Below are 95,039 nucleotides of genomic sequence, written 5' to 3' on the forward strand. Positions count from 1 at the left end.
CAGCACCGCCGTCCTCGCAGCGATCGCCTCGTTCTTCGTCTTCGTCTTGCTTGGCATACATGCTCCTGGTCGTCATGCTATGCCTCGCACACAAAATTACCAGCACCGCCGTCCTCGCAGCGATCGCCTCGTTCTTCGTCTTCGTCTTGCTTGGCATACATGCTCCTGGTCGTCATGCTATGCCTCGCACACAAAATTACTGACAGGCTCTGCCGTCTTGTTGGTGCTGATCATGGCAGCAGGCCTCGTCGTCTACTTTTCCTTCGTCTTCGGTCGCACAGCGAAGATCAAGCTGGAAATCAGCAAAACAAAACAGCAGATCGAGATAGCTTCAGGCGATCAGGCCAAGTAGCCTCATGCTTGGCAACCCGAGCTATGCCGTGCGACAACATCTCGCGGTCAGCGTGCCGGCCAGCTTGCGCGAGTGACGCATAGGCCACAGGATGCAACAAGGAGTTGAATGGGGCCTGTGGATCGCAGGCATGGGCCTGCTAGTCGCCGCTGCCAAGTTTCTCGACGACTATCACATCAAAGCTGACACGAAGACGAAAACCAGAGATGCGCTCGTGCGCGCGTTCATTTTTCTTGACCGCCCGACAGTCCTCAACGTTCCTGCGGTCGCCTATCACTTCGTCGCGCTCCGATTGAGCCGACGCTTCGGTCCATTCGGATGGATACTCTTTTGGATCGGCTGCTACATCGCGGTTGTTGCTACGTTTTACCTTGGGCGGCGCGTACTGGAGCCGAATTGGGACTATCCGATTCCTCGCTACGCCATAACGTGGATCGATAGCGCCTACTGGGCTTGCTTCATGCTCTTCGCAGTAGGAACAGCCAGCGCAAGTTACTTTCTCGTCGTTTTTCTTACGAGACGGTGGAACAAATCCACGTCGCTGCTCGGACAAGGGTCGTTCATGCTTCTTGCGGTCGCACTCCTTCTGACTGCTGCTGCGACCACTCTCATTGGGTTCCTCGTGTTTGGCGCTCTAAACCCCGACTCCGGCCTGCCGGTCGTGGGAGGTTCAGGCGCAGCGCTCGGAAATCCGATCTTCCTTTTGATCCTTACCGTGCTGTGTCTCTGGCATTTGGTCTTCCTAAGCGCGGCGATGATTGCGCTAACGTTGTTTCGCGCCACATATTTACTTGCCCACAAGTCCATCTCCTCTGTAATCGATGCTGCCTCAGATCCAAAGATCTCTCCCTTTCAGTACCTTGCGACGATGCTCGCCCTTTTGGGGCTTGCTTTCAAAGTCGTCGAAGAGCTTCTGAAGTAAACGACAACCCGCCTTTTGCACGCAGTTATTTCCTGTCGAGCGTAATTCATTCATGGGCGGTCATTTCCATCCGCTACGGCTAGTGCAGACAACAATCGCCACTTCCACGTCCCCGTTTGGTTGGCGACCCGGAAGCTGCCCTTGACGAGTGTCTGCTGGTGGCCGAACGCGTCTGTTGCAGGCTGCGCACTATCTGGTTGCTTCGATGGCTGAAGCGAGTGCAGCACCAACTATGCGGCGGGTCTTGTACTCGTCGACAAAGTAGTTGATTCGATTCGCCAGGTGCTGCATAGAGAGCCAGCCCAGTCCGTGGTAGTCGAGAATCTCCCCATCGTTCAGCTTGATGAGGCACTCATAGCTCACCAAGGACGACTCGCAGGCAACAAGTATGTGGAGGCTGCCGTTCACGTCACGCAGCAAGTGCCACCGGCTGTCGTCGGTGTGATAGTCGGCTTTGGGCGGTTCGACAACTTTCACGTTCAACAGACTACCTGAAAGCGGTCACCCGCGAGAGACCGCAACTGGCCGTCCTGGACCGCTGGGCCCAGGCAAAGGAGCGGTCGCTCAGTGATGGTCATTCGCCGCCGTCGCGCTTGAGGCTCTGAGGGACTGGAAACAGATGCAAACCGTCCGTTGACCTTCGGCGCTCGAGCAGCCTCGCCGATCATTTGCCGACAATCGAGCACGCCGTCAATGTCGCCCGAACCTGCCATTCAGGTCGCTGCCTACGCGGGAGCGATTGTGTACTCGTCGTCGCCCGCTGCCACCGGCGTCGATCAGCCATGCGCGAAGAATCGGGCCAGTTCCTCGGCGGTCTGCCCTGGCCGTTCCTCCGGGAAGAAGTGCCCGCCCTGTACAGGGTGACCGCGGACGTCGTCGCACCACTGGCGCCAGAGTGCCAGCGGTCCTCCTTCGTCTTCGTACCAACTGCCGAGGCCGCCTTCGGCGCTCCACAGCGCAAGCACGGGGCAGGCGATTCGTCGACCTGCTGCCAAATCGGCTCGATCGTGTTCGCGGTCGATCGTGGCAGCGGCTCGATACTCTTCGCAGATGGCATGTGCATGGTCGGGGTTCGCGAGCGACTCAACATAGGCCGTACGCACGTTTGCAGGGAAGGTATTTCCCGGCGTGCCCCATTGGGTCAATGCGTTCTCAACGACGGCTGCCGCGGCCGCTTCAAGAATGCGCTCCGGCAATGGCGCCGGCTGCGCGAGCAACGACCAAGGCCAGAATGCCATGGCGAGTCGAGCATCTGCTCTGCTCCACGCAGTTTCGGTTGGTAGAACGTCGAGCACGGCGAGCATTTCTACATGTAGGACATGGTCCAGCGCCATCCGGTATGCGACACGGCCTCCGCGGTCGTGCCCTGCTACGGAGAATCGCCGAAATCCCAGCCGCTCCATGACGGTCACCATGTCCTGCGCCATGACACGCTTCGAATACGGCAAATGATCGGGGGACGAGACCGGGCATCCGCTGTCGCCATAGCCGCGAAGGTCGGGGCAAACCACCGTGAACCTCTCCTCGATAAACGGCAGCACGCTGCGCCACATGAGGCGCGTCTGCGGGAAGCCATGCAAGAGGAGAAGTGGTGGGCCGGAGCCTGACGCTTGCCCGGAGATGCTGGCCTCGCCGGTGGCGATCTGGAAGGTGTTCTGGACGGATCCCATGAGGCTTCCTGCTCCCGCGCCATGCGACAAGGCTGCGGTTATACCGGAAGCCAAGGTCCCGGACCGGGTTGATGAATCGCCCCGGATATCGAGGCATGCGGGCAGCGAGAGAATCACGGCCTGGACAGCCCGTCCCTTTCCCATACAGCTGGTCCCATCCGACTGCTCATGACCGACGCTCCCTACACGACCTTGCCGCAGTGGCCCAACGCTTATGCGCCCAGCGGCGCCAGCGCCACCCTGAAACTCCGCAACGAGGATTTCATCGTGACCGAACTGCCGCTGCAGCTGCCCTCCGGTGAGGGCGAGCACATCTGGCTGGACATCGAAAAGAACGGTGCCAACACCGCTTTCGTCGCCCAGCAGCTGGCCGAGGCCGCCGGCGTGCAGGAAAGGGACGTGGGCTATGCCGGCCTCAAGGACCGCCACGCCATCACCCGTCAATGGTTCAGCATCTACCTGCCGAAGGGCGAGACGCCCGACCTGGCCCGGCTTCAGCATCCGGAATTCAAGGTGCTGGGTCAGAGCCGCCACGTGAAAAAACTGCGCCCCGGTGATCTGAAGGGCAACCGATTCCGCATCGTGCTGCGTGACGTGACCGGCGACCGCGACGCCGTCGAGGCCAATCTGAAGGCTGTTGCATCACATGGCGCGCCCAACTACTTCGGCGCTCAACGTTTCGGCCACGACGGCGGCAACGTCGAGCAAGGCAGGGCCATGCTGGCGCGTGAAATCCGCGTGCGCAACCCGAAGAAGAAGGGCATCTACCTGTCGGCGGTGCGCTCCTTCGTCTTCAACGAAGTGCTGGCGCTGCGCATTCAGCAGGGACTCTGGGGCAAGACGCTGCCCGGTGACGTGATGGATGAGGCGGGCCGGCCCACCGGACCGCTCTGGGGACGGGGCCGCGTGATCGCCACCGATCAAGCGCAGGCCCTCGAAAATGGAGTGGCCGAACGCCACGCCACCTTGTGCGATGGCATGGAACACGCCGGCCTGGATCAGGAGCGCCGCGCCCTGGTGGCGAGCCCGGGGGACATGTCATGGGAATGGCCGCAAGCGGATCAACTGGTGCTCACGTTCTCTTTGCTCGCCGGGAATTACGCCACGTCCGTTCTGAACGAAATCCTCCGCACCACGGAGCCTGACCGGCACACGGAGAGCGAGCCTGCGGCGGTCGAATGACGGTGTCCCTCAACGGGGGTGATTCAGCCCGAACGAGGATCTGATCGCGGCGCGAGGCTTTCCTTCACCAGCGTCGCCAGCGCCCGCACCTGGTACTCGTTCGCGAGGCGCCGCACCCGGTCGGCGAACGGCCGGTAGCGCGCCTCGGCCTGCGCCAGGCGCTCGGCCTCGTCGCAGATCGCCGCCATGTTGCCGGCCAGCGTCAACCGGTGCAGTTCCTGCAGTTCATCGGCGGCCGGAATCGACTCCGGCGCCAACGGCTCGCCTTCCGCCGGCGCCGCCGCCGCATCGCCCTCCCCGTCGCGGTAGAGCCAGGTCAGGTCGAGCAGCTCGCCCATCTGCCGCAGCAGGCTCTCGCGGCGCACCGGCTTGGCCTCGAAGCCGTTGCCGCCGGACGCGACCCACTTCTGCCGGTCCTCGGCCGTCACGCTGGCCGAGATCGCGATGATCGGCACCTCTTTCAGGCTCGCGTCCGCGCGGATGAGCCGGGTGGCCTGCAGCCCGTCCATCACCGGCATCATCATGTCCATCAGGATCAGGTCCGGCCTCTTGGCCTGCGCCCGCGCGATCGCCGTCTGGCCGTTGTCCGCCTCGTCGATCTGGAAGCCGAGCAGCCGCAGCAGCCAGGCCAGCATCTCGCGGTTCTCGGCAATGTCGTCGACGATCAGCACGCTGCGCGGCGCGCCGGCATAGCCGATCGCGGTGCGCTCGACGCGCGCGGTGCCGGCCACCGTCTGCGGCACCTGCACCGCCAGCTCGAACCAGAACACGCTGCCCTCCTCGGGCACGCTGCGCACCAGGATGTCGCCGCCCATCATGCGCACCAGCTGCCGGCTGATCGACAGGCCCAGCCCGCTGCCGGCCACCCGGCGCGCCGCGTCATGCACCTGCGCGAACGGCTGGAACAGCCGCTGCAACTGCCCGGCGTCCATGCCGATGCCGGAATCGCAGACCTCGAAGCGCAGCCGGGCCCGGTCGTCTTCCACGCCGAGCAGGTGGACGATCAGCTGCACCTGTCCGTGATCGCTGAACTTGACGGCGTTGCCCAGCAGGTTCAGCAGCACCTGGCGCAGCCGCCGCTCGTCGATCTCCATCGCATCGGGCAGCTCGCCGTGGATCTCCAGCGCGAATTCCAGGTTCTTCTGCCGCGCCTTGATGCGGATCAGGTCGCCGATCATCCCGAAGAAGCTGGCCGGGTGGACCGGCGCCGTCACCAGGTCGAGCCGGCCGGCCTCGATCTTCGCGATGTCGAGGATGTCGTTGATCAGCATCAGCAGGTGCTCGCCGCTGCTCTGGATGGTCTTCAGCCCCGCCGCCTGCTGCTCGTCGAGCGTGTTGTCCAGCCGCAGGATCTGCGTGTAGCCGAGGATGCCGTTCAATGGCGTGCGCAGCTCGTGGCTCATGTTCGCAAGGAACGTGGTCTGCGCGCGCTGCGCCGCGATGGCCGCGTCGCGTGCCGCGGTGAGCTGCTGCTCGGCGGCGCGGCGCAGCGTCGCGTCGCGCACTACCAGCACGCGCAGCGCGCCCTCGCCGTCGGCCCCCTCCTGCACCGACATCCGGCTCACCGACACCTCGACCGGGAAACGCCGCTCGCCGTGCTGCCCCATCGCGCTGCGGGGCAAGGCCTGCTCCACGTCGAGCGGCGGGTCCAGGTCCGACAGCAGATCGCCGACCACCAGCCCGGCCGGCTGCGGTGCCGCCCGGCCGAACATGCGCTCGCCGGCCGGGTTGAGCTGCAGCACGCGCTCGCCGCGCACGACCAGGATGCCGTCGGCCGTGTGGTCGATGATGGCCGCGAGCCGCTGCTGCTCGATCTCGAGCGACGCCCGCGTCTGCGCCAGCTGCCGCCGGTCCTCGAGGAAGCGCTCGACCGCGCGCGCCATGCCGCCGATCTCGTCCTCGCCCTGCACCGGCACCGTCACCGGCCCGGTCATGCGCCCGTTCCCCGCCAGCGCCTGCGGGTGGTCGCTGCGCAGGTGCTGGCTCACCTCCTGCAGCCGGCCGATCACATGGTGGCCGAGGAAGACCCGCGCCACTGCGACCGCCGCCAGCACGCTGCCGATGAACAGCGCGAAGATCCAGCGCTGGTGGCGCTCGGATGCCTCGACCACCTGCTGCACCGCCTCGCGGTACGCGGTGGCCGACGCGGTCGACCAGGTGCCGGCCGCCGCCCCCATGGCCTGCGACTGCCGCCTGATCTCGTCGCGCAGCCCGGTGATCACCCGCTGCTGGCCGATCAGCTTGTCGCGCATCGCGAACAGCTCGCGCACGTCGGCCGCCAACCCCGGCTGCCGCGCCGCCGGGCCCATCAGCGCCGGCAACCGTGCGTTCAACGCCTCCAGCTCGTCGGGCCGGGTCGCGCCGCGCAGCTGGTACAGCAGCGCCAGCAGCGGCAACCGGTCGGGCGGGGCCGGCGCCTCGGGCCGGCCGAAGCGTTCTTCCATCAGCGCCCGCCAGCGCAGCTCGGTGTTCAGCGAATCCTCGCGCAGCTGCGTCGCGACGTTGGCCGAGTTGCGCAGCAGCTGGCTGGCCTGGTGCAGGTCGAGCACCACCAAGTCGCCATTGGTGGTGCTGATCTGCGTCACGATCGCATCGAAGTTGCGCAGGTGCGCTTCCATGCGCTCGAAGCTGCCGTGCAGCGCGATGCCGGTGTCGGCATGGATCAGCTGCGACGCATCGAGCGCGATGGTCGCGGTTTCGGCCACCAGGTCCTGCGCCAGCCGCACGCGCAGCAGGCGCTCCTCGGCCAGCTGCCGCGACGCGACGGCCACCTCGCGCACGGCGTACAGCGCAAAGATGCCGCCGGCCCCGAAGATCAGCGCCAGGCCGGCCAGCGCGAGCGCGAACTGCCGCCGAAGCGAGTGAGGCAACAGTTGGCGCCGCTTCACGGAGCAACCGTCCCGCGGGGTCAGCGTTTCCAGATCCGCTTGTAGGCGTCGCGGTAACCGTTGTCGGGGTCGTACAGCATGCGCGAGCCGCCTTCGCAGGCGATGTTCTCCGAGGTGACCAGGCGCGGCGGCGCGACGAAACCGCTGGTCGGCTGGTGCGCGAACAGCCGGTTCAGCTCGTCGACCGTCTGCCAGCCTTGCTGGTTCAGCGGATCGGCGGCAGTCGCGGTCTGGAACGACTTGGCCGCGATGCGCAGGAAGGCCGACGAGCTGCCGTCGCCGCCGGAGATCAGCCGCACGCCGGCGCCGGGCTGCTGCGCGGTGATCAGCGCCGGCACCATGTAGTCGAAGTAGATGTCGTTGACGGCCAGCGCATGCGTCAGGCGCTTGCCGTAGCGCTGCAGCAGCTGGGCGGTGACGGCGGCCATGCGCGAGCCGGTTTCTTCCATGCCGACGTCCAGCATCTCGAGCACCTGGCACTCCTTGCAGGCGCGCACCACCTCGGCCATCGCATGCGCCTTGGTCATCGCCATGCCGAGCTTGGAGTCGGTGAAGATCACCACGCCGGCCCGCCCGCCGGCGTCGATGATCGCCTTCGAGGCCGCCATGCGCGCGACCAGCAGCGGATCGCTGGTCACGTTGGTGCGCACCGGCGTGCCGGCGATCGGGCCGGGCCACGGGTTCGCATGCCAGCTGACCAGCACGATGCCGCGCCGCTCGAACGGCGTCAGGTCGTAGGGGCCGTAGCCCTTGGTCGACGAGCCTTCGAGCGTCAAACCGCCCATCAATGCGATGCCGTCGGGGTGGAAGGCCATCACCTCCTGCATGACCTTGTCGCGGTTGGCGACGATGCCGCCGAGGTCGAACACCTTGACGTTCCAGCCGATCGCAGCGGCCGCCTCGCGCAGGCCCAGCGAAGCCGCCAGCACGCCGCCGTTGCGCAGGTCCTCGATCACCATCGCGATGGACTTGCCGGGCTGCGCCGGCGGGCCGGCATCGACGCGGGGCTCGTCGCCGCAGCGCACCGCCGACGCGACCACCTGCTGCGCCTCGGCCAGCGGTGCTGCGGCCCGGGCTTTGCCGGCGAAGGGCGGTGTCGCGAGCGCCGCGGCGGCCACCATCGTCAGCATCAGGGCGCGCACGCTGGCGCGGACTTCGATCAGCGTTCGAATCCTCATGAGACACCTCCTGTCAAGGCAGTCCACCCCGGATCGCCGGCGCCGCGAGATATCGCCGCGCGTTCGACAAGTCGCTTATCGGCTCTCGGCAGACCCCGCACAAGAGGGTCTGTCCGAGGGTCAAAATGTCAGGGGGTGCCGGCCGGTGGTGGCCGCAGGCGCGCTCAGTCGTCGCGCTCGAGCCGCTTGCCCATGCTCATCACGTCGTCTTCGGAGAAGCCGAGGCTCTCGTAGAACGCGATCACCGCGGTGTTGCCGCGACGGATCTGCAGGTTGATCTTCGGGCAGCCGCGCTCGCGCAGCCGCAGCTCCGCCCAGTCGACCAGCGCGCGGCCGAGGCCGCCGCGCTGCAGCTGGGGCGCGACGGCGAGGTAGTTGATCCAGCCGCGGTGGCCGTCGTAGCCGGCCATCACGCTGCCGACCACGTCACCGTCGCACTCGGCCACCGCGAACAGCTCGGGCTGCTCGGCGAACTTGCGCGCGATGTCTTTCGACGGGTCGTTCCACGGCCGGGTCAGGCCGCAGGCCTGCCACAGCGCGATCACGGCCGGTTCGTCCTCGCGCCGGCACGGCCGGATCCGCCAACCCGGCATGTTCAGAGCTTGCCCGCCACCCAGCCCTGCACCGAGGCCAGCGCCTGCGGCAGCTGCGATGCATCGGTGCCGCCGGCCATCGCGATGTCGGCCTTGCCGCCGCCCTTGCCGCCGACCTGCTGCGCGACGAAGTTGACCAGCTCGCCGGCCTTGACCTTGCCGGTGCTGTCGGCGGTGACGCCGGCCGCCAGCTGCACCTTGTCGCCGTCGACCGCAGCCAGCACGATGACCGCCGTCTTCAGCTTGTCCTTCAGCTTGTCGAGCGTCTCGCGCAGCGTCTTCGCATCGGCACCTTCGAGGCGCGCGGCCAGCACCTTCAGCCCCTTCACGTCGATCGCCTGGCCGACCAGCTCATCGCCCTGCGACGAGGCCAGCCTGCCCTTCACGGCGCCCAGCTCCTTTTCGAGCGCGCGCACCTGGTCGAGCACCTGGGCCAGCCGCTGCGGTACCTCGGTCGGTGCGGCCTTCAGCGTGGCGGCGAGCTGGTGCACCGTGCCTTCGAGCGTCTGCAGGTAGCTGAGCGCATTGGCGCCGGTCACCGCCTCGATGCGGCGCACGCCGGCGGCCACGCCGCTCTCGCCGACCACCTTGAACAGGCCGATGTCGCCGGTGCGGTGCACGTGCGTGCCGCCACACAGCTCGCGGCTGCTGCCGATGTCGAGCACGCGCACGGTCTCGCCGTACTTCTCGCCGAACAGCATCATCGCGCCGGTCTTCTGCGCCGACTCGATGTCCATCACGCGCGCCTGCGTGGCCGCGTTGGCCAGGATCTCGTCGTTGACGCGACGCTCGATCTCGGCGATCTGCTGCGGCGTGACCGGCGCGTTGTGCGCGAAATCGAAGCGGGTCTTGTCGGCATCGACCAGCGAGCCCTTCTGCTGCACGTGCGTGCCCAGCACCTCGCGCAGCGCCTTGTGCATCAGGTGGGTGGCGCTGTGGTTGCGCACGGTGGCGGCGCGCAGCTTGCCGTCGACGCGCGCGGTGACGGTGTCGCCGACCGACAGCTTGCCCTGGCTCATCACGCCGTGGTGGCCGAACACGTCGGCCTTGATTTTCTGGGTGTCCTGCACGCCGAACAGCGCGCCCTCGGCACTCAGCGAGCCCTGGTCGCCGACCTGGCCGCCGCTCTCGGCGTAGAACGGCGTGACGCTGAGCACGACGATGCCGGTCTGGCCTTCGAGCAGTTGCTGCACCGGGCTGCCTTCCTGGTAGAGCGCAGCGACGATCGCCTTCTCTTCGAGGTGCTCGTAGCCGGTGAATTCGTGACCGGCGCCGGTGTACTCGACCGCGCGCGCCATCTTGAACTTGCCCGCCGCACGGCCGGCCGCCTTCTGCTGCTCCATCGCCGCGCCGAAACCGACCTCGTCGACCTCGACGTTGCGCTCGCGGCAGACGTCCTGCGTCAGGTCGAGCGGGAAGCCGTAGGTGTCGTGCAGCTTGAACGCAACGTCGCCGGGCAGCGTCTTCTGGCCGCCGGCCAGGGCGGCGTCGAGGATTTCCATGCCGTTGGCCAGCGTCTCGAAGAAGCGGACCTCCTCGGCCTTCAGCGTGTCGGTGATGTGCTGCTGGTCGGCGGCGAGCTTCGGGTAGGCCGCGCCCATCTCGTTGACCAGGTCGGCCACCAGCTTGTGGAAGAACGGCTTCTTCTGGCCGAGCTTGTAGCCGTGGCGGATGCCGCGGCGGATGATGCGGCGCTGCACGTAGCCGCGGCCCTCGTTGCTCGGGATCACGCCGTCGCTGACCAGGAAGGCGGTCGCGCGGATGTGGTCGGCGATCACGCGCAGGCTCTTGTTCGACAGGTCTTTTTCACCGGTCTCGCGCGACGCGGCGCGGATCAGGCGGTCGAACAGGTCGATCTCGTAGTTGCTGTGCACATGCTGCAGGATGGCCGCCAGGCGCTCCAGCCCCATGCCGGTGTCGACGCAGGGCGCGGGCAGCTTCTTGATGCTGCCGTCAGGCTGCATGTCGAACTGCATGAACACGTTGTTCCAGATCTCGATGTAGCGGTCGCCATCGGCATCGGGCGAGCCGGGCGGGCCGCCGGCGATGCCGGGACCGTGGTCGTAGAAGATCTCCGAGCACGGGCCGCAGGGGCCGGTGTCGGCCATCATCCAGAAGTTGTCGGAGGCGTACTTCGCGCCCTTGTTGTCGCCGATGCGCACCACGCGCTCGGGCGGCAGGCCGATCACCTTGGTCCAGATGTCGTAGGCCTCGTCGTCGTCGATGTAGACGGTGGCCCAGAGCTTGTCGGCCGGCAGCTTGTAGACCTTGGTCAGCAGTTCCCAGGCCAAGGTCAGCGCGTCGTGCTTGAAGTAGTCACCGAAGCTCCAGTTGCCCAGCATCTCGAAGAAGGTGTGGTGGCGCGCGGTGTAGCCGACGTTCTCAAGGTCGTTGTGCTTGCCGCCGGCCCGCAGGCAGGCCTGGACGGACGCGGCGCGCACGTAGGGGCGCTTGTCGCTGCCGAGGAACACGTCCTTGAACTGCACCATGCCCGAGTTGGTGAACATCAGCGTCGGGTCGTTGGCGGGCACCAGCGGGCTCGAGGCGACGATGGTGTGGCCCTTCGATTCGAAGAACTTCAGGAAGGTGTCGCGGATCTCGGAGGCTTTCATCCGGTTCTTTCTCGGTTGGCTGGGGCTGGCTCGGGGAACCGGCGATTATAGGAAAGGGGGCGTCGGTCGGGCGTTGGTGCGGAAAGGCGCGTGGGGGGAGGCTGTGGCGCGCCGTCGGGGGCGGTCTTCGCCCCTCTCGGGGCGAAGACTTCCCTGCGCTGGCTGGCTTCATGGCCCGTCGCCGAAACTCCCGCCACTCACTTCGTTCGTTGTGGTCAAACAGTCGGCGACAGTCAGATTACGAAGCGTGCTGCGCACGCGGGCCATGAAGCCAGCCAGCTCCGGCGCCCCCTCCTTATTGGCGTTCCACAGCCTCCCCCCACGCGCCTTTGTGCCACCGCCCTGACTTGGGGAGGTGACAAGCGAACAAGTGGGGGTTGATCCCCGGGTTGTCACCCGGGCTACGCGGCTTCCTGCAGCCGGATCTGCGCCGCGAGGAAACGATACAGGCGCTCGTCGTCGCTGAAGGCCACGTTGAAGCGCAGCCAGCCGGTCGGCCGCTGCTCGACCAGGAACAGCTGGCCCGGCCCGAGCATGATGCCGTCGCCCACCGCCTGCTGCGACAGCTCCGCGCCGTCGGGCAGGTCGGGATGGCGTGCCCACAGGTACATGCCCGCCTTCGGCTCGCCGAACAGTTCGAACCCCAGACCGGTGAGCCGCTGCGCGACCCGGCCGTGCGCGTCGGCCAGCCGGTCGCGCACCGACTTCAGGTGCTTGCGCCAGCGCCCTTCGGTCAGCGCGCCGAAGGCCAGCCGCTCGGTGATGTCAGACGAGGTCAGGCCGGACACCATCTTCAGCTGCGCCAGGTCGTCCAGCAGGTCGGGCCGCGCGACGACGTAGCCGACCCGGATGTTCGGCGAGATCGTCTTCGAGAAACTGCCGACGTAGACCACGCGGCGCAGCTGGTCGAGGCTGGCGAGCGACGGCCGCAGTTCCGGGTCCATGTCGGCGCAGATGTCGTTCTCGACCAGGGTCAGGTCGTTCGCCTCGGCCAGCTGCAGCAGCCGGTAGGCCTGCGCCAGCGGCGTCACCGAGCCGGTCGGGCTTTGCAGCCGCGGCTGCGTGAAGAAGACCTTCGGCCGGTGCTCGGCCAGCAGCGCCTCCAGCGCCGGCAGGTCGTAGCCGGCCGGCGTGCGCGGCACGCCGATCAGCCGCGCCCCCAGGAAGCGCAGCATGAACATCAGGTTGGGGTACCCAGGATCGTCCACCAGCACCGGATCGCCCGGCTTCAACAGGCGGCGCGCCACCAGGTCGAGCGCCTGGCTGGAACCCTGGGTCAGCAGCACCTGCTCGGCGCCGACCGCGATCTGGTGCTCGGCCAGCGATTCGGCCACCAGGATGCGCAGCGCCATGTGGCCGTGCGGCAGCCCGTAGCCGCCCAGTTCGGCGCCATCGGCCGCCATCTGGCGCAGGCTGCGCCGCACGCCTTCCTCGAACAGCCAGTCGTGCGGCAGCCAGCCGCAGCCGGGCTTCAGCGGCAGGTTGCGGTTCTCGAAGATCTGCTTCAGGTACCACTGCGCGTTGAAGCGCAGGTCGGCCACCGGCCTGGGCACCGGGACCGCCGCCGGTGCGTCGGTGGCGCGGCGCTTGACGAAGAAGCCGGCGTTGGCCCGCGTGGACAGCCAGCCCTGCGCCACCAGCCGGTCGTAGGCCTCGACCACGGTGAACACGCTGACGCCGTGCGACGCCGCGAAGGCCCGGATCGACGGCAGCTTGGCACCGGGCTTCAGCGACTGGTCCGCAATCATGCGGCGGAAGCCGTCGACGATCTGGCCGACCAGCGGCATCGGGGAGTTCGGATTCAGCGTGAACATCGGTGTCAACAGGCCCCAGGCGTTACTACTTCATCGTGCGCGGCGCACCGACTAGGGGCTTGCATGTACAGGCACCCGGCCCTGCACAGTACACCGAATCGCCGCACCGTCTGTACATGGCGGCGCGCGTTCGCGATGCCTACAGTCCGCCGATCGCATTTTCCGCCACCCCGAGGGACTGCCATGCAACGCGAAGCCCACCTGACCAATGCCGCCCTGATGGCCCGCCGCCACGCCGCGATCGCCCGCGGCGTCGGGCAGGCGCACCCCATCTTCGTCAGCCGCGGCCGCAATGCCGAGGTCTGGGACGTCGAAGGCCGGCGCTACATCGACTTCGCCGGCGGCATCGCGGTGCTGAACACCGGCCACGGCCACCCGGAGGTGATCGCCGCCGTCAAGGCGCAGCTCGACCAGTACACGCACACCTGCTTCCAGGTGCTGGCCTACGAGCCCTACGTCGAGCTGGCCGAGCGGCTGAACGCGCTCGCCCCCGGTGCGTTCGAGAAGAAATCGCTGTTCCTGACCACCGGCGCCGAGGCGGTCGAGAACGCCGTCAAGATCGCGCGCTCGTTCACCCGCCGCCCGGGCGTCATCGCCTTCACCGGCGGCTACCACGGCCGCACCATGCTGACGCTCGGCCTGACCGGCAAGGTCGCGCCCTACAAGACCGGCTTCGGGCCGTTCCCGGGCGAGACCTTCCACGCGCTGTTCCCGAATGCGCTGCACGGCATCAGCGTCGACGACGCGCTGCAATCGATCGAGACGATCTTCAAGAACGACATCGAGCCCGAGCGGGTGGCCGCCTTCATCGTCGAGCCGGTGCAGGGCGAAGGCGGCTTCCACGTCGCCCCCCACGATTTCATCACCCGGCTGAAGGCGCTGGCCGAGCGCCACGGCATCCTGCTGATCGCCGACGAGGTGCAGACCGGCGCCGGCCGCACCGGCACCTGGTTCGCGAGCGAGCAGTGGCCGGTGGCACCCGACCTGATCACCACCGCCAAGTCGATGGCCGGCGGCTTCCCGATCGCCGGCGTGGTCGGCCGCGCCGACGTGATGGACGCACCCGGCCCTGGCGGCCTGGGCGGCACCTATGCCGGCTCGCCCATCGGATGCGCCGCGGCGCTGGCAGTGCTGAAGGTGTTCGACGACGAGCAGCTGCTGCAGCGCAGCCGGCGGCTGGGCGAGCGGCTGACGGCCGGCCTCACGCGCATCGCGCAGCAGGTGCCGCAGGTGCGCGACGTGCGCGGGCTGGGGGCGATGGTGGCGATCGAGCTCTTCGACGACGGCGACCTCGCGAAGCCGGCCGCCGAGCTGACCCGCCGGGTGGTCGCCGAGGCGGCCCGGCGCGGGCTCATACTGCTGTCCTGCGGCACCCATGGCAACGTGATCCGCGTGCTGGTGCCGCTGACGGCCGAGGACGCGCTGGTCGACGAAGGCCTGCAGCTGCTGGCCGACAGTTTCGCCGCTTTGCGTTGAACGAGGTGCGCATGCCCGTGTTGTCCGAGCCCTCCCCCGCCCCGGCATCCCGGCCGGCGGCCGCCGTGCAGGGCGCGCCGGCCGAGCCGCTGGTGCGCTTTCGCGGCGTGCAGAAGACGTACGACGGCAGCCACCTGGTGGTGCGCCAGCTCGACCTGGACATCCGCCGCGGCGAGTTCCTGACGCTGCTCGGGCCGTCCGGCTCGGGCAAGACGACGACGCTGATGATGCTGGCCGGCTTCGAGTCGCCGACCGCCGGCGACATCCTGCTGGACGGCAAGCCGATCACGCGCACGCCGCCGCACAAGCGGCACTTCGGCATGGTGTTCCAGAACTACGCGCTGTTCCCGCACCTGACGGTCGGGCAGAACGTGGCCTATCCGCTGACGGTGCGCGGGCTGTCGCGCGACGAGCAGGCGCGCCGGGTCGCGAAGGCGCTGGACATGGTGCGGCTGAACGGCCTGGCCGACCGCGCCCCGGCGCAGCTCTCGGGCGGCCAGCAGCAGCGCGTCGCGCTGGCGCGGGCGCTGGTGTTCGAACCGCAGCTGGTGCTGATGGACGAGCCGCTGGGCGCGCTCGACAAGCAGCTGCGCGAGCACATGCAGATCGAGCTGAAGGAACTGCACCGCCAGCTCGGCATCACCTTCGTCTACGTGACCCACGACCAGGGCGAGGCGCTGACGATGAGCGACCGCGTGGCCGTCTTCAACGACGGCGAGGTGCAGATGCTGGCACCGGTCGAGGCCATGTACGAGGCGCCCGCGAACCGCTTCGTGGCCGGCTTCATCGGCGACAGCACCGTGGTCCGGGGCACCGTGCGGGCGGCCCCCGTCGACGCCGGCGGCGACCGCTGCGGCATGGTGCTGACCGACGGACGGGTGCTGACCGGCGTCAACGTCAACGACGCAGCGGTCGGCGCCGCGGTCGAGGCCTGCATCCGCCCGGAGCGCATCCTGCTGCACACGGCCGCACCGGCCGAGCGCGGCAACCTGCTGCAGGCGCGCATCGCCAGCGTCATCTACTACGGCGACCACTTGCGGCTGCTGTGCACGCTCGGCGAGGGCCAGGCCGCGGCGACGGTGAAGCTGCCGCTGTCCGGCGGCACGGCGCCGCAGGCCGGCGACGCCGCCTGGCTGGAGCTGCCGCCCGAGCACACCCGGATCTACACCGCCTGATTCCCTTCCCACCTCCCCACCCCCAGAGGACCCACGTCATGAAGAAGAGCATCCTGAGCATCGCGCTGGCCACCAGCCTGGCGCTGCCCGCCTTCGCGCAGCAGATCACCGTCGTCAACTTCGGCCGCGCGAACGCGAATGCGCAGAAGAAGGCCTACTACGAGCCCTTCGAGAAGACCGGCACCAAGGTCGTGCCGGTCGAATACAACGGCGAGCAGGCCAAGATCAAGGCCATGGTCGAGACGAAGAAGGTGAGCTGGGACGTGGTCGAGGTCGAATCGCCCGACGTGGCGCGCGGCTGCGACGAGGGGCTGTTCGAGAAGCTCGACTACAGCAAGCTGGGCGGCAAGGCCGACCTGCTGCCGGCGGCCGTCAGCGAGTGCGGCATCGGCATCTTCGTCTGGTCCACGGTGATGGCCTACAACGGCGACAAGCTGAAGGGCACGCCCACCAGCTGGGCCGATTTCTGGGACCTGAAGAAATTCCCGGGCAAGCGCGGCATGCGCAAGGGGGCGCGCTACAACCTCGAGTTCGCGCTGATGGCCGACGGCGTCAAGTCGGCCGACGTGTACAAGGTGCTGGCCACCAAGGACGGCGCCGAGCGTGCCTTCAAGAAGCTGACCGAGCTGAAGCCGAGCATCCAGTGGTGGGAAGCCGGCGCGCAGCCGCCGCAGTTCCTGGTGGCCGGCGACGTGGCGCTGACGACGGTCTACAACGGCCGCATCGACGCCGCCAACCGCGAAGGCAAGAACCTGAAGATCACCTGGACCGGCGGCATCTACGACCTGGACTACTGGGTGGTCCCGAAGGGCACGCCGAACAAGGACGCGGCGATGAAGTTCATCGCCTTCGCGAGCACGCCGCAGGCGCAGGCCGAGTACGCGAAGAACATCGCCTACGGCCCGACCAACACCAAGGCCCTCGCGCAGCTGGATGCCAAGGTGCTGGGCAACCTGCCGACTGCGCCGGCGAACTCGAAGGACGCGCTGCAGTTCAACCTGAAGTTCTGGGCCGACCAGGGCGAGGAACTGGAGAAGCGCTTCGCCTCGTGGGCGGCCCAGTGACGACCAGCGCGCTGGGACGGCAACTGGCGCGCGCCGACCGGCGGCGCAAGCTGCGGGCGTTCTCGCTCACCCTGCCGCTGCTGGCGTTCCTGGTGCTGACCTTCCTGGTGCCGATCGCCGCGCTGCTCAAGCGCGCGGTCGAGAACCCGGAGGTCGCGACCGCCCTGCCGCGCACCGTGGCGGCCCTGGCCGGCTGGGACCGCCAGGGCGTGCCGGCCCCCGAAGCCTTCGCCGCGCTGCTGGCCGACCTCGGCAGCCTGCCCGACAGCGCCGACGCCGGGGCCGTGGCCCGGCGGCTGAACACCGACGCCGCCGGCGCCCGCTCGCTGCTGATGGGCACCTACCGCGCCCTGCCGCTGGACGGTGCGACCGATGCCGCCGCGGCCCGGGCCCGCCTGCTCGCGCTGGACGAACGCTGGGCCGAGCCGCGCTACTGGCAGGCGATCGCGAAGAACGGCTCGCGCTGGACGCCCGACTACCTGCTGGCCGCCGTCGACCTGCGCCGCGACGCCGCCGGCCAGGTCGAGCGCGTGCCCGAGGACCAGCGCGCCTTCGCCCGCATCCTGGGCCGCACCTTCGCGATCAGCGCCGTCGTCACGCTGTGCTGCCTGCTGCTGGGCTATCCGCTCGCCTGGTGGCTGTCGACGCTGCCGGCGCGCCGCGCCAACGTGCTGATGATCCTGGTGCTGGTGCCGTTCTGGACCTCGATCCTGGTGCGCGTGGCCGCCTGGATCGTGCTGCTGCAGTCGCAGGGCCTGGTGAACCGCAGCCTGATGGGCCTGGGCCTGGTCGACGAGCCGCTGCCGCTGCTGTTCAATCGCCTGGGCGTCGTCATCGCGATGACCCACATCCTGCTGCCCTTCATGATCCTGCCGCTGTACAGCGTGATGAAGAGCGTACCCGCCACCTATGTGCGCGCCGCGGTGTCGCTGGGCAGCCCGCCGCTGGCCGCCTTCTTCCGCGTCTACGTGCCGCAGACCTTCCCCGGCGTCGGCGCCGGCGCGCTGCTGGTGTTCATCCTGTCGATCGGCTACTACGTGACGCCGGCCCTGCTGGGCGGTGCCGACGACCAGATGCTGAGCTACTACATCGCCCAGTACACCAACGTGAACATCAACTGGGGCATGGCCTGCGGGCTGGGGGCTTTGCTGCTGTCGGCAACGCTGGTTCTGTATGCCGTGTACCGTCGCATCGTCAAATCGGAATTGAGCCTGGGATGAAGCTCGCCCTGCCTGTGTTCCCCGCCTACGCCACGCCGCTCGACAAGGCCGGCTGGTGGGCCGTGCGCCTCGCCTGCGTCGGCGTGCTGGCCTTCCTGCTGTTGCCGATCCTGGTGATCATGCCGCTGTCGTTCAGCGACAGCTCCTTCCTCGCCTATCCGATCCCCGGCTGGTCGCTGAAGTGGTACCAGAACCTGTTCACCTCGCCCGAATGGGCACGCGCCGCGAAGAACAGCTTCATCGTCGCGCCGGCCGCGACGCTGATCGCCACCGTGCTGGGCACGCTGGCGGCGGTCGGCCTCGCACGCACCGACTTCCCGTTCAAGGGCCTGCTGATGAGCCTGCTGATCGCGCCGATGGTGGTGCCGATCGTCGTGGTCGGCGTCAGCACCTACCTGTTCTTCGCCAACGCCGGGCTGGCCGACAGCTACACCGCGCTGATCATCGTGCATGCCGCGCTCGGCGCGCCCTTCGTGCTGACCACCGTGCTGGCCACGCTGCAGGGCTTCAACAACAACCTGGTGCGCGCCAGCCTGAGCCTGGGCGAGAGCCCGCTGCGCACCTTCTTCCGCATCACGCTGCCGGTGATCGCGCCGGGCGTGATCTCCGGGGCCCTGTTCGCCTTCGCGACCTCGTTCGACGAGGTCGTGGTGACGCTGTTCCTCGCCGGCCCGGAACAGGTGACGCTGCCACGCCAGATGTTCACCGGCATCCGCGAGAACATCACGCCGACGATCGCCGCGGTGGCGACGCTGCTGATCCTCTTCACCACCGGCCTGCTGCTCGCGCTGGAGTGGCTGCGGGGGCGCAAGCGATGAAGGACCTGAACCAGCCGCTGGGCGGCAACGCGATGCCGCGCTTCGCCGGTCTCGCGACGATGATGCGGCTGCCGGCGGCCGGCTCGGCCCAGGGCCTGGACGCGGCCTTCATCGGCGTGCCGCTGGACATCGGCACCTCGAACCGCGCCGGCGCCCGCTTCGGGCCGCGGCAGATCCGCGCCGAATCGGCCCTGCTGCGGCCGTACAACATGGCGACCGGGGCCGCGCCCTTCGATGCGCTGCAGGTGGCCGACCTCGGCGACGTGCCGGTCAACACCTACTCGCTGGACAAATCCCTGCCGCTGATCACCGCGTTCTACGACGAGGTGCTGGCCGCCGGCTGCAAGCCGCTGACGCTGGGCGGCGACCACACCATCGCGCTGCCGATCCTGCGCGCGGTCGCGCGCCGGCACGGACCGGTCGCGCTGGTGCACGTCGACGCGCATGCCGACGTCAACGACGAGATGTTCGGCGAGCGCGTCGCCCACGGCACGCCGTTCCGCCGGGCGGTGGAAGAAGGCCTGCTGCAATGCGACAAGGTCTGGCAGATCGGCCTGCGCGGCACCGGCTATGCGGCCGACGATTTCGACTGGCCGCGCGCCCAGGGCTTCACCGTCGTGCAGGCGCACGAGGTCTGGTACCGCTCGCTCGCGCCGTTGATGGCCGAGGTGCGCGAACGCATCGGGCCGGCACAGCCGGTCTACATCAGCTTCGACATCGACGGCATCGACCCGTCGTTTGCCGGCGGCACCGGCACGCCCGAGGTCGGCGGCCTGAGCGTGCCGCAGGCGCTGGAGATCATCCGCGGCTGCCACGGGCTGAACGTGATCGGCGGCGACTTGGTCGAAGTCGCGCCACCGTACGACCCGTCCGGCAACACCGCATTGCTGGGCGCCAACCTCTTGTATGAAATGCTGTGCGTGCTGCCCGGTGTGCCGCGCCGTTGAACCGATGAAGGGACTGAGACGATGGACATGAAGACTTCTCCGCTGTCGACATTGAAGGACCCGGGCCTGCTGAAGACCGACGCGCTGATCGGCGGCGAATGGGTCGCCGGCAAGGCTCGCTTCGACGTCAACGACCCGGCCACCAGCCGGAAGCTGGTTGACGTGGCCAACCTCGGCGCCGCCGAGACGCAGGCCGCGGTGGCCGCCGCGAACCAGGCCTGGCCGGCCTGGCGCGGCAAGACTGCCAAGGAGCGCGCGGCGATCCTGATGAAGTGGTACCACCTGCTGATGGCGAATGCCGACGACCTGGCGCGCATCATGACCGCCGAGCAGGGCAAGCCGCTGGCCGAGGCGAAGGGCGAGGTCGGCTACGGCGCGAGCTTCATCGAATGGTTCGCCGAGGAATCGCGCCGCGTCTATGGCGAGACCGTGCCGACCACCGACAACGGCAAGCGCTACCTGGTGATCAAGCAGCCGGTCGGCGTGTGCGCGGCGATCACGCCGTGGAATTTCCCGATCGCGATGATCACGCGCAAGGTCGCGCCGGCGCTGGCCGCCGGCTGCCCGGTGGTGATCAAGCCGGCCGAGCAGACGCCGCTGTCGGCGCTGGCGGTGGCCGAGCTGGCGCAGCGCGCCGGCATGCCGCCGGGCGTGCTGAACGTCGTGACCGCCGATGGCGACAACTCGATCGCGGTGGGCAAGGTGCTGTGCGAGAGCGACCTGGTGCGCCACCTGTCGTTCACCGGCTCGACCGAGGTCGGCCGCATCCTGATGAAGCAGTGCGCACCCACCATCAAGAAGCTGTCGCTGGAGCTCGGCGGCAATGCGCCGTTCATCGTGTTCGACGACGCCGACCTCGACAGCGCGGTCGAAGGGGCGCTGGCCAGCAAGTACCGCAATGCCGGCCAGACCTGCGTCTGCGCGAACCGGCTGATCGTGCAGGACGGTGTGTACGACGCGTTCGTCGCGAAGCTGGCCGAGAAGACGAAGACGATCAAGGTCGGCAACGGCTTCGAGGCTGGCGTGACGCAAGGGCCGATGATCGACGACGCGGCGATCGAGAAGATCGAGCGGCATGTGGCCGATGCGACCGCGAAGGGCGCGACGCTGGTGACCGGCGGGCACCGCTTCGGCACCCGCTTCTTCGAGCCGACGGTGCTGTCGAACGCGACCTCCGAGATGCTGTGCGCGCGCGAGGAGACCTTCGGCCCGGTGGCGCCGGTGTTCCGCTTCACCACCGAGGCCGAGGCGATCGCGATGGCCAACGACACCGAGTTCGGGCTGGCCAGCTACTTCTACAGCCGCGACATCGGCCGCATCTTCCGCGTCGGCGAGGCGCTGGAGTACGGCATGGTCGGCATCAACACCGGGCTGATCTCGACCGCCGAAGTGCCGTTCGGCGGCGTGAAGCAGTCGGGGCTCGGGCGCGAGGGCTCGCACCACGGCATCGACGACTACGTCGAGGTGAAGTACCTGTGCCTGGGGGACATCCAGAAATAGGGCTGTCCAGAAATAGGGCCCTCAGTCGTTCGCCGCGCCCTGCGGCCCGTAGGCCCCCGCCAGCGCCGCGGCGGCCGCATGCCGCAGCAGGTCGTCGGGCTGCTGGCCGTCCTGCGGGAACTGTGCGACGCCGACATGCGCCTTCACGCCCACCGTGATGCCGGCCACGTTGAACGGATCGCGCAGCACGCGCACCAGCTTGTCGACGACGCGCTGCGCATCGGCCGGCGATTCGGTGGACGGCAGCAGCACCGCGAACACGTCGGTGCCGAGCGATGCCACCACGTCGCTGGCACGCACCCCGCCGCGCAGCCGCACCGCGACCTTGCGGCGCACCACGTTGGCCGACTCCAGCCCGTGCGCGGCCTCGATGGCCTGGAAGCCGTCCATGCGGAACACCAGCAGGCTGACCGGCGCCGGTTCGCGCTCGCGCAGCGCCAGCACCTGGCTCAGGTGCTCGATCAGCTGGATGCGGTTCGGCAGGCCGGTCGTCAGGTCGGTCGCATAGGCCTTGCGCGCCTCGCGCTCGCTGGCCTTGCGCGCGGCAGCCAGCCGCAGGCGCTGCGCGAGCGAGCCGAGGTCGGCGTGGAACACGATGTCCTGCACGCCCGCCTCGACCAGGCGATGCGCCTGCTCGTCGGCCAGCGCGGGCGCCAGCACCACCAGCGCCGCGTCGGCCGCGGCCACCGCGAGCGCCGGCCAGCCGAGCACCACGTCGGCCGCATCGGCGCCGAGCGTGAGCACGATCACCTCGGAATGGGCCTCGCGGACCTCCTGGCAGTCGAGGCCGCTGGCCGTGCGGACATCGAAACCGCCCCCCAGCCGGCTTTGCAGCACGGCGGACCCGATGTCGGCATCGGACGGCTGGGCGTCGATCCACAGCACGCGGCAAAGGGCTTGGTTCATCGAGCGTCGCCTCCGGACTTCGTTGAGCCGCAGTTTAGCGAGCGAGATCGCTTTCGTGCGAGTGGCCGCGGGCGCGCCGCGCTGGTGGGATGCGCGCGCCGCGGCCATCGCGGTCGCCTGCGCCGCCACGCTGTCGAGCAGCGCCAGAACCTGCACATCGTCGCCCGTCTCGAGCAGGTGGTCGACCCAGACGGTGAGGTGGCCGAGATCGGCGCTGATGTGCAGCGGACCGCCGCCGGCCGCGTCGCCGAGCACCACATCGGCCGGCGACATCGCGAGCAGGCTGTCGTCGTGCTCGGTGACCTCGCCCGGCAGCGCGGCGGCGATGGTCAGCAGGCCGTCCTCGCTGACCTCGATGAACATGCGGATGTCGCCTTCCAGCATGAACTCGCTGATCCGGCATTCGCCGGTCGCGGGGCGGTCCAGCCCCAGTTGCGCCAGCAAGCCCCTGCCAGCGATTTCGTCGTCCATGCCATCCACCACGGGGTTCCCTTCATCGCCGCCGTCGATGGCAGCCAAGCAGGGTACGCAGCAAACGCGGCCGGTTCGGGACCGGACGGATGGACTGCGACGCGCAGGAACGGGGTGGATGCGTGAAGCAATGCCAGGCGCAGCGCCCGCCGCCGGGGAAACGCCCGGCACAAGACATTTCATGAAAAGATCGCCAGAATCCCGCCGCCCTGCCGGCGCATCGACATCGGAACCCTCGAACGAATGAACACCGCACTTGCCCGAAACGACGAACCCTCGATCTTCGATGTCACGCGCACCGACGACACCCGCATCGGCGCCGTGCGTGCCCTGATCAGCCCGGCGTTGCTGCTGGAAGAGCAGCCGGCCCCGGACCGGGCGCTGGAGGTGGTGGCGCGCGCGCGGCAGGAGATCGGCGACGTGCTGCACGGCCGCGACGACCGGCTGCTGGTGGTGGTGGGCCCGTGCTCCATCCACGACCATGACCAGGCGATGGACTATGCCCGGCGGCTGTCGGCCGTGCGCGATGAACTGCGCGGCGACCTGCTCGTCGTCATGCGCGTCTACTTCGAGAAGCCGCGCACCACGGTCGGCTGGAAGGGCTACATCAACGACCCGCGCCTGGACGGCAGCTTCCACATGAACGAGGGCCTGCGCCTCGCCCGCCAATTGCTGCTGGACGTGAACGGCCTGGGCCTGCCGGCGGGCACCGAGTTCCTGGACCTGCTGTCCCCGCAATACATCTCGGACCTGATCGCCTGGGGCGCCATTGGCGCGCGCACCACCGAGAGCCAGAGCCACCGCCAGCTCGCGTCGGGGCTGTCGTGCCCGGTCGGCTTCAAGAACGGAACCGACGGCGGGATCAAGGTCGCGAGCGACGCCGTGCTGGCCGCGCGCTCGGCACACGCGTTCATGGGCATGACCAAGATGGGCATGGCGGCGATCTTCGAGACGCGCGGCAACGAGGATTGCCACGTCATCCTGCGCGGTGGCAAGGTCCCGAACTACGACGCGGCCTCCGTCAACGCGGCCTGCGAAGGCCTCGCGGCCTCGGGGTTGCGCGAGCAGGTCATGATCGACTTCTCGCACGCCAACTCCAGCAAGAAGTACGAGCGCCAGATCGACGTCGGCCGCGACGTGGCCGGCCAGATCGCCGGCGGCGATGCGCGGATCACCGGCGTGATGATCGAAAGCCACCTGCAGCCGGGCCGGCAGGACCTGCTGGAGGGCCAGACCAAGGCCGACCTCCGACCGGGCGTGTCGATCACCGATGCCTGCCTGGGCTGGACGCAGACGGAACCCCTGCTGCGCGAACTGGCCGCCGCAGTCCGCACCCGCCGGGAGCTGCCGCACCGGCCCGCCACGAACTGAACGGCCCGTCCATCGGGCGCCGGCAGGCCCGCGCAGCGGGCTCAGCCTGCAGCGTAGGCGTGGCGGACGTAATGGTTGTCGAACTCGCTCCGCTCGACCAGGACGAACCCGTGGCGCTGGTAGAACCGGTTCGACGCACTCTCTCGCAGCGCACCGACGTGAACCGGCTGGCCCGCGAGATCGGCTTCGGCGAACACCTGGGCCAGCACGGCCGCCCCGATGCCCAGGCCTTGATGCCGCGGGCTGACGTACAGGTGATCCAGCAGCAGGCCATGCACCTGCGGCTTGACGACGAAGAAGCCGGCCGTCTCGCCGCGCAGCAGGATGCGACGGGTGTGCCTCGGCGAGAACCCGGCCAGGAACCTGTCCCTCGCCCGCGCCGGGTCGAAGCGGCCGATTCGTTCGAGGCTTTCCCGCATCGCGTCGACCCGCAGTGAAGCCAGTGCCTGCGCATCGGCCTCGGTGGCTTCGCGGAACCTGATGTCCGCCATCGACCGGCGCGGTGTCGTCGCGCCGCCGTTCACGGGTGGCTCCTCTGCAGGATGCCGAACTCGACGGCGATCTCGCTCAGTGCAACGAACCCGGGGCTCGCCCCTGCGTCGTCCCGCGATGGCAGGTGAGCCAGGGCATGCGACAGCGCGAGCTCCCATTCGCCACGCGCCGACAGCGACCGGCAGGTGCGAAGAACGTCAGGCTTCAGCTGCGCCTGCACGGACTCGAGCGCGAGGGCCAGGCGCTGCTGCGGGTCGTAGTCGGGCCCCTCTGCAAAGCGGGCGACGACGCCGATGGCAGCCAGCGCGACGATCAGCGATCGTGCCGACGCCGCCGAAGGCAGCGACACCTCGGGGTACTGCCGTTCCAGCATGGCATCGGTGACCTTCCTGGCTTCCGCGAGGCCGAGGCCGCCATGCGCCTGGAGCACCGCGGTGCAACGGCCCGACGTTGCGCTCTTCTCGGCATGAAGCAATTCGACGATGTGCATGTTCCCAACGCTGCGACCAGGGACGATTGTCAAGGATGGACGGGCAAGGCGCCCGGCGCGTTGGCGGCCGCTTCATCCATCAGCCGGGCGACATCGGCCAGGAAGCGGTCCACCGCCAGTGGCTTGGTCCAGTACTCGTCGGCGCCGAGCTCGCGGGCGCGCGCGACTTCTTCCGGCATCGCGCTGGCAGACAGCGCCACCACGCGCAGGCGGCAGGTCGATGCGTCCGCCTTCACGCGGCGCAGGACTTCCAGCCCGTCGATGTCCGGCAACTGCATGTCCAGCAGCAGCAGGTCGGGCTGCAGGCTGCGCGCCAGCTCGAAGCCACTCGCGCCGTCATGCGCGCGCACGAAACGCAGGTCGGCCCAGCGGGCCAGGATCTGCTCGACGAGGAGCGCATTGACGTCGTTGTCCTCGACGTACAGCACCGTGCCCCGCGGCGCCACCGGCGCGGCCTGCGGCAGCGGACGTTCCGGCGCGCGCGGCACCGGCTCGACGCGCGGCAGCGACACGCTGACGCGCGTGCCGACACCGAGCCTGCTGTCGACGCCGATGTCGCCTTGCATCAGCCGCAGGAGCTGGCGGGTCAGCGCCAGGCCGATGCCGGTTCCTTCGATGGCCCCGCGCTCGCGCCCGAGCCGGTTGAACGGCTCGTACAGGTGGGACAACTGGTCCTGCGTCATCCCGAGCCCGGTGTCCTCGACCAGCAGGTGGACCCATTCGGTCTCCACGCGCAGCGAGACGTTCACGACCCCGCCCGGCCGGTTGTACTTCACCGCATTGGAAAGCAGGTTCAGGACGACCTGGCGCAGCCGCGTCGGATCGGCGCGCACCCCGACCGGCGCGCACTCGCCGTAGCCCGCCACCAGCGACACCGCCCGTCCGTCGGCGGCGCCGCGCGTCATCTGCATCGCTTCGTCGAGCACCGGCAGCAACGCGAGCGGCTCCGCCTGGACAGCGAGGTGGCCGGCCTCGATCCGCGACACGTCGAGCACGTCGTTGATGAGCGTCAGCAGGTGCCACCCTGCCTGTTGCAGCAGGTCGAGTTGCGTCAGCTCCTGCGGTGTGAGGCGCTGCTGCGCCCCCTGGCGCAACAGTTCGGCGAAGCCGAGCACGGCGTTCAGCGGCGTGCGCAGTTCGTGGCTCATGCGCGACAGGAATTCGGTCTTGGCGCGGCTCGCCGATTCGGCACGGGCCAGCGCCTCGCGCACCTGCTGGGCCTCGTGCAGGTCGGTGATGTCGAGGCTCATCACCAGCAGGCAGGCCTCGCCCATGTAGTCGATCGGCTCGGCGTTGAACAGCTCGTGGGTCGGCCGGGCATCGCCGCGGTGCACGCGCATCATGCGGTTGCGCACCCGGCCGTGGCTCTGCAGCTCACTGTAGAAGGCCTCGCGGTCCTCGTCGCTCAGCCGTGCCGCGAGTTCGACGGTCTGGCGCCCCAGCATCTGCTCGCGCGTCATGCCGATGGCGGCACAACAGGTGTCATTGGCCGCGAGCACGCGCCGCTGCGCGATGGAGAGGATCGTCGACGACACCGGCGCCGCATTGAACAGCAGCTGGAAGCGCTCGAGGCCGGCCTGGACCTCGCGCTGCGCCAGCTCGCGCTCGTGCTCGCGGTCGATCGCATCGAGCGCGAGCGAGATGTCGCCGACCAGCTTGTCGAGCAGCTGCATCAACGGCTCGTCGAAGAAGCCGGTATGGCCCGCCGCCAGCATCAGGACCCCGTCGACGCCGCCCCGGCGATGAAAGGGCAGCCATGCGAACGCATGCACGCCGTGCGCCACCGCCTGGTCGCGCCACGGCGCCGCCCGCGGGTCGTTCTGGTAGTCGTTGCTGGTGATCGGCCGGCCGCCGCGCAGCGCCTGCACCGTGTAGGAGCCCTGCGCCCGGGGCTCGCTGGTGTCCCACGGCTGCGGAATGCCGGCGAGGATCTCGGCCGCCGGCCCGGCCGTCGCGCTGCGGTGGGCGAAGACGCCGTCGAGCACGTACACGCAGGCGACGCGCGCATGGCCCGCTTCGACGCAGATCTGGCAGATCGCCTCGAACAGCCGGGGGCGGTCCTTGATGCGCGTGATCGCCTGGTTGGTCCGCGACAAGGCGTCGTAGAAATGCGCCATCCGCTGCATCAGCGCGTGCGCCGAACTGGAGCGCCTGTCTTCGCGCAGCAGGAGAGCCGCCGGCAGCGCCATCGCCAGGGCGAGCGTGGCCGGTCCGAGCGCGGTGCCCTGGATCAGTGCGGCGTCGGCTCCGGATCCGGCGGCGAAGCCCAGCCAGCCCGCGCTCGACAGCGCCGCGGCGGCCAGCAGCGCGTGGCCCGACCCGCGCTCGCGCCACGCTTGCACGGCGCAGAGCACGCCGAGCGACGCGTCGAGGCATGGAGCCGCCCAGCGTGCGAACGCCGCAGGGGTGAGCGCAAGGATGAGGGCCGGACCGATCAACGCCGCCTTCGTCGCACTGCGCTGGCCGAGGTAGTCGGCGATCGCCCACGCGATGAGCGCACGTGGCAGCAACACGAACTCCGTCGGCAGAGGCATCGGCCACCCCAGCGTGGTCGCGGCGGCCAGCGCAGATCCGGCTGCAGCCGGCAGCAACCACAGGTGGTGTTTGCGTCGCCAGATGACCCAAAGAAGCGCCGCGACGATGGCAAGCGCGATGGCGACGACTTCTGGCACTCCCGGCGGACGGTACATCGGAGTCCCCCATGACCGGGGCGATGGTAGAGGTCGCCGAGCGGCGTGTACAGCCGGACCGCGGGATCGGTGGAGCGGGTGAAGGGAATCGAACCCTCGTATGAAGCTTGGGAAGCTGCCGTTCTACCATTGAACTACACCCGCAGCGGGGCGGATTCTAGCGCGTGGTCGGGCACAATTCGGCCCCCTGCCTCCCGGCATGCTTGCCGAATTGCCATGACCGCCCCCACCGATCCCACCCTCCCGCCGCGCGGCATCAAGAGCTTCGTGCTGCGCGCCGGCCGCATGGGTCCGGGCCAGGTGCGCGCGATCGAGACGCTCGGCCCGCGCTACCTGGTGCCGTTCTCGCCGCAGCGCTTCGACCCGCAGGCCGCGTTCGGCCGCAGCGCGCCGCTGGTGCTGGAGATCGGCTTTGGCATGGGCGACGCCACCGCGGCGATCGCGCAGGCGCTGCCCGGCACCGACTTCCTCGGCGTCGAGGTGCACACGCCGGGCGTCGGTGCGCTGCTGAAGCAGATCGGCGAGAAGGAGCTCACGAACCTGCGCATCGTCCAGCACGACGCGGTCGAGGTGCTGGAGCAGATGGTGGCGCCCGGCTCACTGGCCGGCGTGCACGTGTTCTTTCCGGACCCGTGGCACAAGAAGAAGCACAACAAGCGCCGCCTGATCCAGGCGCCTTTCGTCGCGAAGCTCGCCGCGCACCTGGCGCCCGGCGGCTACCTGCATTGCGCGACCGATTGGCAACCCTATGCCGAGCAGATGCTGGAGGTGCTGTCGGCCGAGCCCATGCTGGCCAACACCGCCGAGGGCTACGCGCCGAAGCCGGCCTACCGGCCGCTGACCAAGTTCGAGAACCGCGGCCTGAAGCTAGGCCACGGGGTCTGGGACCTGGTGTTCACGAAGCGCTGATCAGCCCTGGGTCGGCGCCGACGCCGCGCGCGGCGGCACGAAGGGCCCGGGGTCGACGCAGGGTGCGGGCTTCTTCGCCGCGACACCCGACGCCGCCGGCCCGTAGCTCGGCGCCCGCTGCCCCGCCTTGCACTGCTGGAAATCCTGCAGCTTGCGCGCCCACGCGGCACGAGCCGCGCCCTCGTCCTCCGGCGTCGCGGCCCAGGCAGCGGCCGTGATCCAGGCCATCGCTGCGACAAGCATCCAGCGCATGCGCAATCCTCAGGTGGTCTTCGAGATCGAGATGGTCGGGAACTTCGACGAGAAGTCCTTGCTTCGCTGCGCGATCTTCGCCGCCATCTGGCGCGCGATCGCCTTGTAGAGCCCGGCGGTCTCGCCGTCGGGATCGCTGACCACCGTCGGCTTGCCCGAATCGACCTGCTCGCGGATGGCCAGCGCCAGCGGCAGCGCGCCGAGGTAGTCCATGCCGAACTCGGCCGCCATCTTCTTGCCGCCATCGGCGCCGAAGATGTGCTCCACGTGGCCGCAGTTGCTGCACACGTGCACCGCCATGTTCTCGACGATGCCCAGGATCGGCACGCCGACCTTCTCGAACATCTTGATGCCGCGGCGCGCGTCGATCAGCGCGATGTCCTGCGGCGTCGTGACGATCACCGCGCCGGTCAGCGGCACGCGCTGCGAGAGCGTCAGCTGGATGTCGCCGGTGCCGGGCGGCATGTCGACGATCAGGTAGTCGAGGTCGCCCCAGTTGGTCTGCCGCAGCAGCTGCTCCAAGGCCTGCGTGGCCATCGGGCCGCGCCAGACCATCGCGTTGTCGCGCTCGACCAGGAAGCCGATCGAGATCACCTCGACGCCGTGGTTGCGCATCGGCTCCATCGTCTTGCCGTCGGCGCTCTCCGGACGGCCTTCGAGGCCCATCATCATCGGCTGGCTCGGCCCGTAGATGTCGGCGTCGAGGATGCCGACCTTCGCGCCCTCGGCGGCCAGCGCCAGCGCCAGGTTGGCCGCGGTCGTGCTCTTGCCGACGCCGCCCTTGCCCGAGGCCACCGCGACGATGTTCTTCACGTTCGGCAGCAGCTGCACGCCGCGCTGCACCGCGTGGGCGGCAATGCGGGTGGCGATCTCGACGTCGACCTTGCCGACGCCCGGCAGCGTGCGCACCGCCTGCTGCAGGCTCTCGCGCAGCGCCGCGTGCAGGCTCTTCGCGGGATAGCCCAGCTCCAGCTCGAAGCTCACGTCGGCCCCCTGGATGCGCAGGTTCTTCACCTGGCGGCCGCCGACGACGTCCTTGCCTGTGAGCGGGTCGTTGACGGCTTGCAGAGCGGCCAGAACGGCGGATTCGGTGATGGTCATGGGTGACAGGCGGGTGGCGGCCGGCAGTCTAGCCCACACCCCTTCTCCCTCGGGCCAGCGCGCCTAGAATCGACCCTCCCCCGCCGACCCGGACGCCTCCGATGACCCGCAAGCTCTTCGTCACCACCGCCCTGCCGTACGCCAATGCGCCGTTCCACATCGGGCACATGATGGAGTACGTCCAGGCGGACATCTGGGTGCGGTTCCAGCGCATGGTCGGCAACGAGGTGCACTTCGTCTGCGCCGACGATGCCCACGGCGCGCCGATCATGATCGCCGCCGAAAAGGCCGGCAAGACGCCGCAGCAGTTCGTCGCCGAGATCGCGGCCGGCCGCAAGCAGTACCTCGACGGCTTCAGCATCGGCTTCGACAACTGGCACTCCACCGACGGCCCCGAGAACCACCAGCTCGCGCAGGAGATCTACCTCGCGCTGCGCAAGGAGGGCCTGATCGCCGAACGCACGATCGAGCAGTTCTTCGACCCCGTGAAGGCGATGTTCCTGCCCGACCGCTACATCAAGGGCGAGTGCCCGCGCTGCGGCACCAAGGACCAGTACGGCGACAGCTGCGAGAACTGCGGCGCCGTCTACGCCCCCACCGAACTGAAGAACCCGTACTCGGCGCTGAGCGGCGCCACGCCGGTGCTGAAGAGCAGCGCGCACTACTTCTTCCAGTTGTCGTCGCCGCGCTGCATCGAGTTCCTGAAGGACTGGACGCACACGCCCGGCCGCCTGCAACCCGAGGTGCTGAACAAGATCCGCGAGTGGTTCGCGGTCGACGAGCACGGCCACGGCGGCCTGGCCGACTGGGACATCAGCCGCGATGCGCCGTACTTCGGCATCCGCATCCCCGACACCGACGACAAGTACTTCTACGTCTGGCTCGACGCACCGGTCGGCTACCTCGCGTCGCTGAAGAACTACTTCGACAAGACCGGGCGCGACTTCGACGCGTTCTTCGCCGACCCGGCGGTCGAGCAGGTGCACTTCATCGGCAAGGACATCACCTACTTCCACACGCTGTTCTGGCCGGCGATGCTGCATTTCAGCGGCCGCAAGACGCCGGACCACGTCAACGTGCACGGCTTCATCACCGTCAACGGCGGCGAGAAGATGAGCAAGAGCCGCGGCACCGGCATCTCGCCGCTGAAGTACCTCGAGGTCGGGCTGAACCCCGAATGGCTGCGCTACTACATCGCCGCCAAGCTGAACGCGAAGGTCGAGGACATCGACTTCAACCCCGACGACTTCATCGCCCGCATCAACTCCGACCTGGTCGGCAAGTACATCAACATCGCGAGCCGCGCCGCCGGCTTCCTCAGCAAGCGCTTCGACGGACGGCTGTCGTCCGACCTGGGCGTCGAGGGCCGCTCGCTGCTCGACGGCCTGCGCAACCACCGCCGCGCGATCGAGGAGCTGTACGAGGAGCGCGAGTACGGCAAGGCGCTGCGCGAGGTGATGCTGCTGGCCGACCGGGTGAACGAATACGTCGACCAGAACAAGCCGTGGGACCTGGCCAAGAAGGCCGGGCAAGAGGCGGTGCTGCACGACGTGTGCAGCACCTGCATCGAGGCCTTCCGCGTGCTGACCATCTACCTGAAGCCGGTGCTGCCGACGCTGGCGGCGCAGGTCGAGGCCTTCCTGAAGCTCGAGCCGATGGTGTTCGCCGACGCGGCGCGCGCGATCGGCGGGCACACGATCGGCGACTACAAGCACCTGATGCAGCGCGTCGACCCGGCGCTGCTCGACAAGCTGCTCGAGCCGCCGGTGATCGAGCTGCCGCCGCCCGGTGGCGAGCCGCTCGCGCCCGAGATCAAGATCGACGATTTCGCGAAGGTCGACCTGCGCATCGCGAAGATCGTCGCCTGTGAAGCCGTCGACGGCAGCGACAAGCTGCTGCGGCTGACGCTCGATGTCGGCGAGGCGAAGACGCGCAACGTCTTCAGCGGCATCAAGTCGGCCTACAAGCCCAAGGACCTGGTCGGCAAGTACACCGTGATGGTGGCCAACCTGGCGCCGCGCAAGATGAAGTTCGGGCTCAGCGAAGGGATGGTGCTGGCGGCCTCGCATGCCGACGAGAAGGCGAACCCGGGCTTGTATGTGCTGGAACCGTGGCCGGGTGCGACGCCTGGGTTGCGGGTGAGGTGAGCACGGCTCGACGCCGCGTGGGCTCCCTCAGCGGCGGACGAGCGGCTTGCCGTTGGAAAGTGCGGTCTGCTTCAAGGCAGGATCCGTCGAGATGCGCCTGAACGCGTCCGCCAGGACCGGCCAGCCGGCTGACGCGAGGCCGGGCGGGCACCTCAGGGCGCCCGGCGCCGGTCGCAACCCCGCACGGCTCGCGAACACCACGCAGTTGCTGCGATCGTCGTCATGCACCACGAGCGGCTCGTGGCCGAAGCTGCGCCCGATGCGCTCCAGCCACACCGGCTGCTCGGCATGGTTGGCGTGCAGGTTGGCCGCCAGCACGCCGGTGGGCTGCAGCGCATCGGCGCAATCGTCGTAGAAGCGCTGCGAGCACAGCTGCCGCGGCAGGCCGTGGCGGTCGAAACCGTCGACCAGCAGGGCGTCGTAGCGCACCGCCGTTTCACTGACGAAACGCGCTCCGTCGACCAGCAGCACCGACAACCGGTCGTCGTCCGGCGGCAGGTGGAACCGATCGCGCAACGCAATCACCTGGGGGTTGATCTCGGCCACGTCGAGCCGCGTGCGGCGCAGGTGGCGGTGGCAGAACTTGGCAATCGAGCCGCCACCCAGCCCGATCATCGCAACGCGCCTGGGCGCCGCGACGAACATCAGGAAGCCCATCATCAGCTGCGTGTACTGCAGGTCCAGCGCATGCGGGTCCAGCAGGCGCATGCGGCTCTGGATCTCGGCATCGGAGAACTGCAGCACCTGCGCATCCAGCGTGGCACGCACCAGTGGCGGGCTGTCGTCGGCGGTCGGTGAATCGGGAGGGGCCATCGGGCGCCGTGGCAAAGTGGGCTTTTCCCCATCATAGGGGGGATGTTTCGGCGCCCCGGCCCCGCTATGCTGCCGCGAAACATTCAGTCACTCGATGAGGGAGAAGTTCCGTGAGTTTCCTGGACGACCTGAAGCGCCAGGCCGATGCGCTGAAGTCAAGGCAGACGATAGACACCGCCACGCTGGCCCGCAACGCTGCGCTGGTCGAAGCCGCCTGCAAGACCACCTGGCATTACTGGATGGACCTCGCGCAGCAGCTCAACGTGCTGCTGCCGACGGCGCCGGTGCGTTTTTCGCTCGACAAGGTGACCGCGCTCGAAGGCCTGAAACGCTGCGATTTCCGGGTCGACGCCCGGCGCAAGCAGCACCGCGGTCACGAGGTCTTCGACCATGTGGTGATCCATGCGCAGCAGACGAGCGGCCGCAAGCTCACGCTGAACAAGGACTTCCCACCCGAGATCGAGCGCCTGGAGTCCCGGCTGCGCCAGGCCGGCATCGCCGCTGAAACCGAATGGATCCGCCACCCCGACAACGGCCGGCTGGAGCAGGTGCGCTTCAGCTTCATCGCCGACGTGGTGCTGACGCTGCGGCTGCTGCCCGACCACGACGAAGGCAAGCTGGCTTTCCAGCTGATGAACCTGGACGGGCTGGAGACCGTAACGGCCACGTTTGCGGCCTTCCAGGTGACGTCGGCGCTGCTCGATCAGCTGGCGCGCGGGGTCGTCGGCGAGCCAAACGATTTCCTGAAGCTGGCCGAGAGCGTGCGCCGCGTGGAAGCCTGATCGGCGAGCCCGGCTAAAATCCGCCCTCCTCCCGCTCACCTGGCCCCGACCATGCCGCTCTTCTGGAAAGCCTACAAGTCCGACACCACCTCGTTCATCGAGGAGCTGAAGGCCAAGGACCCGACGCTGCCGGACCGGATGCTGCAGGGCCGCCAGCTGCTGTGGGACAAGCCGGTCGACCGCGACGCCCTGAAGGAGTCCCGCGAATCCCAGGTGCCGCAGCAGCCCTACGTCTACCAGACCGGGCACTGATCCGGGCCGGACCGCGACACCGAACGGATTCTCCCCGTGAGCGAAGACGCCCTGGCGCAGGCCGCGCCCGATGCGGCAGTGCCCCATGTGGTCGACCACGTCGCAGTGGCGCGCCTGTATGGCGAGCCGCTGTTCACGATGCCGACCGACCTGTACATCCCGCCGGATGCGCTGGAGGTCTTCCTCGAGGCCTTTGAAGGCCCGCTCGACTTGCTGCTCTACCTGATCCGCAAGCAGAACTTCAACATCCTCGACATCCCGCTGGCCAGCGTGACGCGCCAGTACCTGGCGTATGTCGAACAGATCCGCAAGACCAACCTCGAGCTCGCCAGCGAATACCTGCTGATGGCGGCGATGCTGATCGAGATCAAGTCGCGCATGCTGCTGCCGCCGAAGAAGGCCGCCGAGGGCCAGGAGCCCGAGGACCCGCGTGCCGAGCTGGTGCGCCGGCTGCTGGAGTACGAGCAGATCAAGCTGGCCGCGGCCGGGCTCGACCGGCTGCCGGTGCTGGGCCGCGACTTCCTGCGCGCGCAGGTGACCATCGAGCAGTCGCTGACGCCGCGTTTCCCGGACGTCGAGATCGACGAGCTGCGCGCCGCCTGGGCCGACATCCTGAAGCGCGCGAAGCTGAACCAGCACCACACGATCACCCGAGAGGAACTGAGCGTGCGCGAGCACATGAGCATCGTGCTGCGCGGGCTGCAGGGCCGGCGTTTCGCGATGTTCGAGGAGCTGTTCGACCTGACCCGCGGCCCGCAGGTGCTGGTGGTGACCTTCATCGCGATGCTGGAGCTGGCGCGCGAGCGCTTGCTGGAGATCACGCAGGCGGAAGCGTTTGCGCCGATCTACGTGCGGCTGGCGTACCAACCCGCCTGAGGTGCCGCCCCGAATTGGCCTGACCAATTTGGGGCTGCGGGGCGTTTAGACTGCGCCACCTTCACTGCCCGACCCCGCGCATGACGATCCACGAAGCCCCCGTCCACCTCGTGACCCGCGCCGCCCCCCAGGCCGCGCCGACCGACCGCTGGCAGGTGGCCGACATCGAGGCCTTGTTCGAGCTGCCGTTCACCGAGCTGATGTTCCGCGCGCAGACCGTGCACCGCGAACACTTCGACCCGGCCGAGGTGCAGCTGTCGACGCTGCTGTCGATCAAGACCGGCGGCTGTCCCGAAGACTGCAGCTACTGCCCGCAGGCCGCGCGCTACGACACCGGCGTCGAAGCCGGCAAGCTGATGGAGACCGAAGCGGTGCTCGACGCCGCGCGCCGTGCGCAGGAAGCCGGTGCGTCGCGCTTCTGCATGGGTGCCGCGTGGCGCGGCCCGAAAGACCGCGACATCGAGAAGGTGGCCGAGCTGGTCGCCGCGGTGAAGTCGCTGGGCCTCGAGACCTGCGCGACGCTCGGCATGCTGGAAGACGGCCATGCCGAGCAGCTGCAGAACGCCGGCCTCGACTACTACAACCACAACCTCGACACCGCGCCGGAGTTCTACGGCGACATCGTGCGCACCCGCCAGTACCAGGACCGCCTCGACACGCTGCAGCGCGTGCGCGGCGCCGGCGTCAAGGTGTGCGCCGGCGGCATCGTCGGCATGGGCGAGACGCGGGCGCAGCGCGCCGGCCTGATCGGCGCGCTGGCCAACCTCGACCCGTACCCGGAATCGGTGCCGATCAACAACCTGGTGCAGGTCGAAGGCACGCCGCTGCACGGCACGGCGCAGCTCGACCCGCTGGAGTTCGTGCGCACGATCGCGGTGGCGCGCATCACGATGCCGAAGGCCCGCGTGCGGCTGTCGGCCGGGCGCCAGGCGCTCGGCGAGGCGGTGCAGGCGCTGTGCTTCACGGCCGGCGCCAATTCGATCTTCTACGGCGACAAGCTGCTGACCACCGGCAACCCCGACGTGCAGGCCGACCGCGCGCTGCTCGACAAGCTGGGGATGCGGCCGGCATGAGCAGCCACCCGGTCCTCGACGCCGCGCCCGGCCGCAAGGCGATGACGCTGCACCGGTTGCGCGAGATGCACGCCGCGCGCGAGCCGATCGCGATGCTGACGTGCTACGACACCAGCTTTGCGCGGCTGCTCGATGCCGCCGGCGTCGACTGCCTGCTGGTCGGCGATTCGCTCGGCATGGTGCTGCAGGGCCAGCCGAGCACGCTGCCGGTCACGCTGGACGAGATGGCGTACCACACGCGCTGCGTCGCGCGCGGCAACCGCGGTGCGTGGCTGATCGGCGACCTGCCGTTCGGCAGCTACCAGCAGGGGCCGGCGCAGGCGCTGGCCAGCGCGACGGTGCTGATGCAGGCCGGCGCGCAGATGGTGAAGCTCGAAGGCGGCGGCTGGACGACCGAGACGGTGCGCTTCCTGGTGGAGCGCGGCATCCCGGTGTGTGCCCACCTGGGGCTGACGCCGCAATCGGTGCATGCGCTGGGCGGCTACCGCATCCAGGGCCGCAACGACGACGCCGCGGCCACGCTGCTGCGCCATGCGCGCGAGCTGGCCGATGCCGGTGCCGCGATGCTGGTGCTGGAGCTGATGCCGGCGGCGGTGGCGAAGCAGATCACCGATGCACTCGACATCCCGGTGATCGGCATCGGTGCCGGCGTGGCCTGCTCGGGCCAGGTGCTGGTGCTGCACGACATGCTCGGCATCACGCAGGGCAAGCTGCCGCGCTTCGTGCGCAACTTCATGGACGGCAGCGCGGCCATCGGCGACGCGATCACGCGCTATGTGGCCGACGTGAAGGCCCGCCGCTTCCCCGACGACACGCTCCACGGTTATTGACGCTTTCAGGTTGCTCAAGCGATGAAGACAGTCCACACGATCGCCGACCTGCGCGCGGCCCTCGGCACGCCCGGCGCGTGCGCCTTCGTGCCCACGATGGGCAACCTGCACGAGGGCCACCTGGCGCTGGTGCGGCATGCGAAGCGGCACGGGCTGCCGGTGGTGGCGAGCATCTTCGTGAACCGGCTGCAGTTCGCGCCGCATGAAGACTTCGACCGCTACCCGCGCACGCTGACACGCGACAGCGAACTGCTGCAGGGCGCCGGCTGCGACATCGTCTTCGCACCCGACGAGCGCGAGCTGTACCCGCAGCCGCAGAGCTTCAAGGTGGTGCCCGATGCGGCACTGGCCGACATCCTCGAAGGCCACTTCCGGCCGGGCTTCTTCACCGGCGTGTGCACGGTCGTGATGAAGCTGTTCGCCTGCGTGCAGCCGCGCGTCGCGGTGTTCGGCAAGAAGGACTACCAGCAGCTGATGGTGATCCGGCAGATGACGCGGCAGTTCGCGTTGCCGATCACGATCGAGGCGGGCGAGACGAGCCGGGCGGACGACGGGCTCGCGCTGTCGTCGCGCAATGGGTACCTGGGTGCGGCGGAGCGGGAAGAGGCGGTGGCCTTGTCACGCAGTTTGCGGGCGTTGGCGGAAGGTTTTGCGACAGGCGGCCAGCCGCTCGCGCAACTTGAGCTGGCCGCGATGTCGGCACTCGCCGCGCGCGGCTGGCAGCCGGACTACCTGACGGTGCGGCGGCGTGCCGACCTGCTGCCGCCCGGGAGCGGCGACAAGGCGGGCGCGCTGGTCGTGCTGGGCGCGGCCCGGCTGGGGCAGACACGGTTGATCGACAACCTGGAGTTCTGAGTTCGCCGAGCGCCTCGATCGATCATCGCGTATCGAATTCGATACCGAAGCGCATGGCAATGGCCCGACGCGCAAGATGCCGAACGCGCTCTGCCGTCAGCCTGAGACTTGCCAAGGCCGCCAGCGCGGCGAGGTTCCGCGACGGCGCACTCAGCAAGTTCGGGCTGCGAGTCAATCCCTTTGCATCGACGCCAAGGTCACGGCGTAGTGAAGGGCCTTCAGCGCTTGGTCGTACTTGCCCGGTGACGATTCGCGAAGAGCGTCGTGCGCATCCGAATCAAAGGTGCTCAGCGCGTTCGCCAACGACGCATCGAGCGTCGCTTGGTCTTCCTGAGACATCGTCGATCCGCTTTTCCCAATCTGCGCGGAGATGCGGTCGATGCTCTTGGAGATCACGTGGACGACTCCCTTTTCCGCGACCACATCGTCACGCCGACCCATCGCTTTCTTCTCGGCTTCGATGAAGTCAGTGCAATTCTCGAGAGCCTGGGTCCGATTGCTCTGCGAGGACTTCGTCGGGGCGCTTGTCGATGCTGTGTCTTGGGAGAATTTCGGAGCCTCGTGGGCAGGAACCGACGCGGGGGTGATGTTCTTCGCCTTGCGATACGACTTCACCGCATGCTCGTTGGCCTTCGTCGCGATGACTTTTGCTCGTGATTCCGAGAACAGCTTGACGACATGAATGTTGGCTGCGTACTTCGTCCGCTTGAAATCGGCTTGCCATTCGACCAACTTCGGCCGGGCCCATTTCGTGACTGCTGACTTGATACTCGATGCTGCTGCGTGCATTTCGACTCCGGTGTGTAGAGGTGAGACAACGCCGCTCTGCTGAGACTCACTCGTGGTGCGTCGCCTTGGGAGTCGGCCGACATCAGTAACCGAAATGGCACTGAGGTTCGCCCCGCGGCAGAGAAAGGAAGCTATGGATGCTGTCGCGTACCTTCGTACACCTCAGGCCCCCGCCGCCACCCACCCCACGATCCCCCCGATCACCCGCTCCCGGTTCACCTCCGCGGTGAAGGTGTGATCCGTGTCGTCGTGGTACTCCAGTTGCAGCCGGTCGCCGAACGGCACCTCGGGGAACGCGTCGATCAGCTGCTCGCGGTAGTTGTGGCTGTCTTCGCGCTCGCCCGTCAGCACCGCCAGGAAGCGGTTGCCGGAGCGGTGCGCCGCCGCGTAGGCGTTCGACAGGAAGGCCTTGGCCTCGGGCGAGTTCACGTCGGCCCGCGGGCCTTCGTCAGGCCCGTCCGCAGGCCCCGCCCCCCCCATGCGCTGCCCCAGCGCCTGCCACAGCGGGTGCTTGCCCCGCGCGATGTTCATCCAGCTGCTCAGCCGCGTCGCGCGCCGCGCATAGTGGTTCAGGTAGTAGCGCGGCGTGTGCGGGATCGACGGGTCCAGCAGCACCAGGCCCGTCACGCGCGCATCGCGGCCTGCATAGACCACCGCGTGGTCCGCGCCCGAGCACAGCCCGACCAGCACGAAGCGCCTGAAACCCCGCGCTGATTCCAGCGTGTCCAGCGCCTCCTTGATGTCGGCCAGGCTCGCGTCCAGCAGCCCGAGCCCGTCGTCGCGCGGCTCGCTGTCGCCGATGCCGGAGAGGTCGAAGCGCACCGCATCGATCCCCTGTTGCGACAAGCGCCGGCACAACTGCACCGTCATCCGGTTCGCACCGACGCGGTGGATGATTCCCGAGTTCAGCACCACCACCGCGGGCCGGTCCGGCGTTGCAGCCGTGCCGTCCACCGCCGGCGTCACGATGCCCACCAGCGCCTTGCGCGGCCCCATCAGCAGCACCTGTTCCGTCACGTTCACCATCGGTGTTCCCATCAGCTCCACCACTGCGCAATGCGCTGCAACACCTTCACCGGCACCGCGCCGGCCCCCGAATGGTGATCCTCCAGCCAGGCGGGCTGGCCCTCGACCTGCTCGACGGGCACGGCACCGATGACCTCGCCCGGCACCGACCGAACCACCAGCGTGCGTGCCGGCAACTCCGCATGCGGCAGCACCAGGCCTCGCAGCTCCGCCGCCATCGCCCCGCCCAGCGCGAAGCCCATCACCTCGTGCCCGCCGCCGTGCGCCGGGGGGCGCGCCGGCGCATCGGCCAGCAGTTCCTTCAGGTAGCCCTCGCCCAACACCACCGGGTCCCACAGCACCAGGCTGTCGACGTCCTTGCGCCGGCGCGCCGCGACGCCCGCGGCCAAGCTGCCGCCCAGCCGCAGCCCCACCAGCCCGACGCGCGCCGCATCGGTCGTGTCCTTCAGCTCGTCGATCGCCGTCTCGATGTCGGCCTGCCAACCGGCCAGGCTCGCGTCCAGCATCTCGCCGGCCGAATCGCCGGTGCCGAAAAAGTCGAAGCGCAGCACATGCACGCCGGCCTGGTTCAGCAGCGTCGCGAGCTGCTTCATCGCGCGGTGGGCACGCAAATATTCCTGGCCCCACGGCGGGCACAGCAGCACGGCCTTGCTGCCGCTGCCGGCCGCCGACGCCCGCGCCGGGCTGTAGACACCGAACAGCCGCCGTTGCCGGGTGCCGAAGAAGAAAGGATTCATGTGCTGGGCAGGTGATCTGAAACATGCGCGGCGCCCGCTGCCGCGATCTGGCGAAGGTTCTGGAAGAAGAGCACGCGTGGATCCATGCGCCAGCCGGTGCGCTGCTCCACCGCCAGCGCGACCCGCAGCGACAGCAGCGAATGCCCGCCCAGTTCGAAGAAGTTGTCCTCGGCGCCCACCCGCTCGATCTGCAGCGTCTGCTGCCACACATCGGCCAGCAGCCGCTCCAGGCCCGGGGCCGGCGGTTCATACGCCGCCACCGGCGCGGCGTTGCGGAACGGGTCCGGCAGCGCCGCCCGGTCGACCTTGCCGTTCGGCGTCAGCGGGATCGCATCGAGCGCGACCACCAGCGACGGCACCATGTAGTCCGGCAGCTCGCGCCGCAAATGGCGCCGCACCTCGCTGACGGTCAGGTCCTCGCCGGGCTGGTAGACGACGTAGGCCACCAGCCGCAGGTCGCCCGGCCCGGCCTCGCGCGCGATCACCACCGATTGCCGCACCGACTCATGACCCGCGAGCACCGATTCGATCTCGCCCAACTCGATGCGGAAGCCGCGGATCTTCACCTGGTGGTCGATGCGCCCCAGGTGCTCCAGCCGCCCCTGCGCGGTCCAGCGGCCGAGGTCGCCGGTGCGGTAGAGGCGCGCGCCGGGCTGCGTGGAGAACCGGTCGGCGACGAAGCGATCCGCCGTCAGCTCCGGCCGCCGGTGGTAGCCGGTCGCCACGCCCGCACCACCGATCCACAGCTCGCCCGGAATGCCGGCCGGCTGCAGCTCGCCGGCCCGGCTCAGCACATGCACCTGCGTGTTGTCGATCGGCCGGCCGATGGTGATCGGTGCGCCGCCGCCGGTGACGCGTTCGGCGGTCGACCAGATCGTCGTCTCGGTCGGCCCGTACAGGTTCCACAGTTCGCCGACGCGGGCCAGCAGCGCATCGGCCAGCTCGCGCGGCAACCCCTCGCCGCCGCACAGCGCGCGAAAGCCCGGGCCACCGGTCCAGCCGGCTTCGAGCAGCAGCCGCCAGGTGGCCGGCGTCGCCTGCAGCACCGTCGTGCCGCTGGCCGCCAGCGCCGCCGCCAGCGCGACACCATCGGCCGCCGTCTCGCGCGGCAGCAGCTCGACCCGCGCGCCCACCAGCCACGGCAGGTACAGCTCCAGCCCGGCGATGTCGAACGACACCGTGGTCACCGCGGCCAGCACATCGGCGGCCTGCAGCCCCGGCTCGCGGCGCATCGAATGCAGGAAGTTCGCGAGCGCGCCGTGCGGCACCACCACGCCCTTCGGCCGGCCGGTCGAGCCGGAGGTGTAGATCACGTAGGCCGGGTCGTCGGGCGCGGGCGCGCTCGCGAGGTTGTCCTCGCTGCCGGCGCCCAGCGCGACCGCATCGGCCAGCACGTCCAACAGCTGCACCCCCGGTGGCAGCGCGATGCCGTCGGCCGCATCGCCGCCGGCCACCAGCACCGTCGCGCCGCTGTCCTCCAGCATGTAGGCGAGCCGCTCGGCCGGGAAGCCCGGGTCCAGCGGCAGGTACGCGCCACCGGCCTTCTGCACGCCGAGCAAGGCCACCACCAGCGCGAGCGAGCGCTGCAGGCACACGCCGACCAGCTGGCCCGGGCCCACGCCCATCGCGCGCAGCCGGTTGGCCACGCGGTTCGCGCGCGCGTTCAGCGCCGCATAGGTGAGCGACGCGCCTTCATGGCGCACCGCCTCGGCCGTCGGGCTGCGCACGACCTGCGCCTCGAACAGGCGCGGGTAGACGTCGTTGGCATGCGCGGCCGCGGTGCCGTTCATCTCGACGAGCAGCCAGCGCTGCTCGTCGGCCGTCAGCATCGGCAGCGTCGCGAGCGGCGTGGCCGGTGCCAGCACCAGCGATTCGAGCAAGGCCCGGTAGTGCCCCGCCATGCGCCGGATCGTCGGCTCGTCGTACAGCTCGGTTGAGTATTCGAACAGCACGCTGCCGCTGACGGCCGCCTCGATGTACAGCCCCAGCTCGAACGGCGCCGCGGCGCGGTCGATCGCGACCGGCTCCCACTGCAGCCCCGGGAACTCGATGCTGCTCATCGGCGCGTTCTGCAGCGTGAACAGCACCTGCGCGAGCGGCGGCAGCGCCGGGCCGCGCAGCGGCCGCAGCTCTTCGACCAGCTTCGCGAACGGCAGCTCCTGGTGCGCATAGGCCTCCAGCGCGGTCGTGCGCACGTTCGCCAGCAGCTCGGAGAACGGCAGGTCGTCGCGGCAGGTGCTGCGCATCACCAGCGTGTTGATGAAACCGCCGACCAGTCCCTCGACCTCGCGCTGCTCGCGGTTGGCGATCGGCACCGCCACCGCGATGTCGGCCTGCCCGCTGTAGCGGTGCAGCAGCGTCACGTAGGCGGCGAACAAGGTCATGAACAGCGTGCAGCCGTGCGCGCGGCTGAAGGCCTCGAGCGACGCGATCAGCGCCGGCGGCAGCACGTCGGCATGCCAGGCGGCGCGGTCCGACAGGATGGTCGGGCGCGTGTGGTCGGTCGGCAGCAGCAGCGGCGCGACGCCGTCGAGCTGCCGCCGCCAGTAGCCGAGCTGCGCCTCCAGCACCTCGCCCTGGAAGCGCTCGCGCTGCCACACCGCGACGTCGCGGTACTGCACCGCCAGCGGCGGCCAGGCCGGTGCCGCGCCGCGGCGGAACGCCGCATAGGCCTCGGCCAGCTCGCGGCCCAGCACGCCGTATGACCACTGGTCGCCGGCGATGTGGTGCATCGCGAGCAGCAGCAGGTGCTCGTCGTCGGCGACCTGGGCCAGCAGCGTGCGGAAGACCGGGCCGTGGACCAGGTCGAAGTAGGCGCGCGCGGTGTCGGTGGCCAGCGCAATCGCCGCCTCCTCGGCCTGCCGGCCCTGCGCGCGCAGGTCGTGGAAGGGCAGCGCGACCGGCTGGTGAGGCTGCACCGTCTGCATCGGCCGGCCGTCGACCATCGCGAACGTCGTGCGCAGCGTCTCGTGGCGCTGCACCAGCGCATCGAGCGCCCGCTCCAGCGCGGCGCGGTCGAGCACGCCGTGCAGCCGCAGCGCGACCGGCATGTTGTAGGCCGAGCTCTCCGGCGCCAGCTCGTGCAGCAGCCACATGCGCTCCTGCGCGAACGACAGCGGCGTCGGGCCGTCGTCGGCCAGCCGCAGGATCGCCACGCTCGCCGCCGCCGGCGCGCGGCCGGCCTCGATCGCCTGCGCCAGCTCGTGCAGCACCGGCCGCTCGAACACCGTGCGCAGCACGAAGCCGCGGTCGAAGGCCTGCCGGATGCGCGCCGTCACCTGCGTCGCGAGCAGCGAGTGCCCGCCCAGTTCGAAGAAGTTGTCGTGGCGGCCGATCTCGGCATCGCCCAGCCCGAGCACGTCGCGCCAGATCGCCGCGAGGCCCGGTTCGACATCGCCCCGCGGCGGCTCGATGCGCCGAATGGCCGCCGCCGCCAGTCCTGCCGGCGCCGGCAGCGCCTGGCGGTCGACCTTGCCGTTGCCGGTCAGCGGCAGCGTCGGCAGCGCGACGAACGCGGCCGGCACCATGTAGTCGGGCAGCCGTTCGCGCAGCGCCTGCTTCAGCGCGTCGACCTCGGCGGTGCCGGCGACATACGCGACGAGCCGCTGGTCGCCCGGCACGTCCTCGCGTGCCAGCACCGCGCTCTCGCGCACGCCGGGCTGCTGCGCGAGCAGCGCCTCGATCTCGCCGAGCTCGATGCGGAAGCCGCGGATCTTCACCTGGTGGTCGATGCGGCCGAGGTACTCCAGCTCCAGCGCGCCATCGCCGGCACGCACCCGCCAGCGCGCCAGGTCGCCGCTGCGGTACAGCCGCTCGCCGGGGTGGAACGGGTCGTCGACGAAGCGCGCCGCCGTCAGCTCGGGCCGGTTCAGGTAGCCGAGCGCCAGGCCCGGCCCGCCCACATACATCTCGCCGGTCACGCCGACCGGCACCGGCTGCAGCAGCGCATCGAGCAGCCGCACGCGCAGGTCGGGAATCGGCACGCCGATCACGCTGCCGGCGCGCGCGTCGACATCGGCCCGCGCGATCGGCCGGTACGTCACATGCACGCAGGTCTCGGTGATGCCGTACATGTTGACGAGCCGCGGCTGCGCGTCGCCATGGCGCTCGAACCACGGCCGCAGTGCCTGCAGCTCCAGTGCCTCGCCGCCGAACACCACCTCGCGCAGCGCGGTCTGCCGCGGCGCGCCGCTGTCCACGTCGGCCTGCACCAGCTGGCGGAACGCCGACGGCGTCTGGTTCAGCACCGTGACGCGCTCGTCGTGCAGCAGCTGCAGGAAGGCCTCCGGCGAGCGGCTCACCGCCTGCGGCACGACCACCAGGCAACCGCCGTGCGCCAGCGCGCCCCACAGCTCCCAGACCGAGAAGTCGAACGCGACCGAGTGGAACAGCGTCCACACGTCCTGCGGGCCGAAGTGGAACCAGCCGGCGGTCGCGCTGAACAGCCGGTCGACCGCGCGGTGCGTCAGCAGCGTGCCCTTCGGCTGGCCGGTGGAGCCGGAGGTGTAGATCACGTAGACCAGGTCGTCGGCGCCGACCGCGCTCGCCGGGTTGCCGGCCGGCGCGTCGGCGAGCGTCGGGTCGTCGAGGCACAGCGTCGTGCCGGCGTGCCGCGGCAGTTGCGCGAGCAGCGCCGTCTGCGTCAGCATCACCGGCGCCTGTGCATCGCCGAGCATGAAGGCGACCCGCTCGGCCGGGTACGACAGGTCGATCGGCAGGTAGGCGCCGCCGGCCTTCACGATGCCGAGCAGGCCGACCACCAGCGCGATCGAGCGCTCGGCGCACAGCCCGACGCGCGTGCCCGCTGCGACGCCCAGCGCCTGCAGCCGGTGCGCCACCTGGTTCGCGCGGCGGTTCAGCTCGCCGTACGACATCGAGATGCCGTCGCAGCGCAGCGCGGTCGCGTCCGGGCTGCGGGCGGCATGGGCCTCGAAGCGATGGTGGATGGGCCGCACGTCGGCGGCCACCATGGCCACCGGCGGCAGCACCGCCGCACGCTCGGCGGCGTCGAGCAGCGGCAGCCGGCCGATCGGCATCGCCGGGTCGGCAACGATGCCGTCGAGCAGCACGCGGTAGTGCGCCCACAGCCGCGCGATCGTCGCGCGGTCGAACAGCACGGGGTTGTACTTGAACGCGCCCGACAGCGCATCGCTGCGGTCGATCAGGCCGAGCCCGAGGTCGAACTGGCCTTCCTGCTGCGCGATCGCATACGGCACGACGCGCCAGCCGGCGAAGTCGACCGGCACGTCGCTCGCACCGGCGACCAGCAGGTCGTTGAGCTCGCGGAACTGCTCGAAGCGCTGCAGCACGAACATCGTCTCGAACAGCGGCGAGCGGCTCGCATCGCGCACCGGCTGCAGGCGCTCGACCAGCAGCGACAGCGGGTACTCCTGCGCGTCCAGCGCTTCCAGCAGCGTGCCGCGCACCTGCTGCATCAGCTCGCGGAACGGCAGCCCGGCATGCACGCGCGAGCGCAGCGCCACCGGGTTCACGAAGTCGCCGATCACGCTCGCGAATTCGGGCTGCGTGCGGCCGAAGGTCGGCGTGCCGACGATCACGTCCTCGCAGCCGGTGTGGCGGAACAGCAGCGCCTTGAACGCGGCCAGCAGCAGCACGTACAGCGTCATGCCCTCGTCGCGTGCCAGCTGGTTCAGGCGCGCGGTGGTCGCTGCGTCGACATGGAAATCGAAGCTCGCGCCCTGCCCGCTGCGGCGCGGCGGGCGCGGCCGGTCGGGCGGCAATTCGACCTCGGCGCGCGGCGCGGCGAGCTGGCGCGTCCAGTACGCGGCGAGCTGCTCGCCCTGCGGGCCGGCCAGCATCGCGGCCTGCCAGTCGGTGTAGTCGGCGTACTGCAGCTCGACGCGCGGCAGCCCGGCCGGCGCGCCGCCGCCGGCTTCGACGAGCAGCGCGCGAAACTCTTCCAGCAGCATCAGCAGCGACCAGCCGTCGATCGCGATGTGGTGCATCGCGAGCAGCAGCACCTGGTCGTCGGCCGCGCGGCGGTACAGCGCGCTGCGCATCACCGGGCCGCGCGCCAGGTCGAACGGGCGGCGGGCGTCGGCGTCGATGCGCTGGCGCAGCGCGGCGTCGTTGACGCCGGCCGCGTCGTGCACCTCCAGCACCGCGGTACCGGCACCGGCGATGCGCTGGCGCGGCAGGCCGTCGATCACGTCGCAGGTGGTGCGCAGCACCGCATGCCGGTCGACCAAGGCCTGCAGCGCCTGGCGCAGCGCGGCCTCGTCCACCGGCGACAACACGCGCAGCGCGAACAGCACGTTGTAGGCCGCGCTGTCGGGTTGCTCCTGGTGCACGAACCACAGCGCCTGCTGCGGGTGCGACAGCGGCGCGATGCGCTGCTGCTGCGCCGCCTGCGCGCGCAGCGCGGCCAGCACCTCGTCGCGGCGCGCGCCGATCTGCGCGCGCTGCTCGGCCGACAGCGCGCCCTGCGGCGCCCGGAAGCGCAGCCGGCTGCCCTCGAACCACAGCAGCACGCCTTGCGCGGCCAGCGCGGACAACAGGTCGGTCACCGGAGTCACTTGAGTCACGTCGCAGGGGTCCTTTCCAGTGCGGATTGCCACAACCACAGCGCCAGCAGCGCGAGCGCGATCCACACCGCGCCGAGCAGGTCGCGGTGCGTGAACGCCTCGCCGGCGGCGCCCCATTCCACCAACGCCATGCACAGCAGGTGCACATGCAGCGTCGGCGCCACCTGCGCGACCGGCGCGCGTTCGCAGGCCCGGTCGAGCGCCCACAGCGCCAGCAGCCCGACGGTGCCGATGCCGGCGAGCAGCGCCGCGTCGTGCAGGTTGGGCATCACCCAGACGAAGGGCATCAGCGGCGTCAGCAGCGCGAACACGCCGAGCGCGGTGAAGAACAGGTTGGCCTGCACCGGCTCGTCGCGCAGCGCGCGCGTCATCACGACGTAGATGCTGAACGACAGCGCCATCACGAGCGGCAGCACCGCACCGGCCAGCGACCGCGGCAGCGCCGGCTCGGCCATCACCGCGGCCACGCCGCTGCCGATCGCCGCCACCGCCCACACCCAGCGCGGCACGCGCTCGCCCAGTGCCAGCCGCGCAAAGCCCAGGACCATCAGCGGCGCCACCCAGAACAGCGCCCACACCGTGCCGGGCCGGTCGCCGGCTGCGAGCGACAACGCGAAGCTGGCCGGCATCACCAGCATCAGCAGCGAGCGCGACAGCTGGAAACCGAGGCGCCGCGTGCGCCACAGCCGCGACGGCGCACGCCAGCCGACGAGCAGCCCCAGGCAGGCCAGGTGCACCGCATAGCGGCACCACACCACCTGCATCAGCGAATAGTGCAACTGCAGCCGCGCGCCGAACACGCCTTCGACGACCGCCCAGGCGAGCGCGAACAGCGCCAGCAGCAGCATCGCGCTGCGGCCCGGCGCACGCTGCGCGAGCGAGGCCACGGGGTGCAGCGGCGCGACGTCCATCGTCACGGCCTCGTCTCGTCGTCCAGCGGCACCGGGCCGGTCGCCGGTTCCAGCCGCATCGGCGCGCCGATCGGCGCGCGCGGTGCCGGCAGGTCGCGCGCGATCGCGGCGCGCCACAGCGCGAGCGCGATGCCCCCGACCATCAACAGCCCGAGCGCGATGCGCAGCGACGGCAGGTGCCCGCGCACCGCCAGCGACACCCCCGTCAGGCAGGCCACGTGCACATACAGCGCCGGCGCGATCCACGGCAGCGGCGCGCGGCGCAGCGCCTGCTCCAGCAGCCACAGCGCGGCAAAGCCGACGACGCCGAGCGCGGCGAACACCAGCGCGTCGTGCAGCGTGGGCGTCACCCACACGCCGGGCAGGAAGGGCAGCACGCCGACCAGCCCGCCGAGGCCGACCCAGAACAGGTTGGTCATCGCCGGCTCGTGGCGCAGCGAACGCGTCAACGCGAGGTAGCCGGCGAAGGCCAGCCCCATCAGCAAGGGCACGACCGAGGCCTGCAGCGTCGGCGGCCGCGCCGGCTCCAGCATCGCGACCGTCGCGCACAGCCCGGCGGCCGCGGCGACCCACAGCAGCAGCGGCGCCTTCGACAGCAGCCAGCCGCGCGCCAGCAGCAGCGCGAACACCGGCGCGACCCACAGCCCGGTCATCGCGAGGTGCGGCGACGCGCCCTGCAGCACCGCGACGCCGAACGACAGCGGGATCGCGAGCATCAGCAACGCTCGCACCAGCTGTGCCAGCGGACGGCCGGTGCGCCACAGCGGCGTCCCGCTTCGCCAGCCCCACACCGCGCCCATCAGCGCGAGCTGCAACGCGAAGCGGCAGCCTTCGATCTGCAGCACGTCGTAGCCGCCCTGCAGGCGGCTCGCGATCAACTCCAGCACGGCCCAGACTGCCGAGAACGCGAACGCGAACAGTAGCCCGGATGCCAATCCGGGTCGGCGTGACCGGGGACCCCGGATTGGCATCCGGGCTACGGGATCACTCACAGCGAGCCCTCCTCGAACACAGCCTGCGGTGCCGCATCGGACACGGCCAGCGGCAGATCCGCCAGCACCGACGCCGCCAGCGTCGCAATGCTCGGTCCCTTCAGCAGCGCCGCCACCGCGACCTTGGCCTTCAGCGCGGTCTGGATGCGGTTGCGCAGCTCCATCGCCATCAGCGAATCCATGCCCATCTCCATCAGCGAGCGCTGCGGATCCACCGGGTGCGAGGCCGGCAGCGCCAGCACGCGCACGATCTGCTCCGACAGGAAACCGACCAGCAGCGCGAGCCGGTCGTCCACCGGCGCCTGCGCCAGCTGCGCCAGGATGTCGACCTGCGCCGCGCCACCGGCCGGCGCCGCGGCCCGCACCGGCGCGTCCTGCACCAGCCTGCTGAAGAACGGCCCGAGGTTGCGCGGCAGCCGCGCGCGCACCAGCGGCATCGCAGCCATCTGCGGCGCGCGGGCCGATGCGAGCATCTGCTTCATCATCGCGACCCCTTCGTGCGGCGCGATCATCGCCAGCCCCATCGCGGCCCAGCGCCGGCGGTGCTGCTCGCCGATGCCGGCCGCCATGCCGACCTGCGACCAGCTGCCCCAGTCGATGCTCAGCGCATGCTGGCCGCGCGAGCGGCGCAGGTGGGCCAGCGCGTCGACGAACGAATTCGCCGCCGCATAGTTGCCCTGCCCCGGCGAGCCGAGCAGCGCGGCGCCCGACGAGAAGCCGATGAAGAAATCGAGCGCGAGGTTCGCGGTGAGCTCATGCAGGTTCCAGGTGCCGCGCACCTTCGGCGCCATCACCCGGGCGAAGCGCCGCATGTCCAGCTCGGCCAGCAGGCCGTCGTCGACCAGCCCGGCCGCGTGGATCACGCCGCGCAGCCGCGGCATCTGCGCCGCGATCTGCGTGACCAGGCGGGTCATCTGCCCGGTGTCGGCCACGTCGGCCTGCGCGACCAGCACCTGCACGCCGTCGGCCTGCAGCGCGTCGATCGCCGCCTGCGTCTCGGGCGACGGCGCACGCCGGCCGACCAGCACCAGGTGGCGCGCCCCCTCGGCCGCCAGCCACTGCGCGCTGACGAGGCCGAGGCCGCTCAGCCCGCCGCTGACCAGGTAGCTCGCATCCGGGCGCACCGGCGGCGTGCGGTGCTGCGTGATCACGACCTTGCCGACGTGGTGGCCCTGGCCCATGAAGCGGAAGGCGTCTTCGGCGCGCTCGATCGGGTAGAGCTTCTGCGGCAGCGGCTGCAGCACGCCGGTCGCGAAATCGGCCAGCAGCTCCTGCAGCATCTCGCGCACGAACTGCGGCCGCGCCGCGGCGATCTCGCCGAGGTACAGCGGGTGGTAGTGGCGGCCCGGGAATTCGTCGGCGACGCGCTCCGCGTCCCAGATGCCGGTCTTGCCGATCTCGACGAAATGCCCCCCCGGTTTCAGCAGCCCGAGGCTCGCCGGGATGAAATCGCCGGCCAGCGAGTTCAGCACGATGTCGACGCCTTCGCCCCCGGTGTCGCGGTCGACGTCGGCGACGAAGCCCAGCGAGCGTGAATCGGCCACATGCTGCACGCCGAGCCGCTGCGCGAGCGCGCGCTTGGCGGGCGTGCCGGCGGTGCCGAAGACCTCGGCGCCGGCCCGCTTCGCGAGCTGCGCGGCCGCCATGCCGACGCCGCCGGTCACCGCATGCAGCAGCACGCGGTCGCCCTTCTTCATGCCGGCCAGGTGCTTCAGCGCGTACTCGGCGGTCAGGAAGGTGACCGGAATCGTCGCCGCCTCGGCGAAGCTCATCTGCGGCGGCTTGCGCACCGTCAGCGACGCCGGCGCGAGCACCCAGGTCGCGAAGCTGCGGTCGACCATCGCGATCACCTCGTCGCCGACCTGCAGGTCATCGACGCCGGGACCGATGCCGGTGATCACGCCGGCGCATTCGTTGCCGAGCGGCCCCGGGTCGCCGGGGTACATGCCGAGCGCGTTCAGCACGTCGCGGAAGTTCAGCCCGGTCGCGACCACGCGGATCTCGACCTGGCCGGCGCCCGGGGCTTCGCGCGGCACCGGCTGCAGCGCCAGCTTGTCGAGCGAGCCGCGCTCGGTGATCTCGAGGCGCAGCGGCCGGTCGTCGGGGACGAACACGCCGGGCACCAGGCGGGCCGCGAGGCGCGTGCCGTCGCGCACTGCGATGCGGTCTTCGTCGTCGGCCTGCCACACGCTCGCGAACAGCAGCTCGGCCTCGTCGGTGCGCACCACCGGGTCGAGGTCGATGCGCACGCAGCGCGCGAGCGGGGCCTCGGACGCGATGACGCCGCCCAGCCCCCACACCGTCGCCTGCACCAGGTCCGGCACCGAACCCTGCACCGGCTGCGCGCCGCGCGTGACCAGCCAGCGCCGTGCGGTCGAATCGCCGAGCGCTTGCGCCGCGTGCAGCAGGTTGCCGAGCAGCAGCGCCTGCGCGGTCTCGATCGCCTCCAGCGCGTGCGCGACCGGCGGCACCAGCGCCCATAGCACGACCACGCCCTGCAACGGGCGGGGGTCGGCCTGCGCGGCCTCGTCGATCGCGCGGCGGATCTGCGCGCTGTCGGCCGCATCGACCTGCCAGCCTTCGGGCAAGGCCGCAAAACCGTCGCCGCGGTACAGCAGCGCGACGCCGGCGCCCTCGGCCTTCAGCCGCGTGGCAAGGCCGGCGCCGACGCCGGTGCGGTCGGCGAAGATCAGCCAGCGGCCGGCCGGCTCGGCGCGTGCGGAGGCCGTCGGCGCGGGCTGCCACTCGGTCTCGAACGCCCAATCCGGCGCCGTGCTCACCGCCGGCATGCCGGCCACCCGCTGCAGCGCCTCGTGCGTGATGCGGCGCAGCTCCAGCCCGGCCAGTTCGGCCAGCACCGCGCCGTCGTCGTCGTCGTCGAGCAGCGTCAGGTCGGCGCGCAGCACGTCGGCGTCGCGCCCGGCCGGCTCGACGCGCACCTGGCACCAGGCCTGCGAGACGCCGCCGCGGAACACGCGGTAGCCGGCCAGGCCGACCGGCACGCAGATGTCGTCGCTGGCCAGCGTGTCGTCGGCCCATGGCAGCCCGAGGCCGATCAGCTGCAGGCAGGCGTCGAGCAGTGCCGGGTGCAGCACCAGCCCGCCGGTCGGCAGCCCGGCCGGCAGCTGCACGCGGCCGAGCACCTGCCCACCGTCGCGCGAGATCGCGCCGATGCCGCGGAAGGCCGGCCCGTAGTGCGCGCCCTGGGCGGCCAGCTTGTCGTAGTACGGCGCGACCGGTTGCGACGCCGCACCGGCCAGCCGCCACGCCTCGGCGACCACCGGGGGCTCGCCGCGGCCGGGCACCAGCGTCGCGCTGGCATGCAGGCGCCAGTCGGCGTCCTCGGCAGCGCGGCTGAAGACCTGCACCGTCCGGGCATCCGCGCCGGCCGGCGTCACGATGACCTGCAGCGTCACGCCGCCCTGCTCCGGCAGCACCAGGCCTTCGCGGATCGCCAGGTCCTGCAGCCGCACGTCGTCGCCGCCGCTGACCTCGCGCGCGGCAGCCTGCATCAGCTCGAGGAAACCGGTGGCCGGGAACAGCGTGAAATCGAAGATGCGGTGGTCGGCCAGCCACGGTTGCGTGTCGAGGCCGATCGCGGCCTGGAAGATCGGCAGCGGGCTCGCCAGTGCGCCGCCGAGCAGTGCGTGCCGGGTTCGCGTCTCGGCGAGGGCCGGGCCCGCCGCGCCGCGCTGCGCCGCGGCGTCGAACTGCTGCCAGTAGTGTTCGCGCTGAAACGGATACGTCGGCAGCGTCGCGCGCGGCCGCGGCCCGTGCTGCACCGCGACCCAGTCCGGCCGCACGCCGCGCACGAACAGCTGGCCGAGGCTGTCGAGCATCGACAGCGCATCGTCGCGGCCCTTGCGCAGCGACGGGATCCACGCGCTGTCGGGCACCGCGCTGCCGCGCTGCGCCATGTTCAGCAGCGTCGGCTGGGGGCCGACCTCGATGAAGACGCGCAGCCCGTCGGCCTGCAGCGCGGCGATCGACTCGCCGAAGCGCACCGCATCGCGCACATGGCGACGCCAGTAGCCGGGCTGGCAGACCTCGTCGCCGGCCAGCCGGCCGCTGACGTTCGACGCGAGCACCAGCCGCGGCGGATGGAACGAGACCTGCGCCGCCACCGCCTCGAAGGCATCGAGCATCGGCTCCATCAGCGGCGAGTGGAACGCATGCGAGACCTTCAGCAGCTGCGACTCGATGCCGGCGACCGACAGCCGCTCCAGCGCCGCGTCGACCGCGTCGGTGCGGCCCGAGATCACGGTGTTCTGCGGGCCGTTCGCCGCGGCGACGGCCAGCACCGCCGCATCGCGCGCGATCGCGGCGCGCACGGTGGCCTCGTCGCTGAACACCGCGGCCATCGCACCGTTGCGCGGCAGCGCGCCCATCAGCCGGCCGCGTTCGACGATCAGCTTCAGGCCGTCGGCGAGGCTGAACACGCCGGCCACGCAGGCCGCGACGTACTCGCCGACGCTGTGGCCCATCACCGCGGTCGGCTTCACGCCCCACGATTGCCAGAGCTGCGCCAGCGCGTATTCGACGGCGAACAGCGCCGGCTGCGTGAACGCGGTGTCGTCGAGCCGTTCGGCGTCGTTCCAGATCACGTCGAGCAGGCTGCGGCCGAGCAGCGGCGCGGCGATGGCCTCGCACGCATCGAGCGCGGCGCGGAACGCCGGCTCGGAGTCGTACAGCCCACGGCCCATGCCGGCGTATTGCGCGCCCTGGCCGGTGAACAGGAAGGCGAGCTCGGGCACGGTGCCGCCGGCGGCCCGGCCGCGCGTGGTGCCGGCGCCGGGCGTGCCGGCGGTGAATTCGGCCAGGCTCGCCTTCAACGCGTCGGCGCTGCCGGCCACCACGGCGAGCCGCTCGACGAACGGCGAACGGCCGAGCGCGAGCGTCGCGGCGACCTGGTCCAGCGGCGCGTCGCCGGCCACCTCGGCGAGGCGGCGGGCGGCGGCGTCGAGGGCGGCGGGCGTCTGCGCGCTGAGCACGAACAGGTGAACGGCGCGTCCCTCCGTTCGCGCTGGAACGGGAGGGGCCGGGGCTTCTTCCAGCACCACATGCGCATTCGTCCCGCTGAAGCCGAACGAGCTGACGCTCGCGCGCCGCGGCTGCCCCGCGACCGCGGACCACGGCGTCGGCACCGTCGGCACCGTGATCGGCATCTCGTCCCATGCGATCAGGTGGTTGCGCTGCTTCAGGTGCAGGTGCGGCGGGATCGTGCGGTGCTGCAGCGCCATCGCGACCTTGATGACGCCGGCGACACCGGCCGCCGCTTCCAGGTGGCCGATGTTCGTCTTCACCGAACCGATCATCAGCGGCGTGCCGGCCGCGCGCTGGCCGTAGACCTGGTGCAGCGCCTTCACCTCGATCGGGTCGCCGAGCGGCGTGCCGGTGCCGTGCGCCTCGACATAGCCGATCTCGTCGGGCTTGACGCGTGCGTTCGCGAGCGCCGCACGGATCACCGCCTCCTGCGCGGTGCCGTTCGGCGCGGTCAGCCCGCTGCTGCGGCCGTCCTGGTTCAGCGCCGAGCCGCGCACCAGCGCGATCACGCGGTCGCCGTCGCGCTGCGCATCGGACAGCCGCTTCAGCACCAGCACGCCGCAGCCTTCGCCGCGCACATAGCCGTCGGCCGCGTCGTCGAAGGTCTTGCAGCGGCCGTCGAACGACATCATGCGGGCGCGCGAGGTCAGGATCGAGCCGTCGGCCGTCAGCGTCAGGTTCACGCCGCCGGCGAGCGCGAGGCTGGCCTCGCCGTTGCGCAGGCTTTGCACCGCCCAGTGGATCGCGACCAGCGACGACGAGCAGGCGGTGTCGATCGCGACGTTCGGCCCGTGCAGCCCGAGGAAGTACGACAGCCGCCCGGCCGCGACGCTGTGCGCGGTGCCCGACGGCGTGTAGGCGTCGCCGAAGCGCGAGCCGATGGCCTCGGACAGCTGGTTGGCATAGTCGTGCGTCGTGATGCCCATGTAGACGGCGGTGGGGCTGCCGGCCAGCGACGACGGCGCGATGCCGGCGTGTTCGAGCGACTCCCAGGTCACTTCCAGCAGCAGCCGCTGCTGCGGGTCGAGGCTGACCGCCTCGCGCGGCGAGATGCCGAAGAAGTGCGCATCGAAGCGGGCGACGTCCTTCACGAACCCGCCCCAGCGGGTGTAGCTCTTGCCGGGCACGTCGGGGTCGGCGTCGAAGCAGGCGTCGGCATCCCAGCGCTCTTTCGGCACCTCGGTGACGCCGTCGGTGCCGCTTTCGAGGAAACGCCAGAAGGCCTCGGGCGTGTCGCCGTCGCCGGGGAAGCGGCAGCCGATGCCGACGATCGCGATCGGCTCGTGGCGCGATTGCTCGGCGGCCTTCAGCTTCGCTTCGAGCTGGTCGATGGCCTGCAGCGAGCGTTTCAGCAGCGCGGCGTGGTCGGGGGTCTGCCGGGTGTCGGTCACGGGGTCTCCTGGGCGCCGATGCCGTCGAGGCGTCGCATCAGCTGCATCGCGAGTTCATCTTCGGACAGCGCGTCGAGGCTGTCCGCGGGTGGGGGCTCCGGCGCCGCAACGGCGGTCGCCGCCGCTTCGGCGAACTGCTCCGCGAACACCTCGTTCGCCAGGTGCTCGGTCAGCGCCGCCACCGACGGGTGGTCGAAGGTCACCGTCGCGGCCAGCGTGCGGCCGACGCTCTGGCCGAGCAGGTTGCGCAGTTCCACCGCCATCAGCGAATCGAGGCCGAGCTGGCGCAGCGGCTCGGTCACGTCCAGCTCGTCGGCACGCTGCACGCCCAGCACCTTCACCGTCAGCCGGCGCACCTCGTCGCGCAGAACGGTCTTTCGGCGGGCCGGCAGCGCGGCCGCCATGCGCTCGTGCAGCGACGGCACGGCCTGCACCGGGGTCGACGGCGCCTGGCCCGGCGCCGCCTCGGCCACCGCCAACTCGCTGAACAGCGGCGGCTCGGTGCCCGCGGCGCGCTGCTCGCGCAGGTGCGCCCAGTCGCTGGCCAGCACCGCGATCTGCGCGGTCTCGAACGGGCTGCGCGCGCCGTCGCGGCGCATCGCATGGTCGAGCGCGGCCAGGCCGTCGGCCGGCGCGATCGGCCGCAGCGAACCGGGCTGCTCCAGCCGGCGGTCGGCCGCGGCACCGATCTCGGCCCATGGCCCCCAGTTGATGCTGAGCGTCGGCAGCCCCTGCGCCTGGCGGTGCCATGCGAGCGCGTCCTCGAAAGCGTTCGCCGCCGCATGGTTGACCTGCCCCGGCGAGCCGGCCACCGACGCGCCGGACGAGAAGAACACCATGAAGTCGAGCTCGCCGCACAGCGTGTGCAGGTTCCAGCTGCCGAACACCTTCGGTCCCATCACGGTCTCGAAGCGCGGCCAGGTCTGGCCGGCGATCACGCCGTCGTCGAGCACGCCGGCCGCGTGGACCACGCCGGCCAGCGGCGCGCCCAGCCCGGCCAGCACGCGCTGCACGTCGTCGCGCCGGGCCACGTCGCCGAGCGCGAGCTGCACCTCGACACCCTGCGCCCGCAGCCGGTCGATCACGCGCTGGGCGCGCTCGTCGGCCGCGCGCCGGCCCATCAGCACCAGGTTGCGCGCGCCCTGGTCGGCCAGCCATTCGGCGACGCGCAGCCCGAGTCCGCGCAACCCACCGGTCACCAGGTAGCTGCGCGCCGCATCGATGGCCAGGCTGCCGTGCAGCGCATGCGCTTCGTGCCGCACCAGCCGCCGCACCAGCCGGCGGCTGCCGCGCAGCGCGAGCTGGTCTTCGCGCGACGCCGATTGCAGCTCGGCGACCAGCGCCGCCGCAGCGGTCGCCGCATCGGCCGCCGGATCGAGGTCGATGCGCGTGCACTGCAGCTCCGGGTGCTCGATCGCGACCACATGAGCCATGCCCCAGGCGGTCGCCTGCGCCGGGTTCGCGCCGTCGTGGCGGTGCGTCGCCTGCGCGCCGCGCGTCGCGATCCACAGCGCGGGCCGCGTCGCGCCCGGCTGGGCCGCCATCGTCTGCACCGTCTGCAGCAGCGTGCCGACGATGAATTGCTGGTCGCGGGCGACGTCGTCGGTCGACAACCCGGCGTGCGCGACGAGGTCGAGCGCCTGCAGTTGCACGACGCCGCGGCACGGCAGCGGGCTGCGCAGCGCCTGCAGCAAGGCATCGGCCGTCGGTGCCACCAGCTCCGGCAGCTCGCCGGCACGCCGCAGCTCGCTCATCAGCGCATCGGCGAAACCGGCCCGGTCGCCGAGCACCAGCCAACGCGACGGCTCCCGTTCGACCGCGTCCGCCGGCGCCTGCGCGACGAACACCGCCTGCTGTGCCAGCACCGGGTGCGTCGTCGCGCCCGGCAGCGGCGTCGGGTCCTGCAGGCCGTGCTGCGACAACAGCGCCGTCCAGCCCTCGCGCGGCATCAGCGCATAGCGGCGCCGCTGCGTGTCGGTGTAGGCCCACCAGCCGTCGAGCAGGCCGACCGTCAGGTCGCCGAAGCGCTGCGGCGTCGTGCCTTCGAGCAGCACCAGCACGCCGCCCGGCGCGAGCAATTGCCGCACGTGGCGCATCGTCACGTCGAGGTCGGGCGTCGCATGCAGCACGTTCGCGCCGAGCACCAGGTCGTAGCCGCCGGCCGCGAAGCCCTGCTCGGCGGGCGCGCGGCCGATGTCGAGCAGCGCGTAGCGCATGAAGCCGTGCGCCGCGAACTTCTCGCGGGCCCGGTTCAGGAACAGCGGCGACACGTCGGTGAAGGTGTACTCGAGGCGCGTGCCGCCCTGCGCCGGCAGCATCGGCAGCAGGTAGCCGGTCGTGCTGCCGGTGCCGGCGCCGATCTCCAGCACGCGCAGCGGCCGGCCGGCCGGCCACGCGGCCACCAGCGCGCCCACCGTCTCGGCGATCACGCTGTTGTAGGTCTTCGCCGGCGGCGAGTGGCGGTACAGCCGCTCGGTGTCGTCCAGCGACCCGCCGGGGAACAGCAGCGCAAGCGGGTCGACCCGGCCGCGCAGCACCGCGGCCAGCTCGCGGCCGCAGCGGCGCGTGATCACCAGCTCGGCATCGCCTTGCGGATGGCGCGCGAGCAGCTCGTCGGCCAGGTCCTCGGGGTCGGTGTCGTCCGGCGTGCGGCGCACGACGTAGGTGGCGCCGTCGCGCACCAGGAAGCCGTCTTCGGCCAGCATCGCCAGCATGCGCTGCACCAGCCGCGCATGCGCCGGCAGCGTGTCGAAGCGCTCGGGCGCGATCGCGGTGGCGGGCGCGAAGCCGCAGCCGAGCAGGCGCAACGCGCGCACGACGTAGGCCGACGCCAGCCGGTCGAGTCCGACCAGGAAATCGGCATAGGCCGCGAGGCCGTTCTGCGCGGCGATCGCATCGATGCGCGGCAGCACGCGGGCCGCGAGTTGCGCCGGGGCCAGCGGCTGCACCGCGGGCCGTTCGGCCTCGCGCCAGGCGATCTCGTGCAGCATCTGCTGCACACGCGGCGGCAGGCCGGCGCCGTCCGCCTCGGCCGCGCTGGCCGCTGGCGGCGTGGTCGACGCGAACGCCGGCCAGTAGCGCTCGCGCTGGAACGGGTAGCTCGGCAGCGCGACGCGGCGCGCGCCGCGGCCGGCGTCGAACGCCGCCCAGTCGATCTCGACGCCCTGCGCGAACAGTTGCCCAAGGCTGTCGAGCATCTGCGCCAGGTCGTCCTTGCCGCGCCGCAGCGACGGCAGCCAGGTGCCGCGCTCGGGCAGGCAGGCGCGGCCCAGGCCGAGCAGCGTCGGGTGCGGGCCGATCTCGACGAACAGCTCGCAGCCGCCGTCGGCCAGTGCCTGCATCGCCGGCGCGAACTGCACCGCGGCCATCACATGCTCGCGCCAGTAGCGGGCGGTCGCGATCTCGGCGCCGATCGGCCGGCCGGTGACGTTGGACACCAGGTCGATGCGCGGCGCGCTGTAGGCGATGCCCTCGGCGACCCGCTCGAACTCGTCGAGCATCGGCGCCATCAGCGGCGAATGGAAGGCGTGCGAGACCTTCAGCCGCGCGACGTCGAGGCCGGCCGCCTGCAGCTGCGTGGCGATCGCGTCGACCGCCATCGCGAGGCCGGAGATCACGATGTTGTCGGGGCCGTTGACCGCGGCGACCGAGACCTCGCGGCGCCACGGGGCCAGCAGGTCGGCGATGCGCGCTTCGCTCGCCATCACCGACAGCATCGCGCCGTTGCGCGGCAAGGCACCCATCAGGCGGCCGCGCCCGGCCACCAGCCGCAGCGCGTCGTCGAGGCTGAACACGCCGGCGATGCAGGCCGCGACCAGCTCGCCGACGCTGTGCCCCATCACCGCCTGCGGCTGCACGCCCCAGGACTGCCACAGCGTGGCCAGCGCGTATTCGACCGCGAACAGCGCCGGTTGCGTGTACGCGGTATCGTCGAGCGGCGCCCCTTCGCGGAACAGCACGTCGAGCAGCGGTATCGGCAGTTGCAAGCCCGCGGCGCAGCGATCGAGCGCGTCGCGGAACACCGGCTCGCCGTCGTACAGCCCGCGTGCCATGCCGATCGATTGCGAGCCCTGGCCGGTGAACAGGAACGCGAGCTTCGGCGCACGCGCCGGCGCGGTGCCGGCGGTGACGCCGGGGGCGTCGTCGCCGGCCAGCCAGGCCGACAAGCGCTCGCGCGCTTCGGCCGGCGTCGCAGCGCTGACGGCCACGCGCTGCGCGAAGCGGGCGCGGCCGGTGTTCGCGCTGAACGCCAGGTCGGCGAGCGATGCGTCATCGTTCAGCAGCGGCAGATGCTGCTGCACCAGCTCGCGCAGCGCGGCCGGCTGCTTTGCTGTCAAGGTCAAGAGCTGCATCGCTCGAGGGTCGCGGGCCGAGCGCCGGGCCGCTCCCAAGCCGGCCCGCGCTCCCCCTGGGGGAGTGGCCGGCGTATCCGCCGGACGAGGGGTCGTCATCGCCGCCATCACCAGGTGCACGTTGGTGCCGCTGAAGCCGAACGAGCTGACGCCGCCGATGCGCGGCGATCCCGCCTGTTCCGGCCACGGTGCGAGCGCGGTCGGCACGCGCACCGGCAGCTCGTCCCACGGGATGAACGGGTTCGGCTGCTGCAGGTGGATCTGCCCCGGCACCTGCGCCTGTTGCAGCGCCATCGCCATCTTGATCACCGCGGCGACGCCGGCCGCCGCCTCCAGGTGCCCGACGTTCGCCTTCACCGAGCCGAGCAGCAGCGGCGCATCGGCCGCGCGGCCCTCGCCCATCACCGCGCCGAGCGCCTGCACCTCGATCGGGTCGCCGAGCGAGGTGCCCGTGCCGTGCGCCTCGACGACACCGACCTCGGCCGGCAGCACGCGCGCATCGGCCAGCGCGTCGCGCAGCACCGCTTCCTGCGACGGGCCGTTCGGCGCGGTCAGCCCGTTGCTGCGGCCGTCCTGGTTCGCGGCCGAGCCGCGGATCAGCGCGATCACGGTGTCGCCGTCGGCCTGCGCATCGGCCAGCCGCTTCAGCACCAGCAGCCCGCAGCCTTCGCCGCGCACGAAGCCGTCGGCGCGCGCGTCGAAGGCCTTGCAGCGGCCGTCCGGCGCCATCATGTGCGAGCGCGACAGTGCGACCGTGATCTCCGGGCTCAGCACCAGGTTGACGCCGCCGGCCAGCGCCTGGTCGCACTCGCCGCGGCGCAGGCTGTGCACCGCCTGGTGGATCGCGACCATCGACGACGAGCACGCGGTGTCGACCGACACGCTCGGCCCGCGCGCGCCGAGCACGTACGACAAGCGTCCCGACGCGATGCTGTGTGCGATGCCCGACGCGGTGTAGGCGTCGTAGCTGTCGACACCGCCCTGGCGCAACAGCTGCCAGTAGTCGCCGGCCGACATCCCGACGAACACGCCGGTGCGGCTGCCCGCCACGCGCTCGGGGTTGATGCCGGCATGCTCCAGCGCCTGCCAGGCCACTTCGAGCAGCAGCCGCTGCTGCGGGTCCATGCTGAGCGCCTCGCGCGGCGAGACGCCGAAGAAATGCGCATCGAAGCCGTCGACCGGCCCGACGAAGCCGCCGAAGCGGGTGTTCATCGTGCCGGGGTGGTCGGGGTCGGGGTGGTACCAGTCGTCGATGGACCAGCGCTCGGCCGGCACCTCGGTGATCGCATCGACGCCATCGCGCACCAGCGCCCAGAATTTCTCCGGCGTGTCAACGCCGCCCGGGAAGCGGCAGCCGATGCCGACGATCGCGATCGGCTCGCGCGCGGCGCCTTCGAGTTCCTGCACGCGCTGCTGCAGCTCGTCGGCCAGCAGCGCGAGGCGCTTCGGCGAGAAATGGCTGATGCGTTCGAGGAAGTCGGACATTCAGGGCCTCTTCAATTTCTTCGCGAACATCGCTTCGACTTCTTCGTCGCTCATCTCGTCGAGCGTGCCGACCGCGTCGGCCGCCTTGGCCACCACCGCCGGCGCGGCCGGCACCACCAGCACGTCGAGGTACGCCGCCAACGCCTCCAGCGTCGGGTGGTCGAACACCAGCGTCGCCGGCAGGCTGCGCGCCAGGCCGAGCCCGGTGCCGAGCCGGTTGCGCAGCTCCACCGCCATCAGCGAATCGAGCCCGAGTTCGTTCAGCGGCTGCCGGGGGTCGATGGCCTGCGCGTTCGGCGCATCGACCACCCGCGCGACATGCTCGGCGACGAAGCCCAGCAGCCGCTCGCGCCGGCGCTGCGGCGTGGCCTGCTTCAGCTCGTCGATCAGCGCGGCACCGGCGGCCGGCGCGGGCTTCGCGCCGGCCGCCGGCTTCGTGCCCGGCTTCGGCGCGCCGCGCAGGTGTTCGACCAGGTGCGAGACGAACGGACCGGGCGTGCCACCGCTTGCCAGGAAGCGCTCCCAGCGCACCGGGAACACGCCGGCATGCGGCGCCTCGGCCCGCATCAGCTTCTCCAGCAGCTCCAGCCCGTGCGCCGGCGTGATCACGTCGATGCCGCGCGCAGCCACCCGCTGGTCGACCTGCCGATCCGCCGCCGCGCCGACCTCGCTCCAGGCGCCCCAGCCGATGCTCAAGCCCGGCAGCCCGAGCGCGCGGCGGTGCGCGGCCAGCGCATCCATGAACGCGTTCGCCGCCGCATGGTTGGCCTGGCCGGACGAGCCGAGCACCGAGGCCATCGACGAATACAGCACGAAGAAGTCGAGCGGCTCGCCGCGCGTCAGCACATGCAGCGCCCAGCTGCCGTCGAGCTTCGGCCCGAGCGGCCGCACGAAGCGCGACCAGTCCTGCTGCAGCAGCGCGCCGTCTTCGAGCACGCCGGCCGAATGGATCACGCCGCGCAGCGGCAGCCCGCCCTGCGCGATGCCGTCGAGCACCCGCGCCACCTCGTCGGCGCGCGACATGTCGGCCTGCAGCGCCTGCACCTGCGCGCCCTGCGCGCGCATCGCATCGAGCGTGGCCTGCGCCGCGGGCGACGCGGCGCGCCGGCCGACCAGCACCAGGTGGCGCGCGCCGCGCTCGACCAGCCGGCCGGCCGTCAGCAGCCCGAGGCCCGACAACCCGCCGGTCACCAGGTAGACGCCGCGGGGCGTCAGCGCCTGCAACGACGCCTGCAGCGCATCGTGCTGCGTCAGCACCACCTTGCCGGTGTGCCGCGCCTGCGCCATGAAGCGGAAGGCCTCGCCGCCGCGTTCCAGCGGGAAGGCGTGCAGCGGCAGCGGCTTCAACTCGCCGCGCTGCACCGCGGCCATCACGTCGGCGAACAGCGCCTGCGCGGCCGCCGGGTCCTGGGAGCGCTGCGCATTCAGGTCGATCGCGTGGTAGCGCCCCTGCGGGCGCAGCTCGCGGAACTGCGACGGGCTCCAGATGTCGCGCTTGCCGATCTCGAGGAAGCTGCCCTGCGCCGACAGGCTGCGCACGCTGGCCGGGATGAATTCGCCGGCCAGCGAGTTCAGCACCAGGTCGACGCCGCGGCCGCCGGTCAGGCGGGCGACCTCCGCCTCGAAATCGAGCGTGCGCGAGTTCATCACGTGGGCCACGCCCTGCGCCCGCAGCAGCGCGCGCTTGGCCTCGCTGCCGGCGGTCGCGAACACCGTCGCGCCGGCGCGCTGCGCGATCTGCACCGCCGCCATGCCGACGCCGCCGGCCGCGGCATGCACCAGCACCGTCATGCCGGCGCGGATGCCGCCCAGCACCTGCAGCGCATGCCAGGCCGTCATCAACGCGAACGGCAGCGTCGCGCCCTCCGCGTAGCCGATGCCGCGCGGCAACGGCGCGACGTGCTGCGCGCCGGTCGTCATGCAGCTCGCGAAGCAGGCCTCGCCGGTCGCGACCACCGCATCGCCGATCGCCAAACCCTGCACCCCCTCGCCGAGCGCGACGATCGTGCCGGCGCATTCGCCGCCCAGCGGTTCCGGATCGGCGCGCAGCGCGACGGCGTTCATGATGTCGCGGAAGTTCAGCCCGGCCGCGCGCACGCGGATCTCGACCTCGCCGGGGCCGGGCGCGCGGCGCGTCATCGGCACCAGCGGCATCTCGTCGAACACGCCGCTGGCGGCCTTCTCCAGCCGCACCGGCGCCGGGTCGGACGGCGCGGCGCTGCCGTGCACCAGCCGCGCGACGAAGGCCTGCTCGCCGCGCAGCGCGAGCTGCGGCTCGTCGCCGTCGGCGCAGATCGCCTGCCACAGCGCGGCGGCCGCATCGTGCGTGTCGTCGAGGTCGATGCGCGTCGTGCGCAGCTCCGGATGCTCCAGCGCGACGACCTTCGCGAAGCCCCACACCGGCGCCTGCAACGGGTTCGGTGCCTCGCCGTCGCGCACCGGCTGCGCGCCGCGCGTCGCGATCCACAGCCGCGGCGTCGTGCCGGCCGCGAACGACTGCGCGCCGAGCGCCTGCACCAGCGCCAGCAGCGAGCCGAGGCTCGCGCGCTGCGTGTCGACCAGCGACGCCGCGCTGCCGGCATCGGGCACCGCCAGTTCGAGCGCACCCAGGTGGACGATGCCGCGCAGGCTGCGGCCGGCCACGAGCGAAGCCATGTCGGCCCCGGCCTCGGCCACCAGCACCTCGTGCCCGGCCGCGCGCATCTGCACCGCCAGCGCATCGCCGACACCGGCGCGGTCGCCGACCAGCAGCCAGCTCGACGCCGGCAGCGCATCGACCGCCTGCACCGGTCGGCGCGCGGCCAGCAGCACCTCGCGCGAATTCGGCTGCGGCGCGTCGATCGCGGCAGCCTCGAAGCCGAGCTCGCCGAGCAGCGCGAGCCAGCGCTCGCGCGACAGCAGCGGGTACGCCGGCCGCAGCGCGGTGTCGGTGAAGCGCCACCAGCCGTCGGTCAGCCCGAAGGTGATGTCGATCCAGCGCTCCATGCCGGCCACCTCCAGCATCAGCAGCGTGCCGCCCGGCGCGAGCACCTGGCGGACCTGGCCGAGCGTGCGGCCGAGGTCGGCGGTCGCGTGGATCACGTTGGCCGCGATGACGATGTCGAAGTGCTGCCCGGCCAGCTGGGTCGCCAGCGAGCCTTCGAGGTCCAGCGGCTGGAAGCGCATGAACGGGTGCAGCCCGAAGCGCTCGCGGGCGCGGGCCACCATCAGCGGGCCGAGGTCGGTGAACAGGTAGTCGCAGCGGTCGGCCGGCAACATCGGCGCGACCCACGCGGTGCTGCCACCGGTGCCGCCACCCACCTCGAGGATGCGCAGCTTCTGCCCCGCCGGCAGCCGCGCGAGCGCGACGCGCACCGTCTCGCGCAGCAGCTGGTTGTAGGCCTTGGCCTCGGGGGCATCGCGGTACAGCGCCTCGGCCAGTTCGGCCGAGCCGTTCGGGAACAGCTGGTGCAGCGGATCGGCGCGGCCGGCCAGGATGTCGGCCAGCACCGCGCCGCAGTTCGCGGTGAGCAGGATGCGCGGGCGCGAGGCCGGGTGGCATTGCAGCAGCGGCGCGACGCGCTGGGCTGGGTCGGACACCGAATGCCAGTTCGCGACGGTGAAGCCACCACGGTCATCGCCACCGTCGGCGCGCAGCCAGCCGTCCTCGGCCAGGATCGCGAGCAGCCGCGGCAGCAGCCGGTGGTAGCGCGGCGCGAGCTTCAGGCGCCGCGCCAGTTCGTCGGCCTGCACGCGTTCGCCGGGCGCCGGCGACCAGCCGAGTTCGCCGAGCGCGCGCGCGATCCAGGCCGCGCTCAGCGCTTCGAGCGCGACGAAAGCCTGCTGGTAGTCGGCCAGGTCGTGCTCGCGCGACAGGTCGTCGAGCCGCGGCCCGGCCTGCGCGGCCAGCTCGGCCGGCGTCGGCAGCCAGCCGGCATCGGGCACCGGCTCCCACGCGATGCGGTAGACCGGCTCGCTCGCGGCCGCGGTCGCCGGTGCCGTGGCGGCGCGCAGCGCGATGCCATTCAGGGTTGCGACGGTGCCGTGGGTGTCGAACAGCACCAGCTCGGCCTTCAGCGTGTCGCCGCTGCCGCCGGGCGTGATGCGCACGTGGCTGCTCAAGCGGTCGCCAGACGCGCGGTGCACCGCGACGCGGCCGATCGCGAGCGGCAGGTACGCGCGGCCCGCGGCGGCCTGCGCCGGCAGCGCGGCGGCCATCACCTGCAGCGATGCGTCGAGCAGCGCCGGGTGCATCACGTAGTCGGCGCGGCCGGCCGCCGGCGGCAGCGCGATCTCGCCGAGCGCCTCGCCGTCGCGCCGCAAGAGGCGCTGCACGCCTTGCAACGCAGGGCCAAACGCCAGCTGGCGCGCGGCGAGGTTCGCGTAGTGGCTGCCGGCATCGATCGATTCGGTGCAGCGGGCATGGATCGCTTCCGCCGATTCATGCGACGGCGATGCGTCGATCGCCGCATAGCGGCCCTGCACGTGGGTGTGCCAGGCGTCGTCGGGCTCGCCGTCGCCGAGCGACAGGATCTCGAAGGTGTCGGCCTCGCTGTCGGCCCCGCTGTCGGCCCCGTGCCGCAGCAGCAGTTGCAGCGTGCGGGCTTCATCCGGTGCGAACACCAGCGGTTCCGAGATCACGACATCGGCCACCGCCCGCGCCGCGCCGGACACGATGCGGCTCGCGGCCAGCGCCATTTCCAGGAAGCCGGTGGCCGGCAGGATCACGCGGCCTTGCACCTGGTGGTCGGCCAGGTACGGCAGGTCGTCGCCGCGCAGCGTGGTCTCGAACTGCACGAGCTCGCGCAGCGGCGAGCGCAGCCGCGTGCCGAGCAGCGGGTGGCCGGTCGGCGTGCCGCTGCGCGCGGCCACCGGCGGGCGCGCCTGGAACCAGCAGCGCTCGCGGCGGAACGGGGTCGGCGGCAGTTCGGCGAGCCGGGCGCCGCTGGCCGACCAGACGGCGCGCCAGTCGAGCGGCGCGCCGGCCAGGAACAGCGCGGCCAGCGATTCGGCCAGCTGGTCGGCATCGACGCGGCCCTTGCGCAGCGTCGGCACGCGCACCGGCAGCTCGTCGACCAGGTCGGCGGCGAAATTCAGCAGCGTCGGGTGCGGGCCGACCTCGATGCAGACATCCGGCTTCAGCCCGGCCAGCGTGCGCAGGCCGTCGGCGAAGCGGACCGCCTCGCGCACATGGCGGCGCCAGTAGGCGGGTTGCGTGATCGCGCTGGCATCGGCGAGCTGGCCGGTGAGGTTGGACACCAGGCGCAGTTGCGGGCGCGCCATCGGGGTGGCGGCCGCGGCCGTCTCGAACGCATCGAGCACCGGAGCGACCAGCGGCGAATGGAAGGCATGCGAGACCGGCAGCTTCTGGCAGCGCACGCCGCGCGCGCCGAAGCGCTCGCAGACCGCGTCGACCGCGGCCGCGCTGCCGGAGATCACCGTCTGGGACGGTGCGTTGACGGCCGCGATCGACAGCTGCGCGGCGAACGGCGCGACCGCTTCGGCGACGTCGGCCTCGGCCGCGAAGACCGCCGCCATCGCGCCGCCGGCCGGCAGCGATTGCATCAGCCGGCCGCGCTCGGCGATCAGGGCCAGCGCCTGCGGCAGCGTCATCACGCCGGCCACGCAGGCCGCGGCGTACTCGCCGACCGAATGGCCGATCACGACATCGGGCGCGATGCCCCAGGCGGCCCAGAGTTTCGCGAGCGCGATCTCGACCGAGAACAGCGCCGGCTGGGTGTAGCGCGTCTCGTCGATCGCAGTGGTGTCGTCGAAGATCACGTCGAGCAGCGGCCGCGGCAGCACGCCGATGAGGGCCTGTGCGCACTCGTCGAGCGCAGCGCGGAACACCGGCTGCTGCGCGTAGAGCGCGCGCGCCATGCCGGCGTATTGCGCGCCCTGGCCGGTGAACAGGAAGGCGATGCGCGCCGGGTCGCGCCGGGTCACGCGGGCGGTCTGCACGCCGTCGGCCTCGCGGCCGTCGGCGAGCGCCAGCAGGCGTTCGCACAGCTCGGCAACCGAACGCGCCAGCACGGTGGCGCGCTGCGCGAAGCCCGCGCGGCTGACGGCGGCGGTGTAGCAGAGGTCGGGCAGCTCACTGTCGGGGCGGCCGGCCAGCGAGGTGGCGAAGCGGCGTGCGGTGTCGGCGAGCGAGGCTTCGTCGCGGGCGGACACGATGAACAGGTGAACGGCCCCACCCTCCGTTCGCCCTGAGCCTGTCGAAGGGTCGGGCTGAGCGGCATTCCGTTCGGGCTGAGCAGCACTCCATTGAGGCTGAGCAGCACTCCGTTCGGGCTGAGCTTGTCGAAGCCCTGGTGCCATGCGAGCCGGCCCTTCGACAGGCTCAGGGCGAACGGGGGGAGACGGCGCCTCTTCCACCACCACATGCGCATTCGTCCCGCTGAACCCGAACGAACTCACGCCCGCGATGCGCCGCCCGCCGATCGCCTCCCACGGCATCAGCGCGGTCGGCACCTTCAGCGGCTGGTCGCCCCACGCGATGTGCGGGCTCGGCGTCTTGAAGTGCAGGTGCGCCGGGATCTGCTGCCGCTGCAGCGACAGCACCAGCTTGATCAGCCCGGTGACGCCGGCTGCCGCTTCCAGGTGGCCGAGGTTGGTCTTCACCGAGCCGATCCACAGCGGCTGCGATGCGGCCCGTCCTTCGGAGAACACCGCGCCGAGCGCCTGCACCTCCAGCGGATCGCCGAGCTGCGTGCCGGTGCCGTGCGCCTCGACATACCCGACCTCGTGCGGCGCGATGCCGGCCCGCGCCAGCGCCTCGCGGATCACCGCCTGCTGCGCCGGGCCGTTCGGCGCGGTCAGCCCGCTGCTCGGGCCGTCCTGGTTGACCGCGCTGCCGCGCACCACCGCGAGGATGCGGTCGCCGTCGGCCTGCGCATCGCCGAGCCGCTTCAGCACCACCACGCCGCAGCCCTCGCCGCGCGCGAAGCCGTCGGCGGCCGCGTCGAAGGTCCTGCATTTGCCCTCCGGCGACAGCATGCGCGAATGCGACAGCGCGATGTACAGGTCCGGCGACAGGATCAGGTTCACGCCGCCGGCCAGCGCCATGCGGCAGTCGCGTGCCCGCAGCGCCTGGCAGGCCAGGTGCAGCGCGACCAGCGACGACGAGCAGGCGGTGTCGAGCGTGACGCTCGGCCCCTGCAGCCCGAGCAGGTACGACAGCCGGCCCGACGCGATGCTGTGCGCGATGCCCGATGCGAAGTGCGCATCGAGCAGCCCGCGGTCGCGCGTCTCCAGCTGCATCTGCGCATAGTCGTTGGCGCAGACGCCGACGTACACGCCGGTCGCTGAGCGCTCCAGCCGGTCGGGCGCCTGGCCGGCGTTCTCCAGCGCCTCCCAGGCGACTTCGAGCACCAGCCGCTGCTGCGGGTCCATGCCCTGCGCTTCGCGGCGGGTGATGCCGAAGAAGGCCGGATCGAAGCCGTCGACCGGGCCGAGGAAGCCGCCGCCGCGCGTCGCGATGCGGCCGGGCGCCTCGGGGTCGGGGTCGTACAGCGCGTCGACATCCCAGCGGTCGCGCGGCAGCGGGCCGGTCGCGTCGACGCCGTCGCGCATCAGCCGCCAGAAGCTGTCGCCATCGACGCCGCCGCCGGGCACGCGGCAGCCGAGCCCGATGATCGCGATCGGCTCGCGGGCCGCGCCTTCGAGCGCGGCGACCTTCGCCTGCGCCTGCTGCAACGCGAGGAACGCGCGCTGCAGCGGCGTCAGCGAGGGGGTGTCGGCGGCAGGACTGCTCAAGACCCCTCCAATCGGCTCATCAACAAGGTTTCGATCTCGGCATCGCTCATCGCCGCGACCGCCTCGACCGACGCATCCTGCGCCACCCCGGCCGGCGCGGTCTTGTCGGCCGCAACCGGTGCGGCCTTCGGCATCACGCGATCGAGCAGGTGCAGCGCCAGCGCGTCGATCGTCGGGTGGTCGAACATCAGCGTCGCCGGCAACGGCTTGTCGAGCCCGAGCCCGCTGCCGAGCTGGTTGCGCAGCTGCACCGCCATCAGCGAATCGAAGCCGATGTCCATCAGCCGGTCGGCGCGGCCGGGCGCCTCGGTGGCGTCGAGCCGCAGCACGCGCACGACGCGCTCGCGGACGAAGTCGCGCATCAGCTCGCTGCGCTCGCCGGCCATCGCGTCCTGCAAGCGCTGGCGGAAGGCCTGCGCGAGCTCGGCCGGTGCGGCGGCGGCGCGTTGCGGCGCGGCGTCCACCGCGGCATCGGCCGACACCGCCGCGCCCATCGCCTCGCCCGGCACGCGCGCGACGATCACATGCTGGCCCAGCGCCTCGGCCGGCGAACCGGCCGGCGGCCACGCACTCGCCTCGTCGAAGCCGGCCTCGCGCAAGGCCTCGATCCAGCGCGCCGGCGGCAGCAGCGGGTTGTCGCCGCGCAGGTCGTCGGCGAAGTGCTGCCAGCCTTCGATCAGCCCGGTCGTCATGTCGAACCACGGCAAGTGGGTCGTCGATTCGACCAGCACCAGCATGCCGCCCGGTGCGAGCAGTTCGCGCAGCCGCTTCAGCGCAGCGCGCAGGTCCTTGCTCGCATGCACCGCGTTGGCCGACACGATCGCGTCGACGCTGCCCGGCGCCCAGCCCTGCGACTGCGGATCGGCGTCCATGTCGAAGCGGCCGAAGCGCACGAACGGGTAGCCCGCGAAGCGCTCGCGGGCGCGGTCGAGGAACACGTCGGAGACATCGGTGAAGTGGTACTGCGCGCGCTCGGCCGGCAAGGCCGCCAGCACGGCCGAGCTGGTGCCGCCGGTGCCGGCGCCGACCTCCAGCACGCGCAGCGCGCGGCTCGCCGGCACGGTGGCGGCCAGCGTCTCGAACGCGGCGGCGGCGAGGCCGTTGATGTAGCGCATCGTCGCCGAGCGCTCGTACAGGTTCTCGGCGAGTTCGAACGAGCCGCCGGGGAACAGGGTCTCGAGCGGGCTCTCGCGGCCGAGCAGCACCGGCGCCACCAGCCCGCCGCAGTGGCGCACGTACGCGAGCAGCGGCTGGTTGTCGGCGAACAGGCGCTCGGCCTCGGCCCACAGCGCGGCCAGTGGCGGTGCGGCGAGCGCCTCGTCGGCGACGAAGGCATCGCCCGCGCGCCGCAGCGTGCCGGCGTCGGCCAGGCTGTCGAGCCAGCGCGACACCAGGTGCCGGTAGCTCGCGCCGATGCCGCTGCGCTGCATCAGGCCGTCGAGCGTGTGCGATTCGCCGGCCTGCAGGAACAACCCCGCTTCGCGCAGCGTGTGGGCGGCATGCGCGCTGGTGACGCGCGCCAGGCAGTCCCACTTCGCCGGGTACGACGCGGCATTCAGGTCGAGCGGGCCGCGTTCGGCCTGGCGCGACAGCGCAGCGCTGACGCGCGACCAGCGCTGTGCCGCATCGACCCCGGGCGCCGGGCCGTCACCGACGATGTCCATCCAGTGCCGCTTCGCGCGGAACGGGTAGGTCGGCAGCGCGACGCGGCGGCGGCGGTACGGCGCGTCGAAGGCAGCCCAGTTCACGTCGGCACCGGCCACGTAGAGGCGTTGCAGGCTCGCGAGCAGGTCGGTCCAGTCGGGGCGTTCGCGGTGCAGCGACGGCAGCCATTCGACCTCGGCCCCCGCGGCGCACTCGGCCCCCATCCCCAGCAGCACCGGGTGCGGCCCGACCTCGATGAAATGCGTGATGCCCTGCGCCAGCAGCCCTTGCAGCGCCTGCGCAAAACGCACCGGCTGGCGCATGTGCGTCAGCCAGTAGTCGACGCGGCCGATCTCGCCCGGGCCGGCCGGCGCACCGGTGACGTTCGAGACCAGCGCGATGCGCGGCTCGTGGAAGGCCACCGTCTCCAGCACGCTGCGATACGCCGGCAGCACCGGCTCGATCAGCGCCGAATGCGCCGCATGCGGCACGCGCAGCAGCTTGACGCGCACACCGGCCGCTTCGAGCCGCTGCGTCGCGGCATCGACCGCGTTGCGCGGGCCGCTGATCACGAAATGCTCGGGGCCGTTGTACGCGGCAATCGTCAGCGACGACGGGCCGTGCGCCAACTCGGCCTGCACGACGGCCTCGGGCGCGAACACCGCCGCCATCGCACCGTCGGCCGGCAGCTCGTGCGTCAGCCGGCCGCGCGCGATCACGAGCTTGATGCCGTCTTCCAGCGACAACAGCCCCGACACGCAGGCGGCCGCGTACTCGCCGAGGCTGTGGCCGAGCAGCGCGACCGGCTCGATGCCCCACGAGCGCCACAGCGCGGCCAGCGACACCTCGATCGCGAAGTTGACCGGCTGCGCCCACACCGTCTCGTTGATCGGCGAGCCGCTGCCGGCCGGCGTGAAGATCACGTCGAGCAGGCCGCGGTCCAGGTGCGACAGGTGCGGCCGCGCGGCGGCATCGCAGGCGTCCATCGCGGCACGGAACACCGGCGCGCTGTCGTACAGGTCGCGGCCCATGCCGGCGTACTGCCCGCCCTGGCCGGTGAACAGGAAGGCCACCTGCGGCCGCGCGGCACCTTCGACCTGGCCGCGGGCGATGGCAGGGTCGTCGCTGCCGGCCAGCAAGCCGGCCAGGCCGGCCCGCAGCTCGTCGAGGCTCGCGCCGGTCAATGCGACGCGGTGCGAGAAATGCGAGCGGCCGGTGTTCGCGCTGAAGCACAGGTCGGCGGCTTCGACGCTGTCGTCCTGCTGCAGCAGCCGCGCCTCGTGGCGGCGCGCGAGGGCCAGCAGCGCCGCATCGTCGCGGGCCGACAGCGCGAGCACATGGGCCGGACGGTCGATGGCACCAACGCCCCCGAACTCCGTTCGCGCTGAGCCTGTCGAAGGGTCGGGCTGAGCTTGTCGAAGCCCCAGTGCCGTGCGAGCAGGCCCTTCGACAGGCTCAGGGCGAACGGAATCGGGCGCAGCTTCGAGGATCACGTGCGCATTGGTCCCGCTGAACCCGAACGAGCTGACCCCCGCGAGCCGGCGGCCGTCGATCTCGGGCCAGTCGGTCGTCGTCGTCGGCACCTGCACCGGCCAGTTCCAGTCGATGTGCGGATTGCCCTGCGTGAAATGCAGGTGCGGCGGGATCTGCGCGCGCTGCAGCGACAGCACCACCTTGGCCACGCCGGCGAGGCCGGCCGCGGCCTCCAGGTGGCCGATGTTGGTCTTGACCGAGCCGACGCGCAGCGGCAGCGACGCATCGCGCCCGCGGCCGAGCACCGCCGACAGCGCGCCCAGCTCGATCGGGTCGCCGAGCGGCGTGCCGGTGCCGTGCGCTTCGACATACCCGATCTGGCGCGCCTGGACCTGGGCCGCGGCGAGCGCGGCGCTGATCACCGCTTCCTGCGCCGGGCCGTTCGGCGCCGTCAGCCCGCCGCTGCGGCCGTCCTGGTTCAGCGCGCTGCCGCGCACCACCGCCAGCACGCGGTCGCCGGCGGCCTGCGCATCGGCCAGCCGCTTCAGCACCAGCACCGCGCAGCCTTCGCCGCGCACATAGCCGTCGGCCGCGGCGTCGAAGGTCTTGCAGCGGCCGTCCGGCGCCATCATCCGGGCCTTCGAGAAGTTGATGTTCATCTCGGGCGTCAGGATCAGGTTGACCGCGCCGGCCAGCGCGATCTCGCATTCGTTCAGCCGCAGCCCCTGGCAGGCGAGGTGCAGCGCGACCAGCGACGACGAGCAGGCGGTGTCGACCGCGACCGCCGGCCCGTGCACGCCGAGGAAGTACGACAGCCGCCCCGACGCGACGCTGGCCGCATTGCCGGTCGCGAAGTACGGGTCGATCAGCTCGGGGTGCCGGTACAGCGCGCGGCCGTAGTCGTTGTTGCTGATGCCGAGGTAGACGCCGGTGCGCTCGCCGGCCGGCGTCGCGGCCAGTTCGCCGGGCGCGTGGCCGGCGTCTTCGAGCGCCTCCCAGGCCACTTCGAGCAGCAGCCGCTGCTGCGGGTCCATGCTGGCGGCCTCGCGCGGCGAGATGCCGAAGAACTCGGCATCGAAGCGGTCGACGCCGTCGATGAAGCCGCCGAAGCGCGTGGTCATCTTGCCGGGCGCGTCGGCGTCGGCGTCGTACAGCGCGTCGAGGTTCCAGCGCTCCGGCGGGATCGCGCCGATCGCGTCGGTGCCCGACCACAGCAGGTCGGCCAGGCCGGCCGCGTCGACCACGCCGCCCGGCAGGCGCAGGGCCATGCCGACGATCGCGATCGGCTCGTGCAGCGCGGCGTTCGAACGCGCGAGCTGCGCCTTCAGCTCGCGGATCTCGAGCAGCGCGCGCTTGACGGGGCTGAGCGCTTCGTCGCGCGGGTCGGTCATCGGGCATCTCCCAGTTCCTGCAACAGCAGCGCTTCGGCTTCTTCGTCGCTCAGGTCGTGCAAGGCGTCGGCCGGGGTGTCGGGCGCGGCGCCGGTGGCGGCCGCCGGCGCGGGCTCGTCGAGGCCGAGCAGGCGCATCAGGTGAGCGGTCAGTGCCGCGACGGTCGGGTAGTCGAACAGCAGCGTCGCCGACAGCGGCCGGCCGATCGAGCGGGTCAGCGCGTTGCGCAGCTCCACCGCCATCAGCGAATCGAGGCCGAGGTCTTTCAGCGGCGTCTTCGGATCGACCGGCGTCCCCGGCTCCAGGCCCAGCACCTGCAGCGCACGCTCGGTGAGGTGGGCCGCGAGCGCCGCGGCGCGCCGGCCGGAGGGCGTCGCCTGCAAGCGCGACAGCACCGAGGACTGCGCCGGCGATGCGTCGGCGGCGGCCGGCGCCGGGGTCGACGCACGCGGCAGCACGCCGTCGAAGAATGCCGCATCGACACCGGCCGGCAGCGTCGCGATGAAGCGCTGCCAGTCAATGGTCAGCACCGCGGCATGCACCGCGCCGTCGCGCAGCAGCTGTTCGAGCCGCTCGAAGCCGTGCGCCGGCTCGATCGGCAGCAGCCCGCGGTCGCGCCACGGGTCGTGGCCGGTGGCCGCGAGCTGCGTCGCCATGCCGCCTTGCGCCCACGGACCCCAGGCCACGCTCAAGGCCGGCAGGCCCTGCGCGCGGCGCATCTGCGCCAGGGCGTCGAGCTCGGCATTGGCCGCCGCATAGGCGCACTGGCCCGGCGCGCCGAGCAGCAGGCCGGCGGCCGAATACATCACGAAGAAGTCCAGCGGCAGCGTGCGCGTCAGCTCGTGCAGGTGCTGCGCGGCGCGCGCCTTGCCGTGCAGCACCGCGGCGCAGCGCGGCCACTGCTGGCGCAGCGCGATGCCGTCGTCCAGCGTGCCGGCCGCATGCACGATGCCGCGCAGCGGCGCCATCTCGCGGGCCACCGTCTCCAGCACGCGCTGCAGCGCCGCGCCGTCGCCCGCATCGGCGGCGAAGCAACGCACCTGCGTGCCGGCCGCCTCGATCTCGTGGATCGCCTGCTGCGCTTCGGCCGACGGCGCATGGCGGCCGAGCAGCGCGAGCTGGCGCGCGCCCGCGCGCTGCAGCCAGCGCGCGGTGTGCAGGCCGAGCGCGCCGAGGCCGCCGGTGACCAGGTAGCTCGCGTCCGGGCGGACCTCGAACGACACGCGGCCCGGCATGCGCAGCACGATCTTGCCGATGTGCTTCGCTTGCGCCATGTGGCGGAAGGCATCGGCCGCCTCCGCCAGTTCGAACGCGGTGACCGGCAGCGGCTGCAGGCTGCCGTCCTGCAGGCCGGCCTGCAGCGCGGTCAGCATCGGGCGCAGCAGGCGCGGGTCGGCGTACGCCGCGTCGCCGAGGTCGTAAGCGGCGTAGTGGATGCCCGGGCAGGCCTCGTCGACCGCCTCGGGCGTCCAGATGTCGCGCTTGCCGAGTTCGAGGAACCAGCCGCCGCGCGCGACGACGCCGAGCCCGGCCGGGATGAAGTCGCCGGCCAGCGAGTTCAGCAGCACGTCGACGCCGGCACCGCCGGTGGCCCGCATCAGTTCGGCGGCGAACGCGGTGCTGCGCGAATCCATCGCCGTGCGCACGCCCATCGCCAGCAGGCGGGCGCGCTTCTCGGGCGAGCCGGCGGTGGCATGGACCTCGGCACCGGCACGCAACGCGAGCTGCACGGCGGCCATGCCGACGCCGCCCGCGCCGGCGTGCACCAGCACGCGCTGGCCGCGCTGCAGCCCGGCGATGCCGAACAGGCCATGGTGGGCGGTCAGGAACGCGACCGGCAGCGCGGCCGCCTGCTCGTTCGACAGGCCGGGCGGGGTCGGCGCGACGAACGCGGCCGGCGCGACCGCCTCGCTGCCCATGCTGTCGTGCACGAAGCCGAACACGCGCTCGCCGACGCGCCAGCCGTCGACGGCTGCCCCCACCTCGCTGACGATGCCGGCGCATTCGGCCCCGAGCGGAATGCCGCTGCCGGGGTACATGCCGAGCGCGAGCAGCACGTCGCGGAAGTTCAGCCCGGCGGCGTGCACCTGGATGCGCAGCTCGTCCGGCTTCAACGGGCGCGCGGCCAGCGGGCGCAGCGCGAGGCCGTCGAGCGTGCCGGCGCGGGCGACCTCGACGCGTTGCGACGGCGCTGCCGCGGTCGACGGCGCATGGCGCCGTGCCAGTCGCGGCTCGTGCCGCGTGGGGCCTCGCAGCGCCACGCGAGGCCGCGGCGCGGATGACAGCAGTTCGGCCTGCAAGGCCTCGATGCCGGTCGCGTCGATGTCGATCGCGCGCAGCGGGATGTCCGGGTGTTCGACGGCCAGCACGCCGAGGAAGGCCCACGCGCCGGCGGCCGCCGACGACAGCGGCGCTTCGTGCGGCCCCACCGCCTGCGCGCCGCGCGTGACCAGCCACAGCGCGACCGGCGCCGCCTCGGCATCCGCCGCAAGCGCCTGCAGCACATGCAGCAACGAGCCGCTGGCGCGCAACTCGGCCGCGTCGGCGTCGCGGGGATCGGCACCCGGCGTGTCGAGGCTCCACAGCGCGACCACGCCACGCGGCGTGCCGTGCGAGCGCCAGTCGGTGACGACCGACTGCATCTGCGCCGCATCGCGCGGGTCGACCGACCAGCGGTTCGATGCGAGCCGCTGGAAGCGCTCGCCGACCACGACTTCGGTGCAACGGCCGCCATGCCGTTGCAGCGAGGCGCGCAGGGCGGCGGCGACGCCGGTGTCGTCGGACAGCAGCAGCCAGTCGCCAGTGGCCTCGGTGGCGATGCGGGCCAGCCCTTCGACAGGCTCGGGGCGAGCGGGCAGCGAGCCGTCCGTCGCCGCCACCCACTGCAGCTCATACACATCGCCCACGCTGCCCGCCAGCGTGCGTGCATCGGTGGCAGCAAAGCGCACACCGCGCAGCCGTGCGACCGGAGCCCCGTGTTCGTCCGCGAGGTCGATGTCGGCACCGGCCTCGCCGCGAAGCACCACCACGGCCTGCAGCCGCGCCGCGCCGGGCCGCAGCAGCTCGACCTGCTCGAGGCCCATCGGCGCCCACAGCGTCGTCGGCACGCCTTGCGCGGCAACCGCACACAGCTGCAGCGCGCCGTCGAGCAGCGCGGGATGCAGGCCGAACGCCGCCGCCTGCGATTCGAGCTCGGCCGGCAGCACCAGCGCGGCCCGCGCCCACCCGCTGCCGCGCTGCACCGCCTGCAGGTTGCGGAACGCCGGACCGAAAGCGACGCCGAGCGCATCGAAGCCGGCGTAGAGGTCGGCGGACGACAGCGCCACGGCAGGGCCGGTCACCTGCAGCGGCACCGGTGCCGGCACCTCGCCCACCGCCGCGGTGCACACGCGCTGCCATGCCTCGCCCTCCGTCGCCCGATCGTCCAGCGCCTGGTGCAACTCGACCGCCCCGTCGCGCACGATCAGCTGCCAGTGCGCCGCACCGCCCTCCGGCAGGAACAGCGGCCGCTCGACCGCGAACGACGACAGCGCGCGGCCGCCGGCCGCCGCGCGGCAGGCCTCGACCATCGCCGCCGCCGGCATCAGCAGCCGCCCGCCGATGCGGTGCTCGTGCAAGGCGCCGGCCTGCTGCGCCGTCCACCGCGCATCGAACACGGTGGCCGAGGTCGCCGGCGTCGACAGCCGCGCGCCGAGCAACGGGTGCGCACCGCGCCGTGCCGGCGACGCTGCAGCCTCCATCGGCGTCGGCCGCAGCCAGTAGCGCTTGCGCTGCCACGGGTAGCGCGGCAGGTCGACCACCTCGCCGTCCTCGCCGGCCACCGCCTCGGCATCGAGCGTGTGGCCGTGCACATGCAGCGCCGCCGCCGCCAGCAGCAGCGATTCGCGCTCCGGCCGGCCGCGCCGCAGCGAGGCCAGCACCTGCCCGCCCGCGCCCGAGGCACCGGCCGCGGCCAGGCTCTCGGCGATCGACGCACTCAGCACCGGGTGCGGGCCGATCTCGAGGAAGCTGCCGAAGCCGTCGCCGGCCATCGCGGTGATCGCCGCGTGCAAGCGCACCGGCTCGCGCACGTTGCGTCCGAAGTACGCGCCGTCGAAGCGCTGCCCGGTCGCCAGCCCGCCCAGCACGGTCGAATAGACCGGCAGCGCCATCGGCTGCGACGGCACGTCGGCCAGCAGCCCGGCCAGCGCCTGCTGGAACGGCGCCATCTGCGCGCTGTGGAAGGCGTACTGCACCGGCAGCATCCGGTGCGCGATACCGCGCCGCGTCAGCACCGCCAGCAGCTCGTCGAGCGCCGCCGGCTCGCCGGACAGCACGATGCTGCGCGGCCCGTTGACGGCACCGAGCGCGAGCCGGTCGCCATAGGGCTTCAGCAGCTGCAGCGCTTCGTCTTCCGCCAGGCTCGCCTGCGCCATGCGCCCGCTGCCGGTGGCCTGCTGCATCACGCGACCGCGCTGGCAGACGACGCGCACCGCATCGGCCAGGCCCAGCACGCCGGCGACATGCAAGGCGGCGATCTCGCCGACGCTGTGGCCGACGACGCCGTCGGGCACGATGCCCCAGTGCTGCCACAGCGCGGCCAGCGCGACCTGGATCGCGAACAGCGCCGGCTGCGCGACCTCGGTGTCGGCGAGCCGCGACCGCGCTTCGTCCTTCGCCAGCTCGGCACGCAGCGACCAGCCGGCCAGCGGCTGCAGCAGCGCATCGCAGGCGTCGATCACGTCGCGGAACACCGGCTCCGACGCGGTCAGCTCGCGGCCCATCGCGAACCATTGCGGCCCCTGCCCGCTGAACACGAACGCCAGGCGCGGCACGCCTTCGGCCGGCACGCGGCCGGCCACCGCACCCGGCGAGACCTCGTTGCGCAGGTAATCCGACAGCCGCGCCGCCAGCTCCTCGCGCGTGCGGCCGACCAGCGCGAGCCGGTGGTCGAGCGCGGAGCGGCGCGCGCCGGCGGTGTGGCACAGGTCGGCCAGGCGGGCCGGGCTGCGCGGCAGGAACTCGGTCCAGGCCTGCGCCAGCGCACGCAACGCCGGCTCGCTCTGTGCCGACAGGTGCAGCAGCCGCGGCTCGCCGTCCGCGGCCGCTGCATCGGTCGGCAGGCGCGGCGCCTCTTCGACGATCACGTGCGCATTGGTGCCGCCGACGCCGAACGAGCTGGTGCCGGCGCAGCGCGTCTGTGACCCTGCCGGCCACGGCACCGGCCGCGCGGCCACCTGCAGCCGCGTGCCGGCCAGCGACAGGTGCTGGTTGAGCTGCGTGAAATGCAATTGCCGCGGGATCAGCTCATGGCGCAGCGCGAGCACCGTCTTGATCAGCCCGCCGACACCCGCCGCGGCTTCCATGTGGCCGAGGTTCGCCTTCGCGGCGCCGAGCCAGCAGGTGCCGCCGCCGGCATCGGCGCGGCCGACGGTGGCGGCCAGCGCCTCGACCTCGATCGGGTCGCCGAGCGGCGTGCCGGTGCCGTGCGCCTCGATGAAGCCGATGCGCCCGGGTGCGAGCTGCGCCGACGCCAGCGCCTCGCGGATCAGCGCCTGCTGCGCGAGGCCGTTCGGCGCGGCCAGCAGCGTCGAGTGGCCGTCCTGGTTGACGGCCGAGCCGCGCACCACGCCGAGCACGCGGTCGCCGTCGGCGATGGCATCGGCCAGGCGCTTCAGCACGATCACGCCGCAGCCTTCGCCGCGGCCGAAACCGTCGGCGCTCTGGTCGAAGGTCTTGCAGCGGCCGTCCGGCGCCATGAAGCCGACCTTGCTCAGCGAGATCATCAGGTCGGGCGTGACCATCAGCGAGACGCCGCCGGCCAGCGCGATGTCGCTCTCGCCGTGGCGCAGGCTCTGGCAGGCCAGGTGGATCGCGACCAGCGACGACGAGCAGGCGGTGTCGATCGAGATGCTCGGGCCGCGCAGGTCGAGCAGGAACGACAGCCGGTTGGCCAGCACGCTGTGCACCGTGCCGGTCAGCGTGCGGGCATCGATCGCTTCCGGGTCGCGGTATTCGAGCAGCTGGTAGTCGTTGTGGTAGCTCGCGATGAAGACGCCGGTGCGGCTGCCGCGCAGGCGCTCGCGCGTCAGCCCGGCGTCGTCGAGCGACTCCATCGCGACCTCGAGGAACAGGCGCTGCTGCGGGTCCATGCGCTCGGCCTCGCGCGGCAGGATGCCGAAGTACGCGGCATCGAAGCCGTCGATGCGGTCCAGGAAGCCGCCCCACTTGGTGGCCGACTTGCCGGGCGCGGACGGGTCCGGGTCGTACAGCGCGTCGGCATCCCAGCGGTCGGCCGGCACCTCGCGCACCGCGTCGACGCCGTCGACCAGCAGCTGCCAGAATTGCTCCGGGCTGTCGGCACCGCCCGGGAAGCGGCAGCCCATGCCGACGATCGCGATCGGGTCGGCGCGCATCAGCGCTTCGCTCTGGCCACGCATCTGCTGGGCCATCAGCGCGAGCTTGACGGCGGACAGCTGGGTCAGCGGCGGGGTGGGTTTGTCGCTCATCGTCAGCGCCTCTTGCGCAGCAGGCGGGCCGCGTCGTCGTCGGACAGGTCGGCGACGCTGTCCAGCACCGGGGCGACCGCCTCCGGCGCAGGGACGGCAGCAGGCGCCGCTGCAGGCTCGTGATCGCCCGACAGGAAGGCCACCAGCGCATCGACCGTCGGGTAGTTCCACGCCAGCGTCGCCGACAGCGGCTTGCCGTGCAGCGGCTCCAGCCGGTTGCGCAGCTCCAGCGCCATCAGCGAGGTCAGGCCCATCGTGCCGAGCGGCTTGCGCGCATCGATCTTCGACGGCGTCAGCTTCAGCACCCGGCCGACGACGTCGCGCACCGCGCGGTCGAGCGCGCGGCGGCGCTCGGCGGGGTCGCTGCTGTCGGTGAGGGGCGCATCGGCCACCGGCTCGTTCGCGTCGGCGAGCAGTTCGCGCAGCAACGCCACATCGCGTGCCCCCAGGCTGCGCCGCATCGTGCGCCAGTCGACCGGCATCACCAGCAGGTGCGGCACGTCCTGGCGCAGCGCATCGCCCAGCAGGGCCAGCGCCTGCGACGGCGCGAAGCCGCCGATGCCCTGGCGCTGCAGCTCGTCGAGCTGGCGCCGGCCGCCGTCGCCGCGCATCACGCCGGTCTGCGACCACACGCCCCAGCCGATGCTCTGCGCATGCCGTCCCTGCGCGCGGCGCTCGCGCGCCAGCGCGTCGAGGAAAGCGTTCGCCGCGGCATAGCTCGCCTGGCCGGCCTGCGGCATCAGCGCCGCCATCGACGAGAAGAACACCAGCCGATCGAGGTCGGGCAGCGCGCGGTGCAGGTTCCATGCGCCCTGCAGCTTCGGCGCCAGCACCGCGGCGAGCGATGCGCAATCAAGTTCGTGCAGCAGCCGGTCGTCGGTGATGCCGGCCGCATGGATCACGCTGCGGATCGGCGGGCGACCCTCGGCGCGGTGGCGCGCGAGGAAGGCCGACAGCGCCGCCTCGTCGGCGACGTCGACCGCGGCGACGTCGACACTGGCACCCAGCGCTTCGAGTTCGCGCACCGCCTGCACGGCCGGGGTCGGCGACGCGGCCCACTGCTCGCGCGGTGGCAACGGCGTGCGACCCAGCACGACCAGGTGGCGCACGCCTTGCGCGGCCAGCCAGCCGGCGACGTGGCGGCCGACACCGCCGAGCCCGCCGGTCACCAGGCAGCTCGCGTCGCTGCGCCACGGCAACGCGAGCTGAGGCTGTGGTGCCAGGCGCCTCAGCACCGGGCGCGTCCAGCGGCCGCCGCGCAGCGTGCACGAACCGGCATCGGACTGCACCGCATCGATCAGCGATTCCAATGCGCCATCGAGTTCGATCAGCCCGCCGAAGCGGTCGCCGTGCTCGGCCGCCAGCGTCGCGGCCAGGCCCGACAGCGGCGCCTGCGCGAGAGAACCGGCGGTCACGAGCCACAGCCGCAGTTCATGCCCGGCCGGCAGGCGGATCACGGCCTGGGCGTCCTGCACGATGGCATGCAGCGCGGGCACATCGCCGACGGCTTGCAGGTCCAGCGGGCGCAGGTCGACGACATCGACGCGCTGCGAGGTCACCAGCGTCGACAACGCCGCGGCATCGGGCAGCCGGTGCACCGTCTCGCCGCGCTGCTGCAGCGCCTGCGCCAGCCCGCCGCGGTCGCCGATGACCGCCCATTCGCGCGCTTGCGGGCGCGGAACCAGCGTGGCCTCGGCCGCCTCGAGCCCATAGAAGGCATCGGCCGCCTCGGCACGGGCGGCGGCGCCCAGGCGTTCGAGCAGCAGGCCGTCGAGCTGCAGCACCGGGCCTTGCTCGTCGAACAACACCGCATCGACACGCACCGGCTCGCCATCGCGCTGCGGCGCAGTCGCGCGGGCATGGATCCAGCCGGTGCCCGACAGCGCGCGCAACCGGCGCGCGCCGTCGAGCCGCGTCGGCAGCCACAGCTCGCCGGGCGGGGCCAGCGTGACCATCAGCTGGAAGCAGGCGTCGAGCGCGGCGGGCGCGATGCCGAAGCGCTCGTCGGCCATCGGCGCGAGTTGCGCCAGCGCTTCGGCGGGCGCGAACCAGGCTTGCGCGATGCCGTGCAGCACGGGGCCGAATTTCGCGCCGATCGCGTCGAGCCGCGCGTACAGCTGCTCGCCGCTCACGACGGGTTGCGTGCGCAGCCGCGCCGGCGCGGTCGTGTCGTGCGCGACCGCGGCGAGCGGCGCGGCATGGGCCTGCGCATGCAGCGTCCATGCGGACTCGCCGCGGGTCTGGAAGCTCAGCGCCAGCGCGCCATCGGCACCGGCCACCGCCTGCAGCTGCAACGCGCTCGCGACATCGGCCTGCAAGTGCATTGTTCGTTCGAAGCGCAGCCCCTGCACGCCCGACCCCGGTGCCAGCGCCTGCACCGCGGCGAGCGACAGCTCCAGCCACGCCGACGCCGGCAGCACCGCGCTGCCGTGCAGCGCGTGCGCGAACCAGGCCGGCACGCGCGCCGGGTCCAGCGAGACATTCCACAGCGCACCCGCCGGCGTGCCGGCCAGCGCGATGCCGGCGCCGAGCACCGGATGCCGGCTGTCGACCACCGGGCCATGGCCTTGCACGCCGGCCGGCGCGATGTCGGCCGCGGCGATCCAGTGGCGCTCGCGCTGCCACGGGTAGGTCGGCAGCGTCAGCGTGCGACCGCGCGGCAGCACGCGCGACCCATCGAGCGGCACGCCGGCGCAATACAGCGCGCCAAGCGCGCTGCGGATGGCCGGCAGCTCGGGCTCGTCGCGGCGCGCGCAGGCGATCGTCGTCGCCTCGTGCCCGCCCGCCTGCGCCGTCTGCTGCACCGACGGCAGCAGCACCGGGTGCGGGCCGAGCTCGACGAACACCGAGATCCCATCGGCCAGCATCTGCTGCACCGTCGCGCCGAAGCGCACCGGCTGGCGCAGGTTGTCGGCCCAGTAGCGGCCGGTCAGCTCGGCACCGTCGACACGGCGCGCGAGCACCGTCGAATACAGCGCCGCTGGCGTGCGTTGCGGCTGCAGGTCGTGCAGCTCGGCCGCGAGTTCGACGGCGAGCGGCTCCATCTGCGGGCTGTGCGATGCCACGTCGACCTTGACCAATCGGCAGAACACGCCTTCGGATTCGAGCTGCGCGACCACCGCCTGCACGACGGCCGGATCGCCGGAGATCACGCTGGAGCGCGGGCTGTTGCTGACAGCCACCGCGACCTGGGCCTCGTGGCCGGCGATGCGCGCCTGCGCGTCGGCCATGCTGAGTTCGACCAGCGCCATCGCGCCCTGCCCGCTGGTGCGGCGCATCAGCGTGCTGCGGCGGCAGATGATGCGCATCGCCTGCGGCAGGCTCAGCATGCCAGCCACCGCGGCTGCGGCGACCTCGCCCATGCTGTGGCCGACCACCGCGTCGGGCTCGACGCCAAGCGAGCGCCACAGCGCCGCATAGGCCCACGCGAGGGCAACGAGAACCGGCTGGATCGCGTCGATCTGGTCGAGGCGGTACGCGGGGCTGCCCGGCTCGGCGGCGAGCTGCTCGACGATGGACCACTCGACGAACGGTCGGGCCGCATCGTCGCAGGCGTCGAGCGCGGCGCGGAACACCGGCTCGCGGGCCATCAGCTCGCGCGCCATGCCGGTCCACTGCGCGCCCTGGCCGGGGCAGACGAAGGCGATCTTCGGGCGCTCCGACGGCGCGACACCCTCGGCCGCCGCCGCCTCGCCATCGGCATACCGCTTCAGCGCGGCGGCCATTGCCAGGCCGTCATCGGCAACGAAGGCCGCTCGGCGCTCCAGCGCGCTGCGGCGCGTCGCGGCGTTCCAGCAGACATCCGCCAGCGGTGCGCCATCGGTCAGCAGCGCGGCGTAGCGCAGCGCCAGCGCGCGCAAGGCCGCCTCGCTGCGTGCCGACAGAACCAACAGCGGCACGGTGGACTCGGCGCCGCCCGTCTCGTGTTGCGGTGCCCCTTCCAGCACGACGTGAGCATTCGTGCCCGCGATGCCGAACGCGCTGACGCCGGCCAGCGGCGCATCGGCCGGCCACGGCCGCGCCGCGCGGGCGACCTCGACCGGCATCTGCGCCCACGGGATCGCCGGGTTCGGCTCAACGCAATGCAGGCTGGCCGGGATCTGCCGGTGCTGCAGCGCGAGCACCGCCTTGATGAAGCCCGCCACGCCGGCCGCACCTTCGGTGTGGCCGACGTTGGTCTTCACCGAACCGACCGCGGCGCGCGCGCCGCTCGCACGGCCTTCGCCGAGCACATCGGACAGCGCGCCCAGCTCGACCGGATCGCCGGCCCGCGTGCCGGTGCCGTGCGCCTCGACATAGCCGACCTCGGCCGCCGGTCGCCCGGCATCGCGGTAGGCGCTGCGCAGCAGGGCCTGCTGCCCGCTGCGGCTCGGCGTGCCCATCGAGCCGCTGCCGTGGCCGTCGTTGTTGACCGCGCTGCCGCGGATCAGCGCGTAGATGCGGTCGCCGTCGGCCCGCGCCTGCGCCAGCGGCTTCAGCACGACCAGGCCCGCGCCCTCGCTGCGCACGTAGCCGTCGCCGCGCGCATCGCCGAACTTGCAGCGGCCGTCGGGCGCCATCATGCGGCTCTGCGAGTACGCGATGCTGATGTGCGGCTGCAGGATGATGTTGACGCCGCCGGCGATCGCCAGCGTGCATTCGCCGTGCCGCACCGCGCGCGCCGCGAGGTGGATCGCCGCGAGCGACGACGAGCAGGCGGTGTCGAGCGTCAGGCTCGGGCCGCGCAGCCCAAGCGCATACGACAGCCGGCCCGACGACGCATAGCGCCCGCTGCCGGTGGTCATGTAGAAGTCGACCGCCTCGGGGTCGCTGAACAGCCGGGCCTCGAAATCGCCGAGCCACTGGCCGACGTAGACGCCGGCGCGGTCGGCATCGATGCGCGAGACGTCCTGGCCAGCGTCTTCCAGCGCCTCCCAGGCCGTCTCGAGCAGCAGCCGCTGCTGCGGGTCGAGCCGCTCGGCCTCGCGCGGCGAGATGCCGAAGAACCCGGCGTCGAACTGGTCGATACCGTCGAGGAAGCCGCCCCAGCGCGTCATGATGCGGCCCGGCGTCGCGGGGCGCGGGTCGTGGTAGTGGCCGAGGTCGATGCGGCTCGCCGGGATCTCGGCGATCGCGTCGCGGCCTTCGCTCAGCAGCGACCAGAAGCTGGCCGGGTCGTTGACGCCGCCGGGGAAGCGGCAGCCGATGCCGACGACAGCGACAGCAGCAGCGGCGGCTGGCGTGTCGTGGTCGTCGGCGTGCATCGGGGCCTCGGGGTCAGGCGAAGGTCGGAGACGCTGCCCAGAGCGGCGCCAGCGTCACCGACAGGTCGGCCAGCAGCGCGTCGCGCCGGCCGGCCAGGTAGAAGTGGTCGCCGGGGAACACCCGCACGCGGAACGGGCCGCGCGTCTCGCCGCGCCAGCCGTCCAGGTGCTCGCGCGGCGTCAGCGGATCGTCGCTGCCGCCGAACACCGACAACGCGCAGTCGAGCGGCGCGCGGCCGGCCGGCGGCTGGTGCGTCTCGAGCGCGGCGATGTCGGCGCGCAGGCTGGGCAGCAGCAGCGCCATCACGTCGGCATGCTGCAGCACCTCGGCGGGAATGCCGCCGTAGCGGCGCTGGATCTCGGCGACGAAGGCGTCGTCCGGCAGGCGGTGCAGCGGGGCGTCGTTCGACGGCCAGTGCGGCGGGCGGCGGCCCGACACGATCAGCTGCTGCGGCACCGGCGCGCCGTGCTGTTGCAGCGCACGCGCCATTTCGGCGGCGAGCACCGCGCCCATGCTGTGGCCGAAGAACGCGAACGGCTTGCCGTCGAAGTCCGCGCGCAACGCCGGCAGCAGCGCGTCGACCAGCGTGGCCATGCGCGCGATCGGCGGCTCGTCGAGCCGGTTCGCGCGGCCGGGCAGCTGCACCGCGACCAGCTCCAGTTCGGCCGGCAGGCCGGCCAGCCACGGCCGGTACACGGCGGCGCCGACACCGGCATGGTGGAAGCAGTACAGCCGGGCTCGCGCCTCGGTGCGGGGAGTGAAGCGTTGCAGCCAGGAATTTGCGCTCATCGCAGGACGCCGTCGACAACGGGGTCGAGCCCGCCCGAGTGCGGCCTGTGATCCTCCGTGTCTTTCCAGTGAAGCAATGTAAAGTCAAAGCGCGTCCCGACACCCTGGTAACGACCCCCCATCTGAGTGAAACTGCGCCCCCTGGAATGCGTGGTCAGTGTGCGGTTTGCAACGCCTCGTCGAGCGCCTGTTGCGCCTGTGTCTGCCAGCGGTCGTGCAGCGCGAGCGCGGCCCGCGCCGCCTGCACCGCGGCGTCGCGCCGGCCGAGCGCCAGCAGCGCATCGGACAAGTTGATGAAGGCCGGCGCGCTGCGGTGCTGCTCGGCGGCAGCGCGGAACACGTCGGCGGCCTGCGCCACCTTGCCGCTCGCACGCAGCGTGTTGCCCCAGCCGATCTGCAGGCTCAGCGTGCCCGGCCAGCGCCGCAGCGCCGACGCATACACGCCGGCCGCCACCGCCGGCGGTGCGTTGCGCTCGAAGCCGACGGCCGCCTCGATGGCAGCTTCTGCGTGCGCGGTGGCCGGCCAGTCGCCCGGCGGCAGCGCGACGAAGGCCCAGAAGCCGGAGCGGCCCCAGGTGTGCTCGAAGGTCGACAGCGGCAGGCGCTCGCGCTCGGTGCGGCCGGAGCGCAGCAGCAGCTCGCCGCGTGGCAGGTCGTGCCCGACGACGACCGCGTAGTGCCACAGCGGCACGAACGACAGCCCGAGGTTCTGCAGCACGACGACCGGGTGGCCGGCCGCCACCTCGCGCAGCAGCGCATCGAGCTCGCCGGGGATGCGCGTCGCGACCGCGCCGTGGCGGCGTGCGCCGGCCAGCATCTCGGTCTGCAGGCTGCCGGCACGCGCCGGCACGAAGACCTCGTCGGCCAGCGCGACCGGATCGACCGCGATGCCGGCCGCGCCGAGCGCAGTGGCCAGCGCCGCCGGGCCGCACTGGTGGTCGGTCTGCGGGAAGAACGGCGTCGCGCGCAACTCGGCGACGGGCGGCAGGTCGGCAGGCGGGTGGTCGCGCAGCGCGGCGGTCTGCACCGCACAGCCGGTGAGGACGAGGCTCAGCGCCAGCCACGCGGCGCGCATCGCCCTAGCGGATCGGCCGCGTGAACGGGAACACCTTGGTGTAGCCGAGGATGTCGGTGATCAGCAGCAGCACCAGCACGAAGATCAGCGAGCCGACGATGTCGTTGGCGCCGGCCGGCGCGCGGTCGATCTCGGCCCCCAGCCGCGCCGCCTCGGCATCGCTCAGCGCGGCGACGCGCAGGCGCGCCTGGTCGAGGTCGACGCCGCGTTCGGCCAGCGCGCGGGCGACGTCGTCGCGCTGCAGCGCCGCCAGCAGGCGCTCGCGCTGCGCGGCGCCGCTGACGATGCCCTCGCTTTCGGCGACCTGCTCGGTGCCGATCGTCAACGCATGCGCCGGCGCACCGGCCAGCGCGAGGCTCGCGGACAACACGGCGGACAACGCGAAGGACGGAACACGGGTGGCAGGGCGCATGCGGGATCTCCGGCGGGTCGGGGCGGCGCCGGTGGGCGCGACGGGCCATCGTAGCAAGCCGGCCGAAGGTCTGCGTATCCGCGGCGCGAGCCTGATAGGCTCCGGGTCTGCGCCGGTGCGTGTCGTACCGCGCGCGCCTCCCCTTCATGCCGCCGTGACCCCTTCCCGCCATTCGATGAGCCCCGCCGTGGTGGTGCTCTCGCTGATCCTGCTGCTCGGGATCCAGCCGGTCACGACCGACCTGTACCTGCCGGCCCTGCCGATGCTGACGCGCGCGCTCGACGCGCCGGTGTCGGCGGCCCAGCTGACGCTGTCGGCGCTGATCATCTGCTTCGGCCTCGCGCAGCTGGTGTGCGGGCCGCTGGCCGACCGCTTCGGCCGCCGGCCGGTGCTGCTGGCCGGACTCGCGCTGTACACCGTGGCCAGCGTGCTGAGCGCGCTCGCGCCGGCTATCGGCTGGCTGGTGTGGTGGCGCGCGCTGCAGGGCGCGGCGATGGCGGCGGCAGTGACCTGCGGCCGCTCGATCATCCGCGACCTGTACGCGCCGCACGAAGGCGCCCGCGTGATGTCGCGCGCATTGAGCGGCCTGGGCGTGATCGCGATGGCGAGCCCGGTGATCGGTGGCCTGCTGGCGCAGCACCTGGGCTGGCATGCGGCGCTGATGGCGCCGGCGGTGTTCGGCGCGCTGACGCTGGCCTTCATCGCGTCGCGCTTCGACGAGACGGTGCCGGTGCTGAATGCCGGCGCGACGCGGCTCGGCCCGCTGCTGCGCAACTGGGGCAGCGTGCTGCGCCACCCGACCTTCCAGGCCTGGGCCGCGCTGTCGGCCTTCACCTACGGCGGGCTGTTCTTCCTGCTGGCCGGCTCGTCGTTCGTGTTCATCGAGGTGCTCGGCACCTCGCGCGTCGGCTATGGCGTGATCATGCTGAGCAACTCGCTGGCGTACACGCTGGGCACGCTGCTGTGCCGGCGGCTGCTGGCGTCGCACGGGCTGCGCCGCGCGGTGGCGGTCGGCGGCGGCTTCACGCTCGGCGGCGGCGTGACGATGGCCGCGCTGAGCCTGGCCGGCGTGCACGAGGTGTGGGCGATCGTGCTGCCGCAGTGGCTGTACGCGCTCGGCCACGGCATCCACCAACCCTGCGGGCAGGCCGGCGCGGTCGGCCCGTTCCCCGAGAAGGCCGGCACCGCGGCCTCGCTGTCGGGCTTCGGCATGACGCTCAGCGCGCTGGCCGTCGGCCTGTGGCTCGGCAAGCACCTCGACGGCACCGTCTACCCGCTGACGCTGGGGATCGGGCTGTGCAGCATCGGCGTGGCCACGGTGGCGTGGACGCTGGTGCAGCGGCATGGCGAGCCACCCCGCGCCGCCGCCGCCACGCAGGCCGCCTGAACCATTTCAAGACAACTGCTTTCCGATGACCGCATCCCTGAACTACCTCTGCCTCGCCGGCCCCACCGCTTCCGGCAAGACCGCCGCCTCGCTCGCGATCGCGCAGGCCCTGGCCGAACGCGGCAGGCCGGTCGAGATCGTCAGCGTCGACTCGGCGCTGGTCTACCGCGGCATGGACATCGGGACAGCGAAGCCCGGCGCCGCCGAGCGCGCCGCGGTACCGCACCACCTGATCGACATCATCGAGCCGAGCGAGGCCTACTCGGCCGCGCGCTTCGTCGGCGATGCCGAGCGCTTGATCGCCGAGATCGGCGCGCGCGGTGCGTTGCCGCTGCTGGTCGGCGGCACGATGCTGTACTTCAAGGCGCTGTTCGAAGGGCTGGATGCGATGCCGGCTGCCGACCGCGCGGTGCGTGCCGCGCTCGAGGCGCAGTGCGAGCGCGACGGGCTGCATGCGCTGTACCGCGAGTTGCAACGCGTCGACCCGGTCACCGCGAAGCGGCTGCAGCCGGGCGACCAGCAGCGCATCCAGCGCGCGCTGGAGGTGTACCGCGTCAGCGGCCAGCCGATCTCGTCGTTCCACACCGAGAAGCCGGCGCGCGAGCTGCCGCCGCTGATCTCGCTGGAGCCGGCCGATCGCGCGTGGCTGCACCAGCGCATCGAGGCCCGCTTCCACCAGATGCTCGAAGACGGCCTGGTCGACGAGGTGCGCCGGCTCGAAGCGCGTGGCGACCTGGATGCCGACATGCCGTCGATGCGCTGCGTCGGCTACCGGCAGACCTGGGAGGCGCTGGTCGAGGACGACCTCAGCGAGCTGCCGGAACGCGGCATCGCCGCGACGCGCCAGCTCGCGAAGCGGCAGATCACCTGGCTGCGCGGCATGCCGCAGCGGCAGGTGATCGCCTGCGATGCGCCGGACGCGTTGGCGCGCGCGGTCGAGTGCGCGCTGCGGCTGGTGGCATGACCTCGCTGCTCGAGGTGCGGGGGCTGGCGAAGCGCTACGGCGACACGCCGGTGTTCGCCGGCGTCGACCTGGCGCTGGCGGCCGGCGAGTTCGTCGCGGTGCTCGGCGAATCGGGCGTCGGCAAATCGAGCTTCCTGAACTGCCTGGCCGGCCTCGACACGGTGGACGCCGGCACGGTGCAGATCGCCGGCACCGAGATCACCGCGCTCGACGACACGCAGCAGGCACTGTTCCGCCGCGCCCACCTCGGCTTCGTGTTCCAGGCCTTCCACGTGCTGCCGCACCTCAGCGTCGCGCAGAACGTCGGGCTGCCGCTGCTGCTGCAGCACCGGCCCGACGAGGCGCGCGTGGAGGCCCTGCTGACGGCGGTCGGCCTCGACGGGCTCGGGCCGCGGCTGCCGCAGACCTTGTCCGGCGGGCAGTTGCAGCGGGTCGCGATCGCCCGCGCGCTGGTGCACCGGCCGCAGCTGATCCTGGCCGACGAGCCGACCGGCAACCTCGACCCGGCCACCGCGGAGCGGGTGATGGACCTGCTGTCGGCCCAGGTGCGCGAGCAAGGCGCCGCCTGCGTGCTGGTGACGCATTCACGCACCGCGGCCGCGCGCGCCGACCGGGTGCTGACGCTGACGCCGACCGGCATGAGCGCCCCGGCACCGTCGAGCACGATGATCGGGGCCTGACCGTGCTGTCGCTGCTGCGCCACCTGTCCTGGCCCGAGCTGCGGCACCACCCGTGGCGCAACCTGGCCGCGCTGCTGGCAGTGATGCTCGGGGTGGCGCTGGCGTTCTCGGTGCAGCTGATCAACCAGTCGGCATTGGGCGAATTCAGCTCGGCGGTGCGGGCGGTCAACGGCGAGCCGGATTTCGAGCTGCGCAGCCAGCGCGGCGGCTTCGACGAAGGGCTGTACGGCCGCGTCGCGGCGCAGCCGCAGGTGGCCATCGCCAGCCCGATCGTCGAGCTCGACACCTATGCGTTCGACGCGCAGGGGCAGCGCGTGCCGCTGCATGTGGTCGGCGTCGATGCGCTGGTGGCCGGGCCGCTGTCGCCGGCCTTGATGCCGCGGCCCGCGGCGCCGGCGAGCGCCGCCGGCGATGCCGCGGAGGATCACGATCGCTTCGCGGTGCTGGCGGCCGACTCGATCTTCCTGAACGCGCAGGCGCAGCTTCAACTCGGGCACCCGCGCCGGGTGCGGCTGCAGACGACGGCCGGCAGCGTCGAGCTGCAGGTGCGCGGCAGCATCGGCGCGAACGGGCCGGCGCTCGCGGTGATGGACATCGCCGGCGCGCAATCCACCTTCGGCTGGAGCGGCCGGCTCAGCCGCATCGACGTGCGGCTCGCACCCGGCGCCGACCGCGCGGCCGTGCTGCGTGCGCTGGCGTTGCCCGAGGGCGTGCGCGCGGCATCGCCGGACGAGGCGGCGCAGCGCGTGTCGAACGTGTCGCGCGCCTACCGCGTGAACCTGACGGTGCTGGCACTGGTCGCGCTGTTCACCGGTGCGTTCCTGGTGTTCTCGATCCTGTCGCTGTCGGTCGCGAAGCGGCAGCCGCAGCTGGCGCTGCTCGGCGTGCTCGGGCTGGGCGGCCGCGAGCGGCTGCAGCTGGTGCTGGCGGAGTCGGCGCTGCTGGGGCTGGTCGGCAGCCTGCTCGGACTGGCGCTGGGCACCGGGCTTGCCGCGTTGGCGCTGCGGCTGCTGGCCGGCGACCTGGGCGGCGGCTACTTTCCCGGCGTGGCACCGCAGCTGCAGTTCAGTGCGCTCGCGGCCGTCGCGTATGGCGGGCTGGGCGTCGCCGCCGCGCTGGTCGGCGGCTGGCTGCCGGCGCGGGCGGCACAGCAACTGGCGCCCGCGCTGGCACTGAAGGGGCTGGGCACGCAGCAAGGCCGTGCGGCGCGCTGGCCGGGGCCGGTGCTGCTCGTCGCAGGGGTCGGGCTCGCGCTGCTGCCGCCGGTTGCCGAGATCCCGCTCGCCGCGTATCTCTCGGTCGCCTGCCTGCTGCTGGGCGGCATCGCCTGCGTGCCGGTGGGCGTCGCGGCGCTGCTGTCGCTGCTGAAGCCGTCGGCCCGGCCGCTGGCGCTGCTGGCCATCGAGCGCGCACGCCACCAGCGCAACACCGCGACGATCGCGGTGGCGGGCGTGGTCGCGAGCCTGAGCCTGGCGGTCGCGCTGACGGTGATGGTCGCGAGCTTCCGCGATGCCGTCACGCAGTGGCTCGACACCGTGCTGCCGGCCGATCTTTACCTGCGCGCGGCGACCAACGCCGGCGGCAACGACGTGGTGACGCTGCCGCCGCAGCTGCTGCAGCGCGCGGCGGTGATCGGCGGCGTGCTGCGCGTCGAATCGCAACGGGTGTCGGTGGTCCAGCTGGATCCGCAGCGGCCGGGGGTCGTGCTGATCGCACGCCCGTTGTCGCAACCCGGGAAGGAACTGCCGCTGGTCGGCGAGTTGCTGGCGCTGCCGGCGGGCGAGCGGGCTGCCTACGTCAGCGAGGCGATGGTGAGCCTGTACGGCGCAGCACCGGGCACGCGCATCGACCTGCCGCAGCCGAACGGGCAGCGCGCGCGACTTTTCGTGCGCGGCGTGTGGCGCGACTATGCACGCCAGCATGGCGCCGTCACGCTGACATCGGCCGACTACCAGCAGCTGACCGGCGACACGCAGGTCAACGACATGGCGCTGTGGCTGGCGCCGGGCGCCGATGCCGGCGCGGTGCAGGCGGCGTTGCGGGCCGCGGCGCAGGCGAGCGGGCTCGATGGCCGCTTGCTGGAGTTCGCATCGCCGGGCGAGATCCGCGCGCTGTCGCTGCGCATCTTCGACCGCAGCTTTGCGGTCACCTACTGGCTGCAGGCGGTCGCGATCGCGATCGGGCTGTTCGGCATCGCGGCCAGCTTCTCGGCCCAGGTGCTGGCGCGGCGCAAGGAATTCGGGCTGCTGGCCCACCTGGGGCTGACGCGCCGCCAGGTGCTGGCGGTGGTGTCGATCGAAGGCGCGGTGTGGACGGCCGCCGGCGCGCTGCTCGGGCTGATGCTCGGCCTCGCGGTCAGCGTGGTGCTGGTGAAGGTCGTCAATCCGCAGAGCTTCCACTGGACGATGGACCTGCTGCTGCCCTGGGGTCGGCTCGCGGCCTTGTGCACCGCGGTGATCGTCGCGGGCACGCTGACGGCTTGGTTGTCGGCCCGCAGCGCGGCGGGGCGGCAGATGGCGCTGGCCGTCAAGGAAGACTGGTAAGCGCCGTGCGGCTCAGCGCGCGCGCGATGCCTCCGCCTCGCGCCAGGTGAGGTAGACGCGCAGGTCGAACTCGAGCTGGTGGTAGTCGGGTTCCATGTGCGTGCACAGCTGGTAGAAGGCCTTGTCGTGCGCGCGCTCCTTCAGGTGGGCGAGCTCGTGCACCACGATCATCTTCAGGAAATCGGCCGGCGTCGTGCGGAACACGCCGGCGATGCGGATCTCGCGCTTGGCCTTCAACTGGCTGCCCTGCACGCGGGAGGTCATCGTGTTCAGGCCGAGCGCCTGCTCGACGACCTGCAGCTTGTTGTCGAACACCACCTTGCTGAGCGGCGGCGAGCTGCGCATGTAGCGGTTCTTCAGCGCCATCGTGTAGTCGTAGAGCGCGCCATCGGTGCGGACCTCGTGAAGGTCGGCGTAGCGCGACGACAGGCGCTCGCCCAGCGTGCCGGCATCGAGCAGCTCGCGCACCTGGGCTTGCAGCGGCTCGGCATAGCCGGTCAGGTACTTGAGTGGCGGGGTCATCGGGGGATGGGTCGCTTGGTGCGGGGCTGGTTCCGTGCGGACTTCCATGCGGTTGGCCGGTGACCGGCGCCGGCGTGGATTCCATCGGGCAAGGCGCGCAGTGTGCCAGGACCGTCGCCGGCACCGGCGACAATCCGCGGATGGACATCGATGCAGCGGCCGTGACGGCCGAAACCCGCGCGTGGGTCGAGCTGGCCGTCGTCGGGCTGAACCTGTGCCCGTTCGCAAAGGCGGCACAGGTCAAGAACCAGATCCGGTATGTGGTCAGCGATGCGGCCGACGATGAAGCGCTGCTCGCGACGCTGTGCGACGAGATGCAGCGCCTGGTCGACACGCCCGCGGCCGAGGTCGAAACGACGCTGCTGATCCACCCCGGCGTGCTCGGCGACTTCGGCGACTTCAATGACTTCCTCGGTGTTGCCGAGGCCGCGGTCGACGAGATGGGGCTCGAAGGCGTGCTGCAGGTCGCGGCCTTCCATCCGGATTTCCAGTTCGGCGGCCCCGAGGCCGACGACATCACGAATGCCACCAACCGCTCGCCCTGGCCGACGCTGCACCTGCTGCGCGAGGACAGCATCACGCGCGCGGTCGACAGCTTCCCGCATCCCGACAGCATCTACGAGACCAACATGCGCACGATGGAGACGCTGGGCGTTGCCGGGTGGTTGGCGCTGCGGCAGCGCTGCAAGCGAGATGCGACGGGGTGAGCCCGGCACTTGCGTCGCCGCGCCGCAGCGGTCATCTTCAGTCGGCGGCGAAGCAGTAGAACAGGCCGGCGCCACCGGTGGCCTTCAGCGCCTCCGGGCTGCAGCCGCGCGACGGGTGCGACGCATTCCACGACTTCGCCGGCGCTTGCTCGTCGAGCCCGGTGCGATCGTGGTGGCCGACGATTGCCGAGCCTTCGCCGCTTTGCGTCCAGTTGCCGCAGGTCAGGTTCTTGTCGCCGGTGGCGATGCGGCCGTCCGGCGTCGAGCCGGTCAGCATGTCGTGCAGATTCGGCGTGTCGCCACGGCCGTTGATCACCTCGCCCTTTTCGGTGAGGGCAGTCTGCTTGGTGAGGTTGTTGGCACCGTGGAGCTGTTCGACGTCGGTCGCCACGACAACACCCCTCACGTTCTGCCACGGACCACGTCCGATGCGGTCTCGGGCATTGACCGGCGTGGCGCCGCCGACGCTGTCCGTGCTGAGGTAGGCGCGCCAGTTCCTGTCGCCGGCACCGACGGCGCTCGCGAGGGCCTTGCAGTACTGGTCAGCGCCCGCCAGTCCACCGAGATCGGCACCCTTGCCCGGGTTCGCACTGGTCACGAAGAAGCTCATCGGGTTCTTGCTGGCAGGCGTCCCGGCGCATGCAGCCAGGCCGGCGATGCCGGCCAGGCAAACCGGCGCGATCCAGTGGCGGGAGATGGTCATGACGCGTCCTCGAGAAGTTCATGGAACGCGGGACCTTAGGGCATGACTTGGACCGCGACAATGCGGGTATTGCTTGGAAGCGATGGTGCCTCTGGTGCGTATACCGTCCCTGCGGACAATGTCAGTGCAGCGAGTCAGGCGTCGAGGGTGTCCTGAGCCCGTCGGTCCGGTTCCCGCCGAGGTGCATTCACATCCCCGGAATTTGCATCCCGCAAAACCGGTTCCCCCAAAGCGAAACCCCCGTCACCTTGGGAGGAGACGGGGGCTGGCTTTATTAATAGCCTGATG

55 protein-coding genes and 1 tRNA gene are annotated in these 95,039 nt (G+C 71.5%); 24 read left to right on the plus strand and 32 right to left on the minus strand.

All coding sequences use genetic code 11. The features are described 5' to 3' along the window. Together ASC98_RS31610 and ASC98_RS10685 are read left to right on the plus strand one after the other, a co-directional pair. The coding region (locus tag ASC98_RS31610; RefSeq protein ID WP_235581223.1) for a hypothetical protein at positions 1-352 on the plus strand (352 nt) is incomplete at its 5' end. Between the two features lie 130 nt (positions 353-482). Then, a complete protein-coding gene (locus ASC98_RS10685) occupies positions 483-1,274 on the plus strand; it encodes a hypothetical protein (protein ID WP_056809277.1) in 792 nt (263 codons plus the stop codon). 189 nt (positions 1,275-1,463) lie between these two features. Here the strand turns inward: ASC98_RS10685 and ASC98_RS10690 are convergent, their stop codons facing one another. Beyond that, positions 1,464-1,757, minus strand: a complete 294-nt coding sequence (locus tag ASC98_RS10690; protein ID WP_200953055.1) for a hypothetical protein — start codon at positions 1,755-1,757, stop codon at positions 1,464-1,466. Between the two features lie 293 nt (positions 1,758-2,050). Beyond that, positions 2,051-2,944 carry an alpha/beta fold hydrolase gene (locus tag ASC98_RS10695; protein WP_056809280.1) on the minus strand — a complete coding sequence of 298 codons (894 nt, stop codon included), beginning with the start codon at positions 2,942-2,944 and terminating at the stop codon, positions 2,051-2,053. A gap of 168 nt (positions 2,945-3,112) precedes the next feature. Here ASC98_RS10695 and truD point away from each other — a divergent pair, with 168 nt between their 5' ends. Then, positions 3,113-4,126 (plus strand): tRNA pseudouridine(13) synthase TruD, encoded by a 1,014-nt coding sequence (gene truD / locus ASC98_RS10700; protein ID WP_056809282.1) that lies wholly within the window; start codon positions 3,113-3,115, stop codon positions 4,124-4,126. Between the two features lie 23 nt (positions 4,127-4,149). On the opposite strand, the gene ASC98_RS10705 is transcribed toward truD, so the two are convergent. The 5 genes from ASC98_RS10705 to ASC98_RS10725 all read right to left on the minus strand — a co-directional run bounded on the left by ASC98_RS10705 (position 4,150) and on the right by ASC98_RS10725 (position 13,211). Further along, positions 4,150-6,996 carry an ATP-binding protein gene (locus ASC98_RS10705; RefSeq protein WP_157598038.1) on the minus strand — a complete coding sequence of 949 codons (2,847 nt, stop codon included), beginning with the start codon at positions 6,994-6,996 and terminating at the stop codon, positions 4,150-4,152. 38 nt (positions 6,997-7,034) lie between these two features. Beyond that, positions 7,035-8,192, minus strand: coding sequence for a substrate-binding domain-containing protein (locus tag ASC98_RS10710; protein ID WP_157598039.1), 1,158 nt, complete (start codon positions 8,190-8,192; stop codon positions 7,035-7,037). Positions 8,193-8,356: 164 nt separating this feature from the next. Beyond that, positions 8,357-8,785 (minus strand): GNAT family acetyltransferase, encoded by a 429-nt coding sequence (locus ASC98_RS10715; protein ID WP_056809286.1) that lies wholly within the window; start codon positions 8,783-8,785, stop codon positions 8,357-8,359. Between the two features lie 2 nt (positions 8,786-8,787). Beyond that, positions 8,788-11,397 (minus strand): alanine--tRNA ligase, encoded by a 2,610-nt coding sequence (alaS, locus tag ASC98_RS10720; protein WP_056809289.1) that lies wholly within the window; start codon positions 11,395-11,397, stop codon positions 8,788-8,790. A gap of 401 nt (positions 11,398-11,798) precedes the next feature. Beyond that, on the minus strand, positions 11,799-13,211 hold the full coding sequence (locus ASC98_RS10725) for a PLP-dependent aminotransferase family protein (protein WP_056809292.1): 1,413 nt from the start codon (positions 13,209-13,211) through the stop codon (positions 11,799-11,801). A gap of 183 nt (positions 13,212-13,394) precedes the next feature. Between ASC98_RS10725 and gabT the strand changes: the two genes are divergently transcribed. Genes gabT through ASC98_RS10760 form a run of 7 tightly spaced genes read left to right on the plus strand, consistent with a single transcriptional unit; the run spans position 13,395 to position 21,411 of the window. Next, positions 13,395-14,687 (plus strand): 4-aminobutyrate--2-oxoglutarate transaminase, encoded by a 1,293-nt coding sequence (gene gabT, locus ASC98_RS10730; protein ID WP_056809295.1) that lies wholly within the window; start codon positions 13,395-13,397, stop codon positions 14,685-14,687. 11 nt (positions 14,688-14,698) lie between these two features. Beyond that, on the plus strand, positions 14,699-15,862 hold the full coding sequence (locus tag ASC98_RS10735; RefSeq protein ID WP_082542044.1) for an ABC transporter ATP-binding protein: 1,164 nt from the start codon (positions 14,699-14,701) through the stop codon (positions 15,860-15,862). A gap of 38 nt (positions 15,863-15,900) precedes the next feature. After that, positions 15,901-16,926 carry an ABC transporter substrate-binding protein gene (locus ASC98_RS10740; protein WP_056819930.1) on the plus strand — a complete coding sequence of 342 codons (1,026 nt, stop codon included), beginning with the start codon at positions 15,901-15,903 and terminating at the stop codon, positions 16,924-16,926. Further along, complete coding sequence (locus ASC98_RS10745; RefSeq protein ID WP_369821162.1) at positions 16,923-18,146, plus strand: ABC transporter permease; 1,224 nt, start codon at positions 16,923-16,925, stop codon at positions 18,144-18,146. Before ASC98_RS10740 ends, ASC98_RS10745 begins: the two co-directional genes overlap by 4 nt. After that, on the plus strand, positions 18,143-18,964 hold the full coding sequence (locus ASC98_RS10750) for an ABC transporter permease (protein WP_056809303.1): 822 nt from the start codon (positions 18,143-18,145) through the stop codon (positions 18,962-18,964). Before ASC98_RS10745 ends, ASC98_RS10750 begins: the two co-directional genes overlap by 4 nt. Continuing rightward, positions 18,961-19,911: an agmatinase gene (gene speB / locus ASC98_RS10755; protein WP_056809382.1), complete on the plus strand. Its 951-nt coding sequence runs from the start codon at positions 18,961-18,963 to the stop codon at positions 19,909-19,911. Before ASC98_RS10750 ends, speB begins: the two co-directional genes overlap by 4 nt. Positions 19,912-19,932: 21 nt before the next feature. Continuing rightward, positions 19,933-21,411 (plus strand): NAD-dependent succinate-semialdehyde dehydrogenase, encoded by a 1,479-nt coding sequence (locus ASC98_RS10760; RefSeq protein ID WP_056809305.1) that lies wholly within the window; start codon positions 19,933-19,935, stop codon positions 21,409-21,411. 21 nt (positions 21,412-21,432) lie between these two features. Here the strand turns inward: ASC98_RS10760 and ASC98_RS10765 are convergent, their stop codons facing one another. After that, the gene (locus ASC98_RS10765; protein ID WP_056809307.1) at positions 21,433-22,788 is read right to left on the minus strand and encodes a diguanylate cyclase domain-containing protein; all 1,356 of its coding nucleotides are present in this window, start codon (positions 22,786-22,788) and stop codon (positions 21,433-21,435) included. Between the two features lie 243 nt (positions 22,789-23,031). Between ASC98_RS10765 and ASC98_RS10770 the strand changes: the two genes are divergently transcribed. Next, on the plus strand, positions 23,032-24,159 hold the full coding sequence (locus ASC98_RS10770; RefSeq protein WP_056809310.1) for a 3-deoxy-7-phosphoheptulonate synthase: 1,128 nt from the start codon (positions 23,032-23,034) through the stop codon (positions 24,157-24,159). 41 nt (positions 24,160-24,200) lie between these two features. Here ASC98_RS10770 and ASC98_RS10775 read toward each other — a convergent pair whose 3' ends face one another. The 4 genes from ASC98_RS10775 to ASC98_RS10790 form a co-directional block, all read right to left on the minus strand. Then, on the minus strand, positions 24,201-24,683 hold the full coding sequence (locus ASC98_RS10775; protein WP_369820461.1) for an N-acetyltransferase family protein: 483 nt from the start codon (positions 24,681-24,683) through the stop codon (positions 24,201-24,203). Then, positions 24,680-25,141: a hypothetical protein gene (locus ASC98_RS10780; protein ID WP_056809312.1), complete on the minus strand. Its 462-nt coding sequence runs from the start codon at positions 25,139-25,141 to the stop codon at positions 24,680-24,682. Before ASC98_RS10780 ends, ASC98_RS10775 begins: the two co-directional genes overlap by 4 nt. A 29-nt stretch (positions 25,142-25,170) precedes the next feature. Beyond that, positions 25,171-27,675: an ATP-binding protein gene (locus ASC98_RS10785; RefSeq protein ID WP_162249299.1), complete on the minus strand. Its 2,505-nt coding sequence runs from the start codon at positions 27,673-27,675 to the stop codon at positions 25,171-25,173. 226 nt (positions 27,676-27,901) lie between these two features. Continuing rightward, positions 27,902-27,975: transfer RNA gene (locus ASC98_RS10790), tRNA-Gly, on the minus strand. 72 nt (positions 27,976-28,047) lie between these two features. Here ASC98_RS10790 and trmB point away from each other — a divergent pair. After that, positions 28,048-28,740 (plus strand): tRNA (guanosine(46)-N7)-methyltransferase TrmB, encoded by a 693-nt coding sequence (trmB, locus tag ASC98_RS10795; RefSeq protein WP_082542041.1) that lies wholly within the window; start codon positions 28,048-28,050, stop codon positions 28,738-28,740. On the opposite strand, the gene ASC98_RS10800 is transcribed toward trmB, so the two are convergent. Next, on the minus strand, positions 28,741-28,992 hold the full coding sequence (locus tag ASC98_RS10800; RefSeq protein ID WP_157598040.1) for a hypothetical protein: 252 nt from the start codon (positions 28,990-28,992) through the stop codon (positions 28,741-28,743). A 9-nt stretch (positions 28,993-29,001) separates the two neighbouring features. After that, on the minus strand, positions 29,002-30,093 hold the full coding sequence (apbC, locus tag ASC98_RS10805) for an iron-sulfur cluster carrier protein ApbC (protein WP_056809317.1): 1,092 nt from the start codon (positions 30,091-30,093) through the stop codon (positions 29,002-29,004). A gap of 101 nt (positions 30,094-30,194) precedes the next feature. Between apbC and metG the strand changes: the two genes are divergently transcribed. After that, positions 30,195-32,240: a methionine--tRNA ligase gene (gene metG / locus ASC98_RS10810; protein WP_056809319.1), complete on the plus strand. Its 2,046-nt coding sequence runs from the start codon at positions 30,195-30,197 to the stop codon at positions 32,238-32,240. A 27-nt stretch (positions 32,241-32,267) separates the two neighbouring features. On the opposite strand, the gene ASC98_RS10815 is transcribed toward metG, so the two are convergent. Further along, the gene (locus tag ASC98_RS10815; protein WP_056809321.1) at positions 32,268-33,053 is read right to left on the minus strand and encodes a fused MFS/spermidine synthase; all 786 of its coding nucleotides are present in this window, start codon (positions 33,051-33,053) and stop codon (positions 32,268-32,270) included. 110 nt (positions 33,054-33,163) lie between these two features. Here ASC98_RS10815 and ASC98_RS10820 point away from each other — a divergent pair, with 110 nt between their 5' ends. The 6 genes from ASC98_RS10820 to panC all read left to right on the plus strand — a co-directional run bounded on the left by ASC98_RS10820 (position 33,164) and on the right by panC (position 37,721). Beyond that, positions 33,164-33,835: a hypothetical protein gene (locus ASC98_RS10820; protein WP_056809324.1), complete on the plus strand. Its 672-nt coding sequence runs from the start codon at positions 33,164-33,166 to the stop codon at positions 33,833-33,835. A 51-nt stretch (positions 33,836-33,886) separates the two neighbouring features. Further along, positions 33,887-34,087 carry a DUF3460 family protein gene (locus ASC98_RS10825; RefSeq protein WP_056809325.1) on the plus strand — a complete coding sequence of 67 codons (201 nt, stop codon included), beginning with the start codon at positions 33,887-33,889 and terminating at the stop codon, positions 34,085-34,087. 36 nt (positions 34,088-34,123) lie between these two features. Continuing rightward, positions 34,124-34,963 (plus strand): ScpA family protein, encoded by an 840-nt coding sequence (locus tag ASC98_RS10830; protein WP_235581224.1) that lies wholly within the window; start codon positions 34,124-34,126, stop codon positions 34,961-34,963. Positions 34,964-35,043: 80 nt separating this feature from the next. Then, positions 35,044-36,036, plus strand: a complete 993-nt coding sequence (bioB, locus tag ASC98_RS10835; protein ID WP_056809328.1) for a biotin synthase BioB — start codon at positions 35,044-35,046, stop codon at positions 36,034-36,036. After that, on the plus strand, positions 36,033-36,866 hold the full coding sequence (gene panB / locus ASC98_RS10840; protein WP_056809329.1) for a 3-methyl-2-oxobutanoate hydroxymethyltransferase: 834 nt from the start codon (positions 36,033-36,035) through the stop codon (positions 36,864-36,866). Before bioB ends, panB begins: the two co-directional genes overlap by 4 nt. Before the next feature lie 21 nt (positions 36,867-36,887). Then, positions 36,888-37,721 carry a pantoate--beta-alanine ligase gene (panC, locus tag ASC98_RS10845; RefSeq protein WP_056819933.1) on the plus strand — a complete coding sequence of 278 codons (834 nt, stop codon included), beginning with the start codon at positions 36,888-36,890 and terminating at the stop codon, positions 37,719-37,721. Between the two features lie 171 nt (positions 37,722-37,892). Here panC and ASC98_RS30285 read toward each other — a convergent pair whose 3' ends face one another. From ASC98_RS30285 to ASC98_RS10925, 15 genes are all read right to left on the minus strand, one after another. Further along, a complete protein-coding gene (locus tag ASC98_RS30285) occupies positions 37,893-38,510 on the minus strand; it encodes a hypothetical protein (protein ID WP_157598041.1) in 618 nt (205 codons plus the stop codon). A gap of 162 nt (positions 38,511-38,672) precedes the next feature. Then, entirely contained in the window at positions 38,673-39,536 is an 864-nt protein-coding gene (locus ASC98_RS10860) for an alpha/beta fold hydrolase (RefSeq protein ID WP_056809337.1), read from the minus strand. 11 nt (positions 39,537-39,547) lie between these two features. Beyond that, positions 39,548-40,273, minus strand: a complete 726-nt coding sequence (locus ASC98_RS10865; RefSeq protein WP_056809339.1) for a serine aminopeptidase domain-containing protein — start codon at positions 40,271-40,273, stop codon at positions 39,548-39,550. After that, the gene (locus ASC98_RS10870; protein WP_162249300.1) at positions 40,270-46,818 is read right to left on the minus strand and encodes a non-ribosomal peptide synthetase; all 6,549 of its coding nucleotides are present in this window, start codon (positions 46,816-46,818) and stop codon (positions 40,270-40,272) included. The genes ASC98_RS10865 and ASC98_RS10870 overlap by 4 nt, the downstream gene beginning before the upstream one ends. Then, positions 46,815-47,729, minus strand: a complete 915-nt coding sequence (locus tag ASC98_RS31065; protein WP_056809343.1) for a DMT family transporter — start codon at positions 47,727-47,729, stop codon at positions 46,815-46,817. Before ASC98_RS31065 ends, ASC98_RS10870 begins: the two co-directional genes overlap by 4 nt. Before the next feature lie 2 nt (positions 47,730-47,731). Continuing rightward, positions 47,732-48,664 carry a DMT family transporter gene (locus ASC98_RS10880; protein ID WP_056809346.1) on the minus strand — a complete coding sequence of 311 codons (933 nt, stop codon included), beginning with the start codon at positions 48,662-48,664 and terminating at the stop codon, positions 47,732-47,734. A 53-nt stretch (positions 48,665-48,717) separates the two neighbouring features. Beyond that, entirely contained in the window at positions 48,718-55,155 is a 6,438-nt protein-coding gene (locus ASC98_RS10885; RefSeq protein WP_056809349.1) for a type I polyketide synthase, read from the minus strand. Further along, on the minus strand, positions 55,152-60,992 hold the full coding sequence (locus ASC98_RS10890; protein WP_056819938.1) for a type I polyketide synthase: 5,841 nt from the start codon (positions 60,990-60,992) through the stop codon (positions 55,152-55,154). The genes ASC98_RS10885 and ASC98_RS10890 overlap by 4 nt, the downstream gene beginning before the upstream one ends. Further along, complete coding sequence (locus tag ASC98_RS10895; RefSeq protein WP_056809353.1) at positions 60,993-68,729, minus strand: type I polyketide synthase; 7,737 nt, start codon at positions 68,727-68,729, stop codon at positions 60,993-60,995. It lies immediately after the preceding gene. Further along, entirely contained in the window at positions 68,726-73,237 is a 4,512-nt protein-coding gene (locus ASC98_RS10900; RefSeq protein WP_056819941.1) for a type I polyketide synthase, read from the minus strand. Before ASC98_RS10900 ends, ASC98_RS10895 begins: the two co-directional genes overlap by 4 nt. Next, the gene (locus tag ASC98_RS10905) at positions 73,234-79,725 is read right to left on the minus strand and encodes a type I polyketide synthase (protein WP_056809358.1); all 6,492 of its coding nucleotides are present in this window, start codon (positions 79,723-79,725) and stop codon (positions 73,234-73,236) included. The genes ASC98_RS10900 and ASC98_RS10905 overlap by 4 nt, the downstream gene beginning before the upstream one ends. Before the next feature lie 2 nt (positions 79,726-79,727). After that, positions 79,728-84,968: a type I polyketide synthase gene (locus tag ASC98_RS10910; RefSeq protein WP_056809360.1), complete on the minus strand. Its 5,241-nt coding sequence runs from the start codon at positions 84,966-84,968 to the stop codon at positions 79,728-79,730. 13 nt (positions 84,969-84,981) lie between these two features. Next, the gene (locus tag ASC98_RS10915) at positions 84,982-85,758 is read right to left on the minus strand and encodes a thioesterase II family protein (RefSeq protein WP_056809362.1); all 777 of its coding nucleotides are present in this window, start codon (positions 85,756-85,758) and stop codon (positions 84,982-84,984) included. 154 nt (positions 85,759-85,912) lie between these two features. Next, the gene (locus ASC98_RS10920) at positions 85,913-86,833 is read right to left on the minus strand and encodes a PA2778 family cysteine peptidase (protein ID WP_056809363.1); all 921 of its coding nucleotides are present in this window, start codon (positions 86,831-86,833) and stop codon (positions 85,913-85,915) included. 4 nt (positions 86,834-86,837) lie between these two features. Then, on the minus strand, positions 86,838-87,245 hold the full coding sequence (locus ASC98_RS10925) for a PA2779 family protein (RefSeq protein WP_056809365.1): 408 nt from the start codon (positions 87,243-87,245) through the stop codon (positions 86,838-86,840). A gap of 175 nt (positions 87,246-87,420) precedes the next feature. Here ASC98_RS10925 and ASC98_RS10930 point away from each other — a divergent pair, with 175 nt between their 5' ends. From ASC98_RS10930 to ASC98_RS10945, 4 genes are read left to right on the plus strand one after another with little or no spacing between them, the layout of a single operon-like run. After that, positions 87,421-88,632, plus strand: a complete 1,212-nt coding sequence (locus tag ASC98_RS10930; protein WP_056809368.1) for a multidrug effflux MFS transporter — start codon at positions 87,421-87,423, stop codon at positions 88,630-88,632. A 25-nt stretch (positions 88,633-88,657) separates the two neighbouring features. Continuing rightward, complete coding sequence (miaA, locus tag ASC98_RS10935) at positions 88,658-89,596, plus strand: tRNA (adenosine(37)-N6)-dimethylallyltransferase MiaA (RefSeq protein WP_056809370.1); 939 nt, start codon at positions 88,658-88,660, stop codon at positions 89,594-89,596. Continuing rightward, positions 89,593-90,276 (plus strand): ABC transporter ATP-binding protein, encoded by a 684-nt coding sequence (locus ASC98_RS10940; protein ID WP_056809372.1) that lies wholly within the window; start codon positions 89,593-89,595, stop codon positions 90,274-90,276. Before miaA ends, ASC98_RS10940 begins: the two co-directional genes overlap by 4 nt. Positions 90,277-90,278: 2 nt before the next feature. Then, complete coding sequence (locus tag ASC98_RS10945) at positions 90,279-92,819, plus strand: FtsX-like permease family protein (RefSeq protein WP_056809374.1); 2,541 nt, start codon at positions 90,279-90,281, stop codon at positions 92,817-92,819. Between the two features lie 12 nt (positions 92,820-92,831). On the opposite strand, the gene ASC98_RS10950 is transcribed toward ASC98_RS10945, so the two are convergent. Then, the gene (locus ASC98_RS10950; RefSeq protein WP_056809376.1) at positions 92,832-93,341 is read right to left on the minus strand and encodes a M48 family metallopeptidase; all 510 of its coding nucleotides are present in this window, start codon (positions 93,339-93,341) and stop codon (positions 92,832-92,834) included. Between the two features lie 140 nt (positions 93,342-93,481). On the opposite strand from ASC98_RS10950, the gene ASC98_RS10955 reads away from it, so the two are divergent. Then, entirely contained in the window at positions 93,482-94,048 is a 567-nt protein-coding gene (locus ASC98_RS10955) for a DUF1415 domain-containing protein (protein WP_056819944.1), read from the plus strand. Between the two features lie 37 nt (positions 94,049-94,085). On the opposite strand, the gene ASC98_RS10960 is transcribed toward ASC98_RS10955, so the two are convergent. Then, positions 94,086-94,751: a hypothetical protein gene (locus tag ASC98_RS10960; protein WP_056809378.1), complete on the minus strand. Its 666-nt coding sequence runs from the start codon at positions 94,749-94,751 to the stop codon at positions 94,086-94,088. Positions 94,752-95,039 lie beyond the last annotated feature (288 nt).

It is taken from the genome of Rhizobacter sp. Root1238, assembly GCF_001425825.1.
Classification (GTDB): Bacteria; Pseudomonadota; Gammaproteobacteria; order Burkholderiales; family Burkholderiaceae_C; genus Rhizobacter.

Coding starts and splice junctions, on each gene's coding strand:
- ASC98_RS10750 (WP_056809303.1), top strand. CDS start 18,143: ATGAAGCTCGCCCTGCCTGTGTTCCCCGCCTACGCCACGCCGCTCGAC.
- alaS (WP_056809289.1), bottom strand. CDS start 11,397: ATGAAAGCCTCCGAGATCCGCGACACCTTCCTGAAGTTCTTCGAATCG.
- ASC98_RS10710 (WP_157598039.1), bottom strand. CDS start 8,192: ATGAGGATTCGAACGCTGATCGAAGTCCGCGCCAGCGTGCGCGCCCTG.
- ASC98_RS10825 (WP_056809325.1), top strand. CDS start 33,887: ATGCCGCTCTTCTGGAAAGCCTACAAGTCCGACACCACCTCGTTCATC.
- ASC98_RS10785 (WP_162249299.1), bottom strand. CDS start 27,675: ATGCCTCTGCCGACGGAGTTCGTGTTGCTGCCACGTGCGCTCATCGCG.
- bioB (WP_056809328.1), top strand. CDS start 35,044: ATGACGATCCACGAAGCCCCCGTCCACCTCGTGACCCGCGCCGCCCCC.
- ASC98_RS10715 (WP_056809286.1), bottom strand. CDS start 8,785: ATGCCGGGTTGGCGGATCCGGCCGTGCCGGCGCGAGGACGAACCGGCC.
- ASC98_RS10900 (WP_056819941.1), bottom strand. CDS start 73,237: ATGACCGACCCGCGCGACGAAGCGCTCAGCCCCGTCAAGCGCGCGCTG.
- ASC98_RS10955 (WP_056819944.1), top strand. CDS start 93,482: ATGGACATCGATGCAGCGGCCGTGACGGCCGAAACCCGCGCGTGGGTC.
- gabT (WP_056809295.1), top strand. CDS start 13,395: ATGCAACGCGAAGCCCACCTGACCAATGCCGCCCTGATGGCCCGCCGC.
- ASC98_RS10920 (WP_056809363.1), bottom strand. CDS start 86,833: ATGCGCGCCGCGTGGCTGGCGCTGAGCCTCGTCCTCACCGGCTGTGCG.
- apbC (WP_056809317.1), bottom strand. CDS start 30,093: ATGACCATCACCGAATCCGCCGTTCTGGCCGCTCTGCAAGCCGTCAAC.
- ASC98_RS10740 (WP_056819930.1), top strand. CDS start 15,901: ATGAAGAAGAGCATCCTGAGCATCGCGCTGGCCACCAGCCTGGCGCTG.
- ASC98_RS10930 (WP_056809368.1), top strand. CDS start 87,421: ATGAGCCCCGCCGTGGTGGTGCTCTCGCTGATCCTGCTGCTCGGGATC.
- ASC98_RS10765 (WP_056809307.1), bottom strand. CDS start 22,788: ATGGACGACGAAATCGCTGGCAGGGGCTTGCTGGCGCAACTGGGGCTG.
- ASC98_RS10800 (WP_157598040.1), bottom strand. CDS start 28,992: ATGCGCTGGATGCTTGTCGCAGCGATGGCCTGGATCACGGCCGCTGCC.
- metG (WP_056809319.1), top strand. CDS start 30,195: ATGACCCGCAAGCTCTTCGTCACCACCGCCCTGCCGTACGCCAATGCG.
- ASC98_RS10950 (WP_056809376.1), bottom strand. CDS start 93,341: ATGACCCCGCCACTCAAGTACCTGACCGGCTATGCCGAGCCGCTGCAA.
- ASC98_RS10815 (WP_056809321.1), bottom strand. CDS start 33,053: ATGGCCCCTCCCGATTCACCGACCGCCGACGACAGCCCGCCACTGGTG.
- ASC98_RS10865 (WP_056809339.1), bottom strand. CDS start 40,273: ATGAATCCTTTCTTCTTCGGCACCCGGCAACGGCGGCTGTTCGGTGTC.
- ASC98_RS10905 (WP_056809358.1), bottom strand. CDS start 79,725: ATGAGCGACAAACCCACCCCGCCGCTGACCCAGCTGTCCGCCGTCAAG.
- ASC98_RS10960 (WP_056809378.1), bottom strand. CDS start 94,751: ATGACCATCTCCCGCCACTGGATCGCGCCGGTTTGCCTGGCCGGCATC.
- ASC98_RS10925 (WP_056809365.1), bottom strand. CDS start 87,245: ATGCGCCCTGCCACCCGTGTTCCGTCCTTCGCGTTGTCCGCCGTGTTG.
- ASC98_RS10890 (WP_056819938.1), bottom strand. CDS start 60,992: ATGTCCGACTTCCTCGAACGCATCAGCCATTTCTCGCCGAAGCGCCTC.
- ASC98_RS10760 (WP_056809305.1), top strand. CDS start 19,933: ATGGACATGAAGACTTCTCCGCTGTCGACATTGAAGGACCCGGGCCTG.
- ASC98_RS10735 (WP_082542044.1), top strand. CDS start 14,699: ATGCCCGTGTTGTCCGAGCCCTCCCCCGCCCCGGCATCCCGGCCGGCG.
- ASC98_RS10770 (WP_056809310.1), top strand. CDS start 23,032: ATGAACACCGCACTTGCCCGAAACGACGAACCCTCGATCTTCGATGTC.
- ASC98_RS10780 (WP_056809312.1), bottom strand. CDS start 25,141: ATGCACATCGTCGAATTGCTTCATGCCGAGAAGAGCGCAACGTCGGGC.
- truD (WP_056809282.1), top strand. CDS start 3,113: ATGACCGACGCTCCCTACACGACCTTGCCGCAGTGGCCCAACGCTTAT.
- ASC98_RS10910 (WP_056809360.1), bottom strand. CDS start 84,968: ATGCACGCCGACGACCACGACACGCCAGCCGCCGCTGCTGCTGTCGCT.
- ASC98_RS10940 (WP_056809372.1), top strand. CDS start 89,593: ATGACCTCGCTGCTCGAGGTGCGGGGGCTGGCGAAGCGCTACGGCGAC.
- trmB (WP_082542041.1), top strand. CDS start 28,048: ATGACCGCCCCCACCGATCCCACCCTCCCGCCGCGCGGCATCAAGAGC.
- panC (WP_056819933.1), top strand. CDS start 36,888: ATGAAGACAGTCCACACGATCGCCGACCTGCGCGCGGCCCTCGGCACG.
- ASC98_RS30285 (WP_157598041.1), bottom strand. CDS start 38,510: ATGCACGCAGCAGCATCGAGTATCAAGTCAGCAGTCACGAAATGGGCC.
- ASC98_RS31065 (WP_056809343.1), bottom strand. CDS start 47,729: ATGGACGTCGCGCCGCTGCACCCCGTGGCCTCGCTCGCGCAGCGTGCG.
- ASC98_RS10860 (WP_056809337.1), bottom strand. CDS start 39,536: ATGGTGAACGTGACGGAACAGGTGCTGCTGATGGGGCCGCGCAAGGCG.
- speB (WP_056809382.1), top strand. CDS start 18,961: ATGAAGGACCTGAACCAGCCGCTGGGCGGCAACGCGATGCCGCGCTTC.
- ASC98_RS10915 (WP_056809362.1), bottom strand. CDS start 85,758: ATGAGCGCAAATTCCTGGCTGCAACGCTTCACTCCCCGCACCGAGGCG.
- ASC98_RS10695 (WP_056809280.1), bottom strand. CDS start 2,944: ATGGGATCCGTCCAGAACACCTTCCAGATCGCCACCGGCGAGGCCAGC.
- miaA (WP_056809370.1), top strand. CDS start 88,658: ATGACCGCATCCCTGAACTACCTCTGCCTCGCCGGCCCCACCGCTTCC.
- ASC98_RS10725 (WP_056809292.1), bottom strand. CDS start 13,211: ATGTTCACGCTGAATCCGAACTCCCCGATGCCGCTGGTCGGCCAGATC.
- panB (WP_056809329.1), top strand. CDS start 36,033: ATGAGCAGCCACCCGGTCCTCGACGCCGCGCCCGGCCGCAAGGCGATG.
- ASC98_RS10685 (WP_056809277.1), top strand. CDS start 483: ATGGGCCTGCTAGTCGCCGCTGCCAAGTTTCTCGACGACTATCACATC.